The 115,343-nt window shown below is 59.6% G+C and carries 96 protein-coding genes and 3 pseudogenes (1 of these 99 running past the window's edge); 43 read left to right on the top strand and 56 right to left on the bottom strand.

Annotation, left to right across the window (positions count from 1 at the left end; all coding sequences use genetic code 11):
• The 4 genes from AMM33_RS11605 to pyrF form a co-directional block, all read right to left on the bottom strand.
• A protein-coding gene (locus AMM33_RS11605; RefSeq protein ID WP_090141484.1) for a 3-deoxy-7-phosphoheptulonate synthase crosses the window boundary here: on the bottom strand, nt 1–293 show its beginning. It extends 829 nt beyond the left edge of the window; only the first 293 of its 1,122 coding nucleotides appear in the window; its start codon is at nt 291–293; the stop codon falls past the left edge of the window.
• A gap of 544 nt (nt 294–837) precedes the next feature.
• Nucleotides 838–1,146 carry a nucleotidyltransferase family protein gene (locus tag AMM33_RS11600; protein WP_090141483.1) on the bottom strand — a complete coding sequence of 103 codons (309 nt, stop codon included), beginning with the start codon at nt 1,144–1,146 and terminating at the stop codon, nt 838–840.
• Nucleotides 1,133–1,567, bottom strand: coding sequence for a nucleotidyltransferase substrate binding protein (locus AMM33_RS11595; RefSeq protein ID WP_090141482.1), 435 nt, complete (start codon nt 1,565–1,567; stop codon nt 1,133–1,135). Before AMM33_RS11595 ends, AMM33_RS11600 begins: the two co-directional genes overlap by 14 nt.
• 54 nt (nt 1,568–1,621) lie before the next feature.
• Nucleotides 1,622–2,464, bottom strand: coding sequence for an orotidine-5'-phosphate decarboxylase (gene pyrF / locus AMM33_RS11590; RefSeq protein WP_194945407.1), 843 nt, complete (start codon nt 2,462–2,464; stop codon nt 1,622–1,624).
• A 33-nt stretch (nt 2,465–2,497) separates the two neighbouring features.
• On the opposite strand from pyrF, the gene AMM33_RS11585 reads away from it, so the two are divergent.
• Nucleotides 2,498–3,385 carry a DMT family transporter gene (locus tag AMM33_RS11585; protein ID WP_090141481.1) on the top strand — a complete coding sequence of 296 codons (888 nt, stop codon included), beginning with the start codon at nt 2,498–2,500 and terminating at the stop codon, nt 3,383–3,385.
• A 39-nt stretch (nt 3,386–3,424) separates the two neighbouring features.
• Here AMM33_RS11585 and lpxC read toward each other — a convergent pair whose 3' ends face one another.
• The 17 genes from lpxC to dksA form a co-directional block, all read right to left on the bottom strand.
• A complete protein-coding gene (gene lpxC, locus AMM33_RS11580) occupies nt 3,425–4,348 on the bottom strand; it encodes a UDP-3-O-acyl-N-acetylglucosamine deacetylase (RefSeq protein WP_090141480.1) in 924 nt (307 codons plus the stop codon).
• Between the two features lie 135 nt (nt 4,349–4,483).
• Nucleotides 4,484–5,692 carry a cell division protein FtsZ gene (ftsZ, locus tag AMM33_RS11575; protein WP_090141479.1) on the bottom strand — a complete coding sequence of 403 codons (1,209 nt, stop codon included), beginning with the start codon at nt 5,690–5,692 and terminating at the stop codon, nt 4,484–4,486.
• 134 nt (nt 5,693–5,826) lie between these two features.
• A complete protein-coding gene (gene ftsA, locus AMM33_RS11570) occupies nt 5,827–7,056 on the bottom strand; it encodes a cell division protein FtsA (protein ID WP_090141526.1) in 1,230 nt (409 codons plus the stop codon).
• A gap of 41 nt (nt 7,057–7,097) precedes the next feature.
• Nucleotides 7,098–7,886 carry a cell division protein FtsQ/DivIB gene (locus AMM33_RS11565; protein ID WP_090141478.1) on the bottom strand — a complete coding sequence of 263 codons (789 nt, stop codon included), beginning with the start codon at nt 7,884–7,886 and terminating at the stop codon, nt 7,098–7,100.
• Entirely contained in the window at nt 7,883–8,848 is a 966-nt protein-coding gene (locus AMM33_RS11560) for a D-alanine--D-alanine ligase (RefSeq protein ID WP_090141477.1), read from the bottom strand. Before AMM33_RS11560 ends, AMM33_RS11565 begins: the two co-directional genes overlap by 4 nt.
• On the bottom strand, nt 8,845–10,254 hold the full coding sequence (gene murC / locus AMM33_RS11555) for a UDP-N-acetylmuramate--L-alanine ligase (RefSeq protein WP_090141476.1): 1,410 nt from the start codon (nt 10,252–10,254) through the stop codon (nt 8,845–8,847). The genes AMM33_RS11560 and murC overlap by 4 nt, the downstream gene beginning before the upstream one ends.
• Entirely contained in the window at nt 10,251–11,315 is a 1,065-nt protein-coding gene (gene murG / locus AMM33_RS11550; protein WP_090141475.1) for an undecaprenyldiphospho-muramoylpentapeptide beta-N-acetylglucosaminyltransferase, read from the bottom strand. Before murG ends, murC begins: the two co-directional genes overlap by 4 nt.
• Nucleotides 11,312–12,562, bottom strand: a complete 1,251-nt coding sequence (ftsW, locus tag AMM33_RS11545) for a putative lipid II flippase FtsW (RefSeq protein ID WP_228768093.1) — start codon at nt 12,560–12,562, stop codon at nt 11,312–11,314. The genes murG and ftsW overlap by 4 nt, the downstream gene beginning before the upstream one ends.
• A gap of 38 nt (nt 12,563–12,600) precedes the next feature.
• Nucleotides 12,601–14,403, bottom strand: coding sequence for a UDP-N-acetylmuramoyl-L-alanine--D-glutamate ligase (gene murD / locus AMM33_RS11540; RefSeq protein ID WP_090141474.1), 1,803 nt, complete (start codon nt 14,401–14,403; stop codon nt 12,601–12,603).
• A 3-nt stretch (nt 14,404–14,406) separates the two neighbouring features.
• Nucleotides 14,407–15,585, bottom strand: coding sequence for a phospho-N-acetylmuramoyl-pentapeptide-transferase (mraY, locus tag AMM33_RS11535; protein ID WP_090141473.1), 1,179 nt, complete (start codon nt 15,583–15,585; stop codon nt 14,407–14,409).
• Nucleotides 15,575–17,002: a UDP-N-acetylmuramoyl-tripeptide--D-alanyl-D-alanine ligase gene (gene murF / locus AMM33_RS11530; protein ID WP_090141472.1), complete on the bottom strand. Its 1,428-nt coding sequence runs from the start codon at nt 17,000–17,002 to the stop codon at nt 15,575–15,577. The genes mraY and murF overlap by 11 nt, the downstream gene beginning before the upstream one ends.
• Nucleotides 16,999–18,504 carry a UDP-N-acetylmuramoyl-L-alanyl-D-glutamate--2,6-diaminopimelate ligase gene (locus AMM33_RS11525; protein WP_090141471.1) on the bottom strand — a complete coding sequence of 502 codons (1,506 nt, stop codon included), beginning with the start codon at nt 18,502–18,504 and terminating at the stop codon, nt 16,999–17,001. The genes murF and AMM33_RS11525 overlap by 4 nt, the downstream gene beginning before the upstream one ends.
• A complete protein-coding gene (locus AMM33_RS11520; RefSeq protein WP_090141470.1) occupies nt 18,504–20,240 on the bottom strand; it encodes a peptidoglycan D,D-transpeptidase FtsI family protein in 1,737 nt (578 codons plus the stop codon). The genes AMM33_RS11525 and AMM33_RS11520 overlap by 1 nt, the downstream gene beginning before the upstream one ends.
• The gene (gene ftsL, locus AMM33_RS11515) at nt 20,237–20,527 is read right to left on the bottom strand and encodes a cell division protein FtsL (RefSeq protein ID WP_090141469.1); all 291 of its coding nucleotides are present in this window, start codon (nt 20,525–20,527) and stop codon (nt 20,237–20,239) included. The genes AMM33_RS11520 and ftsL overlap by 4 nt, the downstream gene beginning before the upstream one ends.
• Nucleotides 20,524–21,453, bottom strand: a complete 930-nt coding sequence (gene rsmH / locus AMM33_RS11510; protein ID WP_090141468.1) for a 16S rRNA (cytosine(1402)-N(4))-methyltransferase RsmH — start codon at nt 21,451–21,453, stop codon at nt 20,524–20,526. The genes ftsL and rsmH overlap by 4 nt, the downstream gene beginning before the upstream one ends.
• Before the next feature lie 5 nt (nt 21,454–21,458).
• Nucleotides 21,459–21,887 carry a division/cell wall cluster transcriptional repressor MraZ gene (gene mraZ / locus AMM33_RS11505; RefSeq protein ID WP_090141467.1) on the bottom strand — a complete coding sequence of 143 codons (429 nt, stop codon included), beginning with the start codon at nt 21,885–21,887 and terminating at the stop codon, nt 21,459–21,461.
• Between the two features lie 590 nt (nt 21,888–22,477).
• Nucleotides 22,478–23,158 carry an RNA polymerase-binding protein DksA gene (gene dksA / locus AMM33_RS11500; protein ID WP_090141524.1) on the bottom strand — a complete coding sequence of 227 codons (681 nt, stop codon included), beginning with the start codon at nt 23,156–23,158 and terminating at the stop codon, nt 22,478–22,480.
• Nucleotides 23,159–23,327: 169 nt separating this feature from the next.
• Here dksA and AMM33_RS21990 point away from each other — a divergent pair, with 169 nt between their 5' ends.
• A complete protein-coding gene (locus tag AMM33_RS21990) occupies nt 23,328–23,516 on the top strand; it encodes a hypothetical protein (protein ID WP_194945415.1) in 189 nt (62 codons plus the stop codon).
• Nucleotides 23,517–23,742: 226 nt separating this feature from the next.
• On the opposite strand, the gene AMM33_RS11495 is transcribed toward AMM33_RS21990, so the two are convergent.
• Nucleotides 23,743–24,840 carry a CobW family GTP-binding protein gene (locus AMM33_RS11495; protein ID WP_090141466.1) on the bottom strand — a complete coding sequence of 366 codons (1,098 nt, stop codon included), beginning with the start codon at nt 24,838–24,840 and terminating at the stop codon, nt 23,743–23,745.
• Between the two features lie 326 nt (nt 24,841–25,166).
• On the opposite strand from AMM33_RS11495, the gene AMM33_RS11490 reads away from it, so the two are divergent.
• Nucleotides 25,167–26,123, top strand: a complete 957-nt coding sequence (locus AMM33_RS11490; RefSeq protein ID WP_090141465.1) for a putative transporter — start codon at nt 25,167–25,169, stop codon at nt 26,121–26,123.
• Between the two features lie 37 nt (nt 26,124–26,160).
• On the opposite strand, the gene AMM33_RS11485 is transcribed toward AMM33_RS11490, so the two are convergent.
• The 3 genes from AMM33_RS11485 to AMM33_RS11475 are packed head-to-tail and all read right to left on the bottom strand — an operon-like array spanning nt 26,161 to nt 30,193.
• Nucleotides 26,161–27,843, bottom strand: a complete 1,683-nt coding sequence (locus AMM33_RS11485; RefSeq protein WP_194945405.1) for a SulP family inorganic anion transporter — start codon at nt 27,841–27,843, stop codon at nt 26,161–26,163.
• Between the two features lie 23 nt (nt 27,844–27,866).
• Nucleotides 27,867–29,207, bottom strand: a complete 1,341-nt coding sequence (locus AMM33_RS11480) for a sulfatase family protein (protein WP_090141523.1) — start codon at nt 29,205–29,207, stop codon at nt 27,867–27,869.
• Nucleotides 29,208–29,215: 8 nt separating this feature from the next.
• Nucleotides 29,216–30,193: a Bug family tripartite tricarboxylate transporter substrate binding protein gene (locus AMM33_RS11475; RefSeq protein ID WP_090141461.1), complete on the bottom strand. Its 978-nt coding sequence runs from the start codon at nt 30,191–30,193 to the stop codon at nt 29,216–29,218.
• 214 nt (nt 30,194–30,407) lie between these two features.
• Here AMM33_RS11475 and AMM33_RS11470 point away from each other — a divergent pair, with 214 nt between their 5' ends.
• A complete protein-coding gene (locus AMM33_RS11470) occupies nt 30,408–30,908 on the top strand; it encodes a MarR family winged helix-turn-helix transcriptional regulator (RefSeq protein ID WP_228768087.1) in 501 nt (166 codons plus the stop codon).
• Complete coding sequence (locus tag AMM33_RS11465) at nt 30,905–31,420, top strand: thermonuclease family protein (protein ID WP_228768086.1); 516 nt, start codon at nt 30,905–30,907, stop codon at nt 31,418–31,420. Before AMM33_RS11470 ends, AMM33_RS11465 begins: the two co-directional genes overlap by 4 nt.
• A gap of 225 nt (nt 31,421–31,645) precedes the next feature.
• On the opposite strand, the gene AMM33_RS11460 is transcribed toward AMM33_RS11465, so the two are convergent.
• From AMM33_RS11460 to gpmA, 3 genes are all read right to left on the bottom strand, one after another.
• The gene (locus tag AMM33_RS11460) at nt 31,646–32,401 is read right to left on the bottom strand and encodes a HesA/MoeB/ThiF family protein (protein ID WP_090141457.1); all 756 of its coding nucleotides are present in this window, start codon (nt 32,399–32,401) and stop codon (nt 31,646–31,648) included.
• Nucleotides 32,402–32,419: 18 nt separating this feature from the next.
• Entirely contained in the window at nt 32,420–33,868 is a 1,449-nt protein-coding gene (locus AMM33_RS11455; RefSeq protein ID WP_090141455.1) for a S41 family peptidase, read from the bottom strand.
• Nucleotides 33,869–34,056: 188 nt separating this feature from the next.
• Nucleotides 34,057–34,794, bottom strand: a complete 738-nt coding sequence (gene gpmA / locus AMM33_RS11450; RefSeq protein WP_090141453.1) for a 2,3-diphosphoglycerate-dependent phosphoglycerate mutase — start codon at nt 34,792–34,794, stop codon at nt 34,057–34,059.
• A 113-nt stretch (nt 34,795–34,907) separates the two neighbouring features.
• On the opposite strand from gpmA, the gene AMM33_RS11445 reads away from it, so the two are divergent.
• The 8 genes from AMM33_RS11445 (at nt 34,908) to tldD (ending at nt 41,998) form a co-directional block, all read left to right on the top strand.
• Nucleotides 34,908–35,309 (top strand): rhodanese-like domain-containing protein, encoded by a 402-nt coding sequence (locus tag AMM33_RS11445; protein ID WP_090141451.1) that lies wholly within the window; start codon nt 34,908–34,910, stop codon nt 35,307–35,309.
• 11 nt (nt 35,310–35,320) lie between these two features.
• Nucleotides 35,321–35,578, top strand: coding sequence for a glutaredoxin 3 (gene grxC / locus AMM33_RS11440; protein ID WP_090141449.1), 258 nt, complete (start codon nt 35,321–35,323; stop codon nt 35,576–35,578).
• A gap of 129 nt (nt 35,579–35,707) precedes the next feature.
• A complete protein-coding gene (secB, locus tag AMM33_RS11435) occupies nt 35,708–36,172 on the top strand; it encodes a protein-export chaperone SecB (protein ID WP_053171203.1) in 465 nt (154 codons plus the stop codon).
• Between the two features lie 24 nt (nt 36,173–36,196).
• Nucleotides 36,197–37,195: an NAD(P)H-dependent glycerol-3-phosphate dehydrogenase gene (locus AMM33_RS11430; protein WP_090141447.1), complete on the top strand. Its 999-nt coding sequence runs from the start codon at nt 36,197–36,199 to the stop codon at nt 37,193–37,195.
• Between the two features lie 47 nt (nt 37,196–37,242).
• Nucleotides 37,243–38,397, top strand: a complete 1,155-nt coding sequence (gene rodA, locus AMM33_RS11425) for a rod shape-determining protein RodA (RefSeq protein WP_090141521.1) — start codon at nt 37,243–37,245, stop codon at nt 38,395–38,397.
• A complete protein-coding gene (locus AMM33_RS11420) occupies nt 38,394–39,281 on the top strand; it encodes an NAD(P)-dependent oxidoreductase (RefSeq protein WP_090141445.1) in 888 nt (295 codons plus the stop codon). The genes rodA and AMM33_RS11420 overlap by 4 nt, the downstream gene beginning before the upstream one ends.
• A gap of 68 nt (nt 39,282–39,349) precedes the next feature.
• A complete protein-coding gene (locus AMM33_RS11415) occupies nt 39,350–40,426 on the top strand; it encodes a DmpA family aminopeptidase (protein ID WP_090141443.1) in 1,077 nt (358 codons plus the stop codon).
• A gap of 111 nt (nt 40,427–40,537) precedes the next feature.
• Nucleotides 40,538–41,998, top strand: a complete 1,461-nt coding sequence (tldD, locus tag AMM33_RS11410; protein WP_090141441.1) for a metalloprotease TldD — start codon at nt 40,538–40,540, stop codon at nt 41,996–41,998.
• Between the two features lie 272 nt (nt 41,999–42,270).
• Here the strand turns inward: tldD and AMM33_RS11405 are convergent, their stop codons facing one another.
• Entirely contained in the window at nt 42,271–43,392 is a 1,122-nt protein-coding gene (locus AMM33_RS11405; RefSeq protein WP_228768085.1) for an ATP-binding protein, read from the bottom strand.
• A 119-nt stretch (nt 43,393–43,511) separates the two neighbouring features.
• Complete coding sequence (gene glmS, locus AMM33_RS11400; RefSeq protein ID WP_090141437.1) at nt 43,512–45,374, bottom strand: glutamine--fructose-6-phosphate transaminase (isomerizing); 1,863 nt, start codon at nt 45,372–45,374, stop codon at nt 43,512–43,514.
• A 138-nt stretch (nt 45,375–45,512) separates the two neighbouring features.
• On the opposite strand from glmS, the gene AMM33_RS11395 reads away from it, so the two are divergent.
• Nucleotides 45,513–45,998, top strand: coding sequence for an Lrp/AsnC family transcriptional regulator (locus AMM33_RS11395; RefSeq protein WP_090141520.1), 486 nt, complete (start codon nt 45,513–45,515; stop codon nt 45,996–45,998).
• 3 nt (nt 45,999–46,001) lie between these two features.
• On the opposite strand, the gene AMM33_RS11390 is transcribed toward AMM33_RS11395, so the two are convergent.
• Both AMM33_RS11390 and AMM33_RS11385 read right to left on the bottom strand, forming a co-directional pair.
• Nucleotides 46,002–46,418: a putative toxin-antitoxin system toxin component, PIN family gene (locus AMM33_RS11390; RefSeq protein ID WP_090141435.1), complete on the bottom strand. Its 417-nt coding sequence runs from the start codon at nt 46,416–46,418 to the stop codon at nt 46,002–46,004.
• Nucleotides 46,405–46,656 (bottom strand): type II toxin-antitoxin system prevent-host-death family antitoxin, encoded by a 252-nt coding sequence (locus AMM33_RS11385; protein ID WP_090141519.1) that lies wholly within the window; start codon nt 46,654–46,656, stop codon nt 46,405–46,407. Before AMM33_RS11385 ends, AMM33_RS11390 begins: the two co-directional genes overlap by 14 nt.
• A 287-nt stretch (nt 46,657–46,943) precedes the next feature.
• Here AMM33_RS11385 and AMM33_RS11380 point away from each other — a divergent pair, with 287 nt between their 5' ends.
• The 3 genes from AMM33_RS11380 to AMM33_RS11370 all read left to right on the top strand — a co-directional run bounded on the left by AMM33_RS11380 (nt 46,944) and on the right by AMM33_RS11370 (nt 51,062).
• On the top strand, nt 46,944–48,812 hold the full coding sequence (locus AMM33_RS11380) for a bifunctional metallophosphatase/5'-nucleotidase (RefSeq protein ID WP_228768084.1): 1,869 nt from the start codon (nt 46,944–46,946) through the stop codon (nt 48,810–48,812).
• Nucleotides 48,813–49,092: 280 nt separating this feature from the next.
• Nucleotides 49,093–50,229, top strand: coding sequence for a formate-dependent phosphoribosylglycinamide formyltransferase (gene purT, locus AMM33_RS11375; protein ID WP_090141430.1), 1,137 nt, complete (start codon nt 49,093–49,095; stop codon nt 50,227–50,229).
• Nucleotides 50,230–50,249: 20 nt separating this feature from the next.
• Nucleotides 50,250–51,062 carry an SDR family oxidoreductase gene (locus AMM33_RS11370; RefSeq protein ID WP_090141428.1) on the top strand — a complete coding sequence of 271 codons (813 nt, stop codon included), beginning with the start codon at nt 50,250–50,252 and terminating at the stop codon, nt 51,060–51,062.
• A 23-nt stretch (nt 51,063–51,085) separates the two neighbouring features.
• Here AMM33_RS11370 and glmU read toward each other — a convergent pair whose 3' ends face one another.
• A complete protein-coding gene (gene glmU / locus AMM33_RS11365) occupies nt 51,086–52,495 on the bottom strand; it encodes a bifunctional UDP-N-acetylglucosamine diphosphorylase/glucosamine-1-phosphate N-acetyltransferase GlmU (RefSeq protein ID WP_090141426.1) in 1,410 nt (469 codons plus the stop codon).
• Between the two features lie 204 nt (nt 52,496–52,699).
• Between glmU and AMM33_RS11360 the strand changes: the two genes are divergently transcribed.
• Nucleotides 52,700–53,548: a DUF6279 family lipoprotein gene (locus AMM33_RS11360; RefSeq protein WP_090141424.1), complete on the top strand. Its 849-nt coding sequence runs from the start codon at nt 52,700–52,702 to the stop codon at nt 53,546–53,548.
• 281 nt (nt 53,549–53,829) lie between these two features.
• Here AMM33_RS11360 and AMM33_RS11355 read toward each other — a convergent pair whose 3' ends face one another.
• The 3 genes from AMM33_RS11355 to AMM33_RS11345 form a co-directional block, all read right to left on the bottom strand.
• Nucleotides 53,830–54,837: an MBL fold metallo-hydrolase gene (locus AMM33_RS11355; protein ID WP_090141422.1), complete on the bottom strand. Its 1,008-nt coding sequence runs from the start codon at nt 54,835–54,837 to the stop codon at nt 53,830–53,832.
• A gap of 234 nt (nt 54,838–55,071) precedes the next feature.
• Nucleotides 55,072–55,701, bottom strand: a complete 630-nt coding sequence (locus tag AMM33_RS11350; RefSeq protein ID WP_090141518.1) for a TetR/AcrR family transcriptional regulator — start codon at nt 55,699–55,701, stop codon at nt 55,072–55,074.
• Nucleotides 55,702–55,768: 67 nt separating this feature from the next.
• A complete protein-coding gene (locus AMM33_RS11345) occupies nt 55,769–56,239 on the bottom strand; it encodes a DUF2917 domain-containing protein (RefSeq protein ID WP_255350691.1) in 471 nt (156 codons plus the stop codon).
• 153 nt (nt 56,240–56,392) lie between these two features.
• On the opposite strand from AMM33_RS11345, the gene AMM33_RS11340 reads away from it, so the two are divergent.
• Nucleotides 56,393–57,448: a LysR substrate-binding domain-containing protein gene (locus AMM33_RS11340; RefSeq protein WP_090141517.1), complete on the top strand. Its 1,056-nt coding sequence runs from the start codon at nt 56,393–56,395 to the stop codon at nt 57,446–57,448.
• Between the two features lies 1 nt (nt 57,449).
• Here the strand turns inward: AMM33_RS11340 and AMM33_RS11335 are convergent, their stop codons facing one another.
• The gene (locus AMM33_RS11335) at nt 57,450–58,034 is read right to left on the bottom strand and encodes a 5-formyltetrahydrofolate cyclo-ligase (protein ID WP_090141417.1); all 585 of its coding nucleotides are present in this window, start codon (nt 58,032–58,034) and stop codon (nt 57,450–57,452) included.
• A 9-nt stretch (nt 58,035–58,043) separates the two neighbouring features.
• On the opposite strand from AMM33_RS11335, the gene AMM33_RS11330 reads away from it, so the two are divergent.
• Both AMM33_RS11330 and AMM33_RS11325 read left to right on the top strand, forming a co-directional pair.
• Nucleotides 58,044–60,038: a lytic transglycosylase domain-containing protein gene (locus tag AMM33_RS11330; protein WP_090141415.1), complete on the top strand. Its 1,995-nt coding sequence runs from the start codon at nt 58,044–58,046 to the stop codon at nt 60,036–60,038.
• A gap of 79 nt (nt 60,039–60,117) precedes the next feature.
• Nucleotides 60,118–60,591: a DUF3717 domain-containing protein gene (locus tag AMM33_RS11325; RefSeq protein WP_090141413.1), complete on the top strand. Its 474-nt coding sequence runs from the start codon at nt 60,118–60,120 to the stop codon at nt 60,589–60,591.
• Between the two features lie 157 nt (nt 60,592–60,748).
• Here AMM33_RS11325 and AMM33_RS11320 read toward each other — a convergent pair whose 3' ends face one another.
• The gene (locus AMM33_RS11320; RefSeq protein ID WP_090141410.1) at nt 60,749–61,078 is read right to left on the bottom strand and encodes a polyhydroxyalkanoic acid system family protein; all 330 of its coding nucleotides are present in this window, start codon (nt 61,076–61,078) and stop codon (nt 60,749–60,751) included.
• Nucleotides 61,066–63,117: a molybdopterin-containing oxidoreductase family protein gene (locus AMM33_RS11315; protein WP_090141408.1), complete on the bottom strand. Its 2,052-nt coding sequence runs from the start codon at nt 63,115–63,117 to the stop codon at nt 61,066–61,068. Before AMM33_RS11315 ends, AMM33_RS11320 begins: the two co-directional genes overlap by 13 nt.
• A 196-nt stretch (nt 63,118–63,313) precedes the next feature.
• Between AMM33_RS11315 and AMM33_RS11310 the strand changes: the two genes are divergently transcribed.
• The 4 genes from AMM33_RS11310 (at nt 63,314) to AMM33_RS11295 (ending at nt 69,560) form a co-directional block, all read left to right on the top strand.
• Nucleotides 63,314–64,525, top strand: coding sequence for a M20 aminoacylase family protein (locus AMM33_RS11310; protein WP_090141405.1), 1,212 nt, complete (start codon nt 63,314–63,316; stop codon nt 64,523–64,525).
• A gap of 146 nt (nt 64,526–64,671) precedes the next feature.
• The gene (locus AMM33_RS11305; protein ID WP_090141401.1) at nt 64,672–65,760 is read left to right on the top strand and encodes a M14 family metallopeptidase; all 1,089 of its coding nucleotides are present in this window, start codon (nt 64,672–64,674) and stop codon (nt 65,758–65,760) included.
• Complete coding sequence (locus tag AMM33_RS11300; RefSeq protein ID WP_090141399.1) at nt 65,757–66,716, top strand: complex I NDUFA9 subunit family protein; 960 nt, start codon at nt 65,757–65,759, stop codon at nt 66,714–66,716. Before AMM33_RS11305 ends, AMM33_RS11300 begins: the two co-directional genes overlap by 4 nt.
• A 1,164-nt stretch (nt 66,717–67,880) precedes the next feature.
• The gene (locus AMM33_RS11295; protein WP_090141396.1) at nt 67,881–69,560 is read left to right on the top strand and encodes a ShlB/FhaC/HecB family protein; all 1,680 of its coding nucleotides are present in this window, start codon (nt 67,881–67,883) and stop codon (nt 69,558–69,560) included.
• Here the strand turns inward: AMM33_RS11295 and AMM33_RS11290 are convergent.
• Both AMM33_RS11290 and AMM33_RS11285 read right to left on the bottom strand, forming a co-directional pair.
• A complete protein-coding gene (locus tag AMM33_RS11290; RefSeq protein ID WP_090141394.1) occupies nt 69,548–71,029 on the bottom strand; it encodes a sensor histidine kinase in 1,482 nt (493 codons plus the stop codon). The genes AMM33_RS11295 and AMM33_RS11290 overlap by 13 nt on opposite strands.
• 10 nt (nt 71,030–71,039) lie before the next feature.
• Nucleotides 71,040–71,762 (bottom strand): response regulator transcription factor, encoded by a 723-nt coding sequence (locus AMM33_RS11285; RefSeq protein WP_228768083.1) that lies wholly within the window; start codon nt 71,760–71,762, stop codon nt 71,040–71,042.
• Between the two features lie 150 nt (nt 71,763–71,912).
• Between AMM33_RS11285 and AMM33_RS11280 the strand changes: the two genes are divergently transcribed.
• From AMM33_RS11280 to AMM33_RS11270, 3 genes are all read left to right on the top strand, one after another.
• The gene (locus tag AMM33_RS11280; protein ID WP_090141391.1) at nt 71,913–72,887 is read left to right on the top strand and encodes a Bug family tripartite tricarboxylate transporter substrate binding protein; all 975 of its coding nucleotides are present in this window, start codon (nt 71,913–71,915) and stop codon (nt 72,885–72,887) included.
• Nucleotides 72,884–73,348 carry a tripartite tricarboxylate transporter TctB family protein gene (locus AMM33_RS11275; protein ID WP_090141389.1) on the top strand — a complete coding sequence of 155 codons (465 nt, stop codon included), beginning with the start codon at nt 72,884–72,886 and terminating at the stop codon, nt 73,346–73,348. The genes AMM33_RS11280 and AMM33_RS11275 overlap by 4 nt, the downstream gene beginning before the upstream one ends.
• A gap of 131 nt (nt 73,349–73,479) precedes the next feature.
• Complete coding sequence (locus AMM33_RS11270; protein ID WP_090141387.1) at nt 73,480–74,973, top strand: tripartite tricarboxylate transporter permease; 1,494 nt, start codon at nt 73,480–73,482, stop codon at nt 74,971–74,973.
• A gap of 112 nt (nt 74,974–75,085) precedes the next feature.
• Here the strand turns inward: AMM33_RS11270 and AMM33_RS11265 are convergent, their stop codons facing one another.
• Nucleotides 75,086–76,411 (bottom strand): site-specific integrase, encoded by a 1,326-nt coding sequence (locus AMM33_RS11265; RefSeq protein ID WP_228768082.1) that lies wholly within the window; start codon nt 76,409–76,411, stop codon nt 75,086–75,088.
• A 75-nt stretch (nt 76,412–76,486) separates the two neighbouring features.
• Here AMM33_RS11265 and AMM33_RS11260 point away from each other — a divergent pair, with 75 nt between their 5' ends.
• Entirely contained in the window at nt 76,487–77,635 is a 1,149-nt protein-coding gene (locus AMM33_RS11260) for a porin (protein ID WP_090141385.1), read from the top strand.
• 793 nt (nt 77,636–78,428) lie between these two features.
• Here the strand turns inward: AMM33_RS11260 and AMM33_RS11255 are convergent.
• Together AMM33_RS11255 and AMM33_RS11250 are read right to left on the bottom strand one after the other, a co-directional pair.
• A pseudogene (locus tag AMM33_RS11255) lies at nt 78,429–78,689 on the bottom strand (transposase); the annotation flags it as partial.
• A gap of 237 nt (nt 78,690–78,926) precedes the next feature.
• Nucleotides 78,927–80,006, bottom strand: coding sequence for a porin (locus AMM33_RS11250; RefSeq protein WP_090141380.1), 1,080 nt, complete (start codon nt 80,004–80,006; stop codon nt 78,927–78,929).
• Between the two features lie 592 nt (nt 80,007–80,598).
• Here AMM33_RS11250 and AMM33_RS21985 point away from each other — a divergent pair.
• On the top strand, nt 80,599–80,784 hold the full coding sequence (locus AMM33_RS21985; RefSeq protein WP_194945401.1) for a hypothetical protein: 186 nt from the start codon (nt 80,599–80,601) through the stop codon (nt 80,782–80,784).
• Nucleotides 80,785–80,856: 72 nt separating this feature from the next.
• Complete coding sequence (gene coq7 / locus AMM33_RS11245; protein ID WP_090141379.1) at nt 80,857–81,483, top strand: 2-polyprenyl-3-methyl-6-methoxy-1,4-benzoquinone monooxygenase; 627 nt, start codon at nt 80,857–80,859, stop codon at nt 81,481–81,483.
• A gap of 220 nt (nt 81,484–81,703) precedes the next feature.
• On the opposite strand, the gene AMM33_RS11240 is transcribed toward coq7, so the two are convergent.
• The 5 genes from AMM33_RS11240 to AMM33_RS11220 form a co-directional block, all read right to left on the bottom strand.
• A complete protein-coding gene (locus tag AMM33_RS11240; protein WP_090141378.1) occupies nt 81,704–82,924 on the bottom strand; it encodes an ATP-binding protein in 1,221 nt (406 codons plus the stop codon).
• 43 nt (nt 82,925–82,967) lie between these two features.
• The gene (locus tag AMM33_RS11235) at nt 82,968–83,420 is read right to left on the bottom strand and encodes an OsmC family protein (protein ID WP_090141374.1); all 453 of its coding nucleotides are present in this window, start codon (nt 83,418–83,420) and stop codon (nt 82,968–82,970) included.
• Between the two features lie 175 nt (nt 83,421–83,595).
• Nucleotides 83,596–84,906, bottom strand: a complete 1,311-nt coding sequence (ccsB, locus tag AMM33_RS11230) for a c-type cytochrome biogenesis protein CcsB (RefSeq protein ID WP_090141371.1) — start codon at nt 84,904–84,906, stop codon at nt 83,596–83,598.
• The gene (locus AMM33_RS11225; RefSeq protein WP_090141514.1) at nt 84,903–87,029 is read right to left on the bottom strand and encodes a cytochrome c biogenesis protein ResB; all 2,127 of its coding nucleotides are present in this window, start codon (nt 87,027–87,029) and stop codon (nt 84,903–84,905) included. Before AMM33_RS11225 ends, ccsB begins: the two co-directional genes overlap by 4 nt.
• Before the next feature lie 210 nt (nt 87,030–87,239).
• A complete protein-coding gene (locus tag AMM33_RS11220) occupies nt 87,240–87,881 on the bottom strand; it encodes a c-type cytochrome (protein ID WP_090141369.1) in 642 nt (213 codons plus the stop codon).
• 98 nt (nt 87,882–87,979) lie between these two features.
• On the opposite strand from AMM33_RS11220, the gene yihA reads away from it, so the two are divergent.
• Together yihA and AMM33_RS11210 are read left to right on the top strand one after the other, a co-directional pair.
• On the top strand, nt 87,980–88,720 hold the full coding sequence (gene yihA / locus AMM33_RS11215; RefSeq protein ID WP_369802434.1) for a ribosome biogenesis GTP-binding protein YihA/YsxC: 741 nt from the start codon (nt 87,980–87,982) through the stop codon (nt 88,718–88,720).
• Between the two features lie 153 nt (nt 88,721–88,873).
• Nucleotides 88,874–89,818, top strand: a complete 945-nt coding sequence (locus AMM33_RS11210) for an alpha/beta fold hydrolase (protein WP_090141512.1) — start codon at nt 88,874–88,876, stop codon at nt 89,816–89,818.
• Here the strand turns inward: AMM33_RS11210 and AMM33_RS11205 are convergent.
• Nucleotides 89,812–90,678: a lysophospholipid acyltransferase family protein gene (locus AMM33_RS11205; RefSeq protein ID WP_090141366.1), complete on the bottom strand. Its 867-nt coding sequence runs from the start codon at nt 90,676–90,678 to the stop codon at nt 89,812–89,814. The two genes, AMM33_RS11210 and AMM33_RS11205, sit on opposite strands and share 7 nt — an antisense overlap.
• Nucleotides 90,679–90,694: 16 nt before the next feature.
• A complete protein-coding gene (locus tag AMM33_RS11200) occupies nt 90,695–91,522 on the bottom strand; it encodes a lysophospholipid acyltransferase family protein (protein ID WP_090141364.1) in 828 nt (275 codons plus the stop codon).
• 284 nt (nt 91,523–91,806) lie between these two features.
• Here AMM33_RS11200 and AMM33_RS11195 point away from each other — a divergent pair, with 284 nt between their 5' ends.
• From AMM33_RS11195 to groL, 3 genes are all read left to right on the top strand, one after another.
• Nucleotides 91,807–92,403, top strand: coding sequence for a helix-turn-helix domain-containing protein (locus tag AMM33_RS11195; RefSeq protein ID WP_090141362.1), 597 nt, complete (start codon nt 91,807–91,809; stop codon nt 92,401–92,403).
• 143 nt (nt 92,404–92,546) lie between these two features.
• Nucleotides 92,547–92,834 carry a co-chaperone GroES gene (gene groES / locus AMM33_RS11190; RefSeq protein ID WP_019426307.1) on the top strand — a complete coding sequence of 96 codons (288 nt, stop codon included), beginning with the start codon at nt 92,547–92,549 and terminating at the stop codon, nt 92,832–92,834.
• A 139-nt stretch (nt 92,835–92,973) separates the two neighbouring features.
• A complete protein-coding gene (gene groL, locus AMM33_RS11185) occupies nt 92,974–94,623 on the top strand; it encodes a chaperonin GroEL (RefSeq protein ID WP_090141360.1) in 1,650 nt (549 codons plus the stop codon).
• A 160-nt stretch (nt 94,624–94,783) separates the two neighbouring features.
• Here the strand turns inward: groL and AMM33_RS22730 are convergent, their stop codons facing one another.
• A complete protein-coding gene (locus AMM33_RS22730; RefSeq protein ID WP_194945400.1) occupies nt 94,784–95,548 on the bottom strand; it encodes a DUF411 domain-containing protein in 765 nt (254 codons plus the stop codon).
• Between the two features lie 207 nt (nt 95,549–95,755).
• On the opposite strand from AMM33_RS22730, the gene AMM33_RS11175 reads away from it, so the two are divergent.
• From AMM33_RS11175 to AMM33_RS11160, 4 genes are all read left to right on the top strand, one after another.
• Nucleotides 95,756–96,160 (top strand): type VII toxin-antitoxin system MntA family adenylyltransferase antitoxin, encoded by a 405-nt coding sequence (locus AMM33_RS11175; protein WP_090141511.1) that lies wholly within the window; start codon nt 95,756–95,758, stop codon nt 96,158–96,160.
• Entirely contained in the window at nt 96,150–96,572 is a 423-nt protein-coding gene (locus tag AMM33_RS11170; RefSeq protein WP_090141358.1) for a type VII toxin-antitoxin system HepT family RNase toxin, read from the top strand. Before AMM33_RS11175 ends, AMM33_RS11170 begins: the two co-directional genes overlap by 11 nt.
• Nucleotides 96,573–96,695: 123 nt before the next feature.
• Nucleotides 96,696–97,115 carry a hypothetical protein gene (locus AMM33_RS11165; RefSeq protein WP_090141356.1) on the top strand — a complete coding sequence of 140 codons (420 nt, stop codon included), beginning with the start codon at nt 96,696–96,698 and terminating at the stop codon, nt 97,113–97,115.
• A gap of 88 nt (nt 97,116–97,203) precedes the next feature.
• Nucleotides 97,204–98,190, top strand: coding sequence for a cupredoxin family protein (locus AMM33_RS11160; RefSeq protein ID WP_194945399.1), 987 nt, complete (start codon nt 97,204–97,206; stop codon nt 98,188–98,190).
• A 146-nt stretch (nt 98,191–98,336) separates the two neighbouring features.
• Here AMM33_RS11160 and pgi read toward each other — a convergent pair whose 3' ends face one another.
• Both pgi and tal read right to left on the bottom strand, forming a co-directional pair.
• Entirely contained in the window at nt 98,337–99,869 is a 1,533-nt protein-coding gene (pgi, locus tag AMM33_RS11155; protein WP_090141352.1) for a glucose-6-phosphate isomerase, read from the bottom strand.
• 407 nt (nt 99,870–100,276) lie between these two features.
• Nucleotides 100,277–101,224, bottom strand: coding sequence for a transaldolase (tal, locus tag AMM33_RS11150; RefSeq protein ID WP_090141350.1), 948 nt, complete (start codon nt 101,222–101,224; stop codon nt 100,277–100,279).
• Between the two features lie 194 nt (nt 101,225–101,418).
• Here tal and zwf point away from each other — a divergent pair, with 194 nt between their 5' ends.
• Complete coding sequence (gene zwf, locus AMM33_RS11145; RefSeq protein WP_090141348.1) at nt 101,419–102,882, top strand: glucose-6-phosphate dehydrogenase; 1,464 nt, start codon at nt 101,419–101,421, stop codon at nt 102,880–102,882.
• 229 nt (nt 102,883–103,111) lie between these two features.
• Nucleotides 103,112–103,957 carry a MurR/RpiR family transcriptional regulator gene (locus AMM33_RS11140; protein ID WP_090141347.1) on the top strand — a complete coding sequence of 282 codons (846 nt, stop codon included), beginning with the start codon at nt 103,112–103,114 and terminating at the stop codon, nt 103,955–103,957.
• Between the two features lie 203 nt (nt 103,958–104,160).
• Here the strand turns inward: AMM33_RS11140 and AMM33_RS11135 are convergent, their stop codons facing one another.
• Together AMM33_RS11135 and AMM33_RS11130 are read right to left on the bottom strand one after the other, a co-directional pair.
• Nucleotides 104,161–114,324, bottom strand: a complete 10,164-nt coding sequence (locus AMM33_RS11135; protein ID WP_090141345.1) for a filamentous hemagglutinin N-terminal domain-containing protein — start codon at nt 114,322–114,324, stop codon at nt 104,161–104,163.
• A gap of 386 nt (nt 114,325–114,710) precedes the next feature.
• Nucleotides 114,711–115,229: pseudogene (locus AMM33_RS11130) on the bottom strand (transposase); the annotation flags it as partial.
• On the opposite strand from AMM33_RS11130, the pseudogene AMM33_RS21975 reads away from it, so the two are divergent.
• Nucleotides 115,218–115,343, top strand: a pseudogene (locus AMM33_RS21975) (ABC transporter ATP-binding protein); the annotation flags it as partial. The pseudogenes AMM33_RS11130 and AMM33_RS21975 sit on opposite strands and share 12 nt — an antisense overlap.

Here is a 115,343-nt window from a genome sequence, read left to right as displayed (position 1 = left end):
CGCAAAGGCCTCAGACGGCGGGCATAGTCCAGGGCCGCTGCCGGGTCATGGATCGAGCACGGGCCAATGATGACCAGCAAGCGGTCGTCTTGGCCGTGCACGATGTTCTGAATGGATTGACGGGTTTGGGCGATCAGGGTTTCTGTGGCCGTACCGGCAATCGGGAAAAAGCGGATCAAATGTTCTGGAGGTGGGAGCACGGTGATGTCCTTGATGCGTTCGTCGTCGGTCTGGCCGGTGCGGTCTGCGGCATGGGGATACCAGCTCTCTGGTGCGGTGGTTTTGGCATTCATCTTGGACTCCTCAGATTGGAAAAAACAGGTGAAAAAAAACCGCCGGGCTTTGGGGCTCCGGCGGTATGCATCGAGAAATTCGGGTGCTTATGCGCTCGCCTCTCGTCCGCCGGGGACTGAGAACCAAAAGTAAAAAAAGTAAAAAGCGATGCGCGAAGACATGGGCTCAATGTATCACAGGTTGATGACGGCTCTTGTCAGGTCTTGCCCGATGAAAGGCTTGGGCAAAGGTTCGGATGGGGGTGAAACGCTTCCCATGGCCCAGCAACTATTTGCTAATAGTGAACAAAGACGGTTCGAAAGCGAGTGATCAAACGAACCAGCCGCCTGTCGCAAGACAGGTCTGCACACCAGCAGAGGTAACGGAAACTCGCAAGATTCTTGGCAACAAGAATCAAGAAAAGGGCCTTCGGGCCCTTTTTCTTTGGTGTGGCCTCACACATTGAAATCCTGACACTACCCGACTCTACAAAGGGGTGGCAATGCAAACAGCTTGGGACCGGATCAATCATGCCCACTCGAACCATGCGCAAAGACTTGTTGCTCAAGCCTGCAAACACACATATCCATCTTCAATGTTGGCGTGAAACGCCTGTGGCAAGCGGGACCACTGGTGAACGTCCACCAGCATGGGCAAGTTGCTGTCTTGCAGCGCTTGTTTCAACTCTATCCAGCCGGGTACGTCTTGGCTCAAATTGGAGGGGTTGCGCAGCACCAGATCCAGGTCACTGCCTTCGTGGGCTTTGCCGTTGACGCGGCTGCCATAGGCCCACACTTGCGCTTGCGGGGTGTGGGTTTTCAGCAGCGCCAGCAGCGTGTGCAGGTGGCGCTCGGGCAGGTCAAGCGCTGGCATCAAAAACTTTTTGCAGTGCGGCCGCCAAATTGCGCACGTCTTGCAGATAAGCAGGCAAAAGTTGAAGGGTGTCGTTGGCAAATCCTGCGCCATAGTCGTGCGCAGTGCTGTTGCGGTTGGCCCGGTAGGCCAGCCAGCGCTCCACCTCGGCGCTGCTCAAAACGCCGTGCTTGCCTGCATGGCGCAAGACATCGTTGAACACCAGCGCGTCCACACTGCGAGGCGAAGCCTCGAACGCCTTGAGTGCTTTGCGCAACAACTTGCCCGCTGCTTCAAGCGACAACTCAAAACTCTTGATCGCGGCATTGCGGTACAGGTCAAACAGCACGCTGTCTGACGATTCAGGATGCCGATCAATCGCCAACAAGGCTTGCTCCAAGGTGGCAGCGGTGCGCTCCAGATGCGTCACATTCAAAGTCATGTTCGCTCCTTGTATGTCTTCGCTGCTTGAGACGATCACCGTCTTTTCAAGCCTTTATGCCTTGGCCGCTTCCAGAGTGTCCCGCGTTTGCTGCGCCACTTGGCGCGCAGCTTGCTCGAAGTCGTCGCCGCTCGATGCGTAGAGCACCGCACGGGATGAGTTGACGATGATGGGGCCTGCACTGGAGCCGTCGGCATTCGCACGCCAGCCCGCCTTGACGGTGGCCACCGCGTCGCCGCCTTGTGCGCCCACGCCAGGGATCAAGAGGGGCACGGTGGGGGCGAGTTCGCGCACGCGCTCGATCTCGGCCGGGTAAGTGGCACCCACCACCAGGCCCAGTTGGCCGTTCAGGTTCCAGGGGCCTTGGGCCAAACGTGCCACATGTTCGTAAAGGCGGGGCTGGCCTTCAACAGTGGCCAGGCGCTGGTTTTGCAGGTCGTCACCGCCGGGGTTGGAGGTGCGGCACAGCAAAAATGCGCCCTTGCCTTCGTACTTGAGGTAAGGGGCCACCGAGTCCCAGCCCATGAAGGGTGACAGGGTCACGGCGTCGGCGCCGTAGCGCTCAAAGGCTTCTTTGGCGTATTGCTCGGCGGTGCTGCCGATGTCGCCGCGCTTGGCGTCCAAAATGATGGGCACATGCGGGGCCACGCGGCGCATGTGTTCCATCAGGCGTTCGAGCTGTCCTTCGGCGCGGTGCGCGGCAAAGTAGGCAATTTGGGGTTTGAAGCTGCTGACCAGGTCGGCCGTGGCGTCGACGATGCGGGCGCAAAAGTCGTAGATTTTGTTGGCGTCGCCCTTGTAGGCGGCGGGGAACTTGGTGGGTTCGGGGTCCAGGCCCACGCAAAGCATGGAGCCGTTTTGGCGCTCGGCGGCGCGCAGCATGTCGAGAAAGGTCATGGGGGGATTTTACGGCCCGATAAGATACTCCCCATGCACAAACTTTCTCCTCGCCAATGGACCCTGCTGGTTTTGCTCACTCTGGTCTGGGGCATCAACTGGCCGGTCATGAAAATGGGCGTCACGGGCTTTCCGCCTTTGACCTTTCGGGCCATGTGCCTGTGGCTGGGCACGCCGGTATTGGGGCTGGCTTTGCTGGCCATGAAGGTGCCGTTTCGCATTCCCCGTGCGCATTGGCGCGAGTTGCTGGTGTTGGCGGTGTTTAACATGTTCATTTGGCACGCGCTGATGATCATCGCTGTGCAATCGTTGTCCAGCGGGCGAGCGGCGATTTTGGGCTACACCATGCCCATGTTTTCGGCCTTGCTGGGGGCGTGGGTGTTTGGCGACCAGTTGGCCAAACGCGCTTGGGCCGGTGTGGCTGCGGCCAGTGTGGGCGTGGTGCTGTTGCTGTGGCACGAGTTGTCCAACCTGAGCGGTCGACCCACAGGCGTCTTGCTGGCCTTGGGGGCAGCCAGCACTTGGGCACTGGGCACGCAAATGTTGCGCCGCTCGCAGATGCCGATTCCCACATTGACGATTTCGTTTTGGATGACCTTGCTCACCACCGGGGTCATGAGCGTGCTGGCCGTGGTGCTGGAGAGTGATCGCTGGGTGGCCCCAACGCCTTCCAACTGGTTTGCGATTGGCTTCAACGCGGTGTTGGTGTTTGGCTATGCACACGCCGCCTGGTTTTCCCTGGCGCGCAGCTTGCCGCCTGTGGCTTCAACCCTGAGCGTGATGCTGATTCCGGTGCTAGGTGTGTTCAGCGGCGCTGTGTGGCTGGGTGAGGTGTTGCATTGGCAAGACTGGGCCGCAGTGGGCTTGATGACGGCCTCGATTGCTTTTGTGTTGTGGCCAGCCAAAAAACAAGCGGACTGAGTCCTGTTGCCTACACAGGGCGCCAAGCCGCCCAGGCGCTTACCAAGCGGGCTGCAAAGCAGCAAACCCCTTGGGTGCCTGGCTGGCTTTGTCAAAGCTCACGATCTCGTAGGCATCGGGCTGGGACAACAGCTCGCGCAGCAACAGGTTGTTCATGGCGTGGCCAGAACGGAAGGCGCTGTAGGCGGCCAGCAAGGGCTTGCCCACGATGTACAGATCACCCATGGCGTCGAGGATTTTGTGTTTGACGAATTCGTCGTCGTAACGCAGGCCATCCGAGTTGAGCACTTTGTAGTCGTCCATCACGATGGCGTTGTCCAGGCCGCCCCCCAGGGCCAGGCCATTGGCGCGCAGCATTTCCACATCTTTGGTGAAGCCAAAAGTGCGGGCACGGGCGATGTCGCGGGCATACACCCCTTCAGACATGTCAAAGACCACCTGTTGCCCCGTGGAGTCCACGGCGGGGTGATGAAAGTCGATTTCAAAGCTCAGTTTGTAGCCGTGATAGGGCTCCAGCCGCGCCCATTTGATGTTATCGCCCTGCCCTTCGCTGACCTGCACGGTCTTGAGCAATCGGATGAAACGCTTGGGGGCAGCTTGTTCGGCGATGCCAGCGCTTTGCAACAAAAACACAAATGAAGAGGCCGAGCCGTCCAGGATGGGCACCTCTTCGGCGGTGATGTCCACATAGAGGTTGTCTATGCCCAGGCCGGCGCAAGCGGACATCAGATGCTCAACGGTGTAGACCTTGGCCTGCCCCACAGAAATCGTCGAAGCCAGTCGGGTGTCGGTCACCGACTCGGCATTTACGGGAATGTCCACCGGCTCGGGCAAGTCGATGCGGCGAAACACAATGCCCGTGTCCGGTGGCGCAGGACGCAGCGTCAACTCGACCCGCTGGCCGCTGTGCAAACCCACGCCGACGGCCTGGGTCAAGGTTTTGAGGGTGCGTTGAGCAAGCATTTTTGAATTTTAATTGCCAAGGCCTGGCGCTGTCATGACAAGGTCTTGAGGAACGTGTAAGCAGTGACCATGAAAAGGGGGTCAGACAGGCAAAGCCCGTCTGACCCCCAAAGCACCGTTGGCTGTTTCAGTCGATCAGTCAGCTTGCTTGCGCAAGAAGGCCGGGATCTCGATGTCATCCATGCCAGCGGCGGACATGCCGTCCACACGGGTAGCCGCGTGGGTGCGGTTGTTGCGCCAGATGGCGGGCTTGTTCATCTCGCTGGTAGCCGAAGCTGCTGTATACCCGCCAGGCGCCACAGCATCATGGCCGCCCATCATGAAGGGCACATTGTCCGTACCGGTGCGGATCACTTGCATGGGGGTTGTGCGGCGTGCGCCTTGCTTGGACAAGCCCGTGGCGACAACGGTCACACGAATTTCGTCACCCAGATTTTCGTCGTGGGCTGTGCCATAGATCACATGAGCGTCTTCGGATGCACAGGAGCGAATGGTGTCCATGGCGCGCTTGGATTCGGAGAGCTTCAAGGAACCTTTGGCAGCGCTGATCAGAACCAGCACGCCGCGGGCGCCTTTGAGATCGACGCCTTCGAGCAGCGGGCAAGCCACGGCTTGCTCTGCCGCAATGCGGGCGCGGTCAGGACCGCTGGCCACTGCCGTGCCCATCATGGCTTTGCCTGGCTCGCCCATGACCGTGCGCACGTCTTCAAAGTCGACGTTCACATGGCCAGGCACGTTGATGATTTCGGCAATGCCGCCCACGGCGTTTTTGAGCACGTCGTTGGCATGCGCAAACGCCACATCTTGCGTCATGTCGTCACCCCCGGGCAACTCCATCAGCTTTTCATTGAGCACCACGATCAGTGAGTCCACGTTGGCTTCGAGTTCCACCATGCCTTCATCGGCATTGGTCATGCGGCGCTTGCCTTCAAAGTCGAAAGGCTTGGTCACCACGCCCACCGTCAGGATGCCCATGGATTTGGCGATGCGCGCAATCACCGGCGCAGCACCCGTGCCCGTGCCGCCGCCCATGCCGGCGGTGATGAACAACATGTGCGCGCCTTCAATGGCTGAACGGATATCGGCTTCTGCGCTTTCAGCGGCTTCACGACCTTTGTCTGGCTTGCTGCCTGCGCCCAGACCGGTTTGACCGAGCTGGATGAAACGGTGTGCCGCACTGCGGGCCAGCGCTTGGGCATCGGTGTTGGCGCAGATGAACTCCACGCCTTGAACCTGACGCTCGATCATGTGTTCGACAGCGTTACCGCCACCGCCACCGACACCGATCACTTTGATCTGTGTGCCTTGGTTGAATTCTTCGGTTTGAATCATTTCGATGCTCATGGTGCTCTCCTAAATTTGAAAATTTGCTGGGTCTAATGTTGTGAATTTGTGCGGGTTTTTCAGGGCGCTCTAACAACGCCTGGGCCTGAAGGTAGGTGGGCTGCCTCTGGTCAAAATTTGTTTTTTTGGATTCATCAGAAGTTCCCCACAAAAAAATCACGCAGACGACCAAAGGCGTTGTTCACGGAACTTTGCTTTTGGGTGACTTTGTAGCCGCGCAAGCGCGCCATGCGGGCCTCTTCGAGCAAACCCATCACGGTGGCTGCGCGGGGTTGGCTGACCATGTCGGCCAAGCTGCCCCTGTATTTAGGCAGTCCCCGGCGCACCGGCTTGAGGAAGATGTCTTCGGCCAGTTCAATCATGCCCGGCATGACGGCGCTGCCGCCCGTGAGCACGATGCCCGAGGACAGCACTTCTTCATAGCCCGACTCGCGGATGACTTGGTGCACCAGCGAGAAAATTTCTTCGATGCGAGGCTCGATCACCCCGGCCAGCGCCTGCTTGCTCAACATGCGGGGGCCACGGTCACCCAGTCCGGGCACTTCGACCTGCGCCTCTGGATCGGCCAGCAGTTGTTTGGCATAACCGCTCTCGACCTTGATGTCTTCTGCGTCCTTGGTGGGCGTGCGCAGCGCCATGGCGATGTCGCTGGTGATCAAGTCCCCGGCAATCGGGATGACCGCCGTGTGGCGGATCGAGCCGTTAGCAAAGATCGCTACATCGGTGGTGCCTGCGCCGATGTCCACACAGACCACGCCCAATTCGCGCTCGTCTTCGGACAACACGGCCAGGCTTGACGACTGGGGGTTAAGCAGCAACTGCTCGACCTCCAGGCCACAGCGGCGTACGCACTTGATGATGTTTTCTGCAGCACTTTGGGCACCCGTCACGATGTGCACCTTGGCTTCCAGACGCATGCCACTCATGCCTATGGGCTCTTTGACTTCCTGGCTGTCGATGACAAATTCTTGCGGCGCCACCAACAGCAAACGTTGGTCGGTCGAGATGTTGATGGCACGCGCAGTTTCCATCACGCGGGCCACATCGGCGGGCGTGACTTCTTTGTCTTTGATGGCCACCATGCCACTGGAGTTGATGCCCCGGATGTGGCTGCCCGTGATGCCGCAGTTCACGCGGGTGATCTTGCAGTCGGCCATGAGTTCGGCTTCTTTGAGGGCCTGCTGAATGCTTTGCACCGTGGCATCGATATTGACCACCGCTCCGCGCTTGAGCCCGTTGCCAGGGGAAATGCCAAGACCTGCAATTTTGAGTTCCCCGTCAGGCATGACCTCGGCCACCACAGCCATGACTTTGGAGGTGCCAATGTCCAAGCCGATGACCAGATCTTTGTATTCTTTTGCCATTTGACTCACCATTTCCGTTTCATATTTCGTGGCCTGATCACTCAGGGCTTTTGCTTCGTGGGGGTGTCAATCGTGCTGACACCGCGCAGACGCAGGGCATAACCATCCTTATGACGCAAATCTGCAGCCAACAAGGCCGTTGGTGTTCTGCCGTAGCGGGACGTGACTTGTGACAGCGTTTTGATGAAACGCTGCACATTGGCACCCAGCTCGGCCTCTGTGCCTCGGCCCAATTCAATGTGGGCACCACCTTGCAAAACAACTCGCCAGTTGCCACGCGTGGTCAATTCAATCTGTTCTATCGCCATGTCTACCGAGTTCAGCATGGGGCTCAGAAATCGGTACATCTGCAGCACATCCGAAGACATGCCCTCTGGCCCCTTCATGCGGGGCAATTGCTCGACATCCACGTCTTGCACATTGGCCTCAAACACCTGGCCTTGTTCATTGACCATGGTGTTGGCGTCTTCTTCGCCCCACAAGGCAATCGGGCGGTGTTCTAGCAAAGCCGCTCGCAACTTATTGGGAAAGTCCCGCTGCACGACCGCCGCTCTCACCCATGGCACATCTTCAAAGGCCTCACGGGCCTGCGCCAGGTCCAGCGTGAAAAAGTTGCCCTCCAGTTGCGGCATCACGTTGGCGCGCAAAGTGACGGCATTGTTGTGCCCGACTTCTCCGTGCACAGAGATGGACTCTATGGCAAACATCGGGTGACGAATGAACCACCATGCCCCGCTGGTCGCACCCAGCAACACGAGCGCGACCATCAGCAAGGCAGTGGTCATGTTCATGAGCCGGACATCCAGCGGCAAGGGCATGGTTGTGTTCAATTGGTGCTCCCCTGCGCGTTGTCCAGCGCAGCCGATGCGAGCAACTGGCTGCACAAGGCCTCATAGCTGATGCCCGCAGCACGGGCCGACATGGGCACCAATGAATGCCCTGTCATGCCAGGCGAGGTGTTGATTTCCAGCAAATACGGCTGGCGTGTCGCGGCGTCAATCATCACGTCGATGCGCCCCCAGCCCCGGCAGCCCAGCACCTGATACGCCTTGACCACCAGGGCCTCAATGGCGGCCTCTTCCGCAGCGGGCAGACCACTGGGCACCAGATACTGCGTGTCGTCCGTGAAGTATTTGTTTTGGTAGTCGTAATTACCATCAGGCGCCACGATACGAATGATGGGCAAGGCTCGGGCCGTGTCGCCTTCACCCAGCACCGGGCAAGTGACCTCGTCACCCACAATGCATTGCTCGCACAGGATGTCGGCATCGCACTGTGCGGCAGCCGCCAGGGCAGCTTGCACATCCTGCGCCTTCAACACCTTGCTGACCCCAATCGACGAGCCCTCGCGGGCGGGTTTGATGATCATCGGCAAGCCCAATGTTTCAACCAGCTGCGCCACGGATACGCTGTCCAGTTGCGCACGACGCACCAGCACATAGGCGGGCGTGGGCAAACCTTCGGCCAGCCAGACGCGCTTGGTCATGGTTTTATCCATGGCGATGCTCGACGCCATCACGCCCGAACCGGTGTAGGGAATGCCCAGCAATTCAAGGGCGCCTTGCACCGTGCCGTCTTCGCCATAGCGACCGTGCAGGGCAATGAAACAGCGCGTAAAACCTTCCTGGCGCAGTTCGCTCAAATCGCGCTGTGCCGGGTCAAACGCCTGCGCGTTCACGCCTTCGGCCTGCAGGGCACTGAGCACGCCCTGGCCTGACATCAAGGAGACTTCACGCTCTGCCGAGCGTCCACCCATGAGGACGGCGACCTTGCCTGCGTTTGTTGCACTCACAGGGCACCTCCTGTCTCAACCACTTTGGCGGGCACACCACCAATGGAGCCCGCGCCCATGCAAATGAGCACATCGCCATCGCGAGCGTTGCTCAACACAGCTTGCGTCATGTCGGCGATGTCGTCGACAAACACAGGCTCGACCTTGCCCGCCACGCGCAAGGCCCGCGCCAAGGATCGTCCATCGGCGGCCACAATCGGCGCCTCGCCTGCGGCATACACCTCGGACAAGAGCACACTGTCACAACCCTGGCCAATGACTTTGACGAAGTCTTCAAAGCAGTCGCGGGTGCGGCTGTAGCGGTGCGGCTGGAAGGCCAAGACCAAACGGCGACCGGGGAAAGCGCCACGGGCTGCGGCCAGCGTGGCGGCCATTTCGACCGGGTGGTGACCGTAGTCGTCGATCACTGTGAAGCGCCCTGCGCCCCCCGGCACCGCCACATCACCATAGCGCTGGAAGCGCCGCCCCACGCCTTTGAAGCCGGCCAATGCGCGCTGGACAGCGGCATCATCCACGCCCAGTTCCACCGCCACGGTCACAGCGGCCAGGGCATTGAGCACGTTGTGAAGACCCGGCAGGTTCAGCACCAGATCCATGTCGGGCAAGGTGACGCCGTTGCGCCGCTGCACGGTGAAATGCATCTGCCCGTTTTCTGCACGCACATTCATGGCTCGCACCTGGGCGCCTTCATTCAAGCCATAGGTGGTCACCGGACGAGCGATGTCGTCCACGATGGATTGCACGCCGGGGTCGTCGCTGCAGACAATGGCCGTACCATAAAAAGGCATGCGGTGCAAAAAGTCCACAAAGGCCGACTTCAGCTTGGCCAGGTCATGGCCATAGGTTTCCATGTGGTCGGCGTCGATGTTGGTGACCACCGCCATCACCGGCAGCAGGTTCAAAAACGATGCATCGGACTCGTCGGCCTCGACCACGATGTAGTCGCCTGTGCCCAGCTTGGCATTGGCCCCGGCGCTGTTCAGACGACCACCGATCACAAAGGTGGGGTCCAGACCGGCTTCGGCCAGCACGCTGGCCACCAGGCTGGTGGTGGTGGTCTTGCCGTGTGTGCCGGCAATGGCCACGCCCTGCTTCATGCGCATCAGTTCGGCCAGCATCACCGCACGCGGCACGATCGGGATGTGGCGCTCGCGCGCGGCCAACACTTCGGGGTTGTCGGCTTTCACGGCCGTCGACGTCACCACCGCATCAGCGTCCTTGACATGATCTGCCGCATGGCCCACATGCGTTTGAATGCCCAATGCGGCCAGTCGGCGCAAGGTGGCGCTGTCGGCCAGATCGGAGCCGGAAATCTGGTAACCCAGATTGAGCAAGACCTCGGCAATGCCGCTCATGCCCGAGCCACCTATACCGATGAAGTGGATATTTCGGATGGCGTGTTTCATGCAATCAACTCCTTGCAAGCCATCACGACATCGCGTGTGGCATTTGTTTTTTTCTGTGCGTAAGCTTTTTCGGCGCAAGCGAGCAAGGTCTCGCGCTGCAAACCCGCCAGCTGCTGGGCCAGGCCTTGTGCGCTCAACTGCGATTGCGGCACCAACCATCCCCCGCCGTGCGCCACCAAGAACCGGGCATTGGTGGTCTGGTGGTCGTCTACCGCGTGCGGAAACGGCACAAACAGGGCCGCTGCACCGACAGCAGCGATTTCGGTCACGGTGCTGGCGCCTGCACGGCAGATCACCAGATCGGCTTGCGCAAAGGCACTGGCCGCGTCGTCAATGAAGGGGGTCAACTCGGCCGTCACACCCGCCGCTGCGTAATTGGCCCGCAAGGCCTCGATTTGTTTGACACCGCTTTGGTGGATGACCTGCGGCCTTTGATCGGCAGGCAGCAGTGCCAGTGCTTGCGGCACGATGTCGTTCAGGGCTTTGGCCCCCAGACTGCCGCCCACCACCAACACGCGCAGTGGCCCACTGCGGCCTGCAAATCGCTGGGCAGGTGGCTTTTGTTCTGTGAATTCCCGGCGCAACGGATTGCCCACCCAGACACCCTGGGTGAAGACATCGGGGAAAGCGGTGAAAACCCGGCTGGCCACGCGGGCCAGCACCTTGTTGGACAGTCCCGCCACGGAATTTTGCTCATGCAACACCACCGGCTTGCCACACAAACGCGCCATCAGACCACCGGGCAATGTGATGTAGCCGCCCAGGCCCAGCACCACATCGGGCTGCACGCGGCGCACCACCTGCAGGCTTTGCCAGAACGCACGCAACAACTTCAACGGCAGCCTCAGCCAGGTCATGAGGCCCTTGCCACGCACCCCGCCAAACTCCACAGTCTCCAACGCGAAACCATGAGGCGGCACCAACAGGCTTTCCATGCTGTTTGGCGCGCCCATCCAGTGCACGCGCCAGCCTTCATCACGCAAGGCTTGCGCCACGGCCAGGCCCGGGAAAATGTGTCCGCCCGTGCCGCCCGCCATCACCAATGCACAGGGTTTATTCATGATCGCACCCCTCGCATGAGTTGTTTGTTTTCGGCGTCGATGCGCAACACAATGGCGATGGCCACCAGGTTCATCATGATGGCCGACCCCCCGTAGCTCATGAGCGGCAAGGTCAGCCCCTTGGTGGGCAAGGCCCCCAGGTTCACGCCCATGTTGATGAAAGCCTGAAAGCCGATCCAGATGCCCACGCCCTGGGCCACCAAACCGGAGAACACCTTGTCCAGTGCGATGGCCTGTCGGCCAATCACCATGATGCGGCGGCTCAGCCACAAGAACATGAAAATCACCACCACGACTCCGGCCAGGCCGAACTCTTCACCGATCACGGCCATCAAAAAGTCTGTGTGTGCTTCGGGCAACCAATGCAATTTTTCAACACTGCCCCCTAGGCCCACGCCCCAAATTTCACCGCGTCCGATGGCGATCAGCGAGTGCGACAACTGGTAGCCCTTTCCCAAGGCATAAGCAGCGCTAAATGGGTCGAGATAGGCAAAAATGCGCTCACGCCGCCAGGGCGATGCCGCAATGATGATCACGAATGCGATCAGCAACATGCTCAGGATCAGGAAGAACATGCGGGCATTGACGCCGCCCAAAAACAAGATGCCCATGGCGATGACCGCGATCACCATGAAGGCCCCCATATCCGGCTCGGCCAGCAAAAAGACACCTGCCACTGTGACAGCCGCCACCATGGGCCACACGGCACGGATGAAGTCTTCCTTCACGTCCATCTTGCGCACCATGTAATCGGCTGCATAAATGATGGTCGCCAGCTTGGCCAGTTCGGAAGGCTGGAAATTCATGATGCCCAAGGAAATCCACCGGCGGGCACCGTTGACGCTTTTTCCGATGTAGGGCACCAGCACCAGGGCCAGCAACAACAGCGCGCACACAAACAGTGGTCGCGCCATTTTTTCCCAGGTGTCCATGGACACCTGAAACGCCAGCAAGGCCACCGCTGCACCCAGAGACAGCGAGAACACATGGCGCCACAAGTAATGGGTGTGCGTCAAACGCACCAAGCGGGGGTTGTCCGGCATGGCAATGGAGGCTGAATAGACCATGACCATGCCCCACATGAGCAGCGCCACCACGACCCAGACCAGGGATTGATCCACGCCTTGCAGCCGGGCACCGGCTGAGCCCGACTGACCGGCATATTCGTACCCCCCTAAATTGACAGGCAAACCCGCGTGGCTGACCACTGGCGTGCCGCCGGAGAACAATGTTCCCAGGCGGGCCAGTGCAGCGCGCGCGCGTTGCGTCAGATTCAGGGTTTCACTCACAGACCGCCCTCCATCGACACACCGGCTGCATCTGCCAATTCGGCCACCGCCTGGCAAAAGACCTGAGCACGGTGCTCGTAGTTTTTGAACATGTCCAGGCTTGCGCATGCGGGTGACATCAGGACCGCATCACCACTTTGGGCCATGTCTTTGGCCAACATCACGGCAGCGGGCAAGCTGTCTGCGTCTTGCATGGGGACACCGCACAGGCCCAGCGCTTCGCGGATCAGGGCAGCATCGCGGCCCATGAGCACCACACCGCGCACATATCGGCTGACCGGCTCGGCCAGGGGTGAAAAGTCCTGCCCCTTGCCGTCACCACCCAGAATGACGACCACGCGTCGGTCGGCCCCCAGACCTTGCAGCGCAGCCACAGTGGCACCGACATTGGTGCCTTTGCTGTCGTCGAAATACTCCACCTCGTGAATGAGTGCGATGGGCTCCACCCGGTGCGGCTCGCCCCGGTATTCGCGCAGGCCATACAGCATGGGTGCCAATGCACAGCCGGCCGAGCTGGCCAGTGCCAGTGCCGCCAGTGCATTGATGGCGTTATGACGTCCACGGATGCGCAGGGCATCGGCTGGCATCAAGCGCTGGATATGCAATTCTTCGGCCTCGTCTTTGCGACGGCGGCGGGTTTCGTCCGCTTCCAAGGCGCGCACCAGCCAGGCCATGCCATTCATGACCTCGATGCCGAAATCACCCGGGCGCTGGGGCATGTCGCCACCAAAGGACACATAGGCCCGCTCCTGCGGGCGCTGCAACTTGACGCGAATGGGCGCGGGCCGCATGGCCATGACCTGCGCGTCTTCACGGTTGAGCACCATCAGACCTTGCTGGCCAAAGATGCGCGCTTTGGCCGCGGCATAAGCGCTCATGGAGCCATGCCAATCCAGATGGTCTTGCGTGATGTTGAGCACCGTGGCCGCCGTGGGCTCAAAGCCCTCGCTGCTGTCGAGCTGAAAACTCGACAGCTCCAGCACCCAGACCTGGGGCAAAGCCGAGGCCATGGGGTGCACGGGTGCAGTGTCAGCAGTCGCCAACAGGGCTGGCGGCAGCTGCTCGGCAAACTCAGAGTCTGGCTTGGCTTCTTGTTCAGCTGAAGCAGTCATGGCCTGATCAGGCTCGACTGGGGCCTCATCCACCTCTTGCGCTGTGGGTGACTGCGGTGTGGCTGCGCTGGCAGTGGCCGGTGTGCTTGCCGTTTCAGTTGCTTGCGCTGCGGCCTGCGCGGCATTTTCAGCCTCGTGTTCAGCAGCCTCCAGCGCTTGCTGAGCCACCAACGCCTGGGCCTCTTGCACGGCCTCGGTCAGGGTGTCGAGCAAAGTGGGGCCGATGTTGCCTGCCACCTTGACACGCTTGCCCGCGCGCGCCACCAATTGCCCGGTCAGTGATGTCACCGTGGTTTTGCCGTTGGTGCCGGTGATGGCCAGCACCTGCGGGGCATAGCCGTAGGCCGCTTTCAAGTCTTGCAGCTCGGCGGAAAACAGGGTCAACTCGCCGCCTTGCCACAAACCCATGGCCTTGGCCGCGTCCACCACGGGGGCCACCACTTCCGGCGCCAAGCCGGGGCTGCGAAACACTGCCCGCACATCCGTGCCTTCAATCAATGCGGCGCTGAAATCACCCGAGACAAATCGCACATTCGGCCACTCGGCCTGCAACGCAGCCAGTTGTGGCGGTGCCACGCGGGTATCGGCCACGGTCACAGGCGCTCCGGCGCGAGCGCACCAACGGGCCATGGCCAGGCCCGAGGTACCCAAACCGAGAATCAGAACGTGTTGACCTTGTAGCTGCATGGATTACCTCAGCTTCAAGGTGGACAAGCCGACCAAACACAGGAGCATGGTGATGATCCAGAAACGCACCACCACTTGCGTTTCTTTCCAGCCGCTCTTTTCAAAATGGTGGTGCAAGGGCGCCATCTTCAGGATGCGTCGGCCCTCGCCGTATTTCTTTTTGGTGTACTTGAAGTAGGTCACCTGGGCCATCACCGACAAGGCCTCGACCACGAAGATGCCACCCATGATGGCCAGCACGATTTCCTGGCGCACGATGACGGCAATGGTGCCCAAGGCACCGCCCAGCGCCAGCGCGCCCACGTCGCCCATGAAGACCTGCGCGGGGTGTGTGTTGAACCACAAGAAGGCCAAACCGGCCCCCGCCATGGCCGAGCAGAAAATCATCAATTCGCCGGAACCCGGAATGTGGGGCAGGAACAGGTATTTGGCGTAAACCGAACTGCCGGTCACGTACGCAAACACACCCAGTGCCGAACCGACCATGACCACCGGCATGATGGCCAGTCCGTCCAGGCCATCGGTCAGGTTGACCGCGTTGCTGGCCCCCACAATGACCAGGTAGGACAAGATCACAAAGCCAAACACGCCCAGGGGGTAGCTGACTTCCTTGAAAAAGGGCACCATCAAACCAGCTTTGGGTGGCAAGTTGACGTCAAAACCGGACATGACCCAATTGGCGAACAAATCCACCACCCGCAGGTTGGAACTCTCGGAAATGCTGAAGACCAGGTACAAGGCCGCCAACAAACCGATCACCGACTGCCAGAAATACTTTTCACGCGAGGGCATGCCTTCGGGGTCTTTGTTGACCACCTTGCGCCAGTCATCGACCCAGCCCACAGCGCCAAAGCCCAAGGTCACGATCAGCACGATCCAGACAAAGCGGTTGGACAGGTCAAACCACAACAAGGTGGACACGGCAATCGACAGCAAAATCAGCACCCCGCCCATGGTGGGCGTGCCGCTTTTGGACAGATGCGACTCCATGCCATAGCCCCGGATGGGCTGCCCGATCTTGAGCGCTGTCAGGCGCCGGATCACGGCAGGCCCTGCGGCCAGGCCAATCAACAGCGCTGTCAGCGCCGCCATCACGGCCCGGAAGGTGATGTACTGAAAAACACGCAAAAAGCCCCACTCCGGGGACAAACCTTGCAACCATTGCGCCAAGCTAAGCAGCATGCGCTTCTCCCTGTTGTGTGTGTTGTGAAGCGCCTTGCGCGATCAGCGCATCCACCACCCGCTCCATCTTCATGAAACGCGAGCCTTTGACCACGATGCTTTGAAAATCTCGGACGTGTTGGGTGGCAACATCCAGCAAGGCGGTCATGTCCTCAAAGTGTTGTGCACCGGCGCATGCTCTGCTGAATGCTTGTTGCGCATGCACGCTCATGTCACCCAGGGTGTAGAGCGCCTGAACACCGCGCGCGGCAGCATAAGCGCCCACTTCGGCGTGAAACTCCGGCCCCTGGTTGCCCACTTCCCCCATGTCCCCCAGCACCAACAAACGCGGTCCCGGCAACTCGGCCAGCACGTCGATGGCGGCCAGCACCGAATCGGGGTTGGCGTTGTAGGTGTCGTCCACCAGCGTGATCTCGGTGCCAGGCACCACGCAGGCCCGTGAACGGCCTTTGACCGGCTCGAAGGCCTGCAAGCCTTGGGCCACAGCTTCAAGCGGCACTCCGGCGGCCAGGGCACAAGCGCTGGCGGCCAAGGCGTTTTTGACGTTGTGGCGTCCGGCGATGTGCACACGCACGGGGGCCGTGCCTTCAGGGGTTTTGAGGGTGAATTGCCAGGCCCCCGATTGCCACAGCACCACAGCAGCACTGACGTCGGCTTGCTGCAGGGCAAAGGTGCGCTGGGCACGCTGGCCCGCCAGTGCCTGCCAGATGCCGGTGTAATCCTCATCGGCCGGGAAGATGGCGACGCCGCTGCCTGGCAAAGCTTGCAGCACAGCGCCGTTTTCTCGCGCCACGGCCTCCACGGTGCCCATGAATTCCTGATGTTCGCGCTGCGCGTTGTTGACGAGCGCCACCGTGGGCTGCGCCATGCGGGCCAGGGCGGCGATTTCACCGGGGTGGTTCATGCCGAGCTCGACCACGGCGATGCGGTGATGCGCACGCAGATTGAACAAGGTCAGGGGCACACCAATGTCGTTGTTGAAATTGCCTTGCGTGGACAAGGCATCGGCCCCGGCGTAGGCCCGCAGGATCGAGGCGATCATTTGCGTCACGGTGGTCTTACCATTGCTGCCGGTGACCGCGATCACGGGCAAATCAAACTGGGCTCGCCAGCCCGCGGCCAACTCGCCCAGGGCGATGCGCGCATCCGGCACCAGCAAGGCGGGCAAACCCAAAGCGGCCGCTGTGTCCTGGCCTGAGGGTTCGCACACCACAGCCACAGCGCCTTGGGTCTGGGCTTGGGCCATAAACTGGTTGCCGTCAAAACGCTCGCCGCGCAGGGCCACAAACAGATCCCCGGCTTGCACACTGCGGCTGTCGGTATGCACACGCTGGGCCAGCACGCGGTCCAGGCGTTCGCCACGGGCCCCGCTGAGCCACGTCAGCGCCAGCTGCAGATTCAGTTGCATGTCGCTCATGCCGCCACTCCCTGGGGCGTGCGCCGTTGCAGGGCCGCCTGGACCTGCGCCACATCAGAAAACGGTTGGCGCACGCCCAAAATTTCTTGATAGGTTTCGTGGCCCTTGCCCGCCACCAAAACCACATCGCGTGCGTCAGCCTGTGCCACCACAAGTGCAATGGCCGCCGCACGGTCCAGCTGAATCTGCACTTGCGCGGGCTTTTGGAGGCCCTGGACCATTTGCGCCACGATGGCTTCAGGCGATTCCGAGCGTGGGTTGTCGCTGGTCAGTACCACTTGATCGGCACAGGCCTCTGCAGCAGCGGCCATCAAGGGGCGCTTGTGCGGATCACGATCACCGCCGCAGCCCAGAACACACCACAAGCGGCCGCCGCGCTGCACCGCTTGCTGGCGCAAGGCTGTCAGGGCATGCCACACGGCATCGGGGGTGTGGGCGTAGTCCACCAGCACGCAAGGCGCGTCGGCCTGCGTGCCCACGCGCTGCATGCGCCCAGGCACCGCCGAGAGCTGCGAGCATGCTTGCACGGCGTCGGCCAGTGCCACGCCCAAAGCGCGCAGGCTGCCGATCACTCCGAGCAAGTTGTCGATGTTGAAGTCACCCACCAAGGCCGTGTGCAGGGTGTGTGCCTGATCGCCTTCGCGCACTTCAAACACCAGCCCGTCCGGACTCGGCACTGCACGGGCTTGCAGACGGGCCGCCGACTGGCGAGAGCATGTCCACACGACCAGATCGCCCTGGCGCAAGCGCTCAGCCAGCCGGGACCCTTGAGGGTCGTCGATGTTGATCACAGCAGCCTGCAGACCGGGCCAGTCAAACAGCGCTTCTTTGGCCGCCCAGTAGGCGTTCATGTCGGCGTGGTAATCCAGATGGTCCTGGGTGAAATTGGTAAAGACGGCGACACGGATGTGCGTGCCGGCCAGGCGGTACTCGGCCAGGCCAATCGAAGAGGCTTCCATCGCGCAATGGGTGACACCGCCATCCACAAAAGCACGGAATTGGTGTTGCAGCAACACCGGGTCGGGTGTGGTCATGCCGGTGCTGCGCAGCTGCGGCAATTGGCCCACACCCAGCGTTCCCACCAGGCCGCAGGGCTGCTTGAGCACAGCAGACGACAAGGCTTGCGCCAGCCACCAGGCGGTCGATGTCTTGCCATTGGTGCCGGTCACGGCCAGCACGCTCAGGGCATGGCTGGGGTGTGCGTAATACACATCGGCCACATCGCCGGTCCGGGCTTTGAGACCTGACAGGGCCGCCAGGCGAGGGTCGGCGTCTGCCCCGTTCAGGGCAGGCCAGGCCTGCAGCCCGTGTTGCTCCATCAAACAGGCGCTGGCGCCTTGCGCCAAGGCTTGCGCCACATATTGGCGGCCATCGGTGGCCGCACCGGGCCAGGCGATGAAGGCATCGCCGGGCTGAACCTGGCGGCTGTCCGTGCGCAACTGCCCCGTCACGCGCTGGCGCAACCATTGGGCCGCTTCCATAGGGCTGTGCAAGGTCTGCATCAGAACGACTCCTCCACGGCATGCGCCACCACTTGGGGCTTGACGGCCATGTCCGGCTGAACCCCCAGCAGACGCAGCGTTTGCTGCACGGTCTGGCTGAACACGGGCGCCGCCACTTCGCCACCGTAGTAGCGGCCATTGCTGGGCTCATCAATCATCACGGCCACGACGATGCGTGGTGCCTCAATCGGGGCCATGCCCACGAAGAAGCCACGGTATTTTTTGCTCGCGTAGCCTTTGCCTTCTTGCTTGCGCGCCGTGCCCGATTTACCCCCCACGGAATACCCCATGGTCTGTGCTTTGGGGGCTGTGCCGCCTGGGCCTGCTGCCATTTGCAGCATCTTGCGCATGGACTTGGCGTGTTGCGCGCTGATCACACGGGTGCCTGCGACCTGATGCTCGGTTTTCATGAGGGTGGAGGGCACCACCTCACCATCGCGGGCAAAGATGGTGTAGGCCCGGGCCACCTGGAACAAGCTGGCCGAAATGCCGTAGCCATAACTCATCGTGGCCTGCTCAATGGGACGCCAGGTTTTGTATGGGCGCAAGCGCCCTGCCACCACACCCGGAAACGGCAACTGCGGTTTTTGACCAAACCCGACCTGGGTGAACATCTCCCACATGTCGTGGGCTTGCATTTGCATGGCCATCTTGACCGTGCCCACGTTGCTCGACTTCTGGATCACTTCGCTGACGGTGAGCATGCCATGCGGGTGCGCGTCGGTGATGGTCGAGCCGGTGATGTTGATGCGCCCTGGAGCGGTTTGAATGGGCGTCTCGGGTTTGACGATGCCTTTTTCAAGCGCCAATGAAACCGCAAAGGGTTTCATCGTAGAGCCGGGCTCAAAGGTGTCGGTCAAGGCGCGGTTGCGCAATTGTTCGCCGCTCAGGTTGACCCGCTTGGCCGGTGAATAGCTGGGGTAGTTGGCCAGTGCCAGTATCTCGCCCGACTGGGCATCGAGCACCACCACACTGCCCGCTTTGGCCTTGTGCTCCAGCACCGCCTCTCGCAACTTCTGGTAGGCAAAAAACTGCACCTTGCTGTCAATGCTCAACTGCAAATCCTGCCCATCTACGGGCGGCACCGTTTCACCCACGTCTTCGACCACCCGGCCAAAACGGTCCTTGATGACACGCCGCGAGCCCGCTTGACCGGACAGCTGCTTTTGAAAGACCAACTCGACGCCCTCTTGGCCCTGATCTTCCACATTGGTAAAGCCCACGATGTGGGCTGCAGCTTCCCCTTCGGGATACAGACGCTTGTATTCCTTGATGTCATAAACACCTTTGATGCCCAGCGCCAAAATCTCTTTGACCACCGACTCATCGAGCTGCCTGCGCAGCCAGACAAATGTCTTTTCGTCATCCTTGAGTTTGCGCTCCAACTCCGCCGTGCTCATGTCCAGCAAACGGGCGAGTTCGCGCTCTTTGAGCTGATCACGGTCCATTTCATCCGGGTTGGCCCAGATGCTGGGGGCAGGCACACTGGAGGCGAGCAACACACCGTTGCGATCCAACACACGGCCCCGGTTGGCAGGCAATGTCAGGGTGCGGGCAAAGCGGACCTCACCTTGGCGGATGAAAAAATCATTGGCAATCACCTGCACATAGATGGCACGTGCCATCAAGCCTAGAAAGCCCAAAGCGATGGCGGCCACAATGAACTTGCTGCGCCAAACGGGCGTCTTGCTGGCCAGCAAGGGGCTTGATGACAACTGCACGCTGCGGGCGCTCATGGCGCGACCCCTTTGTGCGCAGCAGATGCAGCCGTCACGTACTGCGTGATGGCCGGTGTGGCATCGCGCATTTGCAGCTGTTGGCGTGCAATCTGCTCCACCCGCAAAGGTGTGGCTTGCGCCCGGCGCTCGATCTGCAGGCGGTCTTGCTCAAGCTCCAGACGTTTGGTCTCTTTGCGCGCGCTCTCCAGGGCCATGAACATCCGGCGTGACTCGTAATGGCTGTGCACCAGCGCCAAGGCACTGAGCACCACCGCCACCAGCAACACAAGGTTCAAACGGGTCATGCAGGCACCCCCGTGCGCTCAGCCACGCGCATGATGGCGCTGCGTGAACGCGGGTTGCCACGCACTTCTTCTTCACTTGGCTTGACACGACCCAGCGCTTTCAGGCGCATGGCCACGGGCGCTGCGAACGGCACACGCCTGTCAACCACCTCTTTGGAGTGCTTGGCGATGAATTGTTTGACGATGCGGTCTTCCAGCGAATGGAAGCTGATCACCACCAGACGCCCGCCCTCTGCCAACACACTCAAACTGGCCTCTAGCGCCTGTTCGAGCTCTTCAAGTTCGGCATTGATGAAAATCCGAAAAGCCTGAAATGTCCGCGTTGCAGGGTTCTGACCCGGCTCGCGGGTTTTGACCGTGTCAGCCACGAGCTGGGCCAAATCGGAGGTGCTTGAAATTGGGCCCCGCTCTTGTCGGCGAGCCACAAGCGCCTTTGCAATCTGAAAAGCAAACCGTTCTTCGCCATAGTCACGTATCACCTCCGTGATTTGATCCACTGTTGCCGTTGCCAGCCAATCGGCCACACTTTCGCCGCGCGTGGTGTCCATGCGCATGTCCAGCGGGCCGTCGAAACGAAAAGAAAAACCCCTCTCGGGGCTGTCAATCTGCGGGGAGCTGATGCCCAGATCCATCAGCACACCATCGACACTGCCAGCGGGCAGCTCTGCCAGGTGCGAGAAACCATCGTGCCGAATGGCAAACCGGGCATCGTCTATGCGCCCGGCCTCGGTAATCGCTTCCAGATCCTTGTCAAAGGCCTGCAAACGCCCCTGCGCGGACAAACGCGAAAGAATCAGGCGCGAGTGCCCTCCTCGCCCGAATGTGCAGTCCACATAAGCGCCGTCAGCACCGGCTGCGCCATCGAGCAGGGCGTCAGCGGCTTCTTGCAAAAGCACCGTGGTGTGGGTGAGTGTGGGCGTGCTCATGGCGTTCAGAAGGCAAAGTCCTTGAACACATCGGGCATCTCGGCCTGCATGGCCATGGCCTCTTGTGCGTCGTAGACGGTTTTGTCCCACAGCTCAAAATAGGCCCCCATGCCCAGCAGCATGGTGTCTTTAGTGATGCCTGCAGCTTGTCGCAACTCAGGAGAAATCAACACGCGGCCGGTGCCGTCCATCTCCACATCCATGGCATTGCCCAAAAAAATACGCCGCCACCACTGCCCCGACATGGGCAACTGGGCAATGCGCTCGCGGAATTTTTCCCACTCGGGGCGAGGGAACATCATCAAACAACCATGGGGGTGCTTGGTGATGGTCAGCTGACCTTGTGCAGTGGCGCTCAGCACGTCACGATGCCGGGTCGGCACAGACAGCCGCCCCTTGGCATCCAGACTCAGCGATGAAGCCCCTTGAAACACTGCAAAGACCCTTTTTCAGTTGCAAACGACAATCAGGGGCACTTTTACCCACTAAATTGCACTTTTTTGCACTGTATCAGGAATTCAGGTCACCAGAAAGCCGCTCTGTCAGAATTTTTTCAATGAAATCAATAGCTTAGCGAAGAAACCAAAACTTTAAAAAGAAGGAATTTCTTTTCAAAGCAAACACTTAGGGATTGGAGTGAAAGTTGTGCCTGAAGAAATAAAAAACACAAATTCAGAATATTTAATAAAAAATAAATGACCAAGAAGATGCTTCACCAAAAGCAACAAGTAGTCAGTTCTACCCATTTGAGAGTACGAGGACAAACAAGTCTTGCACCATGGCGTGCGCAAGCGGTAAACCACGCGCCTCGTTGTGACGGGGAAAAAGCACGGCTCCTTGCCGCGACGGAATTCGTCATTGCGAGTAAGGCAGGGCAATCCAGCAACTTACGGCTGATTTGACACGCCTGCTCAATTGAGCGCCGCAACTGGACCGCCGCGTCGCAAGCTCCTCGCAGTAACGAGGGAAAAAAGCACGCGCCTCGCAGTAATGAGGGAACGTGGTGGGCGCCCCCGATACAGGCTCAGTCGCCAAACATCTTCTGTTTGAGCTCACGGCGCTGCTGCGCTTCCAGCGACAAAGTGGCTGTGGGGCGCGCCAGCAAGCGGCCCACGCCAATGGGTTCGCCGGTTTCATCGCAATAGCCGTAGTCACCAGCATCAATCAGCATGATGGATTGTTCGATTTTCTTGAGCAACTTGCGCTCACGGTCGCGGGTGCGCAATTCCAGCGCATGTTCTTCTTCGATCGTGGCCCGGTCAGCCGGATCGGGCACCACCACGGTGTCTTCACGCAAATGCTCGGTGGTTTCACCGGCACTGTTGAGGATGTCTTGCTTGAGCTTGACCAGTTTGTGCTTAAAAAACGCCATCTGAACATCGTTCATGTACTCGCTGTCGGGCATGGCCAGAATTTCGGCATCCGTCAACTCTTGCACGCTTTTTGTTTTCCAGTTGTTGGCCAGCTTGGGATCTTTCTTGATCGGCACGAAGGACATGACGGCCGGCGCTGACGCACTGGGCAAGAAACTCGCCTTGGCAGCAGTAGACGCCACAGCTGGCGGCAAAGAAGGCACGGTGATTTGCGCCAGACGCGCCGAGGGGCGGGTGGCACGCACCAATTGATCAGGGCCAGCAGGCACAGCAACGGGGGCAGGGACTTGAACGGCAGTCGCCTTGACAGGCTCCGCTTTTTGAACGGTCATAGTTTTCGCTTGAGAGACAGGCGCTGATTTTTTCACAGGCGCCGCAGAAGCTGCCTTGGATGGGACAGCAGGACTGGGTTGAGAGACTGCAGCAGAGACCTTTTGGGCCGTCGGTTTTGCAGCTTGGGTTTTGGCTTTGGACTCTGGAACGGCTTGGACCGTCTTTTTCGTGGGCACAGTTTTGGCCACTTGGGTCGCGGGTGCGGCTTTGGTGGTTTTTGCAGCAGCCTTGCCCGAGGCGGGAGCTGCCTTGACAGAAGCTGCCGTTTTTTTCGGCTCAGCGGCTTTTGCCTGGGGGCTTGCCGTCTTGCTTGCCGCTTTGTTCGAGGTCTTCACGTCTTGTCTCCTAGCCGTGTGAAAGGGCAGATGAATGCGCATTGCAAAAACACCGCAAACACACAAAACACCTGTTCATGTTCATTTCAAACCCTTGTTATAGACCTTTTGGGGTTCGCAAGCCGCCCTCAAAGGGGAAGCTTTCAGGCGGGCGATTGTAGCGACAAGATGCATCAAAAAACGCCTAGTCACTGATTAAAGACGTGTCTGGCAGAAAAAAGGAGCCGCATCGCCTGGCAGCCCAAAATTCAGACCAGGCATTGCTCCAGTCCCTGCAACAAGATGTCCTTGGGCAAATCGATGCCAATGAAAACCATCTTGCTCATTTTGGTCTCGCCATCGGCCCACATCGGCCCCAAATCGCTGCCCATGAGCTGGTGCACGCCCTGAAAAATGACTTTGCGCTCAGTGCCTCGCATGTTCAGTACACCTTTGTAGCGCAGCATGCGCGGGCCATAAATATTGACGATGGCGCCCAGAAAGTCTTCCAGCTTGGCCGGATCAAACGCCCGCTCGGACCTGAACACAAAACTCTTGACATCATCATCGTGGTGATGGTGGTGTCCATGGCCATGGCTGTGTTCATGCGCATGCGAAGGGTGGTTGCAGTGCTCACCATGTGCATGATCATGATCATGTTGGTGCGAAGGGTGATCGCAATGCTCCCCGTGCGCGTGGTCGTGCCCGTCGTCCTTGAGAAAGTCAGGGTCGATGTCAAGCTTGGCGTTCAGGTTGAAGCCCTTGAGATCAAACACTTCACTCAGCGCCACTTCACCAAAATGCACCACCTTTTGCGGCGCACGCGGGTTCATGTGCTTGAGGCGGTGCTGCAAGGCATCCAGCTCCTGGGGCGACACCAGATCGGCCTTGCTGATGAAGATCTGGTCGGCAAAGCCCACCTGGCGGCGCGCTTCCTGGCGGTCATTGAGCTGCTGCGCCGCATGTTTGGCATCCACCAAGGTCAGGATGGAGTCGAGAAGGAAGGTTTCGGCAATCTCGTCGTCCATGAAAAAAGTCTGCGCCACCGGTCCCGGGTCGGCCAGCCCCGTGGTCTCGATCACGATGCGCTCAAAGTCCAACAGCCCCTTGCGGCGCTTGGCGGCCAGCAGCTGCAGCGTAGCGCGCAGGTCTTCGCGGATGGTGCAGCAGATGCAGCCATTGCTCATTTGAATGATCTGCTCTTCGGTATCCGACACCAGGATGTCGTTGTCGATGTTTTCCTCACCAAATTCGTTCTCGATCACGGCGATTTTTTGGCCGTGGGCCTCGGTCAGCACGCGCTTGAGCAGCGTGGTCTTGCCCGAGCCAAGAAAGCCGGTGAGGATGGTCGCAGGAATCAGGGCCATGAAATGCTCCGCAAAAAGATCAACAACAAGAGGTGGGGAGTGTAGCGACGATTGCTGCACGGGTGATGGGCCACGGCTGGTGTCTCACAGATTGACCGGTCTGGTTCTCAAGGGACATCGGGCCCAAGATCAGCATGAAGGCAAGAGATGGGGCCTTCAATTCAATGGCCAATTGCATCCCGTTTGAGGCAGCAAGTGCCTGCTATCAAGTTGAATGCGCCACAGGGGGGTCAGGTATGCTCACAGCGAGTGGCCCTGTTGCAGGGGGTATGCCCCATGACGTCAAGCTCAGGTCGCAGCGCTGGCGCTCAATTCAAGGAGTCGGTATGTTCCGCAGTTTCTTCCTCTCCCGCCGCTGGGCCTTGTGGGCCTGGGGAGGTTTGTTGGTTTTGATCGCCATGGTGTTCATCACGGTGCAGCAAACGGTGCGTCTGAACACCTGGTATGGCGAGTTTTATGACTTGCTGCAAAAGCCTGAACAAGCGGGTGGGCTGGACAAGTTCTGGGGCTTCATGCAGCAGTTTGCGTGGATCGCTTTTCCCTACATGCTGCTGCGCAGTCTGGAGACGTATCTGGCCTCGCATTACGCCTTTCGCTGGCGCCAGGCCATGACCGAGCTGTATCTGCCGCGCTGGCAGCGCACGTTCTACACCGTGGAGGGGGCTTCTCAGCGCATTCAGGAAGATTGCATGCGTTTTGCCCGCCAAACCGAAAACCTGGGGCTGGGCCTGGTGCGGGCAATCTTGACCCTGGCGTCCTTCATTCCCATTTTGTGGGGCTTGTCCAAAGGCATGGCGATTGTGTGGCTGCAGTTTGAGGGCTCACTTTTTTGGGTGGCACTGATCACGGCCTTGGGCGGCACGGTGTTGTCGTGGTTTGTAGGCATTCGCCTGCCGGGCCTGGAATACAACAACCAAAAGACCGAAGCGGCCTTGCGCAAGGCGCTGGTGTATGCCGAGGACGACCGCAGCCGCATGGATTTGTCGCAGGCCCTGAGCCTGTTTACAGGGGTGCGGCTGAACAATTTCCGGCTGTTCAACCACTATGCCTATTTCAACCTCTGGAGCAATCTGTACAGCCAGACGATGGTCATTTTTCCGTACCTGCTGATGGGGCCATCGCTGTTCACGGGCTTGATCACACTGGGCGTGATCCAGCAGGTGAGCAATGCGTTTGGCAAGGTCAACGATGCGTTTTCTTACCTGATTGAGCGCTGGACCGACATCACCGAGCTGCGCTCCATCTACAAGCGCCTGACCGAGTTTGAAAAGGGTCTGGCCTGAGCATCACTTGGGTTTGCGGCGCTTGAGGGGGCTGAACTCAGGTGGCGCTGCCAATGTCCGGGGGCATGGCATGGATCGCTTGGAGCGCCTGCAAGGCCTCTGCATCGGTGCGGTACATCTTGAGGAAGGGTCCCTCACTCAATTCGCCCGCCCGGCGCAAGGTGGTCTCCACTGGCAATTTGATGCCGCTGATGTGCAAGGTGATACCCCGGCTGGCCAATTGACGATGGATTTGCCCGAAAGTTTCCACGCCCGTGGCGTCGATGCGGTTGATGGGATGCGCAAACAAGCAGACATGGCGGGTGTCCGGTTGACGCGCCAGGTGAGCTGCGATGGCGCGCTCAAAGTCGCTGGAGGCCGCAAAGTCGAGTTCGGCATCCATGCGCAAGGCATACAGATGGGGCGCCAAAGGCGGCAGTTTCCACAGATGGCGGTCACGCAAGCTGCCATCAGGGTGCAAGCCCACCTCAATGATGCGCGGGTGCAGCCGGGTGTGCAGAAAGTGACTCAGCCCCAGCAAAACACCGGTCATCACGCCCCAATAAATGCGCGGGGCGGTGGCCAGCGTGATGCCAAAAGTCACGCCAGCGGTGAGGGTTTCGATCCGGTCAATGCGCCAAATCCTTAAAAACTGCCGGGGCTGAAAAAGGTTGAGCACGGCCACGATGACGGCCGCCGACATGACTGAGCGCGGCACGTAGGCCAGTGCAGGCATGAGGAGCAGCAAGGCCAGCAACACAAAGCCCACCGATGCCACCACCGCCCAGCCCGAGCGTGCGCCTGCATAGAGCATGAGCGCCGAGCGCGAAAATGAAGTGCTGGTCGGGAAGCTGCCTGAGAAGGCTGAGGCCAGTTTGGCCAAACCCTGGCTGAAGAGTTCGGTGCTGTCGTCCCAGCGCTTGCCGTCGCGCTGGCATTCAATGCGGGCGCTGGACGCTGTTTCCAGAAAGCTCACCAGCGCAATCACCATGGCTGGCACCCACAGCTGGTTGATCACCTCCAGGCCCGGCCAATGGGGCCAATAAAAATCCGGCAGGCCTGCGGGCAACTGTCCGACCACGGCGCCATGGGCCTGGTAATCGGTGGCGTAGCCCACCGCAGAGGCGGCGCCCATCACCAGCATGATGCCGGGCCAGCGGGGTCTGTACCTGCGCAACAACAAGAGCAGCACCAGACTGCTCAGGCCAAACAGTGCAGGCCAGCCGGTCAGCCATGCAGACCAGCTGTGCACATCCCAGCTCCAAGCCTGGATGCCCAGCAAACCCGGCACTTGCGAAGCCATGATCAGCAAGGATGCGGCCTGGGTGAAGCCCATCATGACCGGGGCGCTGACCAGGTTGATGAGCCAGCCGTAATGGCCCAGGCCCAGCAACAGCTGGATGCCCCCCGACAGCAGGGACAACCACACCGCCAGCGCCACCCATTCGGGCGAACCAGGTTCGGCCATACCGGTGAGTGAGGCGCCAATCAGGACGCAGGTCAATGCGGCAGGCCCGACCGATAGTCGCGTGGCACTGCCAAACAGCACCGCCAACAGGGCTGGGATCAGACAGGTGTATAGACCAGTCACCAGCGGCATGCCCGCCAGGCCCGCATAAGCCACAGCCTGCGGCACCATGACCAAGGCCACCGTCAGACCCGCCAGCACTTCGTTGCGGGCCAGCGAGGCACTCAGGCGGGGCCACTGGCGAAAAGTTAAATATCGTTGCATTTCAGACATGACCGATCTTAGCCGCCAGGGCTTCAGCGCTGGGGCATGTCTTTAACAGAGTAGCCCAAGCTCACGGTGGCGTCTTCGGGGATAGCGGGCACAGTGGCGTCCCACGCCTCCCACGCAGCGCGCATGGCCTGCAGGCGCTCGGCTTGGCGTCCGCCCAGGTTGGCACGTTCGCGCTCATCGGACGGGATGTTGAACAGGTAATCGTGGCCATCCACCCGCAGGTATTTGTAGTCGCCCATGCGCAGGGCACGTTGACCCCGGTGGTTCATGCGCCAGTAAAGTGGCCGCTCAAATTGGTGTTGGGCATCACGCAACACGGGGGCCAGAGACACGCCGTCAAACGGCAAGTCATCACTGGCCTTGGCTCCTGCCAATTCGACCATGGTGGCCGACCAGTCCATGGTCATGCAGTGCTGGGTGGATGTGCCGCCGGGCGCGATGACGGCGGGCCAATGCGCGATCCACGGCACACGGATGCCGCCTTCGGTCAGGTCCATCTTGCCGCCCACCAGCGGCCAGTTGTCGCTGAAACGTTCGCCGCCGTTGTCGCTGGTAAAGACGATCAGGGTGTTCTCAAGCTGCCCGGTTTTTCTCAAAGCCTCCACCACCCAACCAATGCCTTCGTCCATGTGGTGGATCATGCGCTGGTAAGTGTGGATGTTGCCGCCGTGCAGGTGGAACAGGTTGTCTTTGACTTCTTGCGCCAGCGCGTGGTCTTCGCGCGTTTCCCAGGGCCAGTGCGGCGCGGTGTAGTGCAGGCTCAAAAAAAAGGGCGTGCCTTGCGCGGCTCCCGGGGCCATGCGCTCCACAAAGTCCACAGCCCGCTTGGAGATCATGTCGGTCAGGTAGCCGTCTTCAGGCGTTTCGTCTTCGCCGGTGAACAGGTCGTGCGCCCCGCTGGAGGCGCAATGTGTGAAGTAGTCCACCCCGCCCGACATGGGGCCAAAAAACTCTTCATAGCCCGATTTGAGGGGGCTGAAGTGCGGTGGGTAACCCAAATGCCACTTGCCGATCAGCGCCGTGCGGTAGCCGCTGGCCTTGAGCAAGGACGGCAGCGTGGGGTGTTCGGGCGGCAAGCCCAGCACGGCGCTGCCCCGGCTGCGGCTGTTGATGGGCTCGTCGGCACCGCCGCGCAGGCGGTACTGGTAGCGCGCGGTCATGAGCGCAAAGCGCGTGGGCGAGCACACGGGTGAGTTGGAGTACCCCTGCGTGAACTTGAGCCCCCCCGCAGCCAACTGATCGAGTACGGGCGAGACCTTGCCGAATTGGGCGTCTCGCCCGCCGTAGCAGCCCAGATCTGCAAAGCCGAGGTCGTCGGCGACGATGAAGATGATGTTGGGGCGTTGTCGTGTGGGGGTGTTCATGGTGGCAATCAATCGACCTTCATGCCCGTGGACTTGACCACGCGGTCATAGCGTTGAGATTGCTCGGCCAGTCGTTTGGCAGCGTCCTGACCGACCAGTCCTTCATAAAACAAATCCATGCCGGTCAGCTGTGTTTGGGTGTCTGGGCGCTTCAATGCGTCTGAGAAGGCTTTTTGCAGCAGCTGCACCACGGGCTCGGGTGTGGCAGCTGGCACCATGGCCACGTAGAGCACTTCGAGCTCCAGGTCCTTCAGGCCGAGTTCGGCCACAGTCGGGATGTCGGGGGCTGAACGCGAGCGCTGACGGCTGGTCACGGCCAATGCATTGACCTTGCCGGCTTTGACATGCGGCAGCATGCCGGGGGTGGCGAGTACGCCAGCATCCACCTCGCCTGCCACCACGGCAGCGACGGCGGGTGCGTTGCCTTTGTAGGGGATATGCTGGATTTTGATCTGGGCCGCATCCATGAAAATTTCTGCAGCCAGATGGCCGGGGCTTCCGCTGCCCGCGCTGCTGAAGTTCAGGCCCTTGCCTTTGCCTTGGGCGATCAGGTCTTTGAGGGTTTTGAAGCCAGTGGAGGGGTGGGCACCGACCAACAAGCCCGAGGAGACCATGACCATGATCGGCCGCAGGTCAGCTGGCTTGAAGGCCATGCTTTTGTAGATGTAGGGGTTGACCGTGAAGGTGGTGTCGATGCCGAACAGCACGGTGTAGCCATCGGCCGGGCTTTTGGCGACAAAGTCAGCCCCGATGTTGCCGCCCGCGCCGGGCTTGTTTTCCACCACCACGGGCTGCTTGTACTGGGTGGTGATGGCTTCACCCACGGTGCGCGCCAAATAGTCCGCCGGGCCGCCCGCAGGAAAATTGGTGATGAATTTGACGGGTTTGCTGGGGTAACTTTGCGCCCAGGACGAGGTCACCGCAGCGCAAGCTGCAAGGCACAAAGCAGCGCTCCAGCGCTTGCGGGAAAGGGAAAAGGTGTTCATGTCAAAAGACTGGGTATCAAGGGTGAAAGGGGCTCAGTCGAGTTGAGCGCCCGTGGCTTGGATGGGTTTTGCCCCAAAGGTTCATTCTCCAAATGGCTTGCCAGGCAAACGTCGGCTTCAAAGTCACGGCTTCCAATGTAGTGTCATGTACGACAATTGATCTAATCAATCATCCCTCTCGAAAACCCTGATGCCCTTGTCGCCCTCCCAACGCTTGGCTTCCATTGACGATTTGCTGTTGTACCGGCTGGGCCGCCTGTCTGCAGTCGCCGGCGTCATGGTGGTGCGCCTGTGCGAAGGCGGCTATGGCATCACCCGGCGCGAATGGGCCGTGATCGCTCAACTCCATCAAAACGGCAGCTTGCCACCATCGGCGTTGGCCGAACGCATGCACCGTGACCGGGCTCGCACTTCGCGCACACTGACCGCTCTGGTTCAGAAAAAGCTGGTGCTGCGCACCATAACCGCCCATGACCGCCGCAGTGCCCGGGTGAGTCTGACCCCGGTAGGCCAACAACTTTATGAAACTTTGATGCCCCAGATTCAGGCCATCAACAGCCAGATCCTGTCGGTCTTGCAACCTGAAGAGACCGCCCTTTTTGATGCAGCACTCGAGCGCATGCAAGGGCGCGCCGAGGCCCTGCTGACAGAGTTGAGCCCGATTCTGCCCAAAGCCAATCGGCGTCAAGGCCAACGCGGCAAGGAACTGACATGACATGTTGTCGCATGGGCCATTGGGCTTGCTGGCTCATGCTGGCCTGGGGTCAGGGTGCCGCGCAGGCGTCTGAGTCCTGGACTGGCTGGGTGAGTTGGGTCATGGACGGAGACACCGTTGTGCTGGTGCGCGAAGGGCACCATGAGCCGGTCAAACTGCGCATCGAAGACATTGATGCACCGGAGACCTGCCAGCCCGGTGGTTCGCAATCGCGCGACACCCTGATCAGCCTGGCCCTGCGCAAACCGGTGCAGGTGATCTCCCATGGGCAAGATGTATACGGCAGGCAAATCGGGCGCTTGTCGGTCAACGGCGTCGATCTGGGCGCCGAGATGGTGCGCCAGGGCATGGCCTGGGCCTACAAATTTCGCACCGGCAAAGGGCCTTATGCGGCTTTGCAGCGGCAGGCACAAAAACAAAAACGCGGCCTGTTTGCCGCCGGTTCGGCCGCCATGTCACCCCCGGTGTTCAGAAAATTCCACGGCAGCTGCCACAGCCAGGATCAAACTTGACCTGCGGGCTGCTGACCTGCAAATCAAGTTTCTCGTTGTGAAGAATGCGCCAAGTTCCCCGTCATTGCGAGGAGCCTGCGACGCGGCAATCCAGCAACAGCGCTCGCAAAAAGCTTTGACGCCAGATGGACCACAGCCGCTGAATTGCCACGCTTCGCTCGCAAGGACGTGTGGCAATGCGGGTTGGCACTCGAGGTGTCCAACATGTCTGGAGCAGCGGGGGCGTCAGGTGCGCAGCGCTGCACACACCAGGCAGTCGTGCTTGCGCTGCATGCGAATGTCGGTCCAGGACAGTTCACGGCCGTCGAGCATCAGCAAACGTCCGGCCATGTGGCTGCCCATGCCGCTGAGGATTTTGAGGGCTTCGGCCGCTTGCACGCTGCCGATGATGCCCACCAACGGCGCAAACACCCCCATGGTGGCACAGCGCGTTTCTTCGGGCAGGTTATCTGGCGGAAAGATGCAGGCGTAACACGGGGCGTCGGCTTGCGTGCTGTCAAACACAGACACCTGGCCGTCCATGCGGATAGCCGCACCCGACACCAGCGGTTTGCGGTGTTGCACGCAGGCCAGGTTCACGGCGTGCCGGGTAGCAAAGTTGTCGCAACAATCGATGACCACATCAGCCTGAGGCACCAGCTCGGCCAGCAAGGCCGCGTCGGCGCGGCGCGTAACAGTGTGCACCTGCGGGTCGGGGTTGATCTGGGCAATGGCCGTGCGCACCGATTCGGCCTTGGGCTGGCCCACCCGGTCCAGGGTGTGGGCAATCTGGCGCTGCAAGTTGGTGGCGTCGACTTCGTCGTGGTCCACCACGGTGATGTGGCCCACACCGGCGCTGCCCAGGTAGAGGGCAACCGGTGAGCCCAGACCCCCTGCGCCAATGATCAGGGCGTGCGATGCCAGGAGCTTTTCCTGACCATCAATGCCCAGTTCATTGAGCAAAATATGCCGCGAATAGCGCAGCAACTGTGCGTCATTCATACGCGTCACCCATGGCGCTCAATTTTCTTTTTTCTCGACCTTGCGCTCGGCCAGCGTGGTGCTGGCTTTCACGGGTTGGCCTTTGAGCTTGTTCAGGGCCTGGGCCAGCTGGAAGTCCTTGTCGGAACCGAATTCGGGCAAACGCCGCTCGGCCACAGGTTTTTTGGATTCTTCTTCCAGTTTTTTCAGGGCGTCTTCGCGGGCTTTTTCGCGCTCAGGGTCTTTTTTCTCTTCTTCCTTACCGTTGGACAGGTGCTTTTGCAAGTCGGCTTCACGCGTGCGCAAGGCCGCAAAGACGTTGCCCTCGGCGGTCTCATCCAGCATGATTTCAGGCACGATGCCTTTGGCCTGGATGGCGCGGCCATTGGGGGTGTAGTAACGGGCTGTGGTGATCTTCAAAGCGGTGTCCGGGCCGAGCTGGCGCACGGTCTGCACCGAACCTTTGCCAAAGGTCTGGCTGCCCATGAGGGTGGCACGTTTGTAGTCTTGCAGGGCACCTGCGACGATTTCACTGGCCGAGGCTGAGCCTTCGTTGACCAATACCACCAAAGGTACTTTTTTCAGGGCGCCACCGGTGGCTTGGGTCAGCTTGCCAATGGGGTCATTGGACGCGTTACGGCGCCAGAACTGGGGGTTGGCCTTGTAGGTGAATTTGCTTTCTTCAAGTTGGCCGTTGGTGGTGACCACGGTCACGTTTTCGGGCAAAAAGGCGGCAGACAGTGCAACGGCAGCATCCAGCAGGCCACCGGGGTCGTTGCGCAAGTCCAGCACCAGGCCCTTGATTTTGGGGTCTTGTGCATAGAGTTCTTCCACTTTGCGGGCGAAGTCGTCCACGGTGCGCTCCTGGAACTGAGACACCCGCACCCAGGCGTAGCCCGGCTCGACCATCTTGGCCTTGACCGACTGTGTCTTGATCTCTTCACGGATGATGGTGACGGGGAAGGTGCGGCCTTCATCTTTGCGGAAGATGGTCAACACCACTTTGGTCTTGGGCTCGCCGCGCATGCGTTTGACGGCTTCATTGAGCGACAGGCCTTTGACCGGCGTGTCGTCGACTTTGGTGATCAGGTCGTTGGTTTTGAGGCCCGCACGATCGGCTGGAGAACCTTCGATGGGCGAGACGATTTTGATCAGGCCGTCTTCCTGGCTAATTTCAATGCCCACGCCGACAAACTTGCCCGAGGTGCCTTCCGCGAATTCCTTGAAAGTTTTCTTGTCGAAATACTGCGAGTGCGGATCCAGGCTGGCCACCATGCCGGTGATGGCTTCGGTGATCAGCTTTTTCTCGTCCACAGGCTCGACATAGTCGCTTTTGACCATGCCAAAAACGGCGGCGAGTTGTTGCAGTTCTTCCAGCGGCAAGGGGGCCATGTTGCCGCGTGCAACGGTTTGCAGCGACACAGTGGTCAAGGCGCCTGCCAGTGCGCCCACGCTGATCCAGCCCGCGATCTTCAGATGATGTTTCATGTACTCAGGGTTTCCCAATGACCAATGCGGCTCAATATACACCCGGCGCAGGCTGAAGGTGTCAGGTTTTGTGAATAACCGTTACCGAAACAGTCTCAACCCTGTGGGGCCGCCAGCACGAGAGGATTCATCCGAGGCATCCTCGCACAGCTAACGCCCAGCCCCCACCAAGACCCCTCTCAGGCCGATCAGGCCTTGCCCTGGCTGGCCACTGCGGCTGCAGCTGCGGCAGCGGCCTCGGCATCGCCCAAGTAGTAGTGGCGGATCGGCTTGAGGTTTTCATCCAGCTCATAGACCAGCGGGATGCCGTTGGGGATGTTCAAGTGCACGATGTCAGTCTCGGAGATGCCGTCCATGTACTTGACCAGGGCGCGGATCGAGTTGCCGTGCGCGGCGATCAGCACCCGCTTGCCAGATTTGATGCTGGGGGCAATGCTGTCGTTCCAGGCGGGCAGCACACGGGCCACCGTGTCTTTCAGGCACTCGGTCAGTGGTACCACATCGGGCCTGGGGTAGCGGCGGTCGCTGCGCTCGCAACGGGGGTCGGTCGCTTCCAGCGCGGGCGGCGGGGTGTCGTAGCTGCGGCGCCAGATCAGCACTTGCTCGTCGCCGTATTGCTTGGCCATGTCGGCCTTGTTCAGGCCTTGTAGGGCGCCGTAGTGCCGTTCGTTCAGGCGGTAGTCCTTGACCACGGGCAGCCAGGTGCGGTCCATCTCGTCCAGGGCGTACCACAGGGTGTGGATGGCGCGCTTGAGCACCGAGGTGTAGCACAGGTCAAAGTCCCAGCCTTCGGCTTTGAGCAGTTTGCCCGCCGACATGGCCTGGCTCACGCCGGTGGGGGTCAGGTCCACATCGGTCCAGCCGGTGAAGCGGTTTTCAAGGTTCCAGGTGGATTCGCCGTGGCGGATCAGGACAAGTTTGTACATATTGAAGTGGACAGCAGAGGCTGTAAGAAACAGAGGAAAAGGACATCATTTTAGAATTCAGACTTGGCGGCCTGCGATCAGGCCGATTTTTTTGACTGAAAAAGGTCTGATTCGTGAAATTTCTCCTCGATAACTGGATGTTGGTGGCCGTGGCTTTGGCGTCTGGCGTTGCTTTGCTTTTTCCTGTCTTGAGCGCGGGCCGTGGCCTGGGGCCCCAGGACATGGTTCAACTGATGAACCGCGAAAAAGCCATCGTCATTGACGTGTGCGAACCCGATGAATTTGCCCGGGGCCATGTGATCGGAGCCAAAAATCTGCCCCTGGGCCAACTTGAAGCCAAGCTGGGCCAGTTCGTGAAGAACAAATCGACCCCGGTGGTCATGGTGTGCCAAGTGGGCGCCCGCTCGGCTCGCGCGGCTGCCACCGCCCAAAAACTGGGTTACGAGAAGGCGCAATCGCTCGCCGGCGGCCTCAAGGCGTGGCAAGCGGCCAGCATGCCCATTGAAAAAGCCTGAAAGGAAGCCCCATGCAAGCCGTCAAGATGTACACCACCGCCGTTTGCCCCTACTGCATCCGCGCCAAGCAATTGCTCAAGGCCAAAGGTGTTGAGCAGATTGAAGAAATCCGTATCGACCTGGACCCCGCCCAACGCGACCACATGATGCAATCCACTGGCCGTCGCACCGTGCCGCAAATTTACGTGGGCGACACCCATGTGGGCGGCTGCGACGACCTGATGGCCCTGGACGCCAAAGGCGGCCTGGTGCCTTTGCTGCAGGCCTGAACCCCACCCGGGGGTTTTCACCGGCGCGTCACGCGCCAGTGCGGCGGTCTTCATCGCTGATAATCCCGCTGTTTCGTCCCCTGGGCAGATGCTTGGCGTCTAGCCTGTATTTTTTTCAAAGAGAACCCCATGACCGATACCGCTGTCACCCCCGAAGCCGACGTGCAACCCGTTTTTCAGATCCAACGTGTTTACCTGAAAGAGGCCTCACTGGAGCAACCCAATTCTCCCGCCATCCTGATCGAGCAGCAGCAACCCAGCGTGGACATCCAGTTGGGCGTGGAAGCCACCCCCGCTGCTGAAGGCGTGTTTGAAGTGTGCGTGACCGCCACAGTGCACACCAAGATTGCTGACAAGACCGTGTTTTTGGTCGAGTGCAAGCAAGGCGGCATCTTTGAAATCCGCAACTTGCCCGAAGACCAGATGGGCCCCATCATGGGCATCGCCTGCCCCCAGATCGTGTACCCCTACCTGCGCGCCAGCGTGGCGGACCTGATCACCCGTGCCGGTTTCCCGCCCGTGCACCTGGCCGAAATCAACTTCCAGGCCATGTACGAACAACAACAAGCCCAAGCTGCTGCCACGCAGCAGTGATGCCTGACTGGCTTTGCGTTTTTGATGCACATCACGGTCATTGGCGCAGGCGCCTGGGGCACGGCCATGGCCATGGCGGCTTGCCGCCATCCCGGCCAGCACGTCGTGCGCTTGCACGCCCGGGACGCGTCTCAGGCGGCTGCCATGCAGGCGCAGCGCCAAAACCTGCGCTATTTGCCGGGCGTTGAACTGCCTGAAAATTTGTCGATATTGACCGGTCCGGTCGATGACTTGTTGTCCGGGCAGCCCCAGGATTTGTGGGTGCTGGCCACCCCCATGTCGGGTCTGCGCGTCAACTTGGCGCGCTTGCGGCAGGTTCGGGCGCCCGTGGCTTGGCTGTGCAAGGGTTTTGAAGCCGGCACCGGCCTCATGCCCCACGAAGTGCAGGCCCAAGCGGCGCCCGGTTTGCAAGCAGGGGCACTGAGTGGCCCGAGCTTTGCGCTCGAAGTGGCGCGCCAGCAGCCGACCGCCCTGGTGGCCGCCAGCGCGCATGCGGCGGTGCGAGACGCCATGGTGAAGGCCTTTCATGGTCCGGCCCTGCGTGTGTATGCCAACGAGGACATGGTGGGCGTCGAAGTGGGCGGTGCGGTCAAGAACGTGCTGGCCATTGCCACCGGCCTGTGCGATGGCCTGAATTTGGGGTTGAACGCCCGAGCGGCGCTGATCACCCGGGGTTTGGCCGAAATGACCCGCCTGGGCTTGGCGCTGGGCGCCAAGGCTGAAACCTTCATGGGTTTGTCGGGCCTGGGCGATCTGGTGCTGACCGCCACGGGCGATCTGAGCCGCAACCGCAAAGTCGGTCTGTTGCTGGCACAAGGCCTGAGCCTGGCGCAAGCCGTGGATTCTCTGGGGCATGTGGCTGAAGGCGTCTACAGCGCCCGCACCGTCTGGCAACGCGCCCAAAGCCTGGGCGTAGACATGCCCATCACCGAAGCCGTCGTGGCATTGCTTGATGGCCGTTTGCAGGCCCGCGAGGCCGTACAGGTGCTGATGGGGCGCGGCCCCAGGGGTGAATCGGTATGAACCGAGGGCACACCGTGCGACAGCGCATACCGACAATCGGTGCGCCCATGGCATCCGTGATTCAAAAATCCACCCTGCGGCATCGCCTTTGGCGCCATGTCGACGGCTTTGATGGCCCTTTGGCGTTTGCCGTCTTCATGTTGGCTTGCGCGGGTTTGCTCATCATGTATTCGTCAGGGTTTGACCACGGCACCCGTTTTATGGACCACAGCCGCAACATGCTGCTGGCAGCGGTCATCATGTTTGTCGTCGCGCAGATCCCGCCTCAAAAACTCATGGCCTGGGCCGTTCCCGTGTACACCGTAGGGGTGATTTTGCTGGTGGCGGTGGCCATTTTCGGCATCACCAAAAAAGGGTCTCGGCGCTGGATCAATCTGGGGGTGGTGATCCAGCCCAGTGAAATTTTGAAGATTGCCTTGCCCTTGATGCTGGCCGCGTGGTTCCAAAAGCGCGAAGGCCAACTCAGGCCCTTTGACTTTGCCGTGGCCTTGCTGATTCTGGCCATCCCAGTCGGATTGATCATGAAGCAGCCTGACCTGGGCACCTCCTTGCTGGTCCTGGCAGCGGGATTGGCGGTGATTTTCTTTGCCGGACTCAAGTGGCGGTGGATAGTTCCCCCAGTTTTACTGGGCTTGATGGGCATTGCAGTGCTGATTGTCATGGAGCCCACCCTGTGCGCCCCCGATGTGGACTGGCGAGTTCTGCACGAATACCAGCGCCAGCGGGTGTGCACCTTGCTGGACCCGGCACGTGACCCGCTGGGCAAAGGCTTTCACATCATCCAGGGCATGATCGCCATTGGCTCGGGCGGCTTTTGGGGCAAGGGCTTCATGCAAGGCACGCAAACCCATCTGGAATTCATCCCCGAGCGCACTACCGACTTCATTTTTGCGGCTTATGGCGAAGAGTTCGGATTTGCCGGGGGCCTGTACCTGATCTTCTGGTACTTCTTTCTGGTGTATCGCGGTCTGATGATCGCCATGGACGCGCCCACGCTGTTCAGCCGCCTGCTGGCGGGCAGCATGACCATGATCTTTTTCACCTACGCCTTTGTGAACATGGGCATGGTCAGCGGCATCTTGCCGGTAGTGGGCGTGCCCCTGCCCTTCATCAGTTACGGGGGCACCGCCATGGTCACCCTGGGACTGGCGCTGGGCATATTGATGTCGATTGCCCGCTCCAAACAGCTGGTGCAAACATGAAACCTTCAACCTCTGTGGCGGTGGTGGGTGCCGGCAACATGGGCGGCGCCATGCTGGCCCGCTTGCGCGATTTGGCCTGGCAGGTGGCCGTGCACGACACCGATGCGCAGGCGCAAGCCCAAGCTGTGACCCTGGGGGCTGCGCCTTGCGGCTCGGCTGCGCAGGCTGCGCAGTCCCTAGCACCGCAAGGTGTTTTGCTGGTCGCGGTGGTCGATGCGGCGCAAACCGAGTCGGTGCTGTGGGGCAAGGCTGGCGCGGGTGCGCATTTGCAGCCTGGCCAGTGCGTGATGCTGTGCCCGACGCTCGGGCCGGCCACGGTGGCGGCTCAGGCCGAGCGATTGGCGCTGCAGGGCGTCGATTGCATGGACGCGCCCATGTCCGGTGGCCCTTTGCGCGCCCGTGAGGGCCGCATGAGCTTGATGGTGGCTTGTCCGGATGCCGTGTGGACGCGCCACCAGAACTTGCTGAACGCCTTGAGCGACCAGGTCTTTCGTGTAGGCACCCGGGCCGGTGACGGTGCACGCACCAAGCTGGTCAACAATTTGCTGGCGGCTGTGAATTTGGCCGGCGCTGCCGAGGCCATGGCCCTGGCCGAGCGGTTGGGTCTGGACCCTGCGGCCACGCTGTCTGTGATCGAGGCTTCGAGCGGGCAAAGCTGGATCGGCTCGGACCGCATGCGCCGTGCACTGGCTGGCGACCTGGCGCCCCGCGCCCATGTCAGTTTGTTGGCCAAAGACACGAGCCTGGCCCTGCAAGCCGCCGAAGACGTGGCCTTTGATCCCCCGTTGGGCCGGATCGCACGCGCGCTGTTTGCCCAAGCCCTCGAGCAAGGCTGGGCCGACCTGGACGATGCGGCTTTGCTGCAACTCATGCGCCAGCGCTGAGCGCTGGGCCATCGGCTGCGCTTTGGGGATGCCTGCAGGGTGACAACTTGTGAAACCGGAGAACGCCCATGAACCGACCCCGAGCCCGTGAATTGGGCCTGCCTTTTGCGGGCCAGACCGGCCCCTTCAACGCCATCACCGACGTGCCCGGGGTGACGGTGGGCTTCACCACCCTGACCGATCCCTCGCGCCGCATGCGCACAGGGGTCACGGCCATCGTGCCCCGGCAGGATGCGAACAACCCCATGCCCGTGTGGGCTGGCTTCCATGCGCTCAATGGCAATGGCGAGATGACCGGGGTTCACTGGATCAACGATGCGGGGTATTTTCTGGGGCCCGTGCTGATCACCAACACCCATGGGGTGGGGGCGTGCCACCAGGGGGCGGTGCAATGGATGTTGGGCCGTTACGCCGAGCATTTTCAGAACCACCACGCCTGGGCCATGCCAGTGGTGGCCGAAACCTACGACGGGGTGCTCAACGACATCAATGCCCTGCATGTGCAACCGGCGCATGCGGTGGCTGCGCTCGATGCCGCCACCAGCGGGCCGGTGGCCGAAGGCTCGGTGGGGGGCGGCAACGGCATGATCGCCTACGAATTCAAGGGCGGCACGGGCACATCTTCGCGCCAGATCCAGGTGGCAGGCCAGACCTACACCCTGGGTGCGCTGGTGCAGGCCAATTACGGCAGGCGTCACTGGCTGTCGGTGCTGGGGGTGCCCGTGGGGCAAGCCATGCCGGGCGGCTTTGCCAAGAAAGAAAGTGGCTCCATCATCGTCATATTGGCCACCGATGCGCCCCTGTCAGATGCGATCTTGCGTTCTCTGGCCAAGCGGGCAGGCCTGGGCATTGCACGCTCGGGCAGTCCGGGGGGCAATTCATCGGGCGATATTTTTCTGGCCTTTTCGGTGGCCGACCCCATGCCTCATCCTGAAAAAATGGGCGCTGTGATTAAACGCCACAGCCTGAACTGGGAGGTGCTGGACCCGCTGTATGAAGCCGCGGTGCAGGCCGTGGACGAGGCGGTCATCAACGCCCTGGTGCAGGGCGAAGATGTGCCCACCGTCAAACCGGCCGGCCATGTGGTGCCTGCGTTGGACACAGTCAAGCTGCTGGCGCTGATGCGCCAGCACGGCCGGATGTAGGCTTTCAGGGCGGCGGTCCTTTGATTTGCGAATCCGACTCGGACACGGTCGGTGCAGTCCTCGGCTCTCCAGTCCCGGCAAGGGTCTTGATCCCTGCCTACAATGGCTCCCATGATTTCACGCGAACCCACCATCGAACGTCTGGCCACGGCCCGCTCCCTCTTGCTGGAGCCTTTTGGCTTGGACGAAACCCACCTCAGCCGTGCTTTGGCCGCCATCAAGGCCCATGCTGTGGACGACGCCGACCTGTACTTTCAGTACACCCGCTCCGAAGGCTGGAGCCTGGAAGAGGGCATCGTCAAGACCGGCAGCTTCAGCATCGACCAAGGTGTGGGCGTGCGAGCCGTGTCGGGCGAGAAAACCGCCTTCGCCTACTCGGACGACATCTCCGAAGCCTCTTTGATGGATGCGGCCATGACGGTGCGCACCATCGCGCAGGCCACGCAAAACAAACGCATCAAGGTGCCGGCCCGCAAGGTCTCGGCCAGCCGCTCGCTTTACCCGTCGCTCGACCCGATGTCCACGCTGGACAGCACAGCCAAGGTGAATTTGCTCGGCCGTGTCGAAAAAATCGCCCGTGCCAAGGACCCCCGCGTGGTGCAGGTCATGGCCGGTCTGGCCACCGAATACGACGTGGTCATGGTGGCCCGCGCCGACGGCACCCTGGCCGCCGATGTGCGCCCCTTGATTCGCCTGTCGGTCACGGTGATTGCCGAGCAAAACGGCCGCCGCGAAGTGGGCAGCAGTGGTGGCGGCGGCCGCTTTGGCCTAGCCTACTTTGACGACGGCATGGTCGAGACCTATGTGCAAGAAGCCGTCTCGGCCGCGCTCATCAACCTTGAAGCCCGACCCGCGCCTGCGGGCGAAATGACGGTGGTGCTGGGCAATGGTTGGCCCGGCGTGCTGCTGCACGAAGCCGTGGGCCACGGTCTGGAGGGTGACTTCAACCGCAAGGGATCGAGCGCCTTCAGCGGCCGCATCGGCCAGCGCGTGGCGGCCAAAGGCGTCACCGTACTCGACGACGGCACCATCGCTGACCGCCGGGGCTCGCTGAACGTGGACGACGAAGGCCACGCCAGCCAAAAGAACGTGCTGATCGAAGACGGCATCTTGCGCGGCTACATCCAGGATTCGATGAACGCTCGCCTCATGGGCGTCAAACCCACAGGCAACGGCCGCCGCGAAAGCTACGCCCATGTGCCCATGCCGCGCATGACCAACACCTACATGCTGGGCGGCGACAAGAGCGCCGAAGAAATTGTGGCCAGCATCAAAAAGGGTCTGTACGCCACCAACTTCGCGGGCGGCCAGGTGGACATCACCAGCGGCAAGTTCGTGTTTTCGGCCAGCCAAGCCTACTGGGTGGAAAACGGCAAGATCCAGTATCCCGTCAAGGGTGCCACCCTGATCGGCAGCGGCCCCGAATCGCTCAAGAAGATCAGCATGATCGGCAACGACATGAAGCTCGACTCGGGTGTGGGCACCTGCGGCAAGGAAGGCCAGAGTGTGCCCGTGGGTGTGGGTCAGCCGACCTTACGCATTGACGGGCTCACGGTGGGTGGCACGGCTTGAAACAGGCCGAAGTGACCGCATGCATGGTCATGCATAGCCAAATGTCCGACGCTGAAGCCTAAACCTTCCGACGCTCACGCAAATAATTGACCGACGCACTTAATCTGTCGATGGCACAGCAAGCTTGGTGACTGATATGCATCAAGCTGACAAGCTGAACCATTGACAACACATGCCTTCCCCAGCAGCTGGTATCAATGGCCACTGGCACAAAATCAAAAAACTCTCATCTGAAAAGCTCGAATGGATCAGCCTTGATCCATTCAAAGACTTCACGACGACACACAGGAGCCAGCTTGCCAATATGGCATCACGCCCACATCGGTTCGCTCTTGCCTGACATCACCGCCATAAACAAGATATTGGCTTTTCACGCGCTCCGCCAGTAAGGCTCTGACGGTGCGCAGGTTTTTGAACAGCGGCGCGGCCACTGTTTGCGAAGCCTTGATCTCGACCAGCTCAATGCCATCTGCACGCTCCAACAACAGATCAATCTCCAGGCCATTGCTGTCACGGAAAAAATACAAAGGATCGCACAAGCCTTGGTGACTCAAGGACTTGAGCACTTCCAGCACCACCAGGTTTTCAAACAAGGCACCGCGCAAGGGGTGATGCTGCAGCTGTTCGACGGTCTTGATGCCCAGCAACCAGCATGCCAGCCCCACATCGTAAAAGTAAATTTTGGGGCTCTTGACCAGACGCTTGCCAATGTTGACGCTCCAGGGTGCCAATCTGAACACGAGAAAAGACGCTTGAAGAATACTCAACCATTGTGTGATGGTGTTGCTGCTGACCCCTACCTCGTTGCCCAGACTGGTCTGATTGAGCAACTGCCCCGTGCGCCCCGCCAGCAAACGCACACACTGCCCGAATTCGCGCAGATGCATGAGATTGATGAGCTGACGCACATCGCGCTCGAAATAGGTTGCAAAGTAATCCGACAGCATCACCTCGGTCGGCATGTCTTGCGCATGGATGCGGGGGTAACCGCCTTTCAGCATCCACCTGTTCACATCTGCACATTCGGACTCAAAAATGCCCGCCGCTGCCAATTCGGACAAACTCAAAGGCAACAGTTCCAGCACAGCCGTCCGCCCCGCCAGTGACTGCGTGATTTGCGCACCCACTTGCAGCTGGTGGCTAACTGTCAATACAAAACGACCTTTGCGCGGATCGGCATCGGTCAGCACCTGAATCCACGACAACAGTGCAGGTACGTTCTGAATTTCATCCAGCACGGCGCCATCCGAAAACTGCGCCAAAAACGCTTTGGGGTCCTGCTGCGCAAACTCCCGCACATCGGGCTGCTCCAGATTGACATAGGGCTTGTCCGGAAAAGCCATCCGGCACAAGGTGGTTTTACCCGACTGGCGCGGCCCCAGCACAGTCACCACAGGGTAGGGCGTGGCACGGTAAAGCAGTACGCTCAGTGCTTGTCGATCTATTTTTCATGCATTTTTTAACTTGAAGTTAATTTCTGCATGAATTCAGGCTTTTCAAGCGCTCTGGTCAATCACTCCACGGTCACACTCTTCGCTAAATTGCGCGGCTTGTCCACGTCCGTCCCGCGCGCACACGCCGTGTGATAGCTGAGCAACTGCAGGGGCACCACATGCAAGATGGGTGAAAGCACACCGTAGTGACCGGGCATGCGGATCACGTTCACGCCTTCGCTGCTTTCAATCTTCGTGTCGCCATCGGCCAGCACGTAGAGCACACCGCCGCGGGCGCGGACTTCCTGCATATTGCTTTTGAGCTTTTCGAGCAGCACGTCGTTGGGCGCCACCGTCACCACGGGCATGGCGCTGGTCACCAGGGCCAGCGGGCCGTGTTTGAGTTCACCCGCCGCGTAGGCTTCGGCATGGATGTAGGTGATTTCTTTGAGCTTGAGCGCGCCTTCCAAGGCGATCGGGTAGTGCGTGCCACGACCCAAGAACAAGGCGTTTTCTTTGCTGGCGAATTCTTCGGCCCACGCGATGACCTGCGGCTCCAGCGCCAGCACGGCTTGCAGCGCGGCGGGCAGGTGGCGCATGGCTTTGATGTGCATGGCCTCGTCCGCATCGCTCAAGCGGCCTTTGGTTTGCGCCAAGGCCAGTGTGAGCAAAAACAAACCGGCCAACTGCGTGGTGAAGGCCTTGGTGGAGGCCACACCGATCTCAGCCCCGGCGCGGGTCACATAGGCGTGTTTGCACTCGCGCACCATGGCGCTGGTGGACACGTTGCAGATGGTGAGCGTGTGCGTCATGCCCAGGCTTTGCGCGTGGCGCAGCGCGGCCAGGGTGTCGGCGGTCTCGCCGCTTTGGGTGATGGTGACGATGAGGGTGCCCGGGTTGGGCACCGATTCGCGGTAGCGGTATTCGCTGGCGATCTCGACCTGGCAAGGAACTTTGGCAATGGCCTCGATCCAGTACTTGGCCACGCAACCGCTGTAATAGCTGGTGCCGCACGCCAAGATCAACACGTTGTCAATCGCCTTGAAGGTGCTGTACGCGCCGTCGCCGAACAGCTCGGGCGTGATGCCCTCCACGCCTTCGAGCGTGTCGGCAATGGCACGCGGTTGCTCGAAGATTTCTTTTTGCATGTAGTGGCGGTAGGGGCCCAGCTCGGCCGCGCCGCTGTGCGCGTGCACGGTCTTCACCACGCGGGTCACGGCCTTGTGATCGCGGTCCACCACCCAGTATTTACCGAGCTGGATGTCGACCACATCGCCCTCTTCCAGGTACACGATCTGGTCGGTCACGCCCGCCAGCGCCATCGCATCGCTGGCCAAGAAGGTTTCGCCCTGGCCCACACCCAGAATCAGCGGCGAGCCTGCACGCGCACCGATCACGCGCTGCGGCTCGTCTTTGTGGAACACGGCAATGGCGTAGGCGCCGTGCAGTTGGCGAATGGCGGTTTTGACGGCTTCAAAGATGTCACCGTCGTACACGCTGTCCACCAGGTGGGCAATGACTTCGGTGTCGGTCTGGCTGGTGAAGACATAGCCCTTGGCCTGCAATGCGGCGCGCAGTTCTTCGTGGTTTTCGATGATGCCGTTGTGCACCAGCGCGACCTTGCCGGGCTTGGCATCCGCCGCGCCCGTGCCGTGGCTGAAGTGCGGGTGCGCGTTGTGCACGGCCGGTGCGCCGTGCGTAGCCCAGCGCGTGTGGGCAATGCCGGTGCCGCCTTCGATGTGGTCGGCGCTGACTTGGTCCATCAGCTCGGCCACGCGAGACGTGCTGCGGGCACGCTGTAAGCCGCCTGTGCCGCCGCTCAGACTGGCCGCGTGCACGGCCACGCCGCACGAGTCATAGCCGCGGTATTCCAGCCGCTGCAGGCCTTGGACAAGGATGGGAACGATGTTGCGGGAAGAAACGGCGCCGACGATGCCACACATAAAAGGGCTCCTAAAAAGGGGGAATGGCAGAGATAGTAGGCACGCCCTTTAAAAATATCAGATCAATTTTTAATTGATTATGGTTTTTTATTTCACAAATTACCCACAATGGAATTTAATTTCATTAAAATTCATTTCATGGAATCCAATGAACTCGACGCCATCGACCTGCAGCTGCTCGACAGCCTGCAGCGCGATGCCAGCCTGAGCAATGTGGCGCTGGCCGAAAAAGTGAATGTCTCGCCGCCCACCTGCCTGCGCCGCGTGAAGCGCCTGGTCGAGGGCGGCTGGGTTGAGCGGCAGGTGACCGTGCTCAGTGCCGACCGGCTCGCCGCCACGCTGGGCCATGGCCTGACAGCGCTGGTCGAGGTGTCACTCGACAAACAGGGCAGCGAACACCTGGACGCCTTTGAGGCTCGGGCCGTGGCGCACGGTGCGGTGCAGCAGTGCTGGCGCGTGTCGCCCGGCCCCGACTTCATGCTGGTGGTGCAGGCGCGCGACATGCCGCACTACCTGGCCATCAGCCAGGCGTTGTTCACACAGGACGCGAATGTGCGCAATGTGAAGGCCTTTTTTTCGACCAAACGGGCCAAGTTCACCACCACCTTGCCAGTGTTGCCCTAAAAGTCATTGACCCAAGGCCAGCAGTGCCTGGTGAACAGAGACCACGCGCAGCCCTGGCACCTCAGGCGCTTGCAGCAAGTCTTTGTCGCCGCTGACCAAGAAGTGAGCCTGTGCTTTCAGGGCGGCTTCAATGAAATGATCGTCATCACGATCACGGCCATACACAGCGGGATCACCCACCTCCACCCAGATTGCACAGGCATTGAAGTCGTGCAGCAGGGGCTCACGATTTTCCAGACTGATGTAGCGGTCAAATTTGGGACGATAAAGCCGCATGCGCAACTCATCAAAGGTGACTTGGGCAAACACCAGGCGGTGCTGAGCCAGTGCCCACTGCGCCAGTTTGGCGGGAGCGCCTTGCGAAGACAGCGCGGCGCTGATCAAGAGGTTGGTGTCGATGACCCGCTTAAGACTCGTCACGCAGCAAGTCTTCCAGCAACTCAGGGGTCAAGCCCGCCTGCTCGGCTTGGGCTGCCGTTTCTGTCAGGGTGTGCTGCAGACGGTTGGCGTAAAACTCACGCATGGCTTCGTAGTCTTTGGCAGACACCATCACGCCAACGACACGGTCGCGGCGCATCACACGCACAGGTTCACGTTGGGCCACATCGATGAAATGCCCGAATTGGGTTTTGGCTTCGTTGGCAGAAACGGTTTGCATGTCCGCCATGTAGCACCCAACGAATGAAACGTTCGATTCAATGGATGAGGTTCATGGCTGGATCAGTGAGGTTTGGACGGAATGCTGGCCGTTGGCATGCACCGTCTGACAGCTCTTTGAAACTTCCGTCGGCATCTGTTCTGTATTTCTGAATTTATCAATGATGAATATTTAATTGATATTTACACTTTGATAGCAAAAATTGACACAAAAAATTCATATAAATCACGCGAAACCTTAATAAGCAACAACTCCAATCAATGGTTAACCCCTTACTGGAGAACCAAGTGTTTCGAAGAATCAATGTCATCAAGTCAACCCGAAATGTCCTGCTCACAGGCTTGCTGGCGGCGCTCAGCGCATGCGGTGGCGACGGTGGCGACCCTCTGTCGGTCACCTTGCTGCACATGAACGACCACCATTCGCATCTGGATGCCGAGACCACCACGCTGAAGCTGCCGGATGCCAGCGGTGCGACTCAATCCGTGACCATGCCGCTGGGCGGCTTTGCACGGGTGACAGCCGCCATCCATGAAGAAGCAGCCAGCAGCAAAAATGTGATCAAGCTCCATGCAGGCGACGCCTTGACGGGCGACCTGTACTTCACACAAAGCGATGGTGAAGCTGATGCCGTGGCCATGAATACCGTGTGCTTTGATGCCATGGCCATCGGCAACCATGAGTTCGACAGCGGGGATACGGGCTTGGCGAAGTTCATCAACTTCCTGCACAAAGACCCCACAAAGTGCAAAACGCCTGTCATTGCAGCCAACATCAAAACCGCCGGCAGCTCGCCGATTGCCGGCAAATTTAGCCCTTTCACCCTCGTGGAGCGCGGCGGTCAAAAAATCGGCATTGTCGGCATCACCATTGCCAACAAGACAAAAAATGCCTCTCGTTCTGATGCCACCACAGTGATTGCAGACGAAGTCACCAGTGCACAACAAACCATCGACGCACTGCGCATCCAGGGCATCAACAAAATCATCCTCCTGAGCCACGCAGGTTATGAAATGGATGTGAAAACCCTGGCACCCAAACTCGACGGTGTCGATGTCATCGTGGGCGGCGATTCGCACAGCCTGCTCGGCCCCGACACATTGAAAGCTGTCGGCCTGACACCTGAAGGCCCCTACGCCACGCAACTGCAAGACAAAAGTGGCCAAAAGGTCTGCATCGTGCAAGCCTGGCAATACAGCTATGCCATTGGCAAGCTCAACGTCGACTTCGACAAATACGGCAACGTCAGCGCTTGCAATGGCCAGCCGATGATCTTGGTGAGTGACAGCTACAAAGACAGCAAAAACGGAACGTCGGCCACCAGCAGCACCGCAGATGCGGTGGCTTACACGGCAGCTCTCAAACAGGTGGGCGCATTCCGCATCACCACGCCGTTGGCCACCACAACAACAGCACTCAAGCCATTCAGTGACGCCAAGGTTGCACTGGGCGCCGTCAATGTTGGCACGGCCAATGACAACCTGTGCCTGCGACGAGTGCCAGGCATTGGTGCCAAGAGCGACACCACCCGTTCCAAACTGGGTGACGTTTGCAACAAGGATGCCACCGTCGTGAGCCAAGGCGGCAATATCCAGCAACTGGTCGCGCAAGCTTTCCTGGAACAAGGTCAACGATTTGGCGGCGCAGATCTGTCGCTGCAAAACGGTGGGGGCGTGCGCATCGACATCGCCAAAGGTGATATCACCGTGGGCAAGGTCTATGAATTGCTGCCCTTCAAGAACGTGCTGGTTCGCATCAGCATGACCGGTCAACAAGTCAAGGACTCACTGGAAGACGGCGTGGACTCCATGCTCGGCAACAACGGCGGCACAGGTTCTGGCGCCTACCCCTACACCGCAGGTTTGCGCTTTGATGTGGACATCACCAAGGCCAAGGGCTCTCGCATCAGCAACCTTGAAATTTACAAAAACAGTGCTTGGGCCAACTTTGACCTGGCCGGCACTTACAAGGTCATGACGAACGACTTCACCGCAGGCGGTGGCGACAATTACCTGACCCTCAAAGGGATTGACAAGAGCCTCAAGGAAAACACCTTCCTGGACTACGCTGACTCTTTCTTGGCGTATGTGAAGGCCAAAATCACCCTCGACAAGCCCGCCATATCCACCTACAGCACAAAAACCTATCAAGAATGACGTTCCACACAGCGCCCCAAGGCGCTGTGACAGACGCGAAAATCAAGCCCGCCCCAAGCGGGCTTTTTTTACATGCATGGGGTTTGTAGGAGCAGCACTCCGTGCGCGATTTTGCGCAAACCACAAACCATCGCGCACGGGGTTCTGCACCCAAACCAGGCTGCCCTTAGAGCCTTTTTCTCTAGACTTTAAAGGGCCGGATCAATAATGTCCGCGCAGCACAGACCACGACCGCACAATCAATACCCCACCCCCTCCACAACTTCCAAGGTGTTTCCCCATGAAAAAGATCCTGCTTTTGGGCTCCGGTGAACTCGGCAAGGAATTCGTCATCAGCGCCAAGCGCCTGGGCTGCTACGTGATGGCTTGCGACAGCTATGCGGGCGCGCCCGCCATGCAGGTGGCTGACGAGTTTTGCGTGTTCAGCATGCTCGATGAGGTCCCGCTGCGCGCCGCGATTGCCAAGTACCAGCCGGATTTGATCGTCCCCGAGATCGAAGCCATCCGCACCGAGGTGCTGCTGGACGTGGAAAAGCAAGGCTTTGAAGTCATCCCCAGCGCCCGCGCCGCCAACTTGACCATGAACCGCGACCGCATCCGCGACGTGGCCGTGGGCCTGGGTGTGCGCACAGCCAAGTTCAGCTACGCCGATTCGGCCGCCGAACTGCTGGCCAAAGCCACCGAAATTGGTTTCCCGGTGGTCATCAAGCCGGTCATGAGTTCATCGGGCAAGGGCCAAAGTGTGGCCAAGACGGCTGCCGATGTGCAGATGAGCTGGGACTACGCCTGCGCGGGCATGCGCGGCGACCGCCAGAAGGTCATCGTCGAAGAGTTCATCCACTTTGAATACGAAATCACCCTGCTGACCGTGCGCCAGCGCACAGGCCCCACGCTGTTTTGCCCGCCGATTGGCCATGTGCAAGAGCGCGGTGATTACCAGTACAGCTGGCAGCCTCAGGGCATGAAGCCCGAGCACCTGAGCGCAGCCCAGCAGATGGCCGAGAAGATCACGACCGACCTGGGCGGTGCGGGCCTCTTTGGCGTGGAGTTTTTCGTGACCCAAGACGAGGTGATCTTCAGCGAACTGAGCCCGCGCCCGCACGACACGGGCATGGTCACGCTGATCAGCCAGAACCTGAGCGAGTTTGATCTGCACGCACGCGCCATTTTGGGTATGCCGATTCCGGTCATCGAGTGTGTGGAAGGCGCCAGCGCCGTGGTGCTGGCCGACAAGGATGGCAGCGCCCCCACCTACACGGGCATTGAAGCGGCCCTGAACGAGCCGGGCGTGGATGTGCGCATCTTTGGCAAGCCCACCACCCGGCCTTACCGCCGCATGGCGGTGGCACTGGCCAAAGGCCCAGGAGCCCTGCAACGCGCACGCGAAGCAGCCGCCAAAATCAAGGTGGTGGTCTGAACCAGCAAAAGGAGCTCGGTATGGAAGTGATCGTCATCACCGGCGCATCGGAAGGCATTGGGGCCGAAATGGCCGCGCAGCTGGCCCGCACCAAAGGCAGCGCCGTGACCCTGGTGCTGGCGGCCCGCCAGGCGGCCAGGCTCGACGCGGTGGCCACCGCCTGTCGTCCGCATGGGGCGCAAGTGCTGTGCGTACCGACCGATGTCAGCGTGCGCGCAGACTGCGAAGCCCTGATCGCCCAGACCCTGCAGCATTTTGGCCGGATCGACACGCTGATCAACAACGCCGGGGTGTCAGCACACGCCTTGCTGCAAGAGGTGCAGGCCAAACACCTGGACTGGTACGAAGACCTGATGCGTGTGAACCTGTGGGGCGCCGTCTGGTGCACGCATGCAGCGCTGCCGCACCTCAAAGCCTCGCGAGGCAAGCTGGTGGCGGTGTCGTCACTCGCGGGCCTGGTGGGCGTGCCCGGTCGCACGGCTTACTGCACCAGCAAATTTGCGATGAATGGTTTCATGGAAGCGCTGCGCACCGAACTGCAGGCCGATGGGGTGTCGGTGACGATTGCTTACCCCGGGGTGGTGGACACCGACATCCGCCGCCGTGGCTTCAACGCCTTGGGCCAGCCAGCAGGCGCCAGCGGCCTGAGCGAAGACAAGGCCATGCCCGTTGACGTGTGCGTGCGCAAGATCTTGCAAGGCGCCGAGCGACGCCAACGCGATGTGCTCATGAGCCCGACCGGGCATTTGGGCCGCTGGCTCAGGCTGATCGCCCCAAGTTGGGTGGATCGCATGGCCTGGGCGGCCCTGAAAAAGTCCGGCACAGGCCGCTGAGCAGGCAGCTGAGCTGACCGGGCTCAGGCCTTGGGCTTTTTCTGGGGCCGGGCCCAGTTGGCGATGCTGACTTGTTTGCCACGGGCCACGCTCAAAGCGCCGGGTTCGGTGCTTTTGGTGATGGTCGAGCCACCGCCCACGGTGCCGCCTGCGCCAATCGTCACGGGTGCCACCAGCACGCAGTTGCTGCCAATGTGCACATCGGCCTCGATCACCGTGCGGTGCTTGTTGGCGCCGTCGTAGTTGGCGGTGATGCTGCCCGCGCCGTAGTTGACCCGCTCGCCCACGGTGGCGTCGCCCAGATAAGCCAGGTGGTTGGCCTTTGCGCCCTTGGCCAGGGTGGAATTTTTGACCTCGACAAAGTTGCCAATGTGCACCTCGGCGGCCAGCTGCGCACCCGGGCGCAGACGGGCAAACGGGCCGATCAAGGCGCCCTCGCCCACCGTGACGCCGAGTTTTTCGCCGTCAATGTGGGTGAAGGGGTGGATCACGGCACCCGCCTCAATCACGCAGTTGGCCAGCACGCAGTTGGCGCCAATCTGCACACCTTCGCCCAAAGACACCTGGCCTTCAAAAATGCAGTTGACGTCAATCTCCACGTCTTGCGCGCAGACAAGCTGGCCGCGCAGGTCAAAGCGGGCGGGGTCTTTCAGGCGCACGCCCTGCTCCATCAGGCGCTGGGCCTGACGCAGCTGGTGGGCGCGTTCCAGCTCGGCCAGTTGCACCGGACTGTTGATGCCGGCCACCTGCAGCAGGTCGTTGATTTTGTGTGCCACCACCGGCAAGCCGTCGGCCACAGCCAGCTTGACGACATCGGTCAGGTAGTACTCGCCTTGCGCGTTCTGGTTGTCGATGCGGCCCAGCCAGCCTTTGAGCAAATGGGCCGGCACAGCCATGATGCCGCTGTACACCTCTTGAATCTGGCGCTGCGCCTCGGTCGCGTCTTTGTGCTCGACAATGGCCTGCACTTGTGTGCCCTCGCGCACAATGCGGCCGTAACCCGTCGGATCGGCAAAGTCGATGGTCAGCAGGGCCAGCTGCTTGCCGCCGCACTGGTCAATCAGCGCTTGCAAGGTGTCGGCCTGCGTCAAGGGCACATCGCCCGACAAAATGACCACGATGCCGTCATCGGCCAAGGCAGGCACCGCCTGCTGCACGGCGTGACCGGTGCCCAGCTGGGGTTCCTGGCGCACACACTGCACCGCCATGGCCTGGCCCGGCGCCAGCAACAGGGGCTCGACCTGATCGGCGCCGTGCCCGGTGATGACCACCGCCGAGCGGGCGTTCAGCTGCGCGGCGGTGTTCAACACATGCTGCACCAGCGGCACACCCGCCAGGCGCTGTAGAACTTTGGGCAAGCGGCTTTTCATGCGGGTGCCTTTGCCAGCGGCCATCACCACAACATCCACGGGCAATTGATTTTTTTCGTTCATGAACTTCTTTCGCAAGGGAGCCCGACAGCCAGGCCCGGACAATGGAATCCGGAGATTATCGTCACTGTGCAGCGGTAGCCGAACCCTGCACCCGCCGAATGACCTGTTTCAGGCAGCGCCGTCTGATGCGGTCACAATGACTGCCTTGCACTGAACGCGTCCCGGTTTCAGCGCCCGGGTCAATTTGTCAATGAAAGGCCGCCCATGAAGCGATGCTTGCTGGTGATTTTGGTTCTGTCATGGTTGCAAGGGTGCAGCAGCTTCAAGCTCGGCTACCCGCAACTGCCCACCCTGGGGTATTGGTGGCTCGACAGCGCCCTATCGTTCACAGACGAGCAATCCGTGCGCGCCAAGGAAGCCCTGCAAAACACCCACCGCTGGCACCGCTACCAGGAGCTGCCCACCTATCTGGATCTTCTGGAGCGCTCCACAGCCCTGAGCCAGAGCCCGCTGCAAGCCAGTCAGGTCTGCAGCGTCTGGGCTGAAGTGCAAAACAAGATGGACCGCACGCTGCGCACCAGCATCGCCCAAGCCGCGCCAGTGGTCATGGCTTTGGGGCCACGTCAATGGAGTCACTTGGCCCGGCACTGGGAGGTGAAAAACGAAGACTGGGAAAAAGAATGGCTCCAAGGCACGCCTGAAGAACGGCTGGAGCGCCGCCAGGTAAAAAGCCTGGACCGCTACAGCGGGTTTTACGGCGACCTGAGCCCCCAACAAATCACCCTCATCAAAGCACAAGTCGCCCAGTCGGCGTGGAACCCCCAGTGGGGCAGACGAGACCGGTTGCGCCGTCAGGACGACTTGCTCAGCGCTTTGCGGCAAGCCCCGCAAAGCGGCTCCGTGGCGCAAGTGGAGGCCTCGCTCTATGCCGTCTGGCAGCGTTGGTTGATGCCACCCGACGAAGCCGGACGCACACAGGTGCAAAAAATGACGCAACAAACCTGCGACAACCTGGCCCAGGTGCACAACACCACCACCCCCGAACAGCGCCTGCGCGCCAGCCGCAAACTGCGCGCCTACGAGCGCGATCTGCGCGATTTGATCAAACCCTGAAGTGCGCCAACGTCGGACTTTTCGAGTGCCGACCTGCGGGGGATACACCCCGATGAAGGGTCGGCGTCTTTTGCAGGTCGGTGGTCTATAGATTCGGCCCGATGAAGTCTGATCCGTGTGTTGCCAGTTGGGAGGATTTTGTGGGAGCTTGCCAGCCAAGCGAAAAGCTTGTGGTCTACAAGCGTCTGATCGCCAGCAGGGCCAGCTCCCACAAGGTGCAAGATTGAAGTCAACTTGCAGACGTCAAAGGTCCGGATCAATAAGACCCCGACACAGAGGCTTCAGCTTTGCAGCGCTTTCCACATCTCCATGTCGCGCTCAGCCGTCCAGATGCGGGGGTTCTTGATGCCGCTGGCTTCGTCATAAGCGCGGGTCACGTCAAAGGGCAGGCAGTGCTCGTAAATGAACACATGGCCAAACACCGGGTCCATGCTCTTGCGGGTGTGGGCCATGGCGGCTTTGAGGTCCATCTTGGCGGCCACGGCTTCTTTTCCAGCCTGGAACAAGGTGGTCACCCAGCGCTGGGTGTAGTCCAGCGCCTTGTTCACGTTGTCATTGCCCTTCATGGCTTCGCCCCGGCCGGGCACGATGAATTCGGCATTCAGGGCGCGCAGGGCCTCCAGCGTGGCGGGCCATTCTTCGAGTTGGGCGTCGCCCGTGTACACACCGGCTTCGTACTCGACCAAGTCACCACTGAAGAGCACTTTTTCTTCTTCCACCCAGGCAATCGTGTCGCCACGCGTGTGGCCCGGGCCTGGATGCCAGATTTGCACCACCACACCGCCCAAGTTGATGCTGAGCTTGCCGGGCACTTCGCCCTGGGTGGGGTTACCGCCGCCGACCACCATGGTCGGCCAAGTCAGGCCGGGGATGCTGTCGGCACCACTGAACAGGCGCGGGAAGCGCTCCATCTCGCTTTTCATGTCTTGTGCGCCGCGCTCCTTGATCAAGTCCAGCGTGCCTTCACTGGCGATGATCTCGGTCGCGCCTTCGGCGGCGTAGGCGTAAGCACCCAAGACGCGCACTGCGTGGTAATGGGTCAGCAGCACGTATTTGATGGGCAGGTCGCTGACGGTGCGGATTTTCTTGATCAGGTCTTGCGCCATGGCCGGGGTGGCGGTGGCGTCGCTGACCATGATGAAACGATCACCGATGATCACGCCCGAGTTGGGGTCGCCCTCGGCGGTGTAGGCCCAGCAATGCTCACTGAGTTGTTCAAAGGTGATCTTCTTTTCGGTCAAATCCGCCTGGCTGGCGAATGCTTTGGTGGGGGCTTTGGTGGTGGACATGGGGTCTCCTGAACAGGGTGGGGTAATCGCCGGGATTTTACCTAAACGAAATGCGTTACGGATTGTTGAATTTCGCAAGACCTCATGGGCCTGTTGAAAGCTCATGTCCTTTGTTGTCTTGTCTTGTGTGGGAGCTTGCCTGCAAGCGATACACCTGCAAACCACCACCGCTTCATCGCCAGCAGGGCTGGCTCCTACAGGGCACAAGACTGGCGGGCTGAAGGGCACGCCACTTCAGCCCAGCCCCTTTTCCAACATGCCAATGACTTCATCAGCAAAGGCCGCATAGCTGATGGGGCCTCCGGGGCGAAGCCAAGTGAAGGTCCAGTTGATCATGCCCAACAGCATCATGGTCAGGGCAGTCTGGTTGGTAGGCGTCAGGCGCTCGGGGTAGGCGCGCTTCAAAAAGCGGGTCATGGCGGCCACGATGTCGCGCTGGCGGTTCAAAATCAGTTCGCGTGGTGACTGCTGGGCGCTGCCCAGCGCCGGATCGGGCGCATCGCCCAGAAACTGCGTGTCGTTGAGCAAGGCCGCATGCCGGGTGGCCGAGGTTTCATATTCCTGCAAAAAGGCACGCACCAACTCGTGCAGCGCCGCCCGGTCGTCCAGGTTCTTGCGCTGGGCGGTGGCCTCGGTCTGCGCAATCAGCGCCAGCAGGCGCTGGGTGTGGCGGTCCAGCAGATCAAACAGGATGGCCTCTTTGCTCTCGTAATAGTGGTACAGCCGCGCCTTGGAGGTGCCGCAGGCCGCAGCAATCTCGTTCATGCTGGCGGCCGGGTAGCTGCTCTGGGCAAAGCATTGGGCGGCGATGTCCAGGATCGCGTCGCGTTTGATGTCGTGGGTTGCTGATTTGGGTCTGGCCATGGCGGCATTCTGCCAGCCATGGCCCACGGATTCTTTCAGACCAGCCCCTCCAGCCTGACCAAGGCGCTCACATGGGCAAGTCGCTGACCTGCCGCCCTGGCCAGCGTGCATGCCACAAAGCACGCACCAGGCGGGCCGTGGCCAGGCCCACCTGAGTCCAGGCCTGCACCCACTGCCGCGCCAACTCGGACACGCTGGCCTTGGGCGTGCGGTGCTGCACCAAACCGGGTGGCATTTCGCGCCAGTCAAAACGAAGGGTCTCGTGGGCGTGACGCGCTTGCATGACCAGACGGGCTCCGGCGGGCACATCGATGATTTGCCCGGCCTGCAGAAAATGGTCCCCGTCGCTTCGCGCCCAGTGAGCGATTGGTTTTTCCCAGGTGATCCATGCGCATCCCTGCACAATCAGCAACTGGCTGTCTTTTCGGGGCAGCAAGCTCATGGCGTGCTGGGGGGCCAGATGCCAAGTGCCTGTCCAGCGGACAGTTTTCAGTTTCTGACAGTCGTGTAAAGAAGCGCACAGCTCGGGTTCTGACATCTCCATCTCCTGGTTACCATCGGCACCGACAACATCGTCGGTGCAGTCATGATGCAAGCCAAAACATTCACCGTCCAATGAAAATCCTCACCTGCATTGATGCATTCAAAGCATGAATGGACAAGCGCAGCCCCCCGTATCATTCAGCTCACCATGCCGCCTGCTTCAGCCGCCACTGCCCGCACCCGCCCGATCTCGATGAGCTACCTGCGGGCGTTCGACGCGGTCGCCCGGCACCTGAACTTCCGGGCAGCGGCAGAGGAGATGGCGCTGACCCAAAGCGCGGTCAGTCGGCAAATTCAGGCGCTGGAGCACGAGGTGGGCACCTCGCTGTTTTTGCGGCACACCCGATCGGTGGAGCTGAGCAGCGCAGGCAGCTTGCTGCACCGCTCGGCCAGCGCTTCGCTGGAACGCATCGATTCAGCGGTGCGGCAAATCCGCCAAAACACCGGACGCCAGAGCGTCTCGATCACCACCTGGGCCTCGTTTGCCAGCATGTGGCTGATCCCCCGGCTGGAAGCGTTTCAGCGCGAACACCCGGACATCGACATCCGCATCGACGCCACCGATGCGGCCATCGACATGCACAACACCGACGTCGACCTGGCCCTGCGCTATGCGGTTCCGGCCCCTGCCATGGCGGGCGCGGAGCGACTTTTTGGTGAACAACTCACGGTGGTCGCCAGCCCCTGGTTGTTGAAAAACCAGCCCATCCAGAACGTTGCCGATCTGATGCGGTGCACCCTGATCGAGGCGGGTGACGCCTACCGCACCCAGCACATGGAGTGGCTGAGCTGGCAACGCTGGCTGGACAGCTACGGCCACGCCAGCCCAGCCACGGACAACGCTCAAGGGCGCACAAACAAGAGAACGAACCAAGGTACAGGACCGCTATGTCCTCTGTCCCCTGCACGCTGGCTGTATTTCAACTATGCACACCAGATCGTGCAAGCGGCACTGACAGGGCAAGGCGTGGCCTTGGCCCGGCTGCCACTGGTGGCCGAAAGCCTGGCCAACGGGGGCTTGGTGGAAGTGCTGCCCGCGATGCGGCTGACTTCGCCACTGGCTTATTGGTTGCTAATCGCCCCGCGCAGCAGCGCACGCGCGGAAGTGCGCGCCTTTTGTGACTGGTTGCGTCAGCAGGCTTCAGACACGCGCCATGCCATTGGCGATGTGCCCGATCCGCAGACGCTGGCCACGCCAGACTGACTCAAACCGGCCAGACCACCCCGTTGTCGTTGAGGATGGCGTCCAAGGGCTCATCGTGGTCTTCGGGCTCCAGATCGTCCACAAAGCCCTGGGTGTAGCCCAGGCCCACGGTGAAGGGTTTGGGTTGCAAAGTGGCCAGCGTGCGGTCATAAAAGCCGCCGCCATAGCCCACACGGTAACCGCCTGTGCCATAGCCCACACAGGGCACAAACAGCAAGGTGGGCACGATGACTTCGGTGTCTTTGGGTTTGGGGATGCCGTAGGCGTCTTCTTCCATGGGGCAGCCGGGGTACCAGGTGTGAAACGTCAGGGTTTTGTGTTGCTTGTTGACCACCGGCAAGCCAATGCGGCGGCGCTGGGGTTCGCCGTGCAGTTCGCCATCTTCTTTCCAGCGGTGCAGCGCGGGCAGCGGGTCAAACTCGCCTTTGATGGGCCAATAAGCGCCAATCACGGTGTCCGGGCGGTCAAACAACCAGATGCGCATCACGCGCTGCAAGGCTTCGGCCCGTGCGAGACGGTCTGGCAGATTTAACCGTTCTTCAATCAAGGCCTTTCGCAAGGCCTTCTTGGCTTGTGCTTTGTCCATAATCCCAACATGCCTTATTCAATCAAGCGACTGACACCGATTCTGACACTGCTGAGCGCACTGGCCGTGACAGGGCTGGCCAGTTTTGCTGCGCAAGCGCAAAACAAGGGCGATGAGCTGATGCTGGAAATGCACCAGGCTTCGCGCAAAAACGACAAAACCCGCCTGGCCGCGCTGCTGCCGCAGGTACGCGGCCATGTGCTGGAGCCGCTGGCCGCTTACTGGGAACTGCGCGCACGGCTGGACACCGCGCCCGACTCCGAGATTCGCAGTTTTTTAAGCGTCTATTCGGGCAGCTACTACGAAGACCGGCTGCGCAACGACTGGCTGCTGCAACTGGGCAAGCGCCGCGACTGGGCCACGTTTACCGCCGAATACCCGCGTTACCGCATGCGCGATGACCGCGAGGTGCGCTGCTACGCGCTGGCCACCGAGGCCATGAACAGCAAGGCCAACGTGGCCGACGAGGCCAAACGTCTGTGGTACGCCCTGCGCGAGGCCGACGATGGCTGCACCTATGTGGCCGACCATTTGCATTCAGGCAAACAGATCAACGGCCTGGATTTGTGGCGCAAGGCCCGCATCGCGATGGACGCCAACCGCCCCAGACCCGCCAAGGACGCGGTGGACATCGAAGCCCCGCGCCTGTCGGAGCAAGTGACCCTGATCCACGCCGACCCGGCCAAATATCTGGACAAACGCATCATCGCCATCACCCGAAATCGCAAGGAACTGGCCGTTTTGGCCCTGATCCGCCTGGCCGCCAGCAACCCGGACGAGGCCGCCGAGCGACTGGACAAGCACTGGGACCTGATGCTGAGCGCCGAAGAGCGCCACTGGACCTGGGGCGTGATTGGCAAGCAAGCGGCCCAAAAACTGCAGGACAACGCCGCCGCCTACTTTGCCAAAGTACAAAAAGACAGCGACCTGAACGACGATCTGCTGGGCTGGAAGGTGCGCGCCGCCTTGCGTCAAGGCCAGTGGCGGCAAGTGCTGAGCGCCACACAAGCCATGAGCCCCGAATCACAAAAAGACCCCACCTGGGTGTATTGGCGCGCCCGCGCCCTGCTGGCCACCGCCGCCAGCGATGCCACGCAGAAACAAGAAGCACAAAGCCTGCTGCACAGCATCGCCAGCGTGCGAGGCTTTTATGAACAACTGGCCCTAGAAGACCTGGGCCAGCCCATCACCGTGCCCGAACGCCCCGCCCCCCTCACGCCGCAGGAAAAGGCTGCCGTCCTGATCAACCCCGGCCTGCAACGCGCCCTTTACGCCATCAGCATCGGCCTGCGCCCCGAAGGCAACCGCGAGTGGAACTACAGCACCAACTTGCACACGCCCGGCGGCATGAACGACCGCGAACTGCTGGCCGCGGCCGACTTGGCCTGCCAGCGCCAGGTGTGGGACCGCTGCATCAACACCAGCGAGCGGACCAAAGACCTCATCGACTTTGAGCAGCGCTTTCCGATGCCCCTGCGCGAGATCGTGGTGCGCCGGGCCGAGCAAATCAAACTCGACCCGGCCTATGTCTATGGCCTGATCCGGCAGGAAAGCCGCTTCATCATGGACGCCCGCTCGCATGTGGGCGCCTCGGGCCTGATGCAGGTCATGCCCGCCACCGCCAAATGGACCGCCAAAAAAATCGGCCTGAGCAGTTTCACCCCCGACCAGATCACCGACCGCGAGGTGAATGTGACCATAGGCACCGGCTACCTCAAGCTCGTGCTGGACGACTTTGAAGGCTCCATGCCCATGGCGGCTGCCGCCTACAACGCAGGCCCCGGCCGTCCACGCAACTGGCGCAATGGCCCGGTGCTCGAAGCGGCCATCTGGGCCGAGAACATCCCCTTCCATGAAACGCGTGATTACGTGAAAAAAGTGCTCTCCAACACCACCAACTACGCGGCCATCCTGACGCGCCAACCCCAATCCCTGAAAAGCCGCTTGGGTCAAGTCGGGCCGCGCACCAGTCCAATGGCCGAAGTGAACAAAGACTTGCCCTGAACTTTCGGTTGGGCGCTGGCCGGGTCACCGACTGCGCCCCGGCAAACGGCTATCATCGCCGTCCTACATTCGAGACACCATGGCTGGAATCCACATCACCGACATTGAAGCCGCCATCAACCATTGGCGTGCCAAGAACCCTTCACCAGACGGCGTATCGCTGCCGCCTGAGCTGCGTGCGCTGGCCGAGGTGTATGGCGCCATGGTGTACTTCAAGCAAGACTTTGCCGACGAGTTCACCCTGCCCCTGGAAGCCGCCGAAGCCTGGCAGGACTGGTACGCCAGCACCCCGGACACGCCCTGCATTGCCATTTGCTCCACCAGCCAGGGCGATGAAACCTGCAAAGGCTGTGGCCGCAGTTTTGAAGAAGTGCAGCTGTGGACAGAGATGACGCCCGGCGAAAAACGCACCGTCTGGCACCGCATCACGGCCGAAGGCACGTCCTGGCGCTTCAACCGCTACGCCGAACGCGCCGCAGAAGACCGCCAATGGGCCAAGCAGGCTGCAGAGGCCCAAATGCCGCTGAGCCTGTTTCTCAAGCCGTCGGCGTAAACAGCACCCCAACACAGGCACCTGCAGGCAATCCGGTATCCGCAGGAGCAGCACCCCGTGCGCGATTTCGCGCAAACCACAAACATCCATCGCGCGCGGGGCGCGGCTCCTAAAGCAGGCCAACAGGGCTTAGCTCAAAGAGGGGAAATCCGGATAGTCAAGTTTGCGCAGGCCCCAGCAGCTCGTCCAGGTTGGTGTTGATTTTTTCGGCAATGCGTTCGCTGTAGGCGCCCAGCAAAAAACCCAGCTTGAGCTGCAGGTCAAAGCGGCTGGCGGTCACGGTGAGTTGCCCACTGACGCCGCTGCGGGAAAAACGCATCTGGTCTTGAGGCTCGCCCGCGCAGCCATCGACAAACGGCGTTTGGCCTGTTTCCTGTTCACACGCCATACCCCAGTCCTGCTCGGCCTGTTCGCGCCAGCGCTGGGCCACGGCCCGCGCGCCTGCCAGGCCCAGGGTGTGGGCGCGTTCAATCTTCAACTCGGGCATGTCGCCACCTCTACCAGACAGTCATAAAACACCGGTGCACGCCCCAAATCGGTCAAATGCTGGCTGGTCAACTCGTTCACATTGGTGCCGTTCAGCCCCAACTTGCGCCACCAGATGCCCAGACCGTTGACCACGCCGGGTCGCGCACGCTGGTTCACCCGCGCTTTGCAGTGGTAGGTGCCCCGGTCGTTGAACACACGCACCACCGCGCCGTCGGCAATGCCGCGCTGGGCCGCATCCTCGGGGTGCATTTCCAGCACCGGCTCGGCTTCGATGTCACGCAGACTCTGCACGTTCACAAAGGTGGAGTTGAGGAAGTTGCGCGCAGGCGGCGAAATCATGGCCAGCGGGTAGCGGCCACCGGGCGCTGCCAGTTCGTAATTGGGCAAGTGGTCGGGCAGGCCATCGAGGCCTTGGTCGGCCAGGCGCTGGCTGAAAAACTCGCAGCGGCCCGAGGGTGTGGGAAAGCCGCCATGGGCAAACGGCGCGTCGGGCAGGGGCAAAGAGGCAAAGCCATGCGCCAGCAGCTGCTCAAAATCTTGCGCATCGCCAATGGCACTGCGGCACAGGCTTTCGTCGCTCTCGGCAAAACACGCATCGTCAAAACCCATGCGCGCGGCCAGCGCCCGGAAGATGTCGGTGTTGGTGCGCGCACCGCCCACAGGCGCAATCGCCGGGCGGTTGAGCAGCACGTCGGTGTGGCCGTAGCTGGTGTGGATGTCCCAATGCTCCAGCTGGGTGGTGGCGGGCAAGATGAAGTCGGCGTAATCGGCAGTGTCTGTCTGAAAATGCTCCAGCACCACGGTGAACAGGTCTTCGCGGCCAAAGCCCTTCACCACCTTGCCCGACTCGGGGGCCACAGCCACCGGGTTGCTGTTGTAAACAATCAGGGCTTCGATTTGTGGGCCAAAGGTGGGCGATGCCGGGCGCAGCAAATCGTCACCAATGGTGCTCATGTTGATGGTGCGTGGACGCCGCTCACCCAGCAGGTCGGGCCGCTGCAAAGCTGCCCGCCGCACGGGGAAGTGCCCAGAGCTGCTGAGCAAGACACCGCCTGCCCGGTGCCGCCAAGCGCCCGTGAGCGCAGGCAGGCAAGCAATCGCCCGCACCGCATTGCCGCCTCCGCGCACGCGCTGCATGCCGTAGTTCAGGCGAATGGCGGCGGGCTGGGTCGTGCCCCAGTCGCGGGCCAGTTGGCGAATTTGTTCAACCGGCACACCACACACCTCGGCGGCGCGTTCAGGTGGCCATTGCAAAGCGCGGCCCTTCAAAGCGTCCCAGCCCAGGGTGTAGTGGTCGATGTAATCTTGGTCAAGCCAGCCGTGCACGATCAGCTCGTGCATGACAGACAGTGCCAGCGCGGCGTCGGTGCCGGGGCGCAGGGCAATGTGTTCATGGCATTTTTCGGCCGTCTCGCTGCGTCGGGGGTCGATGCACACCAGCTTGGCCCCGTTGCGCTTGGCCGCCTGGGCAATGCGCCAAAAGTGCAGGTTGCTGCCAATCGAGTTGCTGCCCCAAATCACGATGAGTTGGGATTCGGCAAAAAACGCGTTCTTCATGCCCACCTTGTTGCCCAAGGTCTGGGTCAGGGCTTCGGCCCCGGCCGAGGCGCAAATCGTGCGGTCCAGCAGCGACGCGCCCAGCTGGTGGAAAAACCGCGCCGCGATCGACTCGCTTTGCACCAGGCCCATGGTGCCCGCGTAGCTGTAGGGCAAGATGGCCTGAGGGTCGCGCGCGGCGATGGTTTTCAGCCGGGCGGCAATCGCGTCCAGGGCTTCGTCCCAGCTGACCGTTTCAAATTGGCCCGACCCCTTGGGGCCAACCCGGCGCAGGGGTTGCAGCAGGCGATCGGGGTGGTAGGTGCGCTCGGTGTAACGCGAGACCTTGGTGCACAGCACGCCGTCGGTGGGCGCGTGCGCCGGGTTGCCCTGCACCTTGGTGGCACGGCCGTTCTCCACGGTGGTCAACAGTGCGCAGGTGTCGGGACAGTCGTGCGGACAAGCGCCGCGCACGGTGATGAAGGTATCGGTGGTGGTCATGAGGCAAAGCTGAAGCAGGAAGCGAGATTGTCAGGTATTCGCTTTGGCTTTGCCGCCGCTGAAGCCGCCGACCTGCAAAACCTTTAACCTCTAATACCTCACAGGGCCAAATCAATAGGGACAACCCTGATGCCCGATGTCCCCCAAGCGCACAGGGGTGATGGCATCGCCGGACAAGTCCCGCTAGACTGACATCATGAAAATCATCGACTCCATCCTCACCGACGCGGCCAGCATCGCGGCCATTCGCAAAGACATCCACGCCCACCCCGAGTTGTGCTTTCAGGAAGTGCGCACGGCCGATGTGGTGGCCCAGCAGCTGACCGACTGGGGCATTCCCATCCACCGCGGCATGGGCACCACCGGGGTGGTCGGCATCGTGCACGGGCGTGACGGCGGCGCTTGCGGGCGTGGCATTGGCCTGCGCGCCGACATCGACGCCCTGCCCATGCAGGAGTTCAACACCTTCGCCCACGCCAGCAGCTACCCGGGCAAGATGCACGCCTGCGGCCACGACGGCCACACGGCCATGCTGCTGGCAGCGGCCAAACACTTTGCCAAGCACCGCGACTTTGACGGCACGGTGTACCTGATCTTCCAACCTGCCGAAGAAGGCGGCGGCGGTGCCCGCGAGATGATCAAGGACGGCCTGTTTGACAAGTTCCCCATGCAGGCCGTGTTCGGCATGCACAACTGGCCCGGCGCCCCGGTGGGCACCTTCGCGGTGAGCGCTGGCCCCGTGATGGCGTCCAGCAACGAGTTCAAGATCACCATCCGCGGCAAAGGCAGCCATGCTGCGTTGCCCCACAACGGCATCGACCCGGTGCCAATTGCCTGCCAAATGGTGCAAGGTTTCCAGACCATCATCACCCGCAACAAAAAGCCGGTAGATGCGGGTGTGATCTCGGTCACCATGATCCACGCGGGCGAAGCCACCAACGTGGTACCCGATTCGTGCGAGCTGCAGGGCACGGTGCGCACCTTCAGCATTGAAGTGCTCGACCTGATCGAGGCCCGCATGAAGCTGGTGGCCGAGTCGATCTGCACCGCTTTTGGTGCGCACTGCGAATTCGAGTTCGAGCGCAACTACCCACCCACCATCAACAGCCCCTTGGAGGCCGATTTCGCCCGCCAGGTGATGAACGGCATCGTGGGGGCCGAGCAGGTGCTGCACCAAGAGCCCACCATGGGCGCGGAAGATTTTTCTTACATGCTGCAAGCCAAGCCGGGCGCTTATGTGTTCATCAGCAATGGTGACGGCGCACACCGTGAAATGGGCCACGGCGGTGGCCCCTGCACGCTCCACAACCCAAGCTACGACTTCAACGACGACCTGATCCCGCTGGGCGGCACCTATTGGGTGGAGTTGGCCACACAGTGGCTGGCCAAGCCCACGCAAGCCCAATGAGATCAGGCGTTCGCTAAAGCAACTCAACGCTGCAGGAGCCAGCCTGCTGGCGATACAGTCTCGACTTGATCACAGGCTTTTCGCTTGCAGGGCAAGCGCCTACAAAAACGCCTGACACCCGTGCGCCACATCCAAAAGGAAACCTCATGACCGATATCCAGAGTGGCTTTTCCAAAAGCTATGCCGAAGCCCGCCAGAAATTTTTGAACGCCGCACAGGCTGCAGGCCTCACGGTGGACTCGAACATCCACCCCCTCAAGGGGCGCGATGGTGAAGAACTGGCCATGGACGTGGTGCTGGACGGCGCGCCAGACGCGAAGCAGCTGCTGATCATCAGCAGCGCCTGCCACGGCGTGGAGGGCTATTGCGGCTCGGGCGTGCAAATCCATGCCCTGCAAAACACCGCCTGGCGCGATGCAGCCAAGGCCCGTGGCGTGGCCGTGCTTTACATCCACGCGCTCAACCCGCACGGGTTCTCGCATGTGCGGCGCGTGACGCACGAGAACGTGGACATCAACCGCAACTTTCAGGATTTCACGAAGCCCCTACCCGAGAACGCGCCTTACAAAGAAGTGCAACCGCTCTTGTTGCCTGAAGTCTGGCCACCCGATGCTGCCAACATGACCGCCATCCAGCAGTACATCGCAGAGCGGGGCATGGACGCGCTGCAAGCGGCAGTCACCAAGGGCCAACACGACTTTCCGGAAGGCCTGTTCTACGGTGGCAAAGCGCCCACCTGGAGCAACCTGACGGTGCGCCAAGTGCTTCAAAAGTACGGTCAAAACTGCCAAAAATTGGCCTGGATTGATCTGCACACCGGCCTGGGCCCCAATGGCGTGGGTGAGCGCATTTTTGCCTGCGCCGATGACGCCGCAGCCTTTGCCCGAGCCAAAGCCTGGTGGGGCCAAAGTATCACGTCCATTTATGACGGCTCGTCCACCTCGGCCTTTCTCACGGGCTTGATGTGGATGTCCGCTTACCAAGAGTGCCCGCAAGCAGAGTACACCGGCATTGCCATGGAATATGGCACCCAGCCTCAGTTGCAGGTCATGAACGCCCTGCGCGGCGACCATTGGCTGCACTTGCACCCCGAAGCGCCCGAACCTCTGCGCCAAAAAATCAAGCAAGACCTGATGGACGCTTTCTACACAGACACCGACGCATGGCGCGCCCAAATCGTGGACCAGGCCATGGACGCGATGCACCAGGCCGTCAGCGGCTTGAATGCGGCATGAGCGCCCAGCACGTTCTGGTCTTGGGTGGCAGCGGTTTTGTTGGCCGCCACGTTTGTGAGCAGCTGACCCGCCTGGGCTGGCACACCACGGTGCCCACGCGCCGCGCCTTGAATGCGGCCAGCGTGCAAAGTCTGCCCGGGCTCAACGTGATCGAAGCCTCGGTGCACAGCGAAGCCGACTTGGCCCGTTTAATGCCCGGGCACGATGCGGTGGTGAATTTGGTGGCCGTGCTGCATGGCAGCGAGGAACGCTTTGAAAACGTTCATGTGGACTTGCCCGGCAAGATCGCCAGCGCCATGAAAAAATCGGGTGTGCAGCGCTTGGTGCAAGTCAGCGCCTTGGGCGCCGACCCGCAAGGCCCCTCGATGTACCAGCGCAGCAAAGCGCGGGGCGAGACGGTCTTGCAAAACGCGGGGCTTGAGCTGACGATCTTGCGCCCCAGCGTGATCTTTGGTGCCGAAGACAAATTCCTCAACCTGTTTGCCGACCTGCAAGCCGTGGTGCCCTTCATGCCGCTGGCCGGCAGCGGCACACGCTTTCAGCCTGTCTGGGTGGGCGATGTGGCGCAAGCCGTGGTGGCCTGCCTGCAAAACCCAAACACCATTGGGCAAACCTATGAGCTGTGCGGCCCCGACGTGCTGACCCTGGGCGAACTGGTGCAACGCGCCGGGCAATGGGCAGGCGTGAACCATGGCCGAGGCCGTCCGGTGATCGGATTGCCAAACTGGGTGGGCTGGCTGCAGGCCCTGGCCATGGAAATGGCACCGGGCGAGCCCTTGATGAGTCGGGACAACCTGGCGTCCATGAAGGTGGACAACGTGGCCACCGGTCAGCTGCCCGGTCTGCCGGCGCTGGGCATCACCGCCGCATCGGCCGAAGGTGTGGCCCCTCAATACCTGGCCCACCGTGGCCCCCGCAGCCGCCTGAACGTCTTGCGCCAAACCGCAGGCCGCTGAACGCCTTTGCGGGTTGCGATGGCCTTGGCTTGCTGAAAACGGGCATGCTGGGGTGAGGGCTTCTTTGGTCTTCTTGATGATGCTTCCCAAAACTTTGGGGATCGACTCTGCCCTAGTCTGAGCGGTGCCATCGCCGCGATCAACTCTCGCAGACCACCACTTATTGCCCCGAGGGCGGGGCTATAAATACCGCAGCGCCTCCAACACAAGCCAAGCGCCTGATCTTCGATTCAAACTTCAACGGGCCGGAACTATAGGCCTTCTTTCGCTATTTACTGCAATTAACGGCCCCATACGGCTCCTTACGGCCGACTACGCCGCTCTGCATTCGTCTGTCTTTGTGTGTGATGAGGTCCACGCCACACAAACGCCCAGGCCTTGAGCACCAAACCCACGGATGCGCCCAAGTGCGCGACCGCGCAAGTCTTTGCGCATAAGCAGCCAAGTCGCGGTCAGGGCACCGGTCCTACAGAGAAGGCTGGCTGCAAACAGGATAGGGCCCGCTCCATGGTGAGCCAGCAAGTGCGCGCAAGCGCCACTTTGCACCAATCTGACTCTGAGCCCCGCCAATGCAGCCACTTTACTGATTAACTACAACATCAACATCACCAATGCAGCCCTCACCATCAACCCGGCAGCAGCCAACGCCAATGCCTCAGTGATTCCGGTCACAATTGCGCTAATCAGAACCGTCACGCCCATCAGCCGATTGACCTTGTCAGGCTTTTCCAATCAAAGCGGCATTGATGCCGCTGTGGCCGGTGGCGTTGACACTCAGGAATCGACCAGAAACAATGCAAGTGCTTTGTCATATACACCCGAAAGTGATGTCGATTGCACATGTGAAGAAATAGAAGACTCAGGCGTCGAAATGTGCCTGACCCCTTCGACAAACAGTTGAATTTGACCTCAGACCTCAGACCTCAGACAGCTTCCTGCGCTATGGGTTTTGTTCAAAATCAAACAGCACGCCTGACACACACCGGCTTCAACACGGCCCTGATGCGCCCGACTCATGTTTCACGATTCCCAATGAATGACTTTAAAAATTTTATGAAATTAAATTAACAAACACTTTATAGTTATTAATTTCACTTTTTAAATCACAAATCCATCCAACTCCCTCGTGCCGCACCCCGCGTACTTGCAAGTCTTGAATTGACCATGAAACACACTTTCAAACTGATCACTTTTGCCTCTTTACTTCAGGCCGCTTTGGGCCAAGCCTGGGCTCAAACCTCCACAACAAATCCGCCTCCGGGCAGCATTCAGCAAAACATCGACCAATCCATCAAACAGCTGCCCAAGCCCAAAGTCAAGCCACTGGCCAACATCGACGTGCTGGGTCTGGAAAACGCGGAGTCGATTGACCGCTTGTTGGGGTTGGAAATTCAAAGTGCAGCCCTGCAAGACGAAATCCAGAAATACTGGGCGGGCTCAATTGGCAAGCCTGTCACAACCGATGAACTGCAAAACTTCAATGGCTGGTTGTTTGAAGAATCCCGCCGCCTGGGTTTCTTGTCATATGCACAAACCGAGATCAAAAAATCTAACGGTGGCAGCATCTTGGTGGTCAAAATTCTCCGCCCCAAGATCAACGCCGTGCGGGTGATTGCCAAAAATCCGGCCTTGCTGCAAACCTATGGTGCACTGATCACCCAGCGCTTTGAACAGGACTTCAAGGCCAACATGCCCGTGGACACCCTGGGCCTGGACCAGCGCCTCGATTCGGCCAGCTACGACTTGCCCATTGAGCTGGACGCCACGATCCGCGCCGTGGGCCCCGAGCAAATCGACCTGATCGTCAACATGGCCGAGGCCCCCAAACGCATGGGCAAAGTGCTTGATGGCGTGGTTCAGCTGAACAACTACGGCCTGCGCCAATTTGGCATTCCTCAGGTCATGGGCTCCTTGGTGATTGGCGGTCATGAGCCCAAAGCCAGTTTGAGCCTGGTGGGCCAAAAATCCGAGGGCATCATCTACGGACGTGGCGAATACGAGTCGGCTATTGAAGGCTCTCAATCGCGCTGGCGTGTTTGGACAGCTGGCTCCAACAGCCGCAACATCTTGGGTGGGCAATCCACCACCCTGGGCCGCAGTGGTGAGATGGGCTTGGGCATCACCCGCATCCACGGCGGTTTCCGGGATTTCGCATTCAAGCAAAGCGTGGAAATCGCCGCCCGTCAGGGCAGCAGCACCCTGGAGAGCACTGGCGCCGTCACCACCCGCGTGCACGACAACCAGTTCCGGCTGCGGATCACCGCCGATAACGAAAAACTCACCCGCGACTCCAGCCGCGCCGAGTTCACATACACCCTCGGCCACTACAGCCTGATTGAAGGTCAAAGCCAGGTCAATCCAGGCCCCTACGCCAAACTCGATTTGGCACTGAGGAACCTGAAGTCATGGAACCAAGAAGGCAGCTTGTACTCGGTGTTCAAGTTCCGAGGACAACTGACTTCGGCACGTCTGGACGCTTACAACCAACTCTCTTTGGGCGGCATCGGTGGCGTGCGGGCCTACACCTCTGTGGACGGCACGGGTGACGACGGTGCCGTGGCCTCGCTGGAGCTGAACCGCCGCTTGCGCAATGGCATGGTGGTAGGCGGTTTTTATGACGCAGGCCTGATCAAGCTGAAAAACCCGCTGAACAACGGCACCGAGTGGCAAAGCAAGTACGCCTTGCAAGCCTTGGGCGTGCAATTGTCGGGAAGCGTACAAAAAGCCAGCTACAGCTTGTCTTTGGCCAAGGGCCTGGGCGGCTATTCAGCTTGGACCAGTTACAACATCGAGTCCACGCCGAACAACTGGCGCCTGTTTGCGTCACTGACTTACGTTTTCTGATCCTTGCCCGACGCACTGACTGGCCCCGCAACAAGCTGGGGCCAGTCCATGCGAATGCTTGTGCCGCCTGCCACGCACACGGGGCTTTTCAGCTGCAATTGCACCCCATGTTGTTTGGCAATTTCCTGAACAATCGACAAGCCCAGGCCACTGCCTGAAACGCCAGCGGCAGCAGCCCTGTAAAAGCGCTCAAACACATGGGCCTGGTGCGCCAGAGCGATGCCGGGTCCACTGTCTTGCACCTCCACCCAGTGCAGGCCCACCCTGACCGTGATGTGTGCGCCTGCTGGGCAGTGGTGGATGGCGTTGTCCAGCAAGTTGCTCAGCGCCTCATGCAAGAGCAGCGCCACACCCGGAACCTCACACCGCTGCCCTTGCGCCACCGTGGTTTCAAACCCCAGATCGTGACCGCACTGATGCGCCCGCAGCAAATGCTCTTGCGTGACTTGACGGGCCAAAGCGATCAAGTCCACGGTTTGCGGGCTGTGCAATTCCTGGGCATGTTCCACGCGGGTCAAGGCCAGCAGTTGCTCGGTCAGTCGCACCGCATCGTCGGTGGTCTGGCGTGCCGCCCCCACCAAAGTCTGAATCTGTTCGGACTCAGCGCTGCGCTGCACCAAGGTCAGCTGAGTTTTGAGGGCAGTCAGGGGCGTGCGCAATTGGTGGGCGGCGTTGTCCAAAAAGCGTTTGCGAATATCGATCAAACGCCCCAAACGGTCCAGATAGCTGTTCAGGGTGTCGATCAAGGGGCGCAACTCGCGCGGCAAATCCGGCGGCTCGATGGTCGAAAAATCGTCATCGCTTTTTTGGGCCAGTTGCTGACGAAACGCCTCCAGCGGACGAATGCCGCGCTGTACGCCCCACACCACCAGCAAAGCGGCAGCCAACAACAGCAAGCCCTGACTGCCCAAGGTGTCCCACAAAATGTGCTCAATCAGTTGCTGGCGCATCTCCATGGTCTCGCCCACAGTGATCTTGACCAGCGGCTCCATGGGATTGGCCACAGCGCCACTCGCATCAGCCTCCACCACATGCATGAGCTGCGCCAGGCGCACTGGCTGGCTCAGGTATTGGCCGTCAGCAAACTGAACCAGCGCAAAAAACTTCACCGCCGACTGGGCGCGGTCAGGCACATCGGGCAATGCGGCCACCCCCGCCAGCCACTGGCCACCGGGAGTGGTGATTTTGTAAAACAAGCGCGAGCCGGTGTGGTTTTCAAACAGATAGCCGGCCGCCTTGGTCACATCCAGTTGCAGGCGGCCCTCGCGCCACTCCAGCTCTTCGGCCAGCGTGCGGGCGGCCAAATACAAAGACCGGTCATAGGCCTCGTTGGCCGCCTGCACCGCGTTGCCGTAGCCCACCCAGGCGTTGATGCCAATCAGGCCGGCCAGCGGCAACAAAATCCAGCTGAGCAAGCGCCTGCGCAAGGACGTGGCAGAAGGTGTCCCAAACTGCGGGGAATCGCTCATGGGAAAGCGCTCATGGGGGCTTAGCCTGTGACGGCTTGACCGCTTGGGTCAGCATGTAACCCATGCCACGAAAGGTGGTGATCGCCACATCGGTCGCTGCGCCGGGCACCAGCGCGGCCGATTCGAGCTTTTTACGCAAGCGGTAAATCAGCACCTCCACCGCATCCAGCCCGGCATGCTCGTCGGCAAACACCTCGGCATGCAGCTGCTCTTTGCTCACGGTGCGCTGGGGCGAAGCCAGCAACACGCGCAGCGCCGCCGCCTCACGCTGGGTCAGCGCCAGCGGCTGCCCGTGCAGCTGCACCTCGCCGGTGTCGGACTGCATCTCCAGCGGCCCCCAACGCAGGGCGGTGGTTTTGGCGCGGCCTTGGCGGCGCAGCAAGACCTGCAAACGGGCTTCGAGTTCACTCAAATCAAAAGGCTTGGGCAAGTAATCGTCGGCCCCCATGTTCAGGCCCAGCACCCGGTCGGGCACGCTGGCACGCGCCGTCAAAATCAGCACCGGCACGCTGTCGCCCCGCGCACGCAAGGCCTGCAACACGCTCAGGCCGTCTTGCCCGGGCAGCTGCAAATCGAGCAAGACCGCATCAAAACCATGGCCCGCCTGCAGACAGCGGTCGGCCTCATGGCCATCGGTGGCAAATTCGACCGCCATGCCCCCTTGACGCAAAGCCGTGCCCAGCCACAGGGCAATGTCGGGCGTGTCTTCCACCAACAAGATTCGGGGGGTCATGGGGGTTTCGAGGGTTTTCACTGAACGCAATTGACAGCTGTTTGACAGTTTCACCGCCAGCAGCACACCAAAATCACCGCATCTGCACAGGACCTGCCCATGGCCTATACCCAGCAGAAACGACGTTTCATTTTCACACAGGAGACCCGCATGTCCCTTTCCAAACGCGACTTCCTCGCCCTCGGCGCTGCCGCAGGCGCATCGATGGCCCTGCCCGCATGGGCGCAAGCCAAGCCCCTGATCGCCAGCATCAACATGTTCGTGCCCGCAGCCCCCGGCGGCGGCTGGGACGGCACGGCACGCGCCATCGAACGCGCCGCCAAAGCCGCTGGCCTGGTCGGCACCATGCAGTTCGAAAACGTCGGTGGCGCAGGCGGCATGGTGGGCCTGCCCCGTTACGTGAACCAGCGCAAAGGCCAAGGCAACAGCCTGATGATCGGCGGCTCGGTCATGATCGGTGCGGGCATTGCCAACAAGAGCCCCGTGACCATCAAGGACGTGACCCCGATTGCCCGCCTGACCGAAGAAGCCGGCGTGATCGCGGTCCCGGCCAGCGGCAAGATCAAGACCTGGAAAGAACTCGAAGCTGCCATCAAGGCCAACCCCAAGGCCGTGTCGGTCGCAGGTGGCAGCGCAGGCGGCACCGACCACCTGATTTTGGGCATGCTGATCAAGGCCTTGGGCAAAAACCCCCGCGAAGCCGCTTATGTGGCCTTTGCAGGCGGAGGCCCCGCCAACGCTGCCATTTTGGGTGGCCAGGTGTCGGCCGGTATTTCGGGCTACTCTGAATTTGAAGAACAAATCAAGGCCGGCCGCATGATCCCGCTGGCGGTGTCCGGCAAGCGCCGCATTCCGGGCGTGAACGTGCCCACCCTGACCGAATTGGGCATCAACGTGACCGAGTCCAACTGGCGTGGCGTGTTTGCGCCCCCCGGCATCTCTGCGGCTCAGCGCGAAGCCATGATCGATTTCGTGACCAAACTCAACGCGTCTGCACAGTGGAAGCAAGAGTTGGAAACACGCAAGTGGACCGACGCCTTCATGACCGAGCGCCCGTTTGAGCGCGACCTGGCCAAGGACATTGCCGACAAGGAAGTCCTGATGAAAGAACTGGGCCTGGCATGACGCCTTTTCGCGTAGCCCTTTTGCTGGCTGTCCTTTGCGGGGTGGCCGCTTGGCAGGTCTCGGTCATTCCTGTATCCATGATGCAGATGACCGTGGGTCCTGTGCTGGCTCCGGGGGTGATCGTGGCAGCACTGAGTGTTTTCGCCGTGTTGTACGGCGTGAGCGCTTGGCGCGGTCGCCAAACCGACGAAAGCCAGGCACCAGACCAGTCGCCTCTGCCCGGCGCCAACATCCGTGTGCTCAGCTTGCTGGGCGGTGGCGTGGCCTTCATCGTGCTGGTGATGCCCTTGGGTTTTGTCATTCCCGGCACCCTTTGCGGCATGGGCGTGGCCCGCGCGTTTGACGCGCCCCTGGGTCTCAAATCGGCCCTGATCTGCGCCGCCATTGCCAGCACCTTCTGGTTTGTGTTTGCGCAGCTGTTGGGTGTGGGCCTGGGGCCTGCTCTGCCTTGGTGGATTTGAGTGAGAGCTTCGCCCTCGGGACGGTTCATCGCGGCGAGGGCGCCGCACCTACAGGGCCATCAACGCCGAGACACCCCCAGAACGCTCAACGCCCGACGCCCAACGCAAAACGTACATAGATCGGATTCCCCATGGAAGCTTTTGACGCCCTGATGGGTGGCTTTGCCATTGCCTTGCAACCGACCACCTTGATGTGGGGCTTTGTGGGCTGCTTTGTCGGCACCCTGGTCGGCGTGCTGCCCGGCATTGGCCCGGCGCTGACCATCGCCTTGCTGCTGCCCCTGACCTACCATGTGCCCGCGACCAGCATGTTCGTCATGTTCGCAGGCATTTATTACGGCGCAGCCTATGGGGGGTCGACCACCTCCATCTTGCTCAACACCCCGGGCGAATCAGCGGCCGTGGTCACGGCCCTTGAGGGCAACAAAATGGCCCGGCGTGGCAGGGCTGGCCAAGCGCTGGCCACTGCGGCCATCGGCAGCTTTGTGGCCGGCACCATCGGCACACTGGCCCTGACTTTTGTGGCCCCTTGGGTGGTCGAAGCGGCTCTGGCTTTTGGCCCGGCCGAATACTTCAGCCTCATGGTCTTGTCGGTGGTGGCCGTGTCGGCCGTGCTGGGCAACTCCATGCTGCGCGGCCTGGTGGCGCTGGGCCTGGGCTTGCTCTTGGGCATGGTGGGGGTGGACCTGCAAACCGGCCAGCCCCGCTTCACCTTTGGCCGCCCCGAACTGCTGGACGGCATCGAGGTGACGGTGGCGGCCGTGGGCCTGTTTGCCGTGGGCGAAGCGCTGTACCTGGCTTGGCAAGGGCGCGAGTCCAAAGGCGGCGAAGTCATGAAACTCTCGGGCAGCCTGTGGATGAGCAAACAAGACTGGGCGCGTTCGTGGAAAGCCTGGTTCCGTGGCGCGTTCTTTGGCTTCCCCATCGGTGCCATGCCCGCAGGCGGGGCCGAACTGCCCACGCTGCTGTCGTACTACACCGAGAAAAAACTCTCCAAACACCCCGAAGAATTCGGCCACGGGGCCATCGAAGGTGTGGCCGGGCCTGAAGCGGCCAACAACGCCGCCGCAGCGGGTGTGTTGATGCCACTGCTCACTTTGGGCATCCCCACCTCTGCCACCGCCGCCATCATGCTGTCTGCCTTTGAAGGCTACGGTATCCAGACCGGCCCGCAACTGTTCAGCCAACAAGGCAGCCTGGTGTGGACCCTGATCGCCAGCCTCTACATCGGCAACGTGATCTTGCTGGTGCTCAACCTGCCGCTGGTCAGCCTGTGGGTCAAACTTCTCAAGATTCCGCCGCCTTGGCTCTACGCGGGCATCATCGTGATCTCCACCGCTGGCGTGTACGGCGCAGGCAACTCGGTCTTCAATGTGGGCTTGCTGTTTGTGTTCGGCCTGCTGGGTTACATCATGCGGCGCTTTGACTTCCCGGCCGCGCCGCTGATCGTGGGCCTGATTTTGGCCCCCTTGGGTGAACAATCGATGCGCCAGGCGCTGACCATCAGCCAAGGCGACTGGTCCACTTTCTTCACGCGGCCTTTGTCGGGCAGCCTGATGGCAGTGGCAGCACTTTTGCTGATCGTGCCGCCGCTGTGGAAACGCTATCGCCAATCCACCTATTGATCCGGCCCTGTAAGTTTGCAGGGTGACTTCCATCTTGCACCTTGTGGGCGCTAGCCCTGCTGGCGATCAGACGCTTGTGTGCTTTTAATTGGGGTCAGATCCCAATTAACGCTTACCCTTTTCCGGGACGCCTGCTTTGGATCATGGCCACATTCATCTCACCTGCCAACGATGAGGCATAAAAGCGTTCAATCATTTGCACCGATGTTCTGGCATTGCGTGCCAAAGTCAGCATGTCGATACCTTGACCGTAGAGCAACCTGAACATGATCGACGTGTGCCTTAAGCAATACAGTGTTTTGGGGCGGTTCTTCTCATCGGTGTTGGCCAAACCGGCCTCACGCATAACCCATTTGAACCAAAACCCCAGCACCGCCAAGGCATAGTCGCGGTCATTTTCTGCAGGCAAAAACAGGTAGTCCTCAGGTCCGCCAAAGCCCTGTGTTGTTTGATACCGAAGAAGCGACTCGTACACCTGCACAGAGGCTTGCATCGTCACTATCGGTTTGTCGTGTTTTTTGGTTTCGGGCAAGTTCATCCGCAAATAAACATTTTGACCACGCACGACCGTCACATGCTTGTGCTTGAGCTGCCGTAGGTCGCCTGGCCTGACAAAACTATTGGCCATGAAACGAATAGCCCAAAACATGTCAGGCGCCAACAAACGGTTTCGGCTTGCCACCCAAAACCGCTCTCTTTGACCGTCAGTTGATTTGAGTTCTGGCGACACCATTTTGGATCGAGACATCTTCAACGCGGTTCGGGCGAGTTTGCTGTACTCCTGCAGCGACAGTGACGACCGAGGTTGCGTGACCACTTTGATTTTTGGGAACTCGGGGACTTCTTTTAAAAGCCCCAGGCGCGTGGCCAATTTGAGCAACTTTCGAACCAACACAAAATATTGGGAAATGGTGGTGGAACTCAATCCATGCTTTGTCAATCGCGACACAAACCCGTCCAAATCGACGTGGGTCACTTGAGTGGGTGGCACGTATCTGAAAAATGGCAACACATGGGCATCGAGCCTGTTCTTCTGAATGCCTACCGAAGACGCGCTCAATTCTTTGCGCGCAACGCGCTCCCACTCCAAATCGAGCAGCGTTTCAGCCAGCGCTGTGAAATTGTTCTTTTTTTCAAAGGCACGCTGATCAGAGACCCGTTCAACCACGGGTGCAGACCTTGGTTTGACGGGGTGTACGTCGGGTATGTGTAAGGCTGTTTGTTGGACGCCAGGCATTTCAAAACCCTGGACTTTGACATTGCCCAATTGGCAGCTGATGTCATTCCAACTTTGAATGTTCAACACATAAAAAGCGGGCTTGTTCTCATTCAAAACCAGCAATGAAGATGCGCCGCAAGCGTCCACAATAAGCTGGGGATTACTTAAAAACTCTTGCAAGCCAATGAGATTGCAAGCATTGATATAGGTTGAGGTCATACGGCTAGTCTTCTACAGACTGTTTGATTAATCTGTACGGGAAAGCACTAATAATCGCAATCCAATGTAGCTGCTCTGGCTACATTGGCAGCCACTGGTGCATTCGCTCAATCTTCTGTCACCATTGGCGGTCAATTGGACGTTGGCCTTCAATCTATCAGCTACGCAAACGACAAGTCGGTGTCCAACCTGGGTTCCGGTATCCACGGCGCTTCCCGCGTCTGGTTCACTGGTACTGAAGACTTGGGCGGCGGTATGTCTGCTAACTGGCGTCTGGAAATGCAACCCAACTTGGCTGACGGTAGCACCAGCGCCAACTTGTTCAACCGTGGCGCCTGGGCTGGCCTGAAGGGCGGTTTCGGTGAGATCCGTGCTGGCCGTCAAGGCTCCAACACCATCGGCGCAATTTGCACGATCGACCAGCATGGTTGCTACTCTGGCTTCTACGGCGGTGGTCTGTTGTTCAGCGGTCAAGCAGCACCTGGTGCTATGGGTGCTTCTTTGTTTGCGGCTAACCCAACACCTGGTATCACAACTGTAGCTGCCGCTAAAGGCCAAGCTACCAACACTGGTGCACTTTCGCAAGCCACGTCGACAGCTGGTGACTCCACACGTTATATCAACCAAGTTCGCTACACATTGCCTACATTTGTGGCTGGTTTGTCTTTGAATGCTGCTTATGCTTTCGGACAGAGTAACGTTTTAATCGGCCAAGGCGGTACCAATGGCAACACCTATGGCTTTGATGGTGCTTACACTGCTGGTCCTTTGACTGTGGTGGGTGCATATCAAAAAGCTCAAGCCGAATACACTGCTGCTGGTAGTGCAGCGAAGCCAAGCGGTGACTTGATGACTATCGGTGGCACTTACGACCTGACGGTTGCCAAGGTGGGTCTGGGCTACCAGAAAGAAAAAGCTACGGACAACGCACTGTTCAAAGATGCAGTGGCATTCGGCATGACTGTGACTGTGCCTATGGGTGCACTGACACCTTACGTCAAGTATGGTCAGCGCAAGTACACTATGGGTGATAACTCCACTTTTACATCGGCTAAAGTCGCCAATATTGGTGCTCGCTACGCACTGAGCAAGCGCACTCTGGTCTATGTTGACTACGTAAACAACGGTGTCAAGAAAGAAGACTTCCTGTTTAACGCACAAACAGCAACAGCTGCTCCAAGCATCAAGAGCATGACTTCTTTGGGTCTGCAGCACAGCTTCTGATTTGACGCTGGCTCAAGTCAGCTGAAGATTTGAAATGCTTAAAACCCACCGTGGGAACACGGTGGGTTTTTTTTGGTGGGCGCACACCTGTGGGTGCAAGTCCCTCTGCGAGCTGTTCACAGTGAGCTTGAGTGTTGCGCAACTGAGTGAAGGTGACCGGGCGTGGGGTGATTGGGGTAATTGGGGTAAGGGTAATTGGGGTCAGATCCCAATTAAGGACCTTATTGGACCTCTATGTGGTGACAATTGACACAGCGAACGCAGTACGTCTCTCTGTGAGCGGCAATTGCTGCGGGTGCTCGATGATGGTGTGGGCTGTCCCCAACAAACTGTGTTGAAACAGATGCAGTGACAAGTTGGATCTGACCACAATTACATGGACCACAGGCTTTTCGCTTGCAGGGCAAGCTCCCACAAAATCCTCCCAACGGGCAACACACGGCCCAGACTTCATCGGCCGAATCTATAGATGGCTTTGAATCGCAAAGGCCTAATGGACCTAATGCGTTCGCCGCATCAGTGAATTGGGGTCCGATCCCAATTGAATTGGGGTCAGATCCCAATTATTCACGACAGTTCGACGCGTTCGAGATGTCTGCTGAGCGCCCCTGGCTGGCTCCTATGTGCCGAAAACGCAATGGCGCGTATAAGCCGAAAACGGGGTGACTCCTATGTGGTGAACAGTGATAGCGCTTGACGCAGACCGTCATGCGCGACACGCCAGCGAGTTCGCACTCGCGCTTATGCACTACATCGGCATGGGCGCCTATACAGGCAAGGCAGATCACGGACTTTTTTTGAGCCAGTCCAGCTCCATCTTTAAGCGCCCGATCTCACCGTAAAGCCGCACCTGCGCACTCTCGGCAGATACCGGTTGTATCCCACGCTTGCCTTCAAACAGACTTTTGGCCTGGTCTTGGATGTCGCGTTTCCATTGGCGAACCTGCATGGTATGGACATCGTTCTCTTGGGCGATTGGGTTGATGGTCTTCATGCCACCAAGCGCATCCAGTCCCACCTTGGCCGAGAGCTCGGGTGAATGAAGCCTGCGCATTTTTTTGTTTCAGTCATTGGTCACCCATTTCTTTAGACAGTGTCGCACTTCAACACTTGTCCCAAATTCGGGGTCCACTTCAGACCTGATGCAGACTTCAATGCCTGAGTAGGCAATGGTCGGACCCTTCGAGTACCGACCTCCGTTGGGCTTGGCTTCGCGTATAAAAAAACCCACCGTGTTGCCACGGTGGGTTTCTTTTTCTATTTTTTTCAGCTGACTTGTGTCAGCATCAAATCAGAAGCTGTGTTGCAGGCCAATAGAAGTCATGGACTTCTGTGCAGCACCAGTCACACCAGCAGAGTTGTTGACGTAGTCTGCATACACCAAGCTACGCTTGCTCAGAGCGTAACGCACACCAACGTTAGCAATCTTGGCATTGGTCACGCTACCCAAGGTACCACCGGAGTACTTGTGCTCACCGAACTTGATGTAAGGTGTCAAAGCGCCCATAGGCACAGTGGCGGTCAGAGCGTAAGACTCACCCTTTGTGAATGCAACTGCTGTACCTGCTGCAGTTTCTTGCTGCAAGCCAGCACCCAGTTTGGCCATGCCCAGATCATAAGTTGCACCGAGAGTGGTCAACTTGCCGGTTTGGTCTTTGCCAGCATCTGCGTCAGCTTTTTGGTAAGCAAACACCACAGCCAGAGGGCCGTTTGCGTAGGTGGCGTCAAAACCCATGCTGTTGCCTGCGGCACCTGCTGTAGCTGTAGCTGTAGTGCCAAAAGCTTGAGTAGCGTTGACCGACAGACCTTGCACCAATGTTGGCAGGCTGTAACGAATGGCTTTCACGTAACGTGTGGAGTCAGCAGAAGCGCCAACCGTCGAAGCCGCTTGAGTGCCACCGCGTGTGGGGTTAGCCAACATCCAGCCAGCACCAGTGACGCCTGGAGCAGCTTGTCCGCTAAACAAGATGCCGCCGCCGTAGAAGCCGGAGTAGCAGCCGTGCTGATCAATCGTGCAAATTGCGCCGATGGTGTTGGTGCCTTGACGGCCCAAACGCAATTCGCCCCAGCCACCGGAAGCACCCAACCATGCGCCACGGTTGAACAAGTCAGCTGATGTTGCACCAGTTTGGAGGTTAGGTTGCATTTCCAGCCAGAAGTTGGCTTTGTTGCCGCCGCCCAAGTCTTCCACGCCGACGAAACGCAGACGCGAAGCACCGTGGATACCGGTGTTCATGGTGTTGGCAGTTGAGTCATCACCCGCTTTGATCGAGCTGAAACCAGCATCCAACTGACCAGAGATGGTCACAGAAGATTGTGCGAAAGCTGTTGTGGCGGCCACAGCAGCCAGAGCAATCAGAGATTTTTTCATTGCAAGTTTCTCCAAGGTTAAACAAGGGCTCGGAATTCCTTGGGTGTTTATCACCTCTCAGAACCCTGAGCCAACCTCCAAATCCGGAAGGTTGCGTGTATTGCACCAGAGCAATTGGCCTTCTCCAAGGTTTTTGAAAAAGAAAAGGGCTTTCCGTTGCAATCGTGCAACATGACTGAGGTTTTACCCTTATGGGTAACAACGAATTTACTATTTTAATCACTTAAATCAACAACTTAAGCACGGTTTTAAACCTTCAAACCCTTGAAACGTTTGCCATTTGATTCATTTTCATCCCAACCGTTTCTTCCAACTTGTTCAAAACGATCGTTGGGCGTTTTGCCATTGCGCCCTGAATCGGTGGTTCAGGTTTTTGGACCCTGATCACTTGTAGGACAAGCGCCCACCCAGTGGCCATGCGTTTGCGTGTGAATTTCAGCCGTGCGCTTCACCCATCCACTGAGCCAGGGTTGAGTGTGGGCGTTATTCATCTTTGAACGTGGGTAAGAGCCACGCCCTCGGGGCGATCGGTGGTGGTGTGCTTGGGTCTATCGCGGCGGGCGGCGGCGATCAATCATGACAAGGACAAGGTTTGAGCGGCGCACCGTTGGCTGATGTATTAAACCGTGCATCATTCGCAAAGAACGCAGCGGATGCCTTGGTGCTAGCGGCCAAGGGCGAGGCTGCAAAAGCTTTTTATTTGCACCATCGGTTGTTGGCTCTGCCTGAGTCATCGCGCTGGCTGTTCTTGCCGCTGGCAAAGGTGCGGACTGCTTAAATTTGGGTTTTGCTCATGTGTACGGTCTGGGACCACACCATCGCATGAGGTCTGACCCTTTAAACTCCTCCCATGACAATGAATGCTTTGATCCTGGCCGCTGACAGTGCTTTGCGCACCTTGTGGGCCGAGCCCCGTGCCAGTCGCCCGACGCCCACGGCCACAGCCCCTGAGGCGATGCTGAGCGAGCCCGATCGGCGCGAGGCAGCGGCCCTGATGCGGGTGAACCATGTGGGTGAGGTCTGCGCCCAAGCGCTTTACACCGGCCAGGCGCTGGCCTGCAAGAGCTCCACCTTGCGAGCGCAACTGGCAGAGGCCAGCCGCGAAGAGACCGATCATCTGGCCTGGACGCAGCAGCGCTTGAATGAATTGAAAGACCGCCCTTCCCTGCTGAACCCGCTTTGGTATGCCGGGGCTTTTGCCATTGGTTATGCAGCTGGCAAGTTGGGCGGAGACCGAGTCAGTCTGGGCTTTGTGGTTGAAACCGAGCGGCAAGTGGAAGCCCACCTGCAAAGCCACATGGACCGCCTGCCAGCGGCCGATGCGGCCTCAAGGGCCATCGTGACGCAAATGAAAACGGACGAAATTTCTCACGCCCAGATGGCGCAAAAAGCTGGGGCTGTCGAGCTACCCGCTCCCGTTAAAGCCCTGATGAAGGCAGCCGCCAAGGTGATGACGACGGTAGCGCACCGGGTTTGATGGCGGGGCTGGATTGCCGTCATTGGCTATAGATTCGGCCCGATGAAGTCTGAGCCGTGTGTTGCCCGTTGGGAGGATTTTGTGGGAGCTTGCCAGCCAAGCGAAAAGCTTGTGGTGCACAAGCGTCTGATCGCCAGCAGGGCTAGCTCCCACAAGGTGCAAGATTGAAGTCACCCTGCAAACTTCACAGGGCCGGATCAATAACATGAGCGCTACCGACTCACAAATAAGCCAAGGGAATGGCGGTCACAGTGGCTGACAAGGGCACATCTCGCGGCGTAAAGCAGAGCACGGCGCCATGCCCTATGGTTTTGCCCAAATTCTCGGCGACCGAAAATGCTTTACCAATTTGAGCAGAGGGCGCTGCAGTTTTCTTGATTTCTACGGGATACATCACATCATTGACCTCAATGAGCAGGTCAATTTCTTTTTGTTCTGTGTCCCTGTAAAAGTAAATGGGTGCCTCTTTTCCGTTGTGCCAATAGCTTTTGAGGATTTCGGTGACCGCCCAAGTCTCCAGGATCGCGCCGGACATGCTGCCTGCTTCCAGCGCCTCGGGGGAGCCCCATTTCGTCAAATAAGCAGCTAAACCTGTGTCCAGGAAATACAGCTTGGGCGACTTGATCATTCGCTTGGTCAAATTGCGGTGATAAGGCTGCAGCAAATACACCAGACCCGACGCTTCGAGCACTGACAACCAGGCCTTGGCTGTTTTGGTGTCGATGTCTACTTCATTGGCCAGATGGGCATAGTTGAGCAGTTGCCCGGTTCTGGCGGCCACCACACTTAAAAAACGATGGAAACTCAGGGGATCAGAAACTTTGAGTAGATCGCGCACATCACGCTGAATATAGGTTTGAACGTAAGAGCGGTAAAAGACATCGCGGCTTTGAGGGCCTTGCCTCAGCAAGCGCGGATAAGAGCCCATCCAGATTTGCTCATACAGCGCCTTCAGGGGCATGTCTTTGGCCGCGCTGCGCGCATGAGCCATCCAATCTGACGTTGGCACAAAAGGCAGCGATTGAAGGGCCCGGTCTTGTTGCTCGGCCTGAGACAAACCGAGCAAATCCGCAATGGCCACCCTGCCCGCAAGGCTCTCTGTCAGGCCTTGCAACAGCTGAAATTTTTGAGAGCCAGTGAGCCAAAACAAGCCGTTCCTGGGGTCTCTGTCCACCACCATTTTGATGGCGCTGAAGAGTTGTGGCGCGTGCTGAACTTCATCAATCGTCACAGGTGCGGGCCACGTTTGCAGAAAAAGCGCCGGATCTTGCTGAGCCAAACGGCGCATTTCCAGATCGTCCAACGTGACATAGGATCTTGTGCCTTCGCTGCACATGTCCAACAAAGTGGTTTTGCCCACCTGGCGGGCACCCGTGACCATCAGCACCGGAAAACTCTGACTGATCGTGTGTATGGTTTGGCTGAGTGTGCGAAGGCGCATGATTTCCTGAATTTATGGAAAGCAATTCCATTTTTTCAAGGTTTTAAGCCGCTTCGACCATATCAAAACTGGTCGTGATCTCTGCCGTTTTGCCCAGCATGATGCTGGCCGAGCAGTATTTCTCGTGGCTCATGGCAATGGCGCGCTCCACGGCGTTGGCGGGAATGGCTTTGCCCGTCACGGTGAAGTGCATATTGATTTTGGTGAACACCTTGGGGTCGACTTCGGCACGTTCGCTGCTGAGCTTGACGCTGCAACCGCGCACGTCGTGACGGCCACGTTTCAAGATGAGAACCACGTCATAAGCGGTGCAGCCGCCCGTGCCAGCGAGCAAGGTTTCCATGGGGCGGGGTGCCAGGTTTTGGCCGCCGTTTTCAGGCTTGACGGCATCGGGCGCGCCGTCCATGGCGATCATGTGGCCTGAGCCTGTTTCGGCCAAAAAGCCCATGCCCGAGCGGGTACCGGCAGCGCCGGTCCAGGTGACTGTGCATTCCATGCTGAGATTCCCAGTGTGTAGAGGTGTGTGATGAAAATGGGACGCTATGGTAATGCCAAGCGCAATGTCTGGTGCCTGTGGACATTGCTGGCTTTGATTCAGGCCCCAAGTCGGGGCTGAATCCGCCGACCTACCAATAACGCCCACCGGGGCGATGCCAGCAGAGGAACAAGGTTCAGAGCGTGCCGTAGCTGTGCAATCCGCTCAGGAACATGTTGACCCCCAGGAAGGCGAAGGTCGTGATGCCCAAGCCCACCAGCGCCCACCAAGCGGCCACGGTGCCGCGCAAGCCCTTCATGAGGCGCATGTGCAGCCAGGCGGCGTAGTTCAACCAGACGATCAGGGCCCAGGTTTCCTTGGGGTCCCAGCTCCAGTAGCCGCCCCAGGCTTCGGCCGCCCACAGGGCGCCCAGCACGGTGGCGATGGTGAAGAAGGCAAAACCCACGGCGATGGATTTGTACATCACATCGTCCAGGATTTCGAACGAGGGCAAACGCTCGGCAATGCGTCGGCGGCCCAACAAAATGCCGGCCACGATGAAGGCGGACACCCCAAAGTAAACCATCCAGTAGCTGCTGGTCTGGTCGTTGGCGGATTGGCGGAACACCACGGGCTCAAAGCACAGCACAATGCCCAGCAGCCACAAGGGTGCCAGCTTGTACCAGCGTGTCTCGCCAGCGGTTTGCTTGATCAGGTAGGCAAAGGCCACCATGGCGGCCAAGGCAAAGGTGCCATACCCAATGAAGTTGGCCGGCACATGAATCTTCATCCACCAGCTTTTCAGGGCAGGCACCAGCGGCTGGATTTCGTGCGCTTCGCGCACCAGCGTGTACCAGAGCAAAAAGCCCACAGCCGCACTGACCACCAGCATCACAAACGCCCCCAAAGCGCGAGTTTTATAGTGGGCTTCGTAATACAGATAGAAGGCCGCCGTCATCCAGCAGAACATGACGAAGACTTCGTACAGGTTGCTCACCGGGATGTGGCCAATGTCAGGTCCCAACTGGTGACTTTCATACCAGCGCACCAAGGTGCCAATCAGGGCCAAACCCACCGCCACCCAAGCCATGCGCGAGCCCAAAGACTCCATCGCGTCTGCTTGACCTCGGATGAACATGCCCGCCCAGTAAAAGATGGTGCTGATGAAAAACAGCATGCTCATCCACAGGATGGCCGACTGGCTGGACAGGAAATATTTGAGCAAAAACACCTGCTCGGACCGTGCCAGATCACCCTGGTAAAGGTAAATGGCCAAGAGCGACAAGCCCGCAACCACCAGCATCAGGGTACGCAGTGGTCGCCAGAACCAGCCCAGCCAGATGACGGCCGGCAAAGTGCCCACCAAAATGCCTTGCTCGTACACATCCATGGCGTGCTGGTAGCGGATGAAGGCGAACACCGTGCCCAAGAGCGCCAGCAGGGCAAAGCCCCAGTCCAATGCCGAGCGGCGGGAAAAATAGCCCGGATTCAAAGTCACAGTGGTCATGGTGTTTTCTCGGAGCGGCCCAGCAAACGGGCAGTCAATTGTTCAAATTCACGATCTACGTCCATGGTCTTGCGGTTGGACGACAAAGCCACCGTGGCTTGTGCGCCCTCACCCTGAGGCGAAAGCCAGACCCACAAACGGCGGTCACGAACATACAGCATTGCAAAAATACCCAGGATCAAAAGGGCACAGCCCAGGTACACGACGGACTGCCCCGGCGCCCGGGCCACCTGGAACACGCTGGCTTGCACCTGCTTGAAGTCTTTCAGCAAAAACGTCATAGGTGCGGGGTAAAACGGCGCGTCGGACAGGGCCAGCACCGCCTGTGACATGAAGCCCTGCACCTTGTCGGCAGGCAAAGGCTTGGCACCCGCTTGCTCACGGGCCACGGTGTCCAGCTCCAGCAAGGTGCCGTTCAAGATGCGCACAAACATTTCGCCTGCGCGGGGGCGCTCGGACTCGGGCACATTGGCTTCCAAAAAGTCAGCCAAAGCCTGCAAGCCCGATGCCGATTTACCCTGCACCTGCTCCAGCCCGGCAAACAAACCCAAAGCACGCGCAGCAGAATCGGCCAGCTGCTGTGTCAACTCGGGCCGCTGCGGGTCGACTGCTTTGCGGGCATAACGCTGCACCGCACGCTCGCGCAGCGCAGGGGTCTCCAGGGCGGCGCGCAGGCGTATGAAGCCGGTCAACTCGCCGTTCTCGTCGGCCGGGGGGCGCAGGTAGCGGTAGGACTCGCTGGGCGTCTCGCGCATGCCCAGCAAGAACACCGGCACGCCGTCACCCGCGTCCACAGGCAACATGTAGTTGTTGTACTCACGCGCCTGACCGGCCGCATCGCGCAGCTTGTAGCTCACGCTCGGGCCCACGTTGCGTAACTCTTTGGTCTGGGTGGTTTTGTGACCTGCGCCCAGTCGCGCCTCCAGCGAGCTGCGCAGATCGACCTTGCGCACGTCCACCGCCGTGCCCTCGGGGCCTGCGCCACCGCCCATGTTTTCCACGTTGATCACACGCAGCCCGGTGAACTCCAGGCTCATTTTTTCGTTGCCATTGCTCAGGTCGGTGCTGCCGCCAATGGTGCCTTCCACCTCAAACGACTTGGTGGCTGCTGCCATGGGCACGGCTTGCAACTTGACGCTGGAGCCACCGTCGTCAAAGCTGGACTGGTAAATGTTGATGCCCTTGAAGCTGGCCGGGTGATTCACCTCGACCCGCGCTTCGCGCTTCTCGCCGGTGGCCTTGTCGTGGATGATGATGTCGCTGGCAAAGAGCTTGGGCATGCCGGTCGAGTAGTACTCGACGATGAACTTTTTCAGCTCAATGACAAAGGGCAGGTCCTGCAGCAAGATGCCGTTGGACTGGTTCAGGATGGCCGTGCCCGAGGCCGTGTCTTCGGCCACCAGCAAATTGCCCCGGAAGGCCGGGTTGCGCTCGGACAGCCTGTGCTGAGCAGGCACATCGGCGATCAAGCCACCGCCGTTGTAAATCTCTTTGCCACCAAACCACATCTGGGCGCGCACCGCCAGGTCGCCGTCGAGCAAACCGCCCACACACACCAGCACGATGGCCGAGTGCGCCGCGATGTAACCGATCTTGTTGGCCGCTCCCGCTTTGGCGGCCAGCATCCAGCCTGTGCCTTGTGGCGTGTTGCGGGACTGCAATTTCACTTTCCAGCCCCCCGTGGCCAGCAACTGGCCCAGGCGATGGGCAGCGGCTTCGGGGGCCTCGTTCAAAGCACCTTCGGCCTTGTGGTGAAAAGCCTTGAGGCTTTGCTCGCGGATGTTTTCCTTGTAGTTCTTCAGGTCGGCCAGGATTTTGGGCGTGTTGCGCGCAATGCACAGGCTGGTGCTGATGACCAGAAACGCCAAAATCAGCAAGAACCACCAGGCACTGTAGACCGTGTTGAGCTTGAGGGTGGCAAACACCTCGGCCCAGAAAGGGCCGAACTGGTTGATGTAATTGTTGGTGGGCTCGTTTTGCTTGAGCACTGTGCCAATGACCGAAGCGATGCAGATGACCGTCAACAGTGAAATGGCAAAGCGCATGGACGACAACAACTCCAGCAGGGCTTGCCAACGGGAAGCGCCGCGCTCGGATTCAGGGCTGGAGGCAACAGACGTCATGATGAAGGGGCTGGAAACAGGCAAAGAGGCAACAAAACAAAAGCAGCGCAGCTTTAGAAAGCGCAGCCCACGCCAAACAAAAAAGGCCGGTGAACCGGCCTTTTTTTTCAAATTTCGCTGGCAGAGCCTGCGATTGTGGCTCAGCAAGTTGAAACTTCACGGAAGACCCCATTGCGGTAGGGGATACCCCCCACAGCAATGTGGGGTGGATCAACGCAGACCGGCGATGTAATCGGCCACGGCCTTGATTTCGCGGTCGTTCATTTTGGCAGCGACTTGGGTCATCTGGAGGTTGTTCTTGCGAACGCCGTCACGGAACTGGACCAATTGGGAAGCGGTGTAGTCCGCATGCTGACCCGACAAGCGGGGGTATTGCGAAGGCATGCCCGCGCCATTGGGCGAGTGGCAGCTGGCGCAAGCGGCGATCTGACGGTCCGGGATGCCACCACGGTAGATGCGCTCACCCATGGCGACGGTGTCTTTTTCTTTGGCAAAACCAGGCTTGGCAGTTTTGGAGGCCAGCCAGTAGCTGATGTTGCGCATGTCGTCATCGCTCAAGCCAGCGACCATGCCGCTCATCACGGCGTTGGCGCGCTTGCCCGACTTGAACTCTTGCAATTGCTTGACCAGGTATTCGGGGTGTTGTTGTGACAGCTTGGGGTTGACCGGGGTGGTCGAGTTGCCATCGGCTGCATGGCAAGCCACGCACATGGCATATGCGGCTTCGCCCTTGGCCAAATCAGGCTTGGCAGCTGCAGGGGCAGGGCCTGCCGCCAACGCTGTACCCGCCAAGACAACAGACGTGGTGGCGGCCAAAGTGGCGGACTTCAGGATAGAAACAATTGACTTCATGGTCGTCGTCCAATAGTTGGAAGAAGGGGGGCGCAAAACCCAAGGATTCTACAATGAGGTCTGCGTCAGTTTCCTGACGACTCAAGGCCCCCCGATTTATGAGCTCCAGTCCCCGCGTTCCCCACTCTTTGCCCAAAACTGTGTCCGCCACCCCTGCGGCGGTCACGCCCATGGGCTGGATGCACACCGCACGTTTTCTGACCACCGCCGCGCAACTGCACCATTTGCCCGCGATGGACACCCCCGAAATCGCCTTTGTGGGCCGCTCCAACGCGGGCAAATCCACCTGCATCAACACCCTGACGCAAAAGAAGCAGCTGGCCTTTGCCTCCAAAAAGCCCGGCCGCACCCAGCACATCAACCTGTTTGCACTGGGCAAGCAAGGCATCACCGACGCGGTGCTGGCCGATCTGCCCGGCTACGGCTACGCCGCCGTGGCCAAAATGGACAAGCTGCGCTGGCAACAGGTCATGGCCAACTATTTGGTCAGCCGAGAAAACCTCACGGGCATCGTCATGATGTGCGACCCGCGCCACGGCCTGACCGAGCTGGACGATATCCTGCTCGAAGTCATTCGCCCCCGGGTGGAAGAAGGTCTGAAGTTCCTGATCATCCTGACCAAGGCCGACAAATTGACCCGCTCCGAACAGGCCAAGGCCTTGTCAATTGCACGACTGCAAGCTGGTGGTGGCGAGGTGAAACTGTTTTCGGCCCTGAAAAAACAAGGTGTGGACGAGGTGGCCCAACTGTTGTGGGACTGGACACACCCTGCCGAAGGCCTTGCAGCCCCTGCGCCTGCTGAGCCACCCGAAGACGAACCCGAAGCGCTGGACGAGTGAGTGCACGCGGCTGACGATGCAGGCGCTTGGGGTCTGCCAAGCAAGAGATACGGGCCGGGCGACGGCTTCAGACACGACATGGGCCTGTGCCGAAGAAGAAATCGTCGGAGCTGAAGCCCCGACCTACAAGAAACCTCAAGGAAACACCGCATGATGATCGACACTTGGCAACAAACCCTGCCTCACGGCATCACCCTGAGCTGCCGCGCTTGCGGTGAACCTGGTCGCCCGGTGTTGATGTTTCTGCATGGCTTTCCGGAGGCGGCTTTTGTCTGGGACGAGCTGCTGCTGCATTTTTCGCGCCCCGAAAACGGCGGCTACCGCTGCGTTGCGCCCAATTTGCGCGGCTACGAAAAATCCAGCGCCCCCAGCGACGTCAAGGCCTACCGCGCCAAATTTCTGGTGCAAGACATCGTCGCCCTGATCGACGCCGAATGCGGCAAAGGCCAGCCCCTGGCCGCCCTGGTGGCACACGACTGGGGCGGCGCGTTGGCCTGGAGCGTGGCCAACCAACACCCCCAGCGCTTGCGCCAACTGGTGGTCATCAACGCCCCGCACCCCGGCCCCTTTGTGCAGGCCATGCAGCACAACCCGGCGCAGCAGGCGGCCAGCGCCTACATGAACTTTCTGGTGCAAGCCGACTCGGCCGCCCAGCTCTCGGCCAACCACTTTGAGCTGCTGCTGGGCTTTCTACAAGGCCATGACAACGAATGGAGCGGCGGCAACAGCCTGGCCACCAAAGCCGCGCCCTGGCTCACGCCCGCGCTACAGGCGCGTTACCGCGAAGTCTGGTCCCACGGACTGGACGGCGCCTTGAACTACTACCGGGCATCCCCGCTGCGCCCATCAACACCGCAAGACCCCGCTGTGGATCAGGTCAGCCTGCCGCCCGAGATGCTGCGCATCGAAGTGCCCACTTTGCTACTCTGGGCGCAAGACGACATCGCCTTGCTGCCCTGTCTGACTGAGGGGCTGGACACACATGTGGCCGACTTGACGCTGGTGCCGATTGCAAACGCCACACACTGGGTGTTGCATGAGCAGCCGCAACGGGTGATCACGGAAATCACCGACTTTTTGCTGCCCCCGGTTCAGTAAAACCCCGGCTCGCCCTCGGGCCGGGTCTTGAAGCGCCGGTGCACCCAGTAATACTGCTCGGGCATCGTGCGCACCCAGTCGCCCAGCAGGCGGTTCATGCGTGCCGTATCTTGCTGTGCATCGGCGCTCGGAAAATTCACCAAGGCGGGATGAATTTCTATGTCATAGCCCTGCGCCGTCATGCGCGTGACCACCGGCACTACACGGGCGCCAGCCACTTTGGCCAAACGAGACAGCGAAGGCAAGGTGGCCGCCTTGTCCACCCCCATAAAGGGCACAAAAATCGACTCCTCACGCCCAAAATCCATGTCCGGCGACAAGTGCAGGGGCTCGCCTTTTTTGATGCCACTCAAAATCTGGCGCATGCCCTGGTGCCTGAAATACGGTCGCACATTGCCCGAACGTTCGCGCCCCTGGCGCACCCATTGTTCGACCGCCGGGCGCGACTGGCCCACAAAAATGAAGGCTACCGGCCCCGGCACATCCAGCGACACGGCCATGCCGCCCGCATCCAGCCCCACAAAATGCGGCGCCAACATTACCAAAGGCCCCGGCGCAGTCAGGGCCTGCAGGTCGCCCACCCAACGCAAACGCTGGCGCACCATGGCCTCAGGCGCGTGCCACAACCAGGCCCGATCCATCACCGACTGGCCAAAAGCGATGAAATGCCGATAAGCCAGCGCCTCACGCTCAGTGGCCGACAACTCGGGCATGGTTTTTTCCAGATTGACCTGAACGATGTGGCGACGGCTGCGCGCCACATGCCACAGCAACCAGCCCAGCCCTGCGCCCAAAGCCCGCACCCAAGGCAGCGGCAAACGGGCGCACAGGCGCAAAAAAGCGATCAGCACATTCACCATGGTGTTGCGTATTGGTTCATGCAGCGCGGGGCTGCTTGTAACGGGCATAGCCCCAAATGTATTGACTCGGGCACTGCAAGATCAGCGCCTCCATGGCCTGGTTGATCTGCACCACCGCTGTGTCCAGATCCGCCGACAGCGCATGCCCAAGTGCCTGGGTGTGCAAGCGGTAGCCCCGCCCCCAGGGCAGACGTTCACCCCAGATCAGCACCACCTTCGCCCCTGTTTGTGCGGCCAATCGCGCCGCCAAAGTCATGGTGTAGGCCGATTTTCCAAAAAACGGTGCCCACTGCCCCATGCCCTCGGGCGGTACCTGGTCGGGCAATAGGCCCACGGCACGCCCGGCACGCAAAGCCTTGATCATCTGACGCACACCGGCCAGCGTGGTGGGCACCGCCTCCAGCCCGGGGCGGTTGCGCGCCTGCGTCATGACCTCGTTCAAACCGGCATGGCGCGAGGGACGGTAGAGCACCGTCAAATCACCATGAGCGGGCGCAAAGCGCAGGGCCAGCGCCTGGGCGGTGATTTCAAAACAGCCCATGTGCGGCGTCAAAAACAACACCCCTTGCCCAGCGCCATAGGCTTGCACCGCAGCCCTGTCCTCGGCCCATTCAAAGGCTGGTGTGCTGCCCAGCCACAAACGCGGCAACTCTGCCGACATGCATCCGGCCTGGCCGATGGCCCCCACATACGCCCGCCAGCCCAAGCCCGCCTGTCGGGCATTGTCCAAAAAGCGCTGCCTGTACGTGCCCGACAAACACCAGGCCAGCCACCCGCCCACCCAACCCAAGGCGTGCAAGGCCCACAAAGGCCAATGAGAGAAGAAGCGGAACCAAGTCAACATGAGGTGGGATTTTGCCTCAGGCGCCCGTCAACCCTGAGTCAACCTTTCGCGCTCAGCCGGTGGTGACCTGCAGGTGCCGCCCTGTCGATTCGAGACGACCGCGTCACAGGCTGGCAAGGCCATGCAGCCGACATTCACCGGTGAAACCATGACCCGCATTACCTGTTTTTTGCAGCCGCCACTACCGGTTCACGACCCCCCAATCTGGCCAGACCGCCCATACCATCCAAACAACGCAAAAACTTCAAACCCACAACACCCCATCACCATTTGAGGAAAACGAGATGAGAAACAACAAGACCACGCAAGAGTATTTCAGCACCAGCCAAGCCGCCAAATTGCTTGGACTGTCCGTAGGCACCATCCAGCGCATGGTCGAAAACGGTGTCTTCAAGGCTTTTGTCACCCAAGGCGGTCATCGGCGCATCCTGTCTTCGTCATTCAGCCAATACTGCAAACAGCAAGGTTTCAAGACCCCGCAAACCGCCACGGACAAACCACTGGTCTGCATCCTGCACAGCAGCGAAGACCTCACTCCCGCCCTGAACTTGCTCAAGGAATGGCCGCAGGTCAAGGTCATGACCCACCCCCTGGATTTGATGAACATTCACCAAAACGTCGGCGTCTTTTTCATTGATGCCCGCATCCCATGGCTGCACAGCTCCCCCCTGCATTTACAGGACGACGCCATCCAGAACGCCCACATTGTGGTCTACAACAGCCATGACTTGCCCACCACCAGCGCCTTGCACTTGGCGAAAGCCATCAGCCTGTTTGAAAACGACATCAGTACCGATTTGGTCTATGGCTACATGCTGGGCCTTGACCATGCACAGGAAGCAGTCAGCCTCAAATCTCCTGCCTCCAAAGGGACGCATTGAACCCAGGGGATCTTGAAACCTGGGCAAATGCCCTTATCATTAGCACTCGATGGAGTTGAGTGCTAACAAAACTCCTCAAAGTTTAAAAGCATCCGCAGTGGGTGCTTTTGTTTTCAACCCTTGTTTCAAATCCAGGAGATTCCATGAAACTGCGTCCTTTGGGCGATCGCGTGATCGTCAAGCGTATCGAAAGCGAAACCAAAACAGCCTCGGGCATCGTGATCCCCGACTCGGCTGCAGAAAAGCCCGATCAAGGTGAAGTCCTGGCCGTCGGCCCTGGCAAAACCAATGACAAAGGCGAGACCAAAGCCCTGAGCGTCAAAGTCGGCGACCGCGTGTTGTTCGGCAAGTACAGCGGCCAGACCGTCAAGGTCGGCGGCGACGAGCTGCTGGTCATGAAAGAAGAAGACCTGTTCGCAGTCGTTGAGTGATGCTGGGGTTGAGCGTTCAGCGTTGAGTGTTGAGCGCACCCTGGTTTTTCCCGTATTTACCCCTTAATCAAGTTCCCGTTGAGTTGATCTTCTTTGTACGCACAACGCTGATCGCACAACGCATAACCGGAGAATTCAAATGGCAGCAAAAGACGTAATTTTCGGCGGCGAAGCCCGCGCACGCATGGTTGAAGGCGTGAACATTTTGGCCAACGCGGTCAAAGTGACCCTGGGCCCTAAAGGCCGCAACGTGGTTCTGGAGCGCTCTTTCGGCGCCCCCACCGTGACCAAAGACGGCGTGTCTGTGGCCAAGGAAATCGAACTCAAAGACAAACTGCAAAACATGGGCGCGCAGATGGTCAAGGAAGTCGCTTCCAAGACTTCTGACAACGCTGGCGACGGCACAACAACTGCCACCGTGTTGGCCCAAGCCATCGTGCGCGAAGGCATGAAGTACGTGGCCGCTGGCATGAACCCCATGGATCTGAAGCGCGGCATCGACAAAGCAGTGACTGCTTTGATCGAAGAGCTGAAGAAGGCCACCAAGGCCACCACCACCAGCAAAGAAATCGCCCAAGTCGGCTCGATTTCTGCCAACTCTGACACCAGCATCGGCGAAATCATCGCCAACGCCATGGACAAAGTGGGCAAAGAAGGCGTGATCACCGTGGAAGACGGCAAGAGCCTGAACAACGAACTCGACGTCGTTGAAGGCATGCAGTTTGACCGCGGCTACCTGTCGCCTTACTTCATCAACAACCCCGAAAAGCAAGCCGCTTTGCTGGATAACCCCTTTGTGTTGTTGTTCGACAAGAAGATCAGCAACATCCGCGATCTGCTGCCCACACTGGAAGCCGTTGCCAAAGCTGGCCGTCCTTTGTTGATCATTGCCGAAGAAGTCGAAGGCGAAGCCTTGGCCACTTTGGTGGTCAACACCATCCGTGGCATCTTGAAGGTTGTCGCAGTCAAGGCCCCTGGCTTTGGTGACCGTCGCAAAGCCATGTTGGAAGACATCGCCATCCTGACCGGCGGCAAAGTGATCGCTGAAGAAGTCGGCCTGACCCTCGAAAAAGTGACTTTGGCCGATCTGGGCCAAGCCAAGCGCATCGAAGTGGGCAAGGAAAACACCATCATCATCGACGGTGCAGGTGCCGCGATCGACATCGAAGCCCGCGTCAAGCAAGTGCGCGTGCAAATCGAAGAAGCCACTTCTGACTACGACCGCGAGAAGCTGCAAGAGCGCGTGGCCAAGTTGGCTGGCGGTGTGGCCGTGATCAAGGTCGGCGCTGCCACCGAAGTCGAAATGAAAGAGAAAAAAGCCCGCGTGGAAGACGCCCTGCACGCCACCCGCGCTGCTGTGGAAGAAGGCATCGTGGCTGGCGGCGGCGTGGCATTGCTGCGTGCACGTCAGGCTGCTGGCACCATCAAAGGCGACAACGCTGACCAGGACGCCGGCATCAAGCTGGTGTTGAAAGCCATCGAAGCGCCTCTGCGCGAGATCGTGTACAACGCCGGTGGCGAGCCCTCGGTGGTGGTGAACGCAGTGTTGGCCGGTTCGGGCAACTACGGCTTCAATGCGGCCAACGACACCTACGGTGACATGATCGAGATGGGTATCCTGGACCCCACCAAAGTGACACGCACTGCTTTGCAAAACGCAGCGTCTGTGGCCTCTTTGATGCTGACCACCGAGTGCATGGTTTCGGAAGCCCCGAAAGACGACGCCCCCATGGGCGGCGGCATGCCTGACATGGGCGGCATGGGTGGTATGGGCGGCATGGGCATGTAAGTGCCCCGCTGTCTGGACTGAGGGTTTGCGCCCTCACCCGGCCCACCACAAAGCCCCGCAAGGTGAAAGCCTTGCGGGGCTTTTTTCATGGTGGTGGTTTTGTCCTGCGCAGGGTCAGCGTCGTTTCAGGGTCATGCCAACTTGCCCCATCTCAACCCACTCACACAGCCCCAGCCTCGATCTTCAACACCCAGTAAGCGCCCTGCCCCTGAACCGCCTGAAAGCGGACTTTCTGACCGACATGCAAACCGTTGAGTGGACTGGGGTCTTGGATCTGGAACACCATGCTCATGGGCGGCATGTCCAGGTTTTTGATCTCGCCATGCTTGAGCGCCACCTTGCCCGCGGCCTTGTCGATGTGCAGCACCTCGGCCGTGGCCCAAGGCAAGGTGGTGCTGCCATCCCTCACGCGTTGCAGGCCATCTTGCTGCGCCATGCGGCGTACCCCGGGGTAGTGTTGAAAGCTTTTGCTGCTGCCGTCTTTTTGCACCAGCAGCACGTCATAGGCGTCTTTACGGCCTTTGTATTCGGGGCCGTCCATGCCGGGGCTGCCAATGGGCATGCCGGGCACCGACAAACCCAGCGCCACAGGCCGCTCTTTCAAGAGACGGTGAATGTCGGCAGCGGGCACATGACCCTCGATGACGTAGCCACCCACGCTGGCGGTGTGGCAGGCGCCGAGTTGCTCGGGTATGCCCAAGCGCTTGCGGGCGGCGGTGTTGCCCACATCGCGCACCTCGACCTTGAAGCCACTGGCCTGCAGGTGTTCCACCCAAAGCTGGCAACATCCGCAGTTGGGGTCTTTCCAGACTTGCACCAAGGTGGCTTGCGCCAGCGCTGTGCGCTGAAAACCAGTGACCGCCAACACGGCCGCAGCTGCAAGCCATTGGCGTCTGGGCATGGTTTTGATATGTGAATTGCTCATGATGAGCCCCTATATTTGAAGGTCATACATCCGATCATGCCCGCTTCAAAATGGCCCGGAATTAGACAGGCAAATTCAAAGTTGCCTGCGCAGTTGAAAGACCTAACTGAGGCTTTGCGCCCTCACCCGGCCTACAACAAAGCCACGCAAGGTGAACGCCTTGCGGGACTTTTTTCCATTGATCAGCAAATGCGCCACAATCGTTGTATGAGTTTTCAAGCACTTGTTGTCCTGCTGCAAAAGCGGCTCCCCAAACTGATGGCGGTGTACGCCTTTGGCAGCCGCGTGCGCGACCAGGGCCACCATGCCAACGCAGACAGCGATCTGGATCTGGCCGTGCTGGTCGAAGGCTATGCAGATCCTGTTGAGCTTTTTGAACTCTCCGGGGAAATGGCTGAACTGGTCGCTTGCCCGGTCGATCTGCTGGACCTGCGTGCAGCCTCCACCGTCATGCAATACCAAATTCTGATGGAAGGCGAACGGCTTTGGGCCAGGGATGTGGCCGCAGGTTTGTTTGAAGCCGCCATGCTGACTGAAAAACTGCATTTGGACGCAGCCAGGCAGCCATTGATCCAAGACGTGATGCGAAGAGGTGCTGTGTATGGCCGATGATGTGCTGATCAACAAAGCCGCCACCATTGAGCGCTGCGTGGCGCGTGCCCGCGAGGAATACGCAGCAGACCCTGAGGGTTTTGCGCACAACTTCAGCCATCAGGACGCGGCCATCCTCAATATTCAACGCGCCTGCGAAGCCGCCCTGGACATGGGCCTGCACATCATCCGGCGCGAACGACTGGGCGTCACACAAAGCGCCCGGGACACCTTCACTTTGTTGGCGCAAGCCCACTGGCTAACGCCTGCCGCAGCGGAACAAATGAAACGCATGGTCGGCTTTCGCAATGTAGCGGTCCACGACTATCAAAGTCTGCAGTTGCCCATCACTCTCAACATCCTGACCCTCCATCTGGACGACTTTCTGGTGTTCAGCCGTCAGATGTTGTTGCACGACGACGGTGGTTTTTGAGGCCTCTTCCCTTGCAGGTGAGCGCCCCTGCGAGTCATCCCAAAGCCCCGCAAGGTGAAAGCCTCGCGGGGCTTTTTGGATGTCTGCGCACTTCCCTGTTGCGGCAACCGATAAGATAGCTTCATGCGTTCTTGCTCTTGGTTGTTGATCTGGCTGATGGTGCTCAAAATGAGCCTGGGTTCGGTCATGGCCATGCCCATTCAATGGCCGTGGGATGAGCCCACTGTGAGCGGAGTCTCGGCCACCACAGACCGCACAACATCCCAAACAGTTCACCACCCAGTGCATCTGGCCACTTTGCCCGAATGCCACGGACACGCGACAAGTCACGTTGAAGTCAAGGAGCATCCGATCCATCCCACTTCTGTTGACACAGACGCCCCTTCTGGCATCCCCATCGACTGTCACCATTGCTGTGCCGTCGGTTTGGACAGTGAGCCCTGCATTGCACTGCACCGTGCACCCGCCACGCACCCCACCAGCCCGCGACAGGACTGGCAAAGCGCGAACCTGCGCCCTGTGTTGCGCCCGCCCATCACCTGAACGCTCCACCTCTTTTCACGCTCTGCGCGGGCCTAGACCCGTGCGGCAGACAGATCAAAACGCGCAAAAGCCGCGCATGGATGGACGCATGACTTCTTCTTTTCAACAACACCACGGCGCGATGCTGCTCAAGTATTCGGGCATCAGCTTCATTTCGGGTGCCGTGAACCACGGTTTTTTCAGCGGCACACGCTCACTGTGGACCGCTGCCATTGGCATCGTGCTGTTTGTACTGGGGGCTTGGCTCGAGCACCGGCTGAACGCGCAATCAGAGGACACGCCAAGCTCAGGTTTGCTGCGGACCTTGGTGCTGGGCACTTTGCTGTCGATTGGCCTGGGCTTTTTCACGGGCGGTTTGCAGCACTTTCCGGACTCGCCCGCCCGCAGCGCCTGGGTGGTGCCGCTGGGCTTTTTCATCTCGGTACTGGCTCTGGGGCTGAGTGCACCCCGCCACTGGCCACGGGCGGCCACGGTGTATGTGCTGTTGGTCGGCACTGCCGTGACGGCGGGCAGTTGGGCCGCTTGGCAATGGCTGGAACGCCACCCCGAATGGGCGGGCACGGGCCACAGCCACGGCGAGACCGCTGCAGCAGACGACCACCACGGGGCTGCCACACAAGCGGGGCCACATGACCCCATTCTGGCCCAAGTGGTCAGCCGCAGCATTGCGGTGAACATGGACGACCAAATGCGCTTCACACCCAGCCAGATTGACGTGCAAGCAGGGGAAACCATCCGCTTTGTGGTCACCAATTCGGGCCGCACAGCGCATGAAATGGTGCTGGGCAGCGACGAAGACATTCGCGCTCACGCCGAGGCGATGAAACAAGCGGCCGCGAAAGGGGCGGCGCATGAAGAGGACCACCACCACGGCACAGGGGCCGCCATCAGCGTGGCGGCTGGGCAAACCGGCGAGTTGGTGGTGACCTTTGCGCAGGCCACCCGCTTGCAAATGGCCTGCCTCATTCCCGGGCACTACGAAGCGGGCATGCGTGGTACCTTGCAAGTACTGGCCCAGCCCACTTCGCCGAACAAGCCATCGGCCCAACACGATCACAGCACGCACAAACATTGAGCCTGCGGCCCCCGTAGGTCGGTCGCAACAGAGCCGACGCTTGCAAGCTCCGGCACGGGCCCCATGACGGGGTCTTCGACCGCCGACCTGCGCATACCGCGCCCCCTGTAGGTCGGTAACTTTAGCTGCGACCTTTGTCCGCTTCGTCAGCGAACCTTGCTCAACAAGCCAGCGGTCGATGCATCCAGTCCGGCGACGTCACCCGACACGATGCGGGCATGGATGTCTTTGGCCAGCACCTTGCCCAGCTCCACGCCCCATTGGTCAAAGCTGTTGATGCCCCAGACCGAGCCGCTCACGAACACGCGGTGTTCCTGCAAGGCGATCAGCGCCCCCAGGCTGGCGGGTGTGAGTTCATCGAGCAACAAAAAGGTGCTGGGTCGGTTGCCGGGGAAGTGCTTGTGACCGCCCTCGTCTGCCTTGCCCAGCATCAACGCCTGGGCCTGTGCGATGACATTCGCCAGCAGCAGTTCGTGATGGTCTTTCAGGCTGTGCGTGGGCTTTTTAACGGCAATGAATTCCAGCGGCACCACGTCCGTGCCCTGGTGCAACATCTGAAAATACGCGTGTTGCCCGTTGGTGCCCGGCTCGCCCCACAGCACGGGCGAGGTGCCATAGGGCAGCGCATGGCCGTTGCGGTCCACGCGCTTGCCGTTGCTCTCCATCTCCAGCTGCTGCAAATAGGCAGGCACCCGACGCAAGGCGCTGTGATAAGGCGCAATGCTTCGGCTGGTGTAGTTCAAAAAGTTGCGGTACCAAACGTCGAGCAAGCCCAGACGCACCGGCAAGTTGGCCTCCAGCGGCGCGGCCCGGAAATGCTGGTCCATCGCGTGCGCCCCGGCCAGCAGATCCCTGAAACCCTGCGCCCCGATGGCGATGGCCACCGGCAGACCAATGGCCGACCACATGGAGTAACGCCCGCCCACCCAGTCCCAAAAACCGAAGGTGGTGGTGATGCCCATCTCGGCTGCAGCGGCCACATGGGTGGTGAGCGCCGCAAAGTGGCGCGACACATCGCTGCCGCCTTGCGCTTTGAACCAGGCCAGCGCCGAGCGGGCGTTGGTCATGGTCTCGATGGTGGTGAAGGTTTTGGAGGCGATCAGGAACAGCGTGTTCTCGGCCTTCAGGCCCCTGAGCACCGCTGCCAGTTCATGGCCGTCGACATTCGACACAAAGTGAAAGCGCTTGCCCGGAATCACAAAATCTTGCAGCGCCAGCACAGCCATTTGCGGGCCCAGGTCCGAGCCACCAATGCCGATGTTCACCACGTCGGTGATCTGCGCATCGGCTCGCACCTGCTCGGCAAAGGCGAGCATGGGTTTCAAGGTGTCGTGCACTTGCTGCAAGGGCGCGGCCAGTGCACCGGGCAGCGTGCCCTCGGGCTGGCGCAGCAGCCAATGCATCACGGCGCGGCCCTCGGTGTTGTTGATGGGCTCGCCACGAAACATCGCATCACGGTGCGAGGCCAAGCCTGTTTGCCCGGCCAGCTCCAACAACAACGCTTCGGTGGCGACGTCGATGTGGTTTTTCGACAGGTCGGCAAACACATGGGGCGCCGTCTGGCTCAGCACATCCGCACGCTGCACATCGGCCGCAAAAGCGGTGCGCAAATCAAAGCCGGCAAAGCCCTGCGCATGCTGTTGCAGGTTTTTCCAGGCGGGGGTCAGGTCACAGCGCATCAAGTTCTTTCAGTGAATGGAGCGCTTACAGGGCAAGCGCTCAAAGGGTTTTCCGTTTTTGTAGGTCGGTGGTCGAAGACTCCGACATGCGACGTGCGCCATAGGCTGCAAACGTCGGACTCTTCGAGTGCTGACCTACAGGGTATTCTTTATGGATCCGGCCCTGTGAAGTTTGCAGGGTGACTTCAACCTTGCACCTTGTGGGCGCTAGCCCTGCTGGCGATCAGACGCTTGTGGACCACAGGCTTTTCGCTTGGCTGGCAAGCTCCCACAAAATCCTCCCAACGGGCAACACACGGCTCAGACTTCATCGGGCCAAATCTATAGTCGGCGGCTTCAGCCTCGACAGCCATCACCTCGCGAAGCGAAGGCCAATCGGTGGTGAGCCACAAAAGCACACTCGGATTTCAGGCTTTCTTCATCATGTCTTCGAGCTTGACCGCATCGGCGCAAAAAGCGCGGATGCCTTCGGCCAGCTTTTCGGTGGCCATGGCGTCTTCGTTCAGGGCCAGGCGGAAAGAGGCTTCCGTGTAACGCACAGCAGGCAAGTCCATACCCTGCGCGGCAGCCGCGTTCAGCGCCTGGCTCAGTGGGGCCTCGGTCGCAGCCAATTGCGCCAGCAGCTCGGGGCTGATGGTCAACAAATCGCAACCTGCCAGCGCCGTGATCTGGCCGATGTTGCGGAATGACGCGCCCATCACCTCGGTTTTGATGCCATGCTTTTTGTAGTGGTTAAAGATCGCCCGCACCGACTGCACGCCGGGGTCGTTCGCGCCCGACATGGCCGCTTCGTCCCAGGCGGCACCTGCGGACTTCTTGTACCAGTCGTAAATGCGGCCCACAAAGGGCGAGATCAATTGCACCTTGGCTTGACCACAGGCCACCGCCTGGCAAAACGCGAACAGCAGCGTCAGGTTGCAGCGAATGCCTTCGCGCTCCAGCTCGGCAGCGGCCTGAATACCTTCCCAGGTCGAGGCGATTTTGATCAGCACGCGATCACGCGCAATGCCTTGCGCTTCGTACAAGCCCATGATGCGACGCGCACGCGACACGGTGGCGGCGGTGTCAAAGCTCAAACGGGCATCGACCTCGGTCGACACGCGACCGGGAATGGTCTTCAAAATCTCACAGCCAAAACGCACCAACAGGTGGTCCATCACCACGTCCAGCGGCTGGCCACGGTGGGCGGCCACGGCTTCGGCCAGCAAGGGGGCGTATTCGGGCTTTTGCACGGCCTTCAAAATCAGGGACGGGTTAGTCGTCGCGTCCTGCGGCTGGAACTGCGCCAATTGCTTGAAGTCGCCGGTATCGGCCACCACGGTGGTGAATTGTTTGAGGGCATCGAGTTGGTTCATGGTGTGTTGGATTTTCAGGGGTGGCAAACAATTGTCAGAGGCCTGTGCTGCCAGCGCGGTCTGCTGTGAGAGCGGTCTGCCACACACACAGCGCCTGCCCAAAGACGGGCCTCAGCAAAAAAAGCAAAGTGCTTGAATTATCCGTGAAACAAAGTTACATTACAAATCAATTTTTCATGTAACTCAAGAACATCATGGCATTTGATCTGGTTTTTTTCGGCGGCACGGGCGATCTGGTCTGGCGCAAACTCATGCCGGCCCTGTTTCAGGCTTTTCGACACGACACCCTACCCGAAGGCGGCCGCATCATCGGTGTGGGCCGTGACGATATGACGGACGCGCAATACCGCCAGCAAATCCAGTCGCGCTTCGAACAGGTCGAAGGCGACAAACGTCCCAAGCCCGAAGAATTCGCCCGCTTTGCGGCCATGCTGTGCTATGTGCGTATGGACCTGTCCAAGTCCGAAGCCTACGCTGCTCTGTCGGCCCGCCTGGCCGAGCGCGAGACCGACAACGTGGTGATGTATTTGTCCACCGCGCCCAGCCTGTTCACCACCGTGTGCGAACAACTCGCCGCCAACGGTCTGAACACGCCCAAGACCCGCATCGTGCTGGAAAAGCCACTGGGCCACGACCTGGCCTCCAACCGCGCCATCAACGAAGCCGTGGGCAAGGTCTTCAAAGAGCAGCAAATCTTCCGCATCGACCATTACCTGGGCAAGCCCGCGGTGCAAAACCTGTTTGCCCTGCGCTTTGGCAACGCCCTGTTCGAGCCCCTGTGGCGGCGCGAGCACATCGCCAACATCCAGATCACCATGGCCGAAGAGCTGGGCGTGGAAAAGCGAGGCGGCTTTTACGAAACCACGGGCGCCCTGCGTGACATGGTGCAAAACCACGCCCTGCAACTGCTGTGCGCCATCGCCATGGAGCCGCCCATCAACGCCCATGCTGACGCCATCCGCGACGAAAAGCTCAAGGTTCTGCGCGCCCTGAAACGCTGGACCCCCGAGACCCTGAGTCAGCACGTCATTCGCGGGCAATACAGCGCGGGCAATGTGTTCGGTCAAGCTGTGCCGGGCTACCGCGACGAAACCGGCGTCAACCCGCAAAGCAGCACCGAAACCTTCGTCGCCCTGCGCACCGAAATCGCCAACTGGCGCTGGGCAGGCGTGCCGTTTTACATCCGCACCGGCAAACGCATGGCCTCGCGCGAGGCGCACATCGAGATCAACTTCCGCCCCACGCCGCACGAAATTTTCAAAAGCCCGGTGGGCCAGGACAACAAGTTGGTGATCCACCTGCAACCCAAAGACGGGCTAGAGCTGCACCTGTTTGCCCAAGGCCAAAGCAAGCGCGGCCAAGGCAGCGGCGCTGCGACCCTGAGCCCGGTGCACCTGGACTTGGACTTTGACAAACGCTTTGGCAGCGAACGCGTGGGCGCCTACGAACGCCTGCTGCTGGATGTGCTGGAAGGCCGCCTGAACCTGTTTGTGCGCAGCGACGAACAAGAAGAAGCCTGGCGCTGGGTGGAGCCCATCTTGCGCCACTGGAGCACCGACACCATCGGCCCACGCCCCTACGCCGCAGGCACCTGGGGCCCCAGCGCCTCGAGCGCCATGATCGCGCGCGACGGATTTTGCTGGAGTGAAGAGATCTGAGAATGCCGAAATGACAATCGCCTCATGCTGGTAGGTCTTGCGAATTGAGAAAAATTTGTAGGAGCTTGCCCTGCAAGCGAAAAGCCTGTGGTCCACAAACGACTTATCGCCAGCAGGGCTGGCTCCCACGATGCGCAGTTTTTGCGGAGACCGCGCAAACTTCATCGGACCGAATCCATAGGCACGCCACCAACCCGACAATTGCCCACAACCCCAAAGGAGACACCCCATGCTCGACCGAATCAAAGCCTCCCTGCCCTCCTTGGCCCCCGCCGAGCAACGCGTGGGCAAGCTCGTGCTGGCCGACCCACGGGCCTTTGCCAACTTGCCCGTCACCGAATTGGCCGACCGCGCCCATGTGAGCAAACCCACCGTGGTGCGCTTTTGCCGCAGCATGGGCTATGACGGCCTGTCCGACTTCAAACTGAAGCTGGCCGGCAGCGTGAGCGAAGGCGTGCCCTTCATCCACCGCAGCGTGGACGCGGACGACAAGACCAGCGACATCGCCGTCAAAGTCATCGACAACACCGTGGCTGCGTTTTTGAAGTACCGCAACGACGCCAGCTCCTTCGCACTGGAACACGCCGCCCAAGCCCTGGCCGCCACACAAACGACCAACCGCCGCATCGAGTTTTACGGCGTAGGCAACTCCGGCATCGTGGCGCAAGATGCGCAGCACAAATTTTTCCGCCTGGGCGTCAACGCCATCGCCTACAGTGACGGCCACATGCAAGTCATGAGCGCCTCCATGCTCCGGCCCGGCGACTGCGCCGTCATCATCTCCAACTCGGGCCGCACCCGCGACCTGATGGACGCCTGCGACATTGCCAAAAAACAAGGCGCCACAACAATAGTCATCACCGCCAGCGGCTCGCCCCTGGCCAGCGCCGGGCACATCCACCTCACGGCCGACCACCCCGAGGGCTACGACAAATACAGCCCCATGGTCTCGCGCTTGCTGCACCTGCTGATCATCGACATCCTGGCCACGACGGTGGCGCTGCGCATCGGCGAAGAATTGCAACCCGTGCTGCGCGATATGAAAAACAACCTGCGCAGCAAGCGCTACACATAAAGGTCTCCGGCCCCTCGTAGGTTGGTGGCTTCAGCCCCGACACAGCGCCTTCGCTGACACCCAAAACGTAGGAGCTGAAGCTGCCGACCTACAAAAACACCGCTCCGTAGGTCGGCGGCTTCAGCCCCGACCAATGCCGGTCACCCCCAAGTGCTCGGGGGTCGAAGCCCCCGACGTTAACGGGTCAAACCGGCCATGCACGCTCAAAGCTTGCCGTCGGGCGCCAGGCACAACTCAATGCCATAGTCACCACTTTCATTGCACTCACACTGCTGCAAGCTCTCAGGCAAGCAAGCCTGCGACGGCAAGACTGGGGCGCCCGTTGGCACTTTGCTGCCAGAAACCGAATCCACGCCATGCGACATAGCAGCACCCACACCGCCTGCATTAAATAAGTCTGACAAGTTCAAACGACTGGTCGGCATCGATGTGCGGGCCAAAGCCAAATCCACGACCACGTTGCTGTTGGTCACGATGGCCGGGGTGATCCTCAGCGCCGCATTGGTGTAAGCAATTTTGTAGTTACTCAACACCGTGGCCGCATTGGCCGGAGCAGCGCTTAGGTTCGAGTTGTAGGTGCCCGCAATCATGCCTTTGGCGATGCCCGACACCGTCACATCTTCGCCCGAAACAAAGCCCGACTTGGTCGCTGGCGACTGCGTTTGCTGCGTGCCATTGGCCTGCACCGTGGTGGCTGTGCCCGTCACGGCAGCGTCCTTGGGCGTGATCGTCCCTTTGCCAATCACCGAAGTCGGCAAGTTGTAGTTATTCAGATCCGTACCCGTCGCTGCCGCAAAAATGCCCGCTGCCAGATTGACCGTGACGCTTGTTGCACTCAGCACATGCTTGTCGTTGTACAAAGCAACTGCTTGATTCACACCGGCGGTTTCGGTCTGCCCCCCCAAAGTCACACCTTTGACGGTGAAGGCGCTGGGGACCAGAGTGGCGGCTGTTGTTCCATCGTAGGTTTTGGTTTGATCGGCGAGGGTGACGGTGAGGGTGGCTTGGGTCAAAGCCACGGTGTTGTTCGCGCTGCGCGCCGCAGTGAACTTGTAGTTGCTGGCTTTGCCTGTGCCGTCCGTCAAGACAACTGCATCCACATAGTTGCTGCTGTTGTCTTTGACGTCCTTGCTGTTGATCGAGGCGCTGCTGAAGCCCAGGGTCTCAGTGCCCACGCCTGTGGTGATCCTCAACTGCGTACCTGTCAGGGTCTTGCTGCCGTCATAGGCCTTGGCTGCGGCCAAGGCCACTTCCTTTTGGGCGACAGACAAGGTGCCATCGACTTTGCTGATCGCGTAGTTGCCGTTTGTGTAGGCGCTGTCGTTGACCGTTGTGGCTGTCGTGCCCGCATCTGTGCGCTTGCCGCCTGCAGTGATGCCAGCCAAATCAAGCGCAGCTGTGTCCGTGCCTTTGAGGCTACCGCTGGTGATCGCAAATCCACTCACGCTTTGCTCTGCACTGTTGTAGACCCTGGAGTTGTCGCTGTTGGCGGTGAGCGTCAAGTTGGCTTGGGTCAAAGCCACGGTGTTGTTCGCGCTGCGCGCCGCAGTGAACGTGTAGTTGCTGGCTTTGCCTGTGCCGTCCGTCAAGACAACTGCATCCACATAGTTGCTGCTGTTGTCTTTGACGTCCTTGCTGTTGATCGAGGCGCTGCTGAAGCCCAGGGTCTCAGTGCCCACGCCTGTGGTGATCCTCAACTGCGTACCTGTCAGGGTCTTGCTGCCGTCATAGGCCTTGGCTGCGGCCAAGGCCACTTCCTTTTGGGCGACAGACAAGGTGCCATCGACTTTGCTGATCGCGTAGTTGCCGTTTGTGTAGGCGCTGTCGTTGACCGTTGTGGCTGTCGTGCCCGCATCTGTGCGCTTGCCGCCTGCAGTGATGCCAGCCAAATCAATAGCGGCTGTGTCCGTGCCTTTGAGGCTACCGCTGGTGATCGCAAATCCACTCACGCTTTGCTCTTCACCGTTGTAGACCCTGGAGCTGTCGCTGTTGGCGGTGAGCGTCAAGTTGGCTTGGGTCAAAGCCACGGTGTTGTTCGCGCTGCGCGCCGCAGTGAACGTGTAGTTGCTGGCTTTGCCTGTGCCGTCCGTCAAGACAACTGCATCCACATAGTTGCCGCTGTTGTCTTTGACGTCCTTGCTGTTGATCGAGGCGCTGCTGAAGCCCAGGGTCTCAGTGCCCACGCCTGTGGTGATCCTCAACTGCGTACCTGTCAGGGTCTTGCTGCCGTCATAGGCCTTGGCTGCGGCCAAGGCCACTTCCTTTTGGGCGACAGACAAGGTGCCATCGACTTTGCTGATCGCGTAGTTGCCGTTTGTGTAGGCGCTGTCGTTGACCGTTGTGGCTGTCGTGCCCGCATCTGTGCGCTTGCCGCCTGCAGTGATGCCAGCCAAATCAAGCGCAGCTGTGTCCGCGCCTTTGAGGCTACCGCTGGTGATCGCAAATCCACTCACGCTTTGCTCTGCACCGTTGTAGACCCTGGAGCTGTCGCTGTTGGCGGTGAGCGTCAAGTTGGCTTGGGTGATCTTGCCGTTACCTGTCGCCACTTGCGTGGCATTGTTATTGGACAAGGTGTAGTTGTTCAAGTCCAGGTTATTGGATGTAGAGGCCACATCGCTTGCGTGAACTGTGGCGCTCACCGTTGCGGCATCCACAACGTTCTTGCTGTTGTAGCGGCCGCTCACTGCCTTGAACAAGGCCGATTCTTGTTGGCCGCCAACGGTCACTCCGCCAGCACTGACTTGACCTGCAGCCATCACTGCATCAACGGTGCCGTCGTACACCTTGGTCTGATCTGCCAGTGCCAAGGTCAATGTGGCTTTACCAATAGTCCCTGAAGCAGTTTGCTTAACAAGCGCATAGTTACCACTCATGTCAACGTTGCTGCCGTCAACAATCGTCACAGCGTCATTCACCTTCAAGATGCTGCCACCTGTGCCTGCAACGTTCTTGTCTGTGTATGACTGGCTGACCGTCACCGTGTCCGTCGTCGCCTTGTTGCTCACGTTCACGCTCTTGCTTGAGGCCGTCGTGCCGTCATAGGTCTTGCTGTCCGTTACCGCTGCAAGGGTCAGGTTGCGCTTGCCGATGGTCACCGTGGATTGGGACTTATCAATGACATAGTTGCTGGCCAGGCCATCCACGGTCGTTGTGTTGTCACCTGCCTTGTTGCTCAGCGCCAGTGTGTCTTTGTCACTCAACTGACGCGTCTGCACAACGCCGCCAGTTGCAATGACGTTCTTGCTGGCAATCAGGCCTGAACCAGAGAGGTCCAATACTTCCGTCTTGCCGTTGACGCTTACGCCAGTGAAAACCGCCAGGTCAGCAGCAGCTACAGCGGTCGTGCCGTCGTAGTCACGGGCACCTGTCAAACGCACAGTTTTGGCTTGGATTGTTCCATCACCCATTGCCTGCACTTGCTGCACCAAGGCATAGTTGCTGGTGTCATCTGCGCCCGTGGCCACTGTCTTACTCAAGGCCTTGCCTGTGAAGGTGACTTTGTTGCCTGTTGCCGCCACATCTTTGCTGTCGTATGTGCCCACTGCTGTACCCGTCAACGAGACGTTGTCGCCCGCAACAAGTTTGTTGTCGCTGGACACGCTGGCGCCAGCGGCCACTGACGAGAGGCTGGAGCCGTCCGTCACTGCAGCAACATGGGTGCCGTCATACGATTTGTTGTTGACAGTGAGGCCACCAACTGTGATGGTTTTCTTGTCCACGGTGTAGTTGGCCGTAGCGGCTGTGTTGCCTGTGCTCGTGCCCGCAAAGATGTAGTTGTCAGCGTCGTACTTGTCATTGCCACTGGCAAGACCTGCAGCGACCGCTTGGTTGTACTTGCCCGCCTTGAGGGTGTTGCTTGTGCTGTATGCCGCATCCACTTTCGTGACCGCACTGGATGCACTCACCCAATCTCCGCTGACCACGTCAGTGCCCAAGTCCACTGCACCTGCGCCCACTGTTCCTCCGTAGGTGTTGCCTGCCGCTCCAATGGTGGCCGTGGTGATGGTTTTCTTGCCCACGGTGTAGTTGGCCGTAGCGGCTGTGTTGCCTGTGCTCGTGCCCGCAAAGATGTAGTTGTCGGCGTCGCTCTTGTCATTGCCACTGGCAAGACCTGCGGCTACCGCTTGGTTGTACTTGCCCGCCTTGAGGGAGTTGCTTGTGCTGTATGCCGCATCCACTTTCGTGACCGCACTGGATGCACTCACCCAATCTCCGCTGACCACGTCAGTACCCAAGTCCACTGCACCTGCACCCACGGTGGCGCCGTAGGTGTTACCTGCCGCTCCAATGGTGGCCGTGGTGATGGTTTTCTTGCCCACAACCACCTTCGCACTTGTATCAGCTAAATTCACGGCATAGGCACTGCCCGTATAGGCAACGGTATACCCATACCCCGTTGTATTGGCTTTGAGATGATTGGAGCTGCTGTAGCTACCTGCAGAGAATGCTGTGGTGGGTTCAATGCTCAATGCGTCAATCAAGTCGGCTGTTTTGATTTTGACGGAGTTGGCGGCACCCGTCAGAGCAATGCTGATGGTTTCGGTACTTGCGTGAGTCACCTTCATCTGGCTGCGCACATCCGCAGTCAAATTCAAACCGTCCACATAAGTTTTGCTGACGTCACCATAAGTTTTATTGACGGTACTGACCCCAAAATCCACAGTGCCCAATCCGATGGCTTGGCGGAAAAACACTTGTGCAGTTCCTCCACCACTGGCACCGCTGATGGCAGCATCATGGTTGGTGGTGTAAGCCACATGCGAAACGGTGTTCGCTTTTTCGCTAGGTGCGCTGCCAAAACTTGAAAGGTTCAACTCGGCCAGATTGTTTGTGAGTTGGCTCAGCAAGCCTGTACCAGCCACGGACCCTGTATAGATATATGTTTTTCCAGATCCCGAATTCGTCGCCGTCATGAACGATGTGGTCTTGACGTCGCCACCAGCGCCATCACCCGCCAATTTGCCCACACCCGCCCCCAGCACCACATCACCTGATGTGCTGTTGCTGATGGCTTTTGTGATCGTGAGGTCACCGGCTTGCGTGGTGATGGCTGCACCCTCAGCGCTTGTGATGCCGGAAACAGTGGTAACAGGTGTTGTCAGACCCAGAACATCGACTTCGCCAATGTCCAGACCACTGGCATTGGTGAATTCAACCTTATTTGCCACTGCGGCCAATTTGCCCACTGCGTTTGTTTTTTCGCTCAGCGTGAAATTGGCAGCAGTCGTTAATCCCTTCAACTGAAGTTCAGCCGCTTTGATGGCTGCGCCAGAGGCTTGGGTCACGCTGCCGCCCGCATGAAGGGCCAATTTTTTACTGGCCTCAACCGCAGTCGTTGATGGGTCATCACCCACCGTCAACGCCGCACCAACCACAATGTTGCCCCCCGTTTGCAAAGTCACGTTGCCCGTGGTGGCGTTGGTGGTGGTGGCTTGGGAAACCGTGATGCCGCCTGTGTTGCTGGCATCGCCAATGATCAGGTTGCCTGCGGTGATGAGGTTGAGTTCGGCGTTGGACAAGCCAAGGGTTCGGGAAGTCGGGTTTGTATGACCGGCGTCACCAGCACCGATGGCAATCTTGGCATCAGTCGAGTCTGTTTTGATGGTGACGGTGCCGCCTGTGTTGCTGACATGGACCTTTGCGGGAGTGGCCGAAGTATTGATGTCCAGCGTATCCGTCGTGATATTGACCGCAGTTTTGGCGCTCAAGTTGGTGCCTGATTCCACTTTCAATGCAAACGGTGTTACCCCCTTCGTGGAGGTAGTGATGTCGATTTTGCCGTGGGTCGCAGTGGCCATTTTGAACACTTGCGCCACGGGGTTGCCGTTACCAGAGAGGGTGTTTTCACCTTTGATCACGACATTCTGATTGGCTGTGATCGCCCCTTGCAAGCTCAACGCAGAGGCGGAGAGGCCTGTCCCATTGCTGACGCCTGTGATGTTGACGTCCCCACCCGTTGCAGTGATGGCGCCATTGGTATAGACACCATTTGAATTAAACGATTTGCCATCCAAAGTGACATTTTTACCGTTGATGGAAACAGCGCTACCGGTATAAAGCGCGCTTTGTGTACCCGCATCGTTGACCGCCGCAATGTTGACGTTTTCTGATGCGGTGATCGCAAGACCTGCACCTGAATTCAAGCTAATCGCAGCGCCTGATGCATACCTTGATTTGCCTGTGCCCGTTGTGATGACGCCAGTTGAGGAGATGCTGCCACCGTTGGCAATCGATGCGCCTTGCGTGCCGCCCGAGCCAGTGACTGCAGGTACACCCGATGCGACAGCGCCAATTGCCATGCCTGCACCCGTGTTGTCAATCGTGATGTTTTTACCTTTAATTTCGGTAAAGGCCGTGTAAGTGCCGGTGACATAGTTTGTAGGCAATGCATTGCTGAAGTTAATGCCGCCTTGGTTGGCTTGAATCAACACATTGCCAGTGGTTGTGAAGGAGGCGTTCCCTGTTTGCCCAGTAGTCTCGGATGTGAAATTGATGGCATTGGACGCTGCATTTTGAGTTTCAGCTTGAATGACAATGTCACCGCCTGCGGTGACTTGCACCCCAGATGGACCGTTGATGGCAGCCGATGTATGGGATGTAGAAGCCCGGTTGTTGCCGCGCAATGTGAATTGACCGCCCGCATCCATCATGGGCGCTTGACCGCTGTAACCGCCGCTTGCGTTGTTGAGTACCACCCCCACCCCACCCCCAAGGCCTGTCACTGTTCCGTTGATGCTGATGTCACCTGTGGCCGTCAGCTTTGCAGCGCTAGGGTAACGGTTGAAATTGACGCCATTGCCTGAACTACCAGATTGGGTATGCACTGTGCCGGTGATGTTGATACTGCCAATTGCTGGCATTGGTAATGAGCTGTTGCCGGCTGTGATGGTGCTGCCATCCCAAATTCGCACTCCATTTTGACCAGATTGACCCAGTGTTGCGTTACCAGATGCACCGACAAAAGTGACATTGCCAGAAGCGACAATTACCGCACCACCAGGGGTAGCGTTGCTTCCCACGGCAATGCCTTCCGATGTGCCTGAAGTCCCGTTGATCACGACATGGCCTGCTGTAGCCTGCACACTTTTTCCTACCCCAATTTGCACAGCCTTCTCATTGACCGATTCGCCCGTGATGCTCACGCTTGCGCCTTTGACAGCGCTGAAAATATTGACACCTTGGAAGCCACTGTTCGTGGTTTTTTTGCCCGTGATGCTGAGCACACCGCCTGCATTGATAGCTCCATTGGTAACAACACCGACCCAGTTTTTACTGGTGCCATTGATTGTGATGTCGCCCGTGGCATTCAACGCCCCGGTGGACTGCTGAAGTCCAAACGAATTGTCTGATGCGCCCGTGATTGAAATATTTTGGGCTGTGATGGCGGCTGACGATTTCAAGTCGACACCAAAATGACTGAACTGGTTGCCTGTACCTGTTGCTGTATTGACCCCCAGTATGTTCACATTCGATGTGGCCGTGAGTGCCCCCCCCAAGGAAATACCTGCAGCGCCCCTGCTTGAACCTGAGCCTTGAACAATGGCGCCAGTGGTGACATCCATCGTGCCAGCCGTATTGTCCAAGGTGATGTTGGCGCCCGTCATGGCAGCCGATGTGCTCATCGTGCCGTTTGTGGTCTTCAAATAAATGTTGCCGCCACCTGACAAGTCAATGGCTTTGCTGACCGTCAAATCACCACCGGTGATGTCAGCATTCACATTGCCGTTGCCAGTCATCGTATTCGCAATGGTGGTGGTGACATTGCGTTTGTAGTTCAGGTTGGCGCCATTGGCCAAGGTCACATCACCAGTGCCCAGCGTGCCTGTGCCGCCGCCATTACCGACTTGCAGCGTGCCGCCTCCACTGACCGTTGTGATCCCGCTGTAGGTATTGGCCCCAGTGAGCGTGGTGGTGCCTGTTCCGGCCTGCGTGAATGAACCTGTGCCGATGATCACATTGGCGATACCAAAATCGTTGCTGCGGTTAATGGTCAAGTTGCCGTTATTGGTAATGGTCCGGGTGTTGGCGCCCAATGTGCCTGTGCTGCCGCCAGCACCTATTTGCAATGTGCCGTCGTTGATGGTGGTCGTGCCGGTGTAAATGTTGGTGCCGGTCAGTATTTGGGTGCCCACACCGGATTTTGCAAGGTTGATGGATTGGGAGGTCGTGGCATTCGTGATTGCGCCACTTTCTGTGTTCTTCAATATGGATGCATTACCCACATTTGCACCAATGACGCCGATGTAACTGGAAGTGCTTACCGCAGCAGCGCCAACACCAATCGTCAACTGATTTTCCCAGTTGTGGGTATTGATGATGTTGCCAGCCCCAGTGAGTCCGCGCATTTGCACCGTCTCGCCCCGCATATCGAGCAATGCGCTTGATTCAATGTTGACATCAGCCAAGTTGGTTTTCAGTGATGCTTGTCGGACGTCGTTTTGAAGTGAGCCCGCTTGAATGTCGATCAAACCGCCTGCGTTGTTTGCAAACTTCATACTGACGCCAGTGTTTGTTGACAGTTGCAAACCCCCAACGCCAGTTTTCTTGAAAGTGCCAGCTCCGCTGACTGTTGTGGCGCCGTTGTATCCAGTGTGGGCAGCAACATTGGCTTCAAAAGTTGCACCTGCTGCAATAAAGATCCCGCTGGTTCTTAAGCTCCCCATATTGGTGCTGACCAGCGTACCTGCGCTGACCGTGGTGGCACCTGTGTAGGTACTGGCCCCTTGCAAGGTGATTGCGCCTTCCCCTGTTTTGGTCAGACCACCTGACCCAGTAATTGCACCCGTCAGAGCGCCTGCAGTCGCGCTGTTGAGGGTGAGCAGGCCACCGTTGGTGCCCAAATTACCAGACCCAGACACGTTGCCAGTTTTGGCGGTGAGGTTGATGCTGAGTGCACCAGTTCCTGTGCCTGAAGAAGTGATGTGGTTGTTGAACGTGAGGTTGCGATCTGCAATCAGACTCAAGCTGGCAGTTGAGCCTGATATTTTTGCAATAGCTGCACTGACCGTGATGTCACCCGCATCAGCACCCGCACCCGCGGTGTTGATGGTGACACTGGTGCCCGCATTGAGGTTGTTGACAATGTCGCCGGCCAAGATGTTGGAGGTGGCACCGGGCACAAACTGCACACCAGGCGTGGCTGAATCGCCATCGGTGTAGGCAGTTCCAGTGGGGCCACTGCCCACGATGTTGATGTTGTAGGGGTCCAGCAACCAGTCTTTGGCCATGACGCGAACACCATCCACTTTCAGGTGTTGACCCGAAGTCTCCACAAATCCGCCCTGGCTCTCCAGCAGTGCGCCACTCACATCGGCGGTTTTGGCCAGCACGTTCGTGTCCTTGTCCCGCCCAATGTAAATATCTCCACCGACGGAGCCTTGGGTGCTGTTGGCGGTGATGCTGCCGTCCACTTTGATACGGCCGGCTTCGGCCAACAGGTGCACTGCGCCACCTTGGGCGCCTGTGGTGTCAATGCCGCCGGACTGCATCACGCTGGCGATGGCACTGCCCACGGCGGCGGCTTGCATATAGACCTGGCCGCCTTCGGTGACGATGCTGCCGCCTTTTTGGTTGGCCACCGCGGCGTTGATGGCCGAAGGGGTCAGCTCCATCTTGATGCGGCGGCTACCGTACAGGGGCAAGGTGATGGTTTCTGCCGCGCCCAGGGCGACGTTGCCTTGGGGGGCCACGATCTTGCCTTCGTTGCTGACGCTGGCGCCCAGCAGGGCCACATAGCCGCCGGGGGCGGATGTGAGGGTGCCCTGGTTGATCACTTGTCCGGTGGCGCCGTCGCGGGTGAAGCGGTTGCGCCCGGCCATGAAGTCGGCATCGGTGGTGTTGAGTGTGCTGGCTGTCAGGCCTGCGGCGCTGACGGAGCCGTCTTTGCCAAAGGTCACGCCATTGGGGTTGACCAGCACCACCTGACCGTTGGCGGTCATCTGACCAAAGATTTGGCTGGGCGCGGGGCCGTTGACGCGGTTGAGCAGCACAGCCTGTGCGTTGGGCTGCACGATGTTGACTTTGGCGTCTTTGCCGATGTCAAAACTTTGCCAGTTGACCACCGCTCGGGCCGTGCTTTGGTGGATGCCCATGTTGGCGCCGCTTTGGCTGATGGCCGCTGCACCTTGGGCCACTTGGCCGCCGGTGGGCAGTGCGTTGTTGGCCGGGGCGGCCCACGCCATGGAGACCAGCGCAAAGCTCAGGGTCAGGGCGCCGATGTAATAGACGGTGGCGAGTGAAAAGCCTTTGTCAAATCCTGTGCCTGCACAATGACCAATGGCCTTGCCCTGGCTGGCAGCGTGCTCGCCAACTGCCACGAGGACACCGAGGTGTTTGGAGAAGATGGTTTTAAAGCAACGTTTGTTCATAGGCTTAACTTTTTGAAGTTATTCCCATGAGTACTAAATGTCTGTTATCTACCGCACATATACGATTAAAATTGGTGATTTACTGAATATTTTAATTAAATACTGTCACTATTTATTTATATTCAATTATTTTATAGTTAGTAATAATTAAATCCCAAATGCACTTTTATTTTATTATTTATATTTGCAATTATTGATTTATTGCATTTTTTGCCGTAAAAGTCGAATTGATCCACCACTAGCAGGCTGCTGAAATACTCAACGATTCAGAGGGGCCACCTTGCCCCGAAGATGCATTTTCAGATTTTCATTTCGCATTTTGAAATTCCAGTGGTTTGGAACGCTTCAAAACCGCGTTTTGACGCACCTATCCCTGCTTTTTTCGCTCATCGGGCACCTTGCAGACGCACCTGTTCCAGCGTGCGCAGTCGCGTGAGGTTGTAGGCCGTCATCGTCAGCACAAACATCTGATCGACTTTCTCCAAACCTCGCACCAACACCTGGCGCATGTGGCCCACAGTCTTAGCCCAACCAAAGCCTTGTTCGATGCACTTGCGTTTTTCCCGCGACATGGCGTAACCCTCACTGTCGGCCACTGCATCGGGTACGGCCGATTTACGCCCTGATTTGTTCTGCGCCACATGCGGCAACACGTTCATCTGCTGCAAGGCCTTGATGAATTCTTGCGCGTCGTAGCCTTTGTCTGCCCCCAGCGTGAGCGTTGTCTCTTCTTCATGCGACTGGCGCACATCGTTGATCATCGCTTTGGCCGCTTCGCGCTCAGCGTAGCCGTCCGCTTGCGTGACCATGGCATTGACCACCAGGCCGTTTCGGTTGTCCGTAAGTGTGTGGCCCATGAATCGCAGTTCGCTGGCGGTCTTGCCTTTGCGATAGAGCCGGGCATCACCGTGCTCATGGTCGAGCACGACATGAGCCTGGTGTCCAAAGTCTCGGACCGCGTGCTGGCCATGAGCCAGGGCGAAGAACTGGCCACCGGCACGCCCAGCCAGGTGCAAAGC

The sequence above is a fragment of the Limnohabitans sp. DM1 genome, assembly GCF_001269385.1.
GTDB lineage: Bacteria > Pseudomonadota > Gammaproteobacteria > Burkholderiales > Burkholderiaceae_C > Limnohabitans_A.
The sequence above is the reverse complement of the archived record's forward strand: the minus strand, read 5'-3'. Positions and strand labels throughout refer to the sequence as shown.

Excerpts from the sequence above, each read along its gene's own strand:
- AMM33_RS11600 (WP_090141483.1), bottom strand. The coding sequence starts at position 1,146 with ATGCCAGCGCTTGACCTGCCCGAGCGCCACCTGCACACGCTGCTGGCG.
- AMM33_RS11595 (WP_090141482.1), bottom strand. The coding sequence starts at position 1,567 with ATGACTTTGAATGTGACGCATCTGGAGCGCACCGCTGCCACCTTGGAG.
- pyrF (WP_194945407.1), bottom strand. The coding sequence starts at position 2,464 with ATGACCTTTCTCGACATGCTGCGCGCCGCCGAGCGCCAAAACGGCTCC.
- AMM33_RS11585 (WP_090141481.1), top strand. The coding sequence starts at position 2,498 with ATGCACAAACTTTCTCCTCGCCAATGGACCCTGCTGGTTTTGCTCACT.
- lpxC (WP_090141480.1), bottom strand. The coding sequence starts at position 4,348 with ATGCTTGCTCAACGCACCCTCAAAACCTTGACCCAGGCCGTCGGCGTG.
- ftsZ (WP_090141479.1), bottom strand. The coding sequence starts at position 5,692 with ATGAGCATCGAAATGATTCAAACCGAAGAATTCAACCAAGGCACACAG.
- ftsA (WP_090141526.1), bottom strand. The coding sequence starts at position 7,056 with ATGGCAAAAGAATACAAAGATCTGGTCATCGGCTTGGACATTGGCACC.
- murC (WP_090141476.1), bottom strand. The coding sequence starts at position 10,254 with ATGAAACACGCCATCCGAAATATCCACTTCATCGGTATAGGTGGCTCG.
- murG (WP_090141475.1), bottom strand. The coding sequence starts at position 11,315 with ATGAATAAACCCTGTGCATTGGTGATGGCGGGCGGCACGGGCGGACAC.
- murD (WP_090141474.1), bottom strand. The coding sequence starts at position 14,403 with ATGCAGCTACAAGGTCAACACGTTCTGATTCTCGGTTTGGGTACCTCG.
- mraY (WP_090141473.1), bottom strand. The coding sequence starts at position 15,585 with ATGCTGCTTAGCTTGGCGCAATGGTTGCAAGGTTTGTCCCCGGAGTGG.
- murF (WP_090141472.1), bottom strand. The coding sequence starts at position 17,002 with ATGAGCGACATGCAACTGAATCTGCAGCTGGCGCTGACGTGGCTCAGC.
- AMM33_RS11525 (WP_090141471.1), bottom strand. The coding sequence starts at position 18,504 with ATGCAGACCTTGCACAGCCCTATGGAAGCGGCCCAATGGTTGCGCCAG.
- AMM33_RS11520 (WP_090141470.1), bottom strand. The coding sequence starts at position 20,240 with ATGAGCGCCCGCAGCGTGCAGTTGTCATCAAGCCCCTTGCTGGCCAGC.
- ftsL (WP_090141469.1), bottom strand. The coding sequence starts at position 20,527 with ATGACCCGTTTGAACCTTGTGTTGCTGGTGGCGGTGGTGCTCAGTGCC.
- rsmH (WP_090141468.1), bottom strand. The coding sequence starts at position 21,453 with ATGAGCACGCCCACACTCACCCACACCACGGTGCTTTTGCAAGAAGCC.
- dksA (WP_090141524.1), bottom strand. The coding sequence starts at position 23,158 with ATGACCGTTCAAAAAGCGGAGCCTGTCAAGGCGACTGCCGTTCAAGTC.
- AMM33_RS11495 (WP_090141466.1), bottom strand. The coding sequence starts at position 24,840 with ATGGCCCTGATTCCTGCGACCATCCTCACCGGCTTTCTTGGCTCGGGC.
- AMM33_RS11490 (WP_090141465.1), top strand. The coding sequence starts at position 25,167 with ATGTTCCGCAGTTTCTTCCTCTCCCGCCGCTGGGCCTTGTGGGCCTGG.
- AMM33_RS11485 (WP_194945405.1), bottom strand. The coding sequence starts at position 27,843 with ATGTCTGAAATGCAACGATATTTAACTTTTCGCCAGTGGCCCCGCCTG.
- AMM33_RS11480 (WP_090141523.1), bottom strand. The coding sequence starts at position 29,207 with ATGAACACCCCCACACGACAACGCCCCAACATCATCTTCATCGTCGCC.
- AMM33_RS11475 (WP_090141461.1), bottom strand. The coding sequence starts at position 30,193 with ATGAACACCTTTTCCCTTTCCCGCAAGCGCTGGAGCGCTGCTTTGTGC.
- AMM33_RS11465 (WP_228768086.1), top strand. The coding sequence starts at position 30,905 with ATGACATGTTGTCGCATGGGCCATTGGGCTTGCTGGCTCATGCTGGCC.
- AMM33_RS11460 (WP_090141457.1), bottom strand. The coding sequence starts at position 32,401 with ATGAATGACGCACAGTTGCTGCGCTATTCGCGGCATATTTTGCTCAAT.
- AMM33_RS11455 (WP_090141455.1), bottom strand. The coding sequence starts at position 33,868 with ATGAAACATCATCTGAAGATCGCGGGCTGGATCAGCGTGGGCGCACTG.
- gpmA (WP_090141453.1), bottom strand. The coding sequence starts at position 34,794 with ATGTACAAACTTGTCCTGATCCGCCACGGCGAATCCACCTGGAACCTT.
- grxC (WP_090141449.1), top strand. The coding sequence starts at position 35,321 with ATGCAAGCCGTCAAGATGTACACCACCGCCGTTTGCCCCTACTGCATC.
- secB (WP_053171203.1), top strand. The coding sequence starts at position 35,708 with ATGACCGATACCGCTGTCACCCCCGAAGCCGACGTGCAACCCGTTTTT.
- AMM33_RS11430 (WP_090141447.1), top strand. The coding sequence starts at position 36,197 with ATGCACATCACGGTCATTGGCGCAGGCGCCTGGGGCACGGCCATGGCC.
- rodA (WP_090141521.1), top strand. The coding sequence starts at position 37,243 with ATGGCATCCGTGATTCAAAAATCCACCCTGCGGCATCGCCTTTGGCGC.
- AMM33_RS11420 (WP_090141445.1), top strand. The coding sequence starts at position 38,394 with ATGAAACCTTCAACCTCTGTGGCGGTGGTGGGTGCCGGCAACATGGGC.
- AMM33_RS11415 (WP_090141443.1), top strand. The coding sequence starts at position 39,350 with ATGAACCGACCCCGAGCCCGTGAATTGGGCCTGCCTTTTGCGGGCCAG.
- tldD (WP_090141441.1), top strand. The coding sequence starts at position 40,538 with ATGATTTCACGCGAACCCACCATCGAACGTCTGGCCACGGCCCGCTCC.
- glmS (WP_090141437.1), bottom strand. The coding sequence starts at position 45,374 with ATGTGTGGCATCGTCGGCGCCGTTTCTTCCCGCAACATCGTTCCCATC.
- AMM33_RS11395 (WP_090141520.1), top strand. The coding sequence starts at position 45,513 with ATGGAATCCAATGAACTCGACGCCATCGACCTGCAGCTGCTCGACAGC.
- AMM33_RS11385 (WP_090141519.1), bottom strand. The coding sequence starts at position 46,656 with ATGCAAACCGTTTCTGCCAACGAAGCCAAAACCCAATTCGGGCATTTC.
- purT (WP_090141430.1), top strand. The coding sequence starts at position 49,093 with ATGAAAAAGATCCTGCTTTTGGGCTCCGGTGAACTCGGCAAGGAATTC.
- AMM33_RS11370 (WP_090141428.1), top strand. The coding sequence starts at position 50,250 with ATGGAAGTGATCGTCATCACCGGCGCATCGGAAGGCATTGGGGCCGAA.
- glmU (WP_090141426.1), bottom strand. The coding sequence starts at position 52,495 with ATGAACGAAAAAAATCAATTGCCCGTGGATGTTGTGGTGATGGCCGCT.
- AMM33_RS11360 (WP_090141424.1), top strand. The coding sequence starts at position 52,700 with ATGAAGCGATGCTTGCTGGTGATTTTGGTTCTGTCATGGTTGCAAGGG.
- AMM33_RS11355 (WP_090141422.1), bottom strand. The coding sequence starts at position 54,837 with ATGTCCACCACCAAAGCCCCCACCAAAGCATTCGCCAGCCAGGCGGAT.
- AMM33_RS11350 (WP_090141518.1), bottom strand. The coding sequence starts at position 55,701 with ATGGCCAGACCCAAATCAGCAACCCACGACATCAAACGCGACGCGATC.
- AMM33_RS11345 (WP_255350691.1), bottom strand. The coding sequence starts at position 56,239 with ATGTCAGAACCCGAGCTGTGCGCTTCTTTACACGACTGTCAGAAACTG.
- AMM33_RS11340 (WP_090141517.1), top strand. The coding sequence starts at position 56,393 with ATGCCGCCTGCTTCAGCCGCCACTGCCCGCACCCGCCCGATCTCGATG.
- AMM33_RS11335 (WP_090141417.1), bottom strand. The coding sequence starts at position 58,034 with ATGGACAAAGCACAAGCCAAGAAGGCCTTGCGAAAGGCCTTGATTGAA.
- AMM33_RS11330 (WP_090141415.1), top strand. The coding sequence starts at position 58,044 with ATGCCTTATTCAATCAAGCGACTGACACCGATTCTGACACTGCTGAGC.
- AMM33_RS11325 (WP_090141413.1), top strand. The coding sequence starts at position 60,118 with ATGGCTGGAATCCACATCACCGACATTGAAGCCGCCATCAACCATTGG.
- AMM33_RS11320 (WP_090141410.1), bottom strand. The coding sequence starts at position 61,078 with ATGCCCGAGTTGAAGATTGAACGCGCCCACACCCTGGGCCTGGCAGGC.
- AMM33_RS11315 (WP_090141408.1), bottom strand. The coding sequence starts at position 63,117 with ATGACCACCACCGATACCTTCATCACCGTGCGCGGCGCTTGTCCGCAC.
- AMM33_RS11310 (WP_090141405.1), top strand. The coding sequence starts at position 63,314 with ATGAAAATCATCGACTCCATCCTCACCGACGCGGCCAGCATCGCGGCC.
- AMM33_RS11305 (WP_090141401.1), top strand. The coding sequence starts at position 64,672 with ATGACCGATATCCAGAGTGGCTTTTCCAAAAGCTATGCCGAAGCCCGC.
- AMM33_RS11300 (WP_090141399.1), top strand. The coding sequence starts at position 65,757 with ATGAGCGCCCAGCACGTTCTGGTCTTGGGTGGCAGCGGTTTTGTTGGC.
- AMM33_RS11295 (WP_090141396.1), top strand. The coding sequence starts at position 67,881 with ATGAAACACACTTTCAAACTGATCACTTTTGCCTCTTTACTTCAGGCC.
- AMM33_RS11290 (WP_090141394.1), bottom strand. The coding sequence starts at position 71,029 with ATGAGCGATTCCCCGCAGTTTGGGACACCTTCTGCCACGTCCTTGCGC.
- AMM33_RS11285 (WP_228768083.1), bottom strand. The coding sequence starts at position 71,762 with ATGACCCCCCGAATCTTGTTGGTGGAAGACACGCCCGACATTGCCCTG.
- AMM33_RS11280 (WP_090141391.1), top strand. The coding sequence starts at position 71,913 with ATGTCCCTTTCCAAACGCGACTTCCTCGCCCTCGGCGCTGCCGCAGGC.
- AMM33_RS11275 (WP_090141389.1), top strand. The coding sequence starts at position 72,884 with ATGACGCCTTTTCGCGTAGCCCTTTTGCTGGCTGTCCTTTGCGGGGTG.
- AMM33_RS11270 (WP_090141387.1), top strand. The coding sequence starts at position 73,480 with ATGGAAGCTTTTGACGCCCTGATGGGTGGCTTTGCCATTGCCTTGCAA.
- AMM33_RS11265 (WP_228768082.1), bottom strand. The coding sequence starts at position 76,411 with ATGACCTCAACCTATATCAATGCTTGCAATCTCATTGGCTTGCAAGAG.
- AMM33_RS11250 (WP_090141380.1), bottom strand. The coding sequence starts at position 80,006 with ATGAAAAAATCTCTGATTGCTCTGGCTGCTGTGGCCGCCACAACAGCT.
- coq7 (WP_090141379.1), top strand. The coding sequence starts at position 80,857 with ATGACAATGAATGCTTTGATCCTGGCCGCTGACAGTGCTTTGCGCACC.
- AMM33_RS11240 (WP_090141378.1), bottom strand. The coding sequence starts at position 82,924 with ATGCGCCTTCGCACACTCAGCCAAACCATACACACGATCAGTCAGAGT.
- AMM33_RS11235 (WP_090141374.1), bottom strand. The coding sequence starts at position 83,420 with ATGGAATGCACAGTCACCTGGACCGGCGCTGCCGGTACCCGCTCGGGC.
- ccsB (WP_090141371.1), bottom strand. The coding sequence starts at position 84,906 with ATGACCACTGTGACTTTGAATCCGGGCTATTTTTCCCGCCGCTCGGCA.
- AMM33_RS11225 (WP_090141514.1), bottom strand. The coding sequence starts at position 87,029 with ATGACGTCTGTTGCCTCCAGCCCTGAATCCGAGCGCGGCGCTTCCCGT.
- AMM33_RS11220 (WP_090141369.1), bottom strand. The coding sequence starts at position 87,881 with ATGAAGTCAATTGTTTCTATCCTGAAGTCCGCCACTTTGGCCGCCACC.
- yihA (WP_369802434.1), top strand. The coding sequence starts at position 87,980 with ATGAGCTCCAGTCCCCGCGTTCCCCACTCTTTGCCCAAAACTGTGTCC.
- AMM33_RS11210 (WP_090141512.1), top strand. The coding sequence starts at position 88,874 with ATGATCGACACTTGGCAACAAACCCTGCCTCACGGCATCACCCTGAGC.
- AMM33_RS11205 (WP_090141366.1), bottom strand. The coding sequence starts at position 90,678 with ATGGTGAATGTGCTGATCGCTTTTTTGCGCCTGTGCGCCCGTTTGCCG.
- AMM33_RS11200 (WP_090141364.1), bottom strand. The coding sequence starts at position 91,522 with ATGTTGACTTGGTTCCGCTTCTTCTCTCATTGGCCTTTGTGGGCCTTG.
- AMM33_RS11195 (WP_090141362.1), top strand. The coding sequence starts at position 91,807 with ATGAGAAACAACAAGACCACGCAAGAGTATTTCAGCACCAGCCAAGCC.
- groES (WP_019426307.1), top strand. The coding sequence starts at position 92,547 with ATGAAACTGCGTCCTTTGGGCGATCGCGTGATCGTCAAGCGTATCGAA.
- groL (WP_090141360.1), top strand. The coding sequence starts at position 92,974 with ATGGCAGCAAAAGACGTAATTTTCGGCGGCGAAGCCCGCGCACGCATG.
- AMM33_RS22730 (WP_194945400.1), bottom strand. The coding sequence starts at position 95,548 with ATGAGCAATTCACATATCAAAACCATGCCCAGACGCCAATGGCTTGCA.
- AMM33_RS11175 (WP_090141511.1), top strand. The coding sequence starts at position 95,756 with ATGAGTTTTCAAGCACTTGTTGTCCTGCTGCAAAAGCGGCTCCCCAAA.
- AMM33_RS11170 (WP_090141358.1), top strand. The coding sequence starts at position 96,150 with ATGGCCGATGATGTGCTGATCAACAAAGCCGCCACCATTGAGCGCTGC.
- AMM33_RS11165 (WP_090141356.1), top strand. The coding sequence starts at position 96,696 with ATGCGTTCTTGCTCTTGGTTGTTGATCTGGCTGATGGTGCTCAAAATG.
- AMM33_RS11160 (WP_194945399.1), top strand. The coding sequence starts at position 97,204 with ATGACTTCTTCTTTTCAACAACACCACGGCGCGATGCTGCTCAAGTAT.
- pgi (WP_090141352.1), bottom strand. The coding sequence starts at position 99,869 with ATGCGCTGTGACCTGACCCCCGCCTGGAAAAACCTGCAACAGCATGCG.
- tal (WP_090141350.1), bottom strand. The coding sequence starts at position 101,224 with ATGAACCAACTCGATGCCCTCAAACAATTCACCACCGTGGTGGCCGAT.
- zwf (WP_090141348.1), top strand. The coding sequence starts at position 101,419 with ATGGCATTTGATCTGGTTTTTTTCGGCGGCACGGGCGATCTGGTCTGG.
- AMM33_RS11140 (WP_090141347.1), top strand. The coding sequence starts at position 103,112 with ATGCTCGACCGAATCAAAGCCTCCCTGCCCTCCTTGGCCCCCGCCGAG.
- AMM33_RS11135 (WP_090141345.1), bottom strand. The coding sequence starts at position 114,324 with ATGAACAAACGTTGCTTTAAAACCATCTTCTCCAAACACCTCGGTGTC.